Here is a 95,835-nt window from a genome sequence, read left to right as displayed (position 1 = left end):
CCAGGCGTCCGGGACCACGTCGAGGGCGGTGACGACGCCCGCCTGGAAGTGCACCGGGGCGTCCGCCGAGGTCGCCACCGCGTCAAGACCCGAGGGGCGGCCGTGGGCGACTGTCTCGGCCTCCTGGGTGAGGGAGAAGATCTCCTCCCGGGTGGCGGGGGTGTCGAAGGCGTCGAGGACGGCGCGGATGACCGCCCCGGCGGCCGCGGCGGAGGAACCGAGGCCCCTCTCGGGCGGGAACTCGGCGTCGGTGGAGATGTTGAGACCGGCGTCCGGGTGGCCGGCGAAGGACGCCGCGACCGAAGCCGCTCTGGCGATGCTGGCGAACCGGGCGGGTGCCTGCGCCAGCGGGCCTGACCATCCCAGCCCGGTCAGTGTGCTCGGCCCGTCCGTGGGCACGGCCCGGGCCGTCATCCGCAGTGTCGGCAGCGGCATGGCGATGGCGGGATGCCCGTACACCACGGAGTGCTCCCCGAACAGGATGATCTTGGCCACAGTCTGGCCGACTCCGACATGAGGTTCCACGGAAGCCTTTCTACAGCAGGTTCTGGACTATCCAGGGCGAAGCGTACAACGTCATGAACTGCACGCCGTAGCCGACGCCCAGCTTGTTCAGGGTGCCACAGGCGACACCCACAAGTAGAACTCCGAAGATATTCGCCACTCCGGCGTCCAGGTAGGCGAGCAGGAGAATAAACGCTATGAACAGGCCCAACACCGCTTCGTGCGCGATGTACCTCATCACAAGGTAGGTGATCCGGTACGAGTACCGCACGGCGATGAAGTACGTGAGCACCAGTGCCAGGACCGCTCCGACAACAACCGCGACCATGAACGAGGCCGCACTCAGAGTGTGGTGCAGGTTACTGTCCAGGTCATATGCCGGCGGAGCGTTGAAGAGTGCCTGTGCCGGTCCGATCGCCACCGGGGACAACGGGATGCCGACCGCCAGCAGCGGAATGATCGTACCCGAGAGATAGCTGGCGTGCGCGATACCGCTCATGGCCGCCATCGCCCGGTCCGCCCGTGTGGTGCGGTCCCCTTTCCTGCCCGCGGCGAGCTCGCCGAGCAGGAAGGTCAGGCCCACCGGACTGAGGAAGAACAGGGGGGTGGTGACAAGGGACCAGAATCCGGTACGGACAGTCTCGTCGGTGGTGAGGATCTTCGTCGGATTGAGCGCAGAGTGGTCGGTTCCACTGGTGGCGAGATCGACCTTCACCGCGCGCCTGCGGGGCATGGCGTCCCTGACGGTCCTGTTGAGCATCCCGAGAACCGAGACGAGCAAGGGTCCGATGGTGATGCCGAGGAAGAAGGAGACGGAGATGTTGCCGTCCTCCGGGATGACGCCACTGTCCCGGTACAGCGAGAGCAGACCCTGGAACAGCAGGGACATCGGGATGATCGCCAGGAGGTTGAGCAGCCGGTTCCGGCCCAGCAGTGCGAGCACGACCGCACCACCGACGAAGAGGAGACTGCCGTGCTGCCGCAGTGTGTCGGCGAAGGGTGCGATCGCCGAGGCGATGGCGAAACTCACGGGGACGGCGATGACGGTACCGACGGCACTGCCCGCCGCCATCTTGCGGATGGTCTCGGCTGAGCGTCCCTGTTGCCGGAGGTAGAGCGAATGCTCCATCATCGGGGCGGACAGGACGCCACCCGGCAGTCCCACCAGTGCCGTGGGTATCGCGTTGGCGAGGTTCAGTGTGACGATCGCGGCGATGAAGAAGGTGAGCAGCACCATGGGGTCCACCCCGGCGAGGGCGAGCGCCAGTGACACCGGTACGAGGACACTGGTCTCGTCGGTGCCGGGGATGAACCCGATGAAGGTGTAGAGCAGGACCGCCGCGACCGCGGCGAGGAGCATCTGCAGCATGAGGGCGGGATCCATCAGGCGGCCTGCCCTGTTCCGGCCTGCCCTGTGATCCGCACCTCACGCTTCGGGGTGAAGACCACGGCGCTGACGACGAACCCCAGTACCGCTCCCCCGAGCCCCCAGAAGAACTCCTGCACATGCAGCACCGTGGCGATGCCCAGTGCCAGCGCTGTGGTGGCGGCACAGATGACGATCGACCAGGTCAGGTCACGGGGTGACACAAGGTCGTTCCACACCTCGACGTACCGGGCCTCCGGGTCCGCCGTCGGGGTCCCCGACGCCGTCACCTCCGCCGGAATCTCTGTTTCGGACATCCCGCAGATTCTAGTACGCCCGGCCGTGACACCGAATCGGGCACCTGACCTGCCGGCCGGCCGCGGCATCCCCGGGTCCTCCGTGCCTGACCGTCCTGCACCGGGACTACGCTGTTGCGGTACCCAGGTCCGGTCACCGTCCGCCGCGGAGACCCCGCACAGGACGTGCCGCCGGCCGGACCACCGCCGCCCGTCCGGCCCCGGCCGGCCCCACCCTGAAAGTGTCCGCATGAGCACGTCCACCAGACCCCGGGGCACGACCCCGGTGCACCCTGTCGACCAGGTCCCGCCCGCCGGAAAACTGGCGGTCCTCAGTGTCCAGCATCTCCTCGCGTTCTACGCGGGGGCCGTGGTTGTCCCCCTCCTCATCGCCGGGCAGCTGAACCTGGACGCCGAAACCACCATCCACCTGATCAACGCCGATCTGTTCACCTGCGGTATCGCCACCCTGATCCAGTCGGTGGGCTTCTGGCGCGTCGGTGTCCGTCTGCCGGTCATCCAGGGTGTCACGACCACCGCGGTCGCCCCGATCGTCGCCATCGGACTGGCGGTGGACGACCGCGGCGGTACGGCCACACTGCCGGCGATCTACGGCTCGGTGATTGTCGCCGGTGTCTTCACCTTCCTCGCGGCCCCCTACTTCGCGAAGTTCATCAGGTTCTTCCCCCCGGTGGTCATCGGAACCGTCCTGACGACGATGGGTATCACACTGTTGTCCGTCGCCGCGAACGACTTCACCAACCACGCCGAGGGCGTGCCTGCGACGAAGGACCTCGCCTACGCCGGGCTCACGCTGGCGGTCATTATCGTCGTCCAACGGTTCTTCCGGGGGTTCCTCGGAACTCTCGCCGTGCTCGCCGGCCTGGTGGCGGGCACCGCGGTGGCGTTCATGGCCGGGGACGCCGGTTTCAATGACCTCGGATCCTCACCGTGGATCGGATTCACCACCCCGTTCTACTTCGGTACGCCGGAGTTCGTGTTCACCGGTGCGGTGTCGATGATCATCGTCATGCTCGTGACGATGGTGGAGTCCACCGGGGACGTCTTCGCCGCCGGGGAGATCGTCGGACGTCGCACCACGAAGGAGGACATCTCCCGGGCCCTGCGCGCGGATGGTCTGTCCACCACGCTCGGTGGTGTACTGAACTCCTTCCCCTACACCTGTTTCGCCCAGAACGTCGGCCTGGTGCGCATGACCCGGGTGCGGTCACGGTGGGTGGTGGCGGCTGCGGGCGTCCTCATGATCGTCATCGGCCTGGTACCCAAGGCCGGGGCCGTTGTCGCGGCGATCCCCTCCCCGGTACTCGGAGCGGCGAGCATGGTCCTGTTCGCCAATGTCGCACTGGTCGGCATCCAGACTCTCGCCAAGGTCGACCTGACCGACACCCGTAACGCGACAATTCTCACGGTCTCGGTGGGCCTGGGCATGCTGGTGACGTTCCGCCCGGGGATCGCGGAGGTCTTCCCCGACTGGGCGCGGGTGTTCTTCGCCTCGGGTGTGACCACGGGGTCTGTCTCCGCGATCATCCTCAACCTGCTCTTCTTCCATGTGGGACGCCGCACTTCCCCGGACGTCACCCGCGACCGGGCGGGCCGGATGCTCACCCTCGACGATGTCAACGCCATGGACACGGGCACGTTCGTGACCACGTTCTCCTCCCTGTTCAACGACGCCACCTGGCCGTTGGAACGCGCCCACGCCGCAGCGCCGTTCGGCTCCGTCCCCGAGCTGCGTGAGGCGATCCAGAACGCCGTCCTCACCGCACCCCGGGAGCAGCAGGACGCCCTGATCCGCGCCTATCCTTCGACGGCGGACCTGCTCCTCGACCCGGATTCCGGGGAGCGGGAGTCCGGTTTCGCAGGTTCCCTGGCGCTGGGCAGCTTCGACGATGTGGAGCAGCGTCAGCTCCGTGAGCTGTGCGACCGCTACTCCGCACGGTTCGGAATGCCCTTCGTCGCCTGCCTGGGCCGGATGGACTCCCGGGAGCAGATTGTCAGGGAGGGGCTGCGTCGGCTCGGAAATTCTCCGGCGCAGGAGCGTGTCCAGCTGCTAAGCGAGGTGGTGGAGATCTCCAACGACCGGTTCAACAACCTCATCGCCGACGCCAATCCTGTGGCCGCTGCGTGGGAGTCGAAGTTCGAGCATCTCGACTGACCTGACCGACCGGCACCGATGGCTCCCTGCCTGGCTCAGACCAGCCCGAGGCGTCTGACGGTGTCCCATTCCTCGGCGATCTCCGCGACCGAGGCGTCCAGACGGGACCGCTGGGCCGGCGAGAGTTCCAGCCCCTGCACGATCTGCCAGCGACCGTCGACACTCCGGCAGGGGAAACTGCAGACCAGGCCTTCCGGGACACCGTAGGAGCCGTCGGAGGGCAGGGCGACGGACACCCAGTCGTCGACCGGGGTACCGAACACCCAGTCCCTCATGTGGTCCACCGCCGCACTCGCCGCGGACGCCGCCGAGGACGATCCGCGCACACTGATGATCTCCGCACCCCGGTCAGCGACCTTCGGGATGAACTCCTCCGTGCTCCACTGCCCGTCGGCGCCACCGAGAGCCTCCGCCAGGCCTCTCCCGTCGGCGTCCACCAGCTCGGTGATGTCCGGGAACTGGGTGGAGGAGTGGTTGCCCCACACCGTCATCCTGCGCAGACCACCGACCGGAACGCCGGTCTTCGCGGCCACCTGCGCCAGGGCACGGTTGTGGTCGAGTCGGGTCATGGCGGTGATCTGGTGGGGCTGCAGGGCCCCGGCGGCCGCGGCGATGGCGGCGTTCGTGTTCGCGGGGTTACCGACGACGAGGACGCGCAACCCCTCTTTCGCTCCCGCCGCCAGGGCCCTGCCCTGTGGGCCGAAGATCGCCCCGTTTTCGGCCAGCAGGTCGGAGCGCTGCGCCCCCTTCCCCCGGGGTTTCGCCCCGATGAGGAACGCGGCGTCCACCCCGTCGAAGGCGGTCTCCGCGTCGGCGGTCACGGTCACCTCCCCCAGGAGGGGGAAGGCGGAGTCCTCCAGTTCCATGGCCACCCCCCTGGCGGCGTCCGTGGCCGCGGGAATCTCGAGCAGCCTGAGGTTGACCCGGGTGTGCGGGCCGTAGACTTCACCGGCGGCCAGCCGGAACAGCAGTGAGTAGGATATCTGGCCGGCAGCTCCGGTGACTGCGACGGTGACGGGTGCCGGTTCGACGGCGGGAATGTCGTTCGGGGTCATGACGGTGACTCCTTCGCTGAGCTTCAACGGGCGGCACAGGTGCGCGGCGCAGTCGGACTGTTTTTCCGACAGACGGTTCCCGACTGACGCCACATCCTGCACTCCCTGGACGGGTTCCGGTCCGGTGGCACGCACAGGTCGCCGACAGGCATGTCCGGTGACGTGTCCGGCCCGGCCGGAACTTTCCCGATCCAGTGTAGGTGAGCTCGCGTTTCACCCCCTGTCGGGTGGACACGGGTGCGGGTGTGAACGGGGACCGGAACAGACCTACTAGTCTGGGTTCCATCAGAAAGCACCGCGGGGTCAACTGTCGGGGGGTGAAACCCACTGCACCCGTCACCCCCGATCGCCGGCACCGCTCTCACCCCCGGAAGGACAGGCAGGCATGACGTCGCACCACGTGACTCCGGTCACCAGCCACGAGACCGACTGGAACCACGTCGCAGCCCGGCTCGAGGTCCTTCCCGAGACTTTCCGCCGCTACGGCTGCTCCATCGACGAATACCGGCTCATCCTCGACACCGCCCTGCCCGAACTGGTCCGCTCAGGTCTGGACGCCAACGTCAGCGACATCGCCGTCGGCGCCGGCGTACCGGTCGACCACCCCCTGCTCTCCGACGTGGAGGTCCTCTACGACGAGGCCCTGCGGTACTCCTTCCGCCTGCTGTGGCCACGGCCCTCGGACATGGACGTGGAGGACTTCACGCCGGCCGAGGCCGTACGGGTGCTGGTGCGCACCGCCTACCGGCGCCACCGTGCCCACCCGGACGCCGTGCGTCTGATCCTCACCGAGAACATCCAGGGCCACGCCCACGTCACAGGCCGTCCGGAGATCCTCGAAGCCTCCCCCGTGGTCCTCCAGATCGACCGGGTCCTCATGCGCGGCCAGGACTTCGGGGCATTCCGCCCCGGCATCTCCGCGGAAGACGTCTTCGTGCTCATCACCTCACTGTGCACGTTCCCGGCGGCACAGGGGGCGACATTCCACGCCCACTACGCCACCGACGTCGACTACGGTCCGACCGTCGAAGGGCTGGAACAGCTCGCCTGTGACGCGGTGCTCGCCTTCCTCACGACCTCCATGCCGACGTCGCAGGGCAGTTCCTACACGCACGCCTCCCCGACGACCTCAGCCCCCTCATCTGTCTCGGCGTCCCTCTACTCCGCCGGGGACGGTGACAGTTCCGCCGGCCGCCCCGGCCCCGGTGGTTCCGTTGGAGACCACACCGGAGAATTTGACGGTGACCTCGGCCCCGTCCGGAGCGGAGACACCGCCGGGGACGCCGACACCCCCGTCACCGGCAACCCCACCACCGTCGCCCCCTGGAGCGGGGTGGCCGTCGGCACTGAGCCGGGTTTCCTCGACTACCTCGACTACCGGGACGACGACGAGAACACCGCCGACGACGGCCTCGGGTCACTCTACGAGGACTGACACCACAGTCACCCGGCACACCCGCCCCGTCCGGATCAGGCCGACCGACGCTCCCGCTCGGCCACCTGCTCATGGGTGAGCAGCCGGGGCTCAGCCCCCTCCCGCACGCTCTCACCGGTGATGATCACCTCACCGGTGTCCTTGTCGTCCGGGATGGAGAACATCACCGGCAGGAGGACATCCTCCACGATCGAGCGGAGACCACGTGCCCCTGTCTCCCGTTCCAGGGCCTTAGCCGCCACGGCGCGCAGGGCGTCGTCCTCGAAGGTGAGACGGACCCCGTCCATCTCGAACAACCTCTGGTACTGGCGTACCAGGGAGTTCTTCGGTTCAGTGAGGATACGGACCAGGGCGTCCTCGTCCAGATGGCCGACATGGGTGACGACGGGGAGACGGCCGATGAGCTCGGGGATCAGACCGAACCTCACCAGATCCTCCGGTTCGACGAACCTGAACGGATCCTTCTCCTCCTCCGCCTTGCCCCGGATCTCCGACCCGAAACCGACACCCTTGCGACCACGACGGTCAGCGATGACCTTCTCCAGACCGGAGAAGGCACCGGACACGATGAACAGGACATTCTTCGTGTCGAACTGGATGAACTCCTGGTTGGGGTGCTTGCGACCACCCTGCGGCGGCACCGCGGCGACCGTGCCCTCCAGGATCTTCAGCAGAGCCTGCTGCACGCCCTCACCGGAGACGTCCCGCGTGATCGACGGATTCTCCGACTTCCGGGAAATCTTGTCCACCTCATCGATGTAGATGATGCCCTGCTGCGCCTTGGCGACATCGAAGTCCGCCGACTGAAGCAGCTTCAGGAGAATGTTCTCCACATCTTCACCGACGTAGCCGGCCTCGGTGAGGCTGGTGGCGTCCGCGATGGCGAAGGGAACGTCCAGCATCCTGGCCAGTGACTGGGCCAGGTAGGTCTTCCCGGACCCTGTCGGGCCGAGCATGAGAATGTTCGACTTCGACAGTTCGACCTCGTCGTCACTGCGCCGGGCACCGGCGTCCGCTGACTCCGCCCGGATGCGCTTGTAGTGGTTGTACACCGCGACGGCGAGCGTGCGTTTGGCCGCGTCCTGCCCGATGACGTACTCGTCGAGGAACCGGGTGATCTCCGCGGGGTGCGGGAGATCGGAGGTCTCGACATCCCCCGGACCGCCGGCGGCGAGCTCCTCGTCGATGATCTCGTTGCACAGTTCGATGCACTCGTCGCAGATGTACACACCGGGGCCCGCAATGAGCTTCCGGACCTGCTTCTGGCTCTTACCGCAGAAGGAGCACTTGAGCAGCTCTCCGCTTTCCTGCATCGTCGCCATGGGGTTGGGCCACTCCTGTGATCTCTTCTGTGATCTCTTCTTCGATCTCTTCGTACCCGTGAGATCTGACTCGTCGACGCCGCCGGGCCACCGGCCCGCCAGCTCCGGCCCATTGTACCCGCACCCCTGCCGTCATATCCGTAGGCTGGACACCATGACCATGCTGCATTCCCGCACCACCGGATCCGGCCACCGCGTCGCCGTGCTCCTCGGTGCCCTGGGGTCCTCCGCAGACATGTGGGCGCCACTACAGGACGCCCTCAGCGGAACCGGGGACGCCGACCTCCCCCGCCTCACCGCCCTGGAACTGCGGGGGCACGGCGCCTCACCGATGCCACCGGTGCCACCGAGATCCGCCGGCCACCGTGACAGCTCCCCCACCACCGTCAGTGACCTCGCCGGTGACGTGCTCACCACCCTCGACGGGCTCGGCATCGACCACGCCGACATCGTCGGACTGTCCATCGGAGGCGCCGTGGCACAGTACCTCGCCGCCCGCCACAGTGACCGGGTCACCACCCTGACACTGATGTGCACCGCACCGGTGTTCGGGGAGCCCTCCGACTGGACGACCCGGGCCACGGCCGTGCGCGCCCGGGGTACCGACACTCTCAGAGAACTCGCCGAAACCACGGTGCAGCGCTGGCTCACCGGGGAATTCCGCCGGACCCGGCCCGGCACCGCGCTGTCCGTCGAGGAGATGATCAGCAGGACCACCCCCTCGGGTTACGCGGCCTGCTGCGACGCCCTGTCCACCTTCGACGGGCGGGACCTGCTCGGCGACATCACGGCACCGACACTCACCCTCGCCGCCACGTGGGACAGAACCTGCCCGCCCTCGGTACTGGAGCAGATGAACGCCGCAGTGGGGAACCCGGTCCGCCACGTGGAGCTGCCCGCCGCGCACCTGCTGCCCGTGGAACTGCCCGGTCAGGTCGCCGACGTACTCCGTGACTTCTGGGCCGGCGCCTGAGAGACCCCTCACCTGACCCGGTCACGGTGGTGCGGCCACAGGACAGTACGCTGAATCTCCGATCCCAGACACGCCCTGCAAAGGAGACCCAGTGACCGCGTCCGGTCTGACCATCCCCGCCCTCGTCGACCAGGCATGCCTCATCGTGCACGGCCCGGACCAACCGGGCATCGTCTCCCACGTCTCCGCGGTGATCACCCGGAACCAGGGCAACATCACCGCACTCGACCAGTACTCCACCGACCCCCACGGCGGAGACTTCTTCCAGCGCATCGTCTTCCACCGCGACAACCTCGGCGGAGCGATGGAGGACATCCAGGCCGACCTCGCCGAAACCCTCGCCCCCTACGGCATGTCCTGGTCGATCAACGACCGCTCGCAGCCCAAGCGGATGGCGGTACTCGCGTCGAAGGAGGACCACTGCCTGCTCGACCTGCTGTGGAGGCACCGGCGCGGGGAACTGCCGGTGACCATCTCCATGGTCATCTCCAACCACACCACCACCGCAGACGACGTGCGCTCTTTCGGCGTCCCCTTCTTCCACGTTCCCTCCCAGAAGGGCCCGGACAAGAGCAGGTCCGAGGCGGAGATACTGCGGCTGCTGAAAGGCAACGTCGACTTCGTGGTCCTCGCCCGCTACATGCAGATCATCTCGGACGACTTCCTGGACAGGCTGGCCGTCCCGGTGATCAACATCCACCACTCGTTCCTGCCCGCGTTCATCGGCGCAGAGCCCTACCGCAGGGCGTGGGAGCGTGGTGTGAAGCTCATCGGCGCGACAGCGCACTACGTCACCGGTGAACTGGATGAGGGCCCGATCATCGAGCAGGACACGGTGCGGGTCACCCACGCCGATTCCGTGGCAGATCTCCGCCAGCGCGGAGCGGAGGTCGAACGCTCCGTACTCTCACGGGCGGTGACCTGGCACGCCCAGGACCGTGTGATCCGCAACGGAAACCACACGATCGTGTTCTGACCGGCCGCAGTACGGCCGGTCGAGCGGACCCCCTACTTCTGGGCGGACAGCTTCCGGTACTCGAAGACCTGGTCGATGATGCCGTAGGCCTTGGCGTCCTCGGCGGTGAGGAACTTGTCGCGGTCCGTGTCGATGCGGATCTGCTCCGCCGTCTGACCGGTGTGGCGGGCCAACGTCTCCTCCATGAGGCGCCGCATCCGCTCAATCTCCCTGGCCTGGATCTCCAGGTCGGAGACCTGGCCCTGGGTACCCTGCGTGGCCGGCTGGTGGATCAGCACACGGGAGTTCGGCAGTGCCGCGCGCTTGCCGGGGGTGCCGGCGGCGAGGAGAACAGCTGCAGCTGACGCCGCCTGCCCGAGGCACACGGTCACGATGTCCGGGCGGACGTACTGCATCGTGTCGTAGATCGCCATGAGGGAGGTGAAGGAACCGCCCGGGGAGTTGATGTACATGGTGATGTCGCGGTCGGGGTCGAGACCCTCAAGGACCAGCAGCTGCGCCATGATGTCGTTCGCGGAGGCGTCGTCGACCTGGGTCCCCAGGAAGATGATCCGCTCCTCGAACAGCTTGTTGTAGGGGTTCGACTCCTTCGCACCCCAGGAAGAGTGCTCGACGAAGGAGGGGAGGATGTAACGGGACTGCGGGAGCTGTGCCCCGGAGACCTCGCCACGGATCCCCTCACGGGCCACACCGTGGGCCCCCTCACGAAGCACGGACGCCGCCGACAGCTCGCTGGCGTGGGTGAAACCTGTCATGTTCTCGTTTCCCATCTGTTCCTACTTCTCCTTCGCCGACGTGATCACGTGGTCGACGAAGCCGTACTCGAGTGCCTGGCTGGCGGTGAACCAGCGGTCACGGTCGGAGTCCTTCTGGATCTGCTCGAGAGGCTGGCCGGTGTGCTCGGCGATCAGCTCAGCCATCTCCCGCTTCGTCTGGGCGAACTGCTCCGCCTGGATGGCGATGTCCGCCGCGGTACCTCCGACACCCGCCGAGGGCTGGTGCATCATGATCCGCGCGTGAGGGAGGGCGTAACGCTTACCCTTCGCCCCGGCGGAGAGCAGGAACTGCCCCATCGAGGCGGCGAGTCCCATACCGTAGGTGGCCACGTCGCACGGGGCGTACTGCATCGTGTCGAAGATGGCCATCCCTGCGGTGACAGAACCACCCGGAGAGTTGATGTACAGCGAGATGTCCCGGGTGGGGTCTTCGGCGCTGAGCAGCAGGATCTGCGCGCACAACTTGTTGGCGATGTCATCGTCGACCTGTGTGCCCAGGAAAATGATGCGCTCGCGCAGCAGTCGCTCGAAAACCGAGTCATTGAGGTTCATCCCCGCCGAGGCGGCCATCTGCGCGGTACGCAGCGCCTGTCCCGTCGACATTTCGTTCATGCTCACTTAGGCTCCTCGCTCAAGTTGTGGCCACGGTCCCCGGGAACGGGCCTCGCCCGCCCCCGGATCACCGGGGTGTGATTCTGTGGAGTAACTGCGCTCCAGAGTAGTCAACGCGTGCGACGGTTGCCCGGGCCCACCACCCTGTTCGCTGACAGCGCACGCGGGTCAGAAGCTGACACGGATCCCGTGCACGGCCTTCAGGGCCGACAGAACGCGGACGGCGTCAACCTTTGGGTAATACACCACCCCCGCCGCCACCGCGACCAGTCCCCCCTGAACCGTCGACCTCGCCCGTCATCCACCTGTGGTCTGTCACCGGACAGGCGATGTCCCCACCGTCCGGCGTGATCCCGTCACTGCTTGAACCACCGCGGCCACAGTTGCGTGACCTCCGGAAAGTCGGGGTTGCAGATCCGGCACCGTCCGGCCTCCGGCTCCGCGGCGAGGTCCGCCCGGTACGGCCCGCCGGACCTGCCGCAGGAGACTACTCAGCCGCAGTCGGGCTGGTCTCCGCCCCGGTCTCCTCTGCGGAGTCCTCACCGGTCTCGTCACCGAAGAACTCCTTCGGGTCCACCTGGCCACCGTTGGAGTCGGTGACGGTGACCTTGCAGATGTTCAGCGCCAGGGCCTTTCCACGACGGACGTCGGCGAAGAGGTTCGCGATCTGACCCGACTGCTGCAGCTGCATGACGAACTGGTTCGGGTCCATGCCGTAGCGCTGCGCGGTGAACAGGATGTGGTCGGTGAGCTCCTGCTGGGAGACCTCCGGCTTCTCGATGTCGGCCAGCGAGTCGAGGAAGAGCTGGGTCCGCACCGAGTCCTCGGCCGCCTCCCGGGCGTCCTCCTCGAACTTCTCACGGGTCAGGTCCTGGGCGGCGAGCATCTGGTCGAAGACCTTCTCGTCACCGCCGAACTGGGACAGCAGCTGCTGCATCTGGCCGTCCACCTGCTCCTGGACCACGGACTCCGGCAGCGGAACCTCGGTCTTCTCCAGTGCGGCGGCAAGCACCTTGTCACGGATGTCCGTGGCCTGGCGACCCTTGAGCTGCTCCTCGACCTGGCCCTTGACGGACTCCCGCAGCTCGTCGACGGTGTCGAACTCGGAGGCGAGCTGGGCGAAGTCGTCGTCGAGCTCAGGGAGCTCACGCTCCTTGACAGACTTGACGGTCACGGTGACCAGGGCGTCCTCGTCGGCGTGCTCGCCGGTGAGAAGCTTGGAGGTGAACTCCTTCGACTCACCCTCGGACAGGCCGGTGACAGCCTCGTCGAGGCCCTCGACCAGCGAACCGGAGCCGACCTCGTAGGACAGGCCCTCGGTAGCGGCGTCCTCCACCGGCTCACCGTCGATCGTCGCGGACATGTCGACGGAGATGAAGTCACCGTCGGCGACGGGACGGTCGACAGGCTTCAGCGTGCCGAAACGGGCGCGCAGATGGTCGAGCTCATGGTCGACAGCCTCCTCGTCGGCCTCGACGGCGTCAATCTCCACCGAGATGTCGGCGAAGTCGGGGACGTCGATCTCGGGGCGCACGTCCACCTCGGCGGTGAAGGTGACGTGGTCGCCGTCCTCCAGCTCAGCGATGTCGATGTCAGGCTGGCCCAGGACCTTCAGGTCGTGCTCCTGGACCGCCTCACCGTAGCGGCTGGGCAGCATGTCGTTGAGCACCTCATTGAGGATCGCCGGGCGGCCCAGGCGGGCCTCCAGGATCTTCGCCGGGACCTTGCCCTTACGGAAGCCGGGCAGGGAGACCTGCTGCGCAAGATTCTTGAACGCGTTGTCGAACTCAGGCTTCAGTTCGTCGAAGGGAACCTCGACGGTGAGCTTGACTCGGGTGGCGCTCAGCGATTCAACGGAGCTCTTCACGGGTGCACACTCCTGTGTGTTCTTGTCTGGTGTTGTTCGTCGGCCGGCGGGCCGTCGGAACGCGGTGGCGTCCCGGCGTCCCTCCTCCGGGCTGCACCAGGTGTACGGCGTCGGAGGTGGCCGGGATGTTGGCGGCCACCGGAATCGGTCGCGACCGATTTTATCGTGCGGCCGTGGACGACGGTCGCCGGGGTCGGTCACCGCCCGAGTTCCGGCCCCGCCCGGCGAAGGGTCAGGGACGGTCTCGCGCAGTGTGAGCCGTACACGCGGCGACCATCGTGACGGCGTCCGTCGGGATAGCGGGATTTGAACCCACGACCCCTCGCTCCCAAAGCGAGTGCGCTACCAAGCTGCGCCATATCCCGGGTCACTGTGGCACCGGACACCTCGGACACACCTCAGACCGGTACTCACCGCCGGTGATGTTACGGGGTCTCCTCGGAGGCGGGCAACGGCGGGGTGCCGTTACCGCCTGTTCACGGTCGCAGGTTCCTCGCCGCCTCACGGGAGGCACGGCTCCACTCCACGACCCACCCGGGAACCTCCACACCCTCAGGCGCCGGCCCGAAGATCTCGGCGAGTTCCCTGTCCTCCAGGACTCCACCGTCCTTCTTCAACGCCCGCAGCCGGACAACGGCGTGAGCGTAGATCTTCTCCCCGACCTTCTCCCCGGTACTGTTCCCGGCGTCTGACGCCGGGACACCGACGAAAGTCTGCTCCACATAGGTGCCGGACGCCGTGGCACCGAGGAAGCGGGTCCGAATGTCGTAGCGCTGCCACGGCATGAGGGAACGACGGAAACTCACCGTCAGGGCCGCGACAACGAAGTAGGCCCCCCGCTGCTTCATCTCGCGTCCGATCCGGGTCCGGTACATCTGCTCGATGCGTCCGAGGTCGAGCACGGTGGGATACCGGCCGTTGTTCATGTGGCCCAGCAGGTCGAGATCATTGGGCAGAACCCTCATGGGTCTGACGTGGGTGTCCCACGGACCGAGCCGGGGAAGGACGCGGCCACGGATCCAGGTGAGGATCAGGCGGAGGTAGAGGTTCACGGGGAGGGAATATACCGGCCGCCCCGGCCAGCCGTGGGGTTCCTGTTCACGGAGATGTCACGCAACGTCCGGCAGCAGGGCATCTTCCGTGCATCTCGGGTCGGTACACCTGTCTCGTCCTCCCGCCGACACCCCTGTTCCGGCGGTCCCTCCCGACCGGCGCACTGCACCGTGACCCGCGCTCTGACCTGCACCGTGACCCGCGCTCTGACCTGCCTGGTGACACGGACCGTGGTGCGCACCCGGAACCTCCGGGAGGACGCCGTAATCCTCCAACGACAGGAAACCCCGTGAAAGCCGCCCGGCCCACCACCCTCGCCCTCGCCTCGCTCGCAGCAGTGTCCGCCCTGACCGTCACCACCGCATCTGCCACCACACCGGAGCCGGTCCCCGGCGTCCCCGCAGCCACCGCCGGATCCTCACCGTCAGTCGCACTGTCGTCGGGCGTTCCTGCCACCGACTTCAACCCTGTGACCGCGCCTTCACGTCCCTCCGCGCAGGTGGACACACTCGTCGCCTACAGTTTCGGCACGCGAATCGAGGAAGGTGACGATCCTGACCGGGGCATTGTCTCCCCCGGCCCGGTCAACGAAGAGCTCGCGGCGTCGGTCGTCCGGGCGCTCGACGGTCGTGACATCCCCGTCTCCGCACAGTTCGAGATCGCCGAGGTTCTGACCACCCGGTACGGACTCGAGGGCGTCCACGTCATCAATCCGGTGAAGAACCCGGACGGTACGGTCACCTACCTGTCCACCGACGGGGTCGCCGCCCAGGTCGCCTCGGAGATGGGGGCGGCGGTGTCGACGGCGACGGTGGGGGTCATCGCGTTCCAGGACCATCTGTGGAGGTCCACCTACACCTCGAGGGTCAACGGGCTGCACGCTTTCGCGCTCTCCGACGTTGAGATGCCTTCGGAGTACGACCAGCTCTCGGGCCAGGAGTGGACCAGGTCGCCGGAGGCGTATCTTCCCCGTGACTATGCAGGACGCGCGGCCCTGCTCGCCCGGGTGAACCAGGAGAACATCCGTACGGTGTTGGGGATCTGGTAGACCTCCCGGGCGGGGTGTCCCGGGTACGGAAGAACCCTCCTCCGGCTCCCCTGCGGGGACGGAGGAGGGTCTGACGGGCAGGACCGCCACCGGTGCGCACCGGAGGGCGGACGCCGGCCGGTGACGGACTGTCCCGCTACCTCTTCCTGGTGACGAGCCCGACGATCCAGAGCAGGATCACCGCGCCCAGCAGGCAGGTGAGGAAGCTGAATATCCAGCCGCCGCCGGCGACGTCGACCCCGAACAGGGTCAGCAGCCAGCCGCCGAGGAAACCGCCGATGACACCGACGACGATGTTGAGGATCAGACCCATCTGCTCATCGGTCTTCATGATCTTCGAACCGATCCATCCGGCGAGGCCGCCGATGATGACCCATCCGATGAAGCCGAGTGCAGGGGCGGACCCCGCCGCCAGGATCAGTGTGTTGCTGTCCATTGGTTCTCCGTTCTTGAATGACTGTCCGGTCACCTACGCGACCTGCGCCGGACGACGATCAGGACCGAAATCCCGAATGCCAGGACCGCGCCGCCGACAGCGGCGACAAGTAGTCCGACGGACAGGGGGAAGGCGAACTCCCAGCCGAGAAATCCGATATCGACCTGGTCGGTGTTCTGGGCGACCAGAATGGCCAGTGCCGCAATCGCGAGAACGATCACGGCGGTGGCGATCACGATGCCCGCCGATCCGCGCTTTTCCGGTGGTGCAGCAGTTTGTCGCGCAGTCGTCATCGCGGATCCTTCCTTTCCGTGGTCGGAACTAGTTTCCGGTGATCTTGTTGATTCCCTCGGAGATCTTGTCTTTCGCGTTCTCGACGGCGTCTTTGACGCTGGCCTTGGCCTGGTCCGCCTTGCCTTCACCCTTGAGCTGGTCGTTGTCGGTGACGTCGCCGGCAGCTTCCTTCGCCTTGCCGGTCAGGTCTTCGGCAGAGTTCTTGAACTTGTCTTCAATTCCCATGAGAGGTCCTCTCGAGTGGTGAACATGTACAGCTTCGACTGTAGAGAGAAAACTCCCGCCCTTGTCGAGTTTTCGCAAATTGTTATGCAACTGTTATATCGAGTTTTTCGCACCTCAAACCTGAGCACATGTGACAATACACAGGTGAAAGTGAGTCAACTGCTACTCGGATGAAATACGGGTTAGCTTCTGACCTTCTTGTTGAACACCTCCGACGCACGGAAGACGCACGGAAGACGTGCGGAAGACGGACGGAGGACACACGACAGCCGGGACCCCACCGCCCGCACCCGCCCGAACCTCCGGGCCCGCCGACACAAGTGCTGCATGCAGAAGATGCCGCCCCTCCCTTATGGGAGGAACGGCATCTTTCACGTGGAGGGAATGACGGGAATCGAACCCGCGTCTTCAGCTTGGAAGGCTGAGGTATTAGCCACTATACGACATTCCCCTGCGGCGCCCCGCTGTGCGGGAATCCGCCAATGACAATACACCAACACCACCCCGTCACCGCAACTCCGCAGGACAGGGCGGGTGACGGTCACAGTCCCCGGAAACCGGAAGGGCGGGGAATGTTGCGCAGGTTCGACCTGGCGAGTTCCAGCATCTTGCCGACTCCACCTTCGAGCACCGTCTTCGTCGCCGCCCTGGTGAAACCGGCGACCTGCTCCAGGGAGATCTCCGGCGGGATGGACAGGGCATTCGGATCGGTGACCACGTCGACGAGTACCGGACCGTCGTAGGCGAGGGCCTCGGTGAGCACCCTCCTGATGTCCCTGGGATCCTCGACGCGGTAGGACTTGATGCCGCAGGCCTCGGCGATGGCGGCGTAGTCGACCTTCTCGTGGTCCGTACCGAAGTCCGGGAGCCCCTCGACGAGCATCTCCAGCTTCACCATGCCCAGGGTCGAGTTGTTGTACACGATCGCCTTGAGGGGCAGCTCGTGCAGTTTCACCGTCAGTAGTTCGCCCAGGAGCATCCCGAGGCCGCCATCGCCGCACATGGCGATGACCTGACGTTTCCCGTCGGTCCCGGCGGACGCCCCGATGGCCTGTGGCAGGGCGTTGGCCATCGTTCCGTGCCGGAAGGACGCCAACAGCCTCCGCCTGCCGTTCGGGCTGATGTAGCGGGCATTCCACACATTGCACATGCCCGTGTCCGCGGTGAACACGGCGTCCTCGTCAGCGAGCTCGTCGAGGATGTAGGTGAGGTACTCGGGGTGGATCGGAGTGTGGTGCTCGATGTTCTTCGTGTACGCGGCCACCACGTGCTCCAGGTTGGACGCCTGCTTCTTCAGCATTCTCTCGAGGAAGGAGGAGTCGGTCTTCTCCGTGATGAGCGGGAGCAGGTCGCGAATTGTCGCGGCGACATCGCCGGTGACCGGGTACTTCACTGCGGTACGTCGTCCGATGTTCCCGCCCTTGATGTCCACCTGGGCGGTCTCCGTGTGCCGTGGGAGGAACTCGGAGTACGGGAAGTCGGTGCCCAGCAGGATGAGCAGGTCGGCGTCCTCGAAGGCGTCCGAGCACGCGCCGTAGCCCAGCAGGCCCGACATGCCGACGTCGTAGGGGTTGTCGTAGTGCAGGAACTCCTTGCCACCGTAGGCGTGGCCCACCGGCGCCTTCACCTTCTCAGCGAGGGCGAACACCTCCTCACGCGCCCCCGCACAGCCCGCACCACCGAAGATGGTGACTTTCCCGGCGCGGTTCACGGCGTCCGCCAGAGCCCTGAGCTCGGAGGCCGCAGGGTGGATGACCGGTTTCTCCGCTGCGATCTCGGAGTCCAGCTGGGGAGAGTCCACGGCAGGGTCGGAGGCGATGTCCCCGGGGATGACGAGCACGGACACACCGTTGCCCGCCATCGTGGACTGGATGGCGTGGTGGAGGATCGTCGCACCCTGGGCTGCGGAGTTCACCATCTCGCAGTAGCCGGAGCACTCGCGGAACAGTGCCTCGGGGTGGGTCTCCTGGAAGTAGTGGGATCCGATGAACTGCGAGGGAATGTGACTCGCCAGTGCCAGAACCTTCGCCCCGTTGCGGTGGGAGTCGTAGAGCCCCTGGACGAGGTGGGTGTTTCCCGGGCCGCAGGAGCCGGCACACACCGACAGACGCCCGGTGACGAGAGACTCGGCGCCGGCGGCGAAGGCCGCCGCCTCCTCATTGCGGACGTGGAACCATTCGATACTGCTGCGTTTGACGGCGTCGACGATGGGGTTGAGGCTGTCACCGACGAGACCGAAGATGCGGCGGACACCCTGAGCCTCCAGTGCGTCGACGAGTTGTTCTGCGTAGGTACGTGCCATGGGCCCGACCCTAGCCGCGTTGAGGTCGGACCGCATCCGTACCCCGGGAACAGCAGGCAGAACGCAGTCAGAAGGACGCCACCGGCGCCTCAACGGCTGCCCGACGGCTCCTCAGCGGCACCGGAACAGGGGGTGGCCGTGCCGGCAGGCGGTACGATCAGGAATCATGCGACCGACGATCATCGACGCGGACACCGGACATGACCTGTGGACCGCCCAGCAGTGCGCCGAGTTCTCGGGGACGGCCCGGGGTACCTTCACCAGTTACGCGACACGCGGCCGTGCTCCGGAGCCGGTGGCGAAACTGCACGGACTGACACTGTGGGACTCCACCGAGGTCACCGAATGGGCTGCCGGGCGCAGGAAGCGCAACCGGGACAGCTGACCGTCAGCAGGGTGCAGGGCCCGACGGGGTACAGGGCCCCGGCGGGGCGCCAGATCCCACGCACAGACCCCGCACACCGCCGTACCGCGCCCTATTCGGCGGGAAGTGCCGGTGCCACCCCGGTGCGCTCGTACTCCGACAGAATGTCGATACGCCGCTGGTGGCGCTCCTCCCCCGACCACGGCTGGGAGATGAAGGCGTCGACGATCGCCAGAGCCTCCTCCTCGGAGTGCATCCTGCCCCCGATCCCGATGAGCTGGGCATTGTTGTGCTCCCGTGCCAGCTTGGCGGTCTCCACCGACCAGGCGAGCGCACACCGGGCACCGGGCACCTTGTTCGCCGCGATCTGTTCCCCGTTGCCCGACCCACCGAGGACGATCCCGAGCGAGCCCTCGTCAGCGACGGTGCGGCGGGCCGCCTCGATGCAGTACGCGGGGTAGTCGTCTGCGGCGTCGTAGGTGTGCGCACCGCAGTCCACGACCTCGATGCCCTCCTTCGCACGGAGATGGTCGGCGATGATGTTCTTCATGTCGAAACCGGCGTGATCGGCGCCGAGGTAGATACGCATGTCAGTGAGTGTATCGGACGCCGTTCACCGGCTGGTCCGGGGCCCTGGCAGCCACCCCCGGGCGGGTCGCTCACGGTTGTTCCGGCACCGGCAGCGGCGCCGTATCCGGGTTCGCCTCGGCGGACGCCGCCAGAATCCTCCTGACCGTCCGGTCACGCTCCTCCGGGGACAGGGAGGAGGTGTCGGGACCGGGAGTACCGGGAGTACCGGGAGTGCCGGGAGTGCCGGTGTCCGAGACAACCGACACCTCCCACCCTTCGGTGCAGTAATTCACCGTCACCGGCTCCCCGGTCTCCACGTCGGGCACGGAAAGCCAGGACGACAGGTGCAGGTAGGTGTTCTCCGGGTCGGTGGTCCAGGGGTGCACGGAGGGCGCGTACAGGGCGGGCGACCTGTGCCTCGCCACCGTGACGGTGGGACCGGACCAGGGCGCGTCCGGGTGCTCCGCGGTCAGGGACACGGCGCCCAGCGTCGCATCCACGTAGCTGAGGACGAGACGGCCGGCGATGTAGCGGACATTGAGTTCGCCGATGTGTCCGCCCGGGGTGACCGGACCGAACAGGGGCGTGGGCCGGACACGGCGCCCCCACCGCCACCGGCCCCTCGAGAACCCGCGGTACTCCCATGCGCCGGGATCCAGGCACCTCTGCCACGGAGCCCGCCTCAGACAGACCCCGTCCGCCTCTCTCCCTGTACCTGTCTTGCGCCCCTCACGGGACCCGAAGACATAGAGGTGGTCATCTCCCGGGACCATGACCAGCGAGGCGTTCTGGAAGTAGCGGCCCCTGCGGTCCTCCGGACCCCACTCAAGAGCGATGCCCCCTCTGCCCGCCGCCCTGCCTGTCACCTCGGCCGGCGACCAGGTCGAGGCGTCCCTGTCTGTGCTGCGGAACCACATGTTGCCCACCGTGCGACACATCGCCTGCGTCGCCCCGGTCGCCCAGTCACGGACCCTGAACCCGCACGCGAGGTAGGTTCCGTCCGGAAGCTCGACGGCGTCGTCGGGGATGATGGTGAAAGCGTCCGCAGAACCGGACCGCAGACGCCCCCGGTCACCGATATGCCGGTACGGGAAGACCTCGCGGGCCACTCCCCCGGATTCGTCGGTTCCCACGAAACTGTCCCAGACAATGCCGCGGGTGAGGAAGTCACGGTTGGTCGTCCTTCCCATGACCGGACTGCGCCACAGGTCACCGCCCGGTGGGACAGGACCCCGCGGATCAGGCTTGTTGAAGGTGTCCCCGAACAGTCCCCCGACCCAGGTTCCCCCGCCACCACTGAACAGGTAGCCCAGGTCAGTGCCCTTCACCGCGAACCGGTCGGTGGGGTGGTTGTTCCCCCGGCCCTGCAACCGGCCGGTGTCCTGTCCACCGTTGCCGGCCGAGACATGGATCCTCCGGTTCACCATTGCTGAACCCGCCGCCCCGACCGGGTCAGACCAGCAGCCCGACCACGGTGAACACCACAGCAAGCAGGGGGAACGCCCCCTGCTTCACCGCGGCGGACCGCTTGTCCGGGGATGTCACCAGCAGAACAGTCGCGGCCGCGAGCATTGACCCGGTACCCGCGAGGACCAGTGCTGCGCCGATGCCGGTGGAACCCGCGATGAGGAAAATCACACCCACCACGGTCTCCACCGCGAGGAAGAAGTTGTAGAAACCCTGGTTGAAGGCCATCTCGCGGGTGGACTCCGCCTGTTCAGGTGTATTGCCGAAAACCCTCGCAGCCAGGGGACCCGTCCACCCGGCCGATTCCAGGTAGAAGATGAACACGTGGAGAAGAGCCGCGAGCACGGCAAGAACTGACCCGACAACGAGCATGGAAGTTTCACCTTTCACTGCGCCGGCTCTGAGGGCACGGCATCCGGACCGCCATGCTATCCGACCGGTGACCGGCATGGTGAAAGGTGCGGGCTGTTACCTCGTGGCGTCCGGGTCCTCGGTCCTGGAGCGCTTCAGCTCGAAGAAATGGGTGGGTCTCGCCACCAGCGGGTTTTGCATCCATGCAGGTCAGAGCGTTCTGAAATGTCTTGCTCGTCTGGAGAATCTGGGGTGTCCAATGTCTGCGGAGGGCAAATAAGGGCAAACCCCTCCCCCGCGGCGGGGGCCGGAGAGACGAAAAAGGACCCCCGCCGGCAGGTGTCAGTGGGGGTCGTGTCTGAGTGACGCACATCACGAAAGATTCTTCGTACTGAGGCTTGCGTAGTACTTCACATGGTGTAGTATGAGTGTCAGACAGAGAGGGAAAGCCCCCCCAAGAAAGGACACCATGACCACCACCGCCCAGGCCAAGTTCATCGAAGACCTCCGCAACACGGACACCCTCACCATGCGCGACGACTACCAGTGGAGCGTCGAGCAGATCGCCTTCGAGATCGCCGGCGGGAGGATCAAGGAATACCGCGCCGCTCACCCCGGCGTCGGACGCGCAGACGCCCGCGAAGCACTCATGGCCGACCCGGAGATCATCGCAGCAGCCGAGCGGATCCGCGACGAGGACTGGGCAGCGAATGTCACTGACCAGACCTGCGACCTCAGCACCCTCACCACCTCCGAGGCGTCCGCACTCATCGACCGGCTCAAGATCTCCTACTACCCCACCATCCACGGATACGGCGCGGACTCGATGGCCCCGGGCGCAGCCGCTAAGATCCGCGCTCGCGCCTAGCACCCACCCCCCTGCACTGGCCGTGAGGCGCACTGCACCACTACCTGAAAGGATCATCACCATGGCACACTCCATCCCCACCCCCACCGAGACCGTCGTGCTCGCCGCCTACCGCCTGGTCAACACCAGCCGCGCCCTCGACGAGGCGACCACGGCCGCCGCAGCAGCGAAAGCTGACCCCGACCTGTCCACTGCCGAGAAAGTGGACGCCACCCACTGGCGCACCGTCGCCGAGTCCGACTGGGCCGACGCCCACGGCTGCTACTGGCAGGCCACCGCCCGCGAGCACATCGACGCGGACATTCTCGCCGACCTTGACGCGGCCGTCCGGCACCCGGAGCACCCCCGGCTGCTCACCGCCGCTGCCAAGGCCGCCCGTCAGGCGGTGGCATGATGACCGACCTCCCCCTCGACCTGGACCTCATGCCCGACACCATCGCCGACCGGTCAGATGTCGAGCCGAAGATCCGCTCAGCCCTGGCAGACGCCCCGGCGCACACCACGGTGGACCTCCCCGGCGTGACCCTCACCCTCGATTTCTGCGCTTATCCTGACGGCACACCGATCTGGGATGCCCCACTGAATGGGAAGACAGGAGGGGTGCGGGCCACCCGCGCAGACGGGGAGGTCCTGGACCTCACCATCGACGGGCAGACCTGGGACGAGCTTGCCGACGCCCTGGTGACTTTCATGGAGGAGTGGCCGGCCATCCTCGGATCACGGCTCACCGTCGCACGGGACGCAGCGCGACGCAGGAAGCGGCTCGCCAATGAGCTGAAACAGGCGAAGCACGCGGAGCGGGATGCGGTCATCGCCGCGCACAAAGCCGGTTCCACCGCGTACAGGCTGGCGAAGATCACCGGCATGTCACAGGCGACCATCGGCACGTGGACGCGAAAAAAGGCCCCCCAGTCCGAAGACTAGGGGGCCAAGCCCCACGCGAGTGGGGAGCAGATCCGTCCTGACAAGGACACCGGATCATCCCCATCGGAGTGGGGAGCTACGGGGGATACTATCGTGGTCGTCTCGCGGCGTCCACGTCGGGGCGGATGAGGTCGGGGATTTGTGGCAGCCATGCGGGGCGGACCGTGCCCAGGTGCTCGTCTGCCGCGTCCTCACGGCGGGCAATGTGGTCAATGGCCACGCCGTGGCGTTGGTCGAGGTCGGTGATCCGCTCCGCCTGGCGGGTGATCTGCCGCTCAGAGTCTGTGAGCCTGGCACCCTGGTCATCCACCCGGCGCTGTAGGGATGTGACGGTTTCGCCTTGGGTGTCCATGGCTGATTTGACGACGCTGACGGCGGATTCTGCGGCGTCGACTGCGGCTGACCTGGATTTTTGGACGGCTGCGACGACCCCGCCTAAGGCGGTTCCTGCTCCGCCGATGATTGCTCCGATTGTGACGGGGTCCATGGTCACCTCCCGTACACGTAGTCGGTGTTGGTGGCGTCGTGGTCTCCGCGCTCTTCGGCCCGGATGGCGGTGACGACAGCCTGCCCGATCTGCGCGGGGTCAATGCTCGCGACGGTGGTCAGTGCGTCACGCACGGCGTCCTGCACCCGATCCGCGACGGTGGCGGTAGCGGATTCCACATCAGCCTCCGTGGCCGTACTGTCACTCCCCTCATGGGTCTTCGACGCTGCGAGTGCAGGGGCGAGGACGCCCAGGAGGATTGGGAGCCACTGGTCCACGTGGGACATGATCTGGTCGGCTTTGATGTCGGAGAGGACTCCGGCCCAGCCGAGCACTCCGACAAGGATGGCGGCCAGCCCGTAGATGATCTTCCGGACCTGCCAGGCCTGCGGCTTCTTGATGGTCTTCTTCTCGGCCATGTCAGGCCTCCTTCGTGTCGGTGGTGCCGGTGATGCCGAGCTTCGCTGCGATTGCGGCGAGGATGTCGGTGCGGGTTCTGCCGCCGGTCTGCGGCCAGCCGCCGTAGGGCCCGGTCACCCCGGGGTCGCCCATGTCCTGGGCGCACAATGTCTGGAGCATTGCCCTGACGTCGAGCAGTGCCTCCCGGTCGTAATCGGTGAACATGTCATCCTCCTGTGCGACTACCGCCGCTGGTTTGGTGAGAGTGTCGTAGTGCGCCTGTGCCGCCCGCATCCACTTCTCGTGGTACTTGCCACCTGCGGCGAGGTGGTATGGGCACGCGGTCGCACCTGTCTCCTTGTGGTCCCTGATGTTCTTCCCGAACTCGGGCCGTCCGAGGTCGTGCTTGATGCACAGTTCGGCGGCGAGGTGTGCGCCGGCGGTGATCGTCGCGTCACTGATCGGCCAGTCCTGTGCGGCCCCGGCGCTGTTGGCGTGTTCGATGCCGATGGACTCTTGGTTGCGTGTCTGGTCGGCGGCGTGCCATGCGGTGTCTTCGTCCCTGACGAGCTGCCCGACACGGCCAGTGGTTTCCACCTGGTAGTGGGCGGAGGCTTCGCGTGTCTGCCACACATTCCAGCAGCCCTGGATTGATAGGATGCCGGCGTTGTGGTGGCGGACAATGTACTTGATCCGCCTCCCGCCCCTCCCGGGCGTGTAGTGCTTGTTGAGCCAGAGCGTCTGGTCCACTCGGGGGAGCTTGGTCAGGTCCACGGTAGGTGTGGGGATAGGCCGGTGCCCCCACTCCGACGCGTAGACGGTGTTGATGTCGACCTGCACGCCACTCGGGCCGGGCACATTGTGCGTCCCCTGGTAGAGAACCGCGTAGTCGGCCGCCTTGTCCCCCTGCGACCATGACGAGGTGACCCAGCCGAGGCACCGGCCTCCCCCGAGGTCAGCGACAACACCGTCCTCCTGTGCCCACGCGACCGCCCTACTGTGCCCGTAGATTCCGACTCGCTGCCGTCCGAGGACGTCGCACGCAGACCGGAAGTACTGCACCGCAGTGGCATTCCACTGTGCGAGAGTGATGTCGAAGTCCACGGCGAAGAACACGGGGTGACCGGCGAGGCCCACTGCTTTCAGCTGAGCGTCAGCCGCCAGTGCGTCAGCACGACCCCCGGCGGCACCCCTGAGCACGTCGGGATTGCCAGCCCCGCCGTACTGCCAGACCGCACCTATCTTCAGCCCCGCAGCACGGTAGGCGTCCGCCACGGCCTTGGTGAGCGGCTTCGCTTTCATCCACAGCTCACGAGGCGGCGAAACATACGCCACTACACCCTCGTGGCCTGCTGCTTTAATGTCAGCCGCTTTCGGAAAAGCGGCAGAGAAATCAATGACAGTAGCCATCATTCCCCCTTTCTATTCTGGAATGTCGCCAAACTCCGAATAATACAAGTCGGCGGAGAGAGTATGGGTTCCTGAATTGTACTGTGGAGAAAACTGCACAAATACTTCACCATTGCCGGACAATTTCTGCACGATAGCGAACTCGTAGAAATGCTTACCCTGAGTAACAGGGCCGGTACCCGTCATCGACCAGTTCTCGGTGGTCGTCGATCCAACATTCCTATTCTCTCCGATATACAGTTTCGAGTTTGTACCAGGAGTCCCGGAAATATAATTGTACCGAGCTGCAAGAATGTAGAGTTTTCCGACGGTTAGGTTAGTTTTCACCAGCACCCGGGCATCCAGCGAATCGCTGTAATTGATCGTCTTTTGAGCCCCGGAGACTTTATTCCATGCCAGTCCACCGCCAAGTTTTCCGACGAATTCTATTGACGTCGCCATGTCACACCCCCGTGATCTTCCACAATTCCATAGTGGTTGTATTCAACCACCAATCCCCAACCACAGCGCCGGTGAGCGTCGAGGGAGGGTATCCCGGCCCGGAGAATAGGGCAGGGCGACGCTCCACTGACGCTTTCGTCGCAGCATGATTATCTGCAGTCGGCTCGCCCGTCACAATCGCGCCACCCGTCGTGCGGAACGCTATTGTCCCCGACGCCGCATTAGTGCCGCCAAGAAGATACGTGGTCTGCAAACCTGTCGAACTCGTACCATAAACCCGGGAAGTTGTGCCCACCGTGGACACTTTCCCATCCAACGTGGACTGCAAATCAGTCACATCCGAAATCGCATGCGAATGCCCCACATCAGACTTGCCAGCCAGTCCCGGAACCGTCGGAGAATCAGCAGTGCCGCCCAAATCACCGGCAAGCTTCACCTTCCCCTTCATTGATGTGGACGCGTCCGGAACACCATCCGACACCACACTCGCCGCGTCCTGCGCGGACTGGGCCGCCGCAGCAGCAGAATCCGCAGCATCCGACGCGTGACCAGATGCCGTGGACACCAGCCCCGACAGTTCATCCCGCACATCATCCGCAGCGACCGACGCCGCAGACTGTGCCAGGGCAGCAGACGACGCGGCAGCCGCCGCAGAATCGGACGCGGCAGTGGCGGACGCCTTGGCACCGAGATAGCCGTCAATGGCACTATTTGCGGCCTGGGCCGCTTCATCACGGGATGATGCGGCTAGTGTGGCCTGCGTGGTCGCCAGCCCCGAGGAGTTCTGCGCGGAGCGGTTTGCCGAGTCAGCAGCATTGGCCGCAGCAGTCGCGGACTCCTCCGCCGCCTCCGCAGCTGCCGCAGACTCGGACGCAGAAGTGGCAGAGGAGTCAGCAGAGACCGCAGACTCGGACGCAGCAGTGGCAGACACCGCCGCCGCAGTCGCAGACGCAGCAGCAGCACCACGCGCATCCTCCGCACCAACACGCGACACCTCAGCCGCCTCAGCCGCCGACAACACCGCCTCAGCCGAACCCACCACAGCAGCAGACTCCGCCGCCGCAGTCGCAGACGCCGCAGCAGCACGAGCAGCAGCCTGCGCACGAGACACCACCTCAGGCGAATAATCCACCTGCTCATCCACCAAATCAGCGAACTCATGCTCACCATCCAGCGGAACCGTGATCTCCCACCGCTTCGACACACCAGCAGCATCCAACTCCACCAACATCGGACCCGGGTCCAACTCCGGTGACGTCCACAATCCGCCCTGCATCTTGATCTTGTGCCGGGCCGTCGTCACCATCACCCCAGGCGACACCTCAGACGGGCGCATGAACACACTCGACAGGATCACCCAACCCTGAGCATCCGCCCCTGCAATGTCCCGGAAATTCCCCTTCACCACCGTCATGACAACCTCCTACGTCGTCTCATCAGGCACCGTCGCCTGCCCCGGATTCACCGGACGGTTATCGTGCTTCACCACAGCCAGACGGGAATACCGCGTCCCCCCGTCCCACCACCGCCACCGCGACGTCCACGACTGCACAGTCACAGCCATCCCCGCCTCCGCAATCACCACCGGCAACGACCACACCACACCAGTCCTCGCCCCACCACAGAACTGATCCACAACAAACTGAGACACCACATTCCACGCACTGTCACGAATCTGCACCGTCACAGCCACACCATCCGACGACCCCCACTCCGCCGAGTACGCCGTCGGGCGGGCCGTCGCCAACCCAGAGACAGTCCACAGCCCAGCCTCCTCGAACACGATCCCACCGTTGTACAGGTGAGCGCCGAGAGTGGGACCGTACGGCGCATCAAACGCCATGTCACGGTAGTTGTTCAGCCCGAGACGGCTGTCCAGATTCCTGGACATGTACGCCTGCGCGTAGCCGCGCACACCAGTGAGCAGATCCACCCTGCCATTCAGCTCGAGCTGGTGGTCAGCGAACTCCTGGTGCACCTCGAACCCGGGCAGCACAATCCCCTGCACCAGCTTCGCGATCCCCCCGACCAGACCAGTCTGCATCTTCGACTGCAAGTCCGAGATCAGAGAATCAAACGGGGACCGCATCGACGACCTGACCGAATCCTCAGTCATCGACTGCAACCCCCGCAGCCCATCAACCCCGATCGCACCCTCCGGCAACTGACCCTGCGGCGCCGTCACGACAACCACCCCGGAGCACCATCAACCCAACTCACACCCGCAGACCGCAGGGACGCACGCGGATCAACCTCCTGGTGAATCACCTGCAACTCCGGATGATGCCGAAACCCCGCCCGCCACAGGTGCCCAGAAATGACCGGCAAGTACAGCACCGGCAGCACCAAGCTCGGAGTGCCCGGCGGCGACCCCTCCGCCGGAGGAATCGACGACAACGCCCACCCGAAATGCTGCGCCGGATCAGACATGTCCGCCTTCTGCTGATCAATCGGAATCCTCATGCCCACACTCCTGTCTCTTTCAGAGCCTCGAAGAACCCCTTCGACTGGCTCAGCAAACGAGTGATCGGTGACTGGTCGATCCTGGGGTCACCGAAACTGCACTTCAACGCCGGTGGCTGGTCCCGAGACCCGGCGAACGTGATCGACGTGCACTGCAACACCGGGTACGTCTTGTCCGGCATGTTGTCCAGCAGCACACCGGCACGATCCCCCAACCACAGGTGCCCACGCCCCAGATCACCCAAGGTGTAGGGCGTACCGTCCCGGACGTCGATCTCCGCGAAGTCGCGGGACCGGGTCTTCCAGAACGCTTCTCGCATCGCGATCATCCCACTGAACGACCACGCGGTGCCGGACCCCTCAGCCCAGCCCTCGTGGTAGTAACTCCACCCGGCCTCCATCGTCCGCAACGGCGACTTCACGCTGCCAAACGCGAGGAACACGTCCTCGTACAGGGGCTTGATCGCCGTGTCCAGAATGTTGCCCGCGCCCTGCATCAGGAACACCGCCCCGACCAGGTTCCCGACCAACTGCGTCACTATCGAAAACGCAGAGTTCACTCCCGGCGCGGACTGCCCGCCGGCGGTGATCTGCGCTACCGTCGCCGGCGTCCACGTCCACGACCCGGACACCAACTGGGAACCCGGGCCGTTGCGGAACACGACCCATGGGTACGTGGGGGCCGTGCCCATCAACTTGCTCAGGGCGTTCTCCACGGGCACGACCGGGTTCGCCACCACGGTGATCACATCGTCGATAACGTTGTCCGCCATCTTCGTCACCGTCCGGACCATGCCCCCAGCCAGCGTCCCGCCCAACGCGGACTGCTCGAACACTCCGGACTTGTCCACGATGTCCACCACGAGCTGTCCGTTGCGCATCGGGCCGATCCAGCCCTTCGGCTTCGGATCCCCGGTGAGCCACCGTCGACAGTCGATCATCAGTCCAGCGTCAGCGAGAGCCGGTGCCGCGGCCTCCATGAACGTCTTCATCCTGCTGTTGATCACGCCCCACTGGGAATCGTCCAGCAGGATCGACCCCGGGGCCACCACAATCGACCAATCCCACGGTTTCAGCCCCTCCGCCCACGTCGACGGATCCAGCGGATCATCAGGGAGCTGCCACATGTTCCCATGCAAGCGCATCAGATTACACAGCAGTGTCGTCTTCAGGACCGTCTTCAGCGGACCGCCGAGGAAGAAGCTCTTCGGGAACTGGACGCCTGCGGGGAGGAACGGGTTCGGCCAGCACAGGATCGCCTCGAGGTCCTTCAGATCATGCAGGAACCGCAGCTCCACCGAAGAGGTGCCGTCCTCATTCTCCGTCAGCTTCACCGACTCGCACCGGCCACCCCACCGTGCATCCTGCCCGTCACGGGACTTGTCGACCGTGACGTGGATGTTCTTCGTCTTACGGTCCCAGTGCGCCATCGCCCACTGTGCGAGGTGATGCTGTGGCGGCAGGGTGATGAACGCCGCCCCGATGTCGTTGTACTTCCATTCGCACTGGAAGTCGTACTCACCACTGACGACTCCGCGGAAGTTCCAGTCACCGTCCCACAGGCGGATCAGCGGCCGCTCCCGCCGGCGAGCCGCACGGGCATCAGCCTCAGCCTTCGCCTCAGCCCACACCTCATCCAGGTACGCGTCCAGGTTCGCGAGCTCCACCGCATCCTGCACAGGTGCAGACATTGTGTCCTCCTCAGTCCAACCCATAAGCCCGAGTCCACCGGCGCTCCATCCGCACCTGCAGACCACTGCCGGCCATGTTCGCCACCGACCCCCACGCCGTACCCCACGCATCCGCGATCAGCTCAGCGATCTTCGACTGCGACAGGGCATTCAGCAGGGTCTCCACCCACTCCCCCACCACGCCGAAATGGTCACCCCACCAATCCGCGGCGGACACGATCGCCTCACGGATCTTCACCGCAATGTCATCCGCGGTCCACGACAAGATCGTGTCCGTGCCCAGGGGGGACAGGACACTGGTCAGGGTCTCCGCCACCTTCACGAGGAAGTCGACTGGCATGTCCCAGGGGATGTTCAGTGTGTGCCACAGGTCCGGGAGTAGGGGCAGGGGGTTCACTGCGATGGGGATCTCGGTCGGCGGTGTGTACGCCGGCACCGGGTACAGCAGTGGTTTCTCCAGCAGCATCCACGCGTTCGGGCGGCCCAGGATGATCAGCTGCTCCGCCGTCGGATCCGAGTCCACCACCGCGGCCTCCTGGTACCGCACATGCGGCAGGATCACCCGCCGCCCACGGTCCTCGTACCCGGGCCAGCCCTCCCGCTCCTCGAACGAGAAATCGGGGAGAATGAAGCTCGCCGGCCCTGCTACAGCCCACTTGAGCCACATGTCCATATCAGTCGGATTCGTCACCGTGACGCTTCCCGTCCAGTGCACCCCATCGAAACGCCACGGCTCAGTAACCGTCGTCTCCGACCACAACGGATCCTGCGCACGACAGTGCATCAGAATCCGCGACGCACCACGCCTCTGCCCCGACGACTCGGAGAAATCCTGCTCCGGGGTGGCGGACAGGCGGACCTTGAGACGCCGGACCCCGCCGAACGGGTCCTCCACCTCGATCTCCCCGTCCTCCCGGTAGCTCCAGGCTTTCCTCCACCGGGAGTCGATACTGCCCCACCGCTCATCAGGGCGGTCCAGGATCATCACCGGGAACGACACATCCCTGGCGTCAAAGCTCACGCCGCGGAACGTGCCACCGATCTGATTCGCAGTCGAATCCCACACAGTCGACACCGGGGCATCCGTGAGCAGACCAGCCTGCGACTGATCCAGCCACACACCCTCCGCCCCGCCCTGGTTCCTCTGATCAGACAGGTGCCAGATCGACCCGTCCACACCCACATACCGGATGATCAGATCCTTACGCAGCGCCCGAACAGACATTCCAGCCTCCTATCATCTGATGAATCCCCAAGCCTCACGGGCCTCCTGATGCTTCTTCGCCTCGAAAGCCTGATCAAGGTTCTGCACCACGATCGTCACCGGAGCCGACTGACCCCCACGCCCACCAGACGTGGACTGATCCACAGTCACATCTGAGATGTCCACCCCAGGCAGGGACTGAATATCCCCCGCCACCGAGCGGACCATCTCCGCAATCTCCGAATCGCCGAAACTCTCCGGATCCTGCAGCACCCCGATGACATCCTTCACCGGCTCGAACGCAGTGCCGAACACCTGCTCGCCAGCAGTGAGCCACGCATCCATCCACCCCTGACCGACCTGCCCCGCGTACCAGCCGGCCGCATTGACCCCGGTCTCCACCAGGGGAGCAGCAGCAGACGCTGCGCCGGAGATGATCGCGCCCGACCCGGGGACGAAAGCGTTCGCTGCCGCACCGAGCGCACCACCGCCGGCCTGCAGGGCACCGGAGGCGATACCGCCGAGAGCGCCGACGCCGCCTTCGACCAGGTCCGAGATAGCGGACCCGGCGGTCGAGGACAGGGACGACCCGAGCTGGTCGATGGCCGTCCACTGGTCGTTCGTGAGAATCGCTTCGGGCTTGCCGGAGAGATTCAGCGCGAGCTTCTTGTGGTCGAGGACACCGCCCTGGTCGTACAGGCCAGTGCTGTCGACGAGCTCCTGAGCACGGGACATCTTCGTGTTGTACCGGTCAGGGAAAGCACTGACCTGCACGCCCTGGGCGACAGCTCCAGGGTCCATCGACTGCCAGTTCGGGAACTTCCGAAGCATCGCGTCGAAGAACATTCCAGCCGACCGGTAGGGGTCCATGCGGTCGGCGACCGTGCCCCACGCACCATTGTCACGCTGCTGGAACAGGCCAACCGAGTCGTAGTCACTGCCCACCGCATCATGGCGGAAGTTTAGGGACTCCGGAACCGCATTGTTCGCCCACATCTTCATCGGGTCACCCGACTCCACCAGGGCAGTCGCCACACCAATCTTTGCACCTGACGCCGGCAGACCATGATCCTGCGCATTCCGCGCAATCTCATGAGTGAAGAACGGCTCGCCCCACTCCGGTACCTTGTGACGGTCAGGATCAATCTCATCCAGGTCCTGGTACAAGGGGGCAGGCTCATACGCGGACGGGGCAGGCTGGACCTCCGTCGATGCTGTGGACACCACCGCGGGCTCCACGCCAGCGGCGGCCTGCACTGTCGCATCCTCCGCAGTGTCATTACCTGCCAAGTGGTCAGAGAACCTGCGGCCACCGGCCTGCATCTCCTTCGACCACTCGCCAGCGCCCACCATCCACGACGGGACCGTGTCAGGGACACCGAACACGCCGAGGAAATCCGCAACCTGACCTGACACGGCCTCAGACACCAGGCCACCGGCAGTGCCACCAGCCATGCCCGACAAGGTGTTGTCAGACGCACCCGCAGACCCCACCGACGACCCGGAGGCCGTGGCAGAATCCACACTCCCCGACGGGGAATCCGACCCCACCAGCTGGCGCAGAAGCTCCACACCACGACCCCCATCCTGACCGGACAGGAGGGCAGGGAGCAGACGCACCAGCTCGTCGAATGCTTCGGTCTGGGACGGGGACAGGACACGCTCGGGCTTACCCGAACGGTTCACCCCCACGCCACCATCCTCGAGAATCCCGCCGGTGTCGAAAAGCCGCCCGACCGTGCCGTTCCACACTGTGGACGCCACATCGCCGATCGCGGACCCGATGTCCTTCGCCTTGTCATAGGCGCCGCCCAACAGGTTCCCGAGATCATCAATCCGGTTGAAGATGAAGTCGATCGTCTTGTCCTTAGACGCATCCATCGCCTTGCGGGGAATCCCCAACCACTCAGGCGGGGGAGCTCCGATCACACCCTCAATCGAGGAGGCGATCGGGTCGAGAATGCTGCCGAACACCTCCTCGACCTTGTCCCGCAGGAAGCTCTGCTTCTGCGCAGGAGATGGCCCACCAGCGGACTCGAACGCTCCGTCAGCGCCAATGGCAAGGTGGAACTGGCCAGGGTGAACTCCCACGAACTGTGAACTATCAGCACCGGCAGCGGGACCACCATAGGCCACATTGCCGTGGGCACCACCAGACTCAACATTCACCGTCGAGTACTGTCCAACACCAGTCAGAGTGCCAGCAGTGTGACCACCGCCAGGGCCACCCGGATCATCGTGGACACCCACGGAGAATCCCTCACCAAGTCCGGGGACCCACGGCTGACCACCGGGGAACGAGCTGGTAGCCCAGCGGCGAACACCGTCACCACCGTTGATAATCGCGTCAGCGATCATCGACATGTATCCCGAACAGTCCTCAAAACCCCAGGTGTACGGGTGTCCGTCACGCATCTTCGCGGCACGGTGACCGTTCTCCAGCTGCTTCTCCCAGGCAGGGCGGATCTCGCCACCGTCCTTGAACGCGGGGAGGAACAGGCCCGGGGCAGCACCCGCCAGATCACCGGCACGATTGTCCGTGTGATTCGGCAGGGCTATCAGACCACCCTTACCATCGAAGGTGAAGGCCTTCCCGGCGCGGATCATCGCCCGCATCGCGTACGCGTGCGACTGCCCGCCGAGCTCCTGCACCTCCTTCGCGGTCATCATGTGCTCACCATTCGACCCCCACATGAGCACGTCATCCGACGTGCCGTTGCCGGGCCCACGGATCGCACCACCGGTCGCATGCTCCGGAATGCCGGACAAGGCACCAGCCTCATTCAGCCCGGGAATGAACTTCGCGATCGTGTTCCAGGCCTTCAAAATGCCGTCGTTGTAGACCGTGTTGATCATGAAGTTAATCGGCTTCGCCAGGGCGGACCGTAGCCCGTCCCACACGGACTTGATGCCGTTGACCACGTCTCCGAAGAAATCCCGGACCCGCTGCAGGGCGTTCTTCAGTGCCTCGAACGCGGGCTTCGCCACCGTCTCCACGACCGTGTTGACGGCATTGCCCATCTCGTCCCACTTGCCCTTGATCCAGTCCACGACCGGGGACACCACGTTGTCCCACAGGGCACGCAGTGCATTGCCCAGGGCGTCCCACGCGGGCTTGATCACGGACTCCCAGATGATCTGGAATCCGCGGGCCATGTCCTCCCACTTGCTCTTGATCCAGTCGATCACTGGGGAGACGACGTTGTCCCACAGCCAGCGCAGGGCATTGCCGACAGCGTCCCAGGCGGGCTTGATGATCGTGTCGACCACGGTTTGGATCCCCTGGGCGAGGAGTTCCCAGCCCTGCTTGATCCACCCGAACACAGGCATGAGAACCGAGTTCCACAGCCACTGTGCCACGGACGAGAGAGCATCCCACGCCGGCTTGATCACATTGTTCCACCCCGCGGAAATCGCCGCTGACAGGATGTTCCACGCGATCATCAGCGGGGCGAGGATAACCGTCCCGATCACACCAAGGGTCGTGGACACGACCTGCCACAGGACATCGAAGGTGGGCTTCAGCACCGAGTTCCACGCGGTCTGGATCCCCTGCCACAGGATGTCCCACCCGCGCTTGACCCCGTCCCACACTCCCGAGATGACATCACCAAGCCAGGAGAAGACGGGGCCGAAGACACCTTTGATCCACTCCCACGCCGCGGACAGGGCATCCATCAGCCCCTGCCACACCCGCTTGCCCACCTCCGTCTTCGTGAAGAACAGGGCCAGGGCGGTCACCACGCCGATCACCGCAGCGGCAACCCACACCATCGGGTTCAGTGCCAGGGCAGCGTTCCAGATCGTCGTCGCCACCGCCGCGAGCTTCATCGCACCCGCGATCAAACCCAGAGCGGTCACCATCGCTCCCACGCCACCGGCCACGGCGCCGAGCACCGGAGCGAACGGGCCGAGGATGTCGACGAACTTCTTCACCGCATCCCACGCGGCCATGAACCCGTTCGTCGCAACATCTGTCAGCGTTCCCTTGAGCGCATTCAGCCGGCCCTCGAGACTGTCGGAGATCTGGTCAGCCATGGCCTGCGACGACCCGGAGAAGCCCTCCATCCCGCCCACGCCCTGGGACAGGGACTCCATGAACTCGGGGATCTGGTCAACCGACAGGTCCTCCAGCGGCGTACCGAACAGGGCGATGGCCGTATTCGCCCGGGTGGCAGGGTCCTCGATCCCGAGGATCCCATCCGCCACCTGCTTCAGAGCATCCTTCGCACCCTCACCGCCGGACGCGATCTTGCTGGACATCTCCTCCGCAGACAGACCGATCGCCCCGTAGGCGTCCACCGAGGTCTTCGACATGTCAGACCCGCGGATCGTGAATTCCTTGAGGGAGTCGCCCGTCTTGTCGAGCGCCCACTTGCCCTTGTCCGCCTGGGCGACGAGCAGGCCGAACGCTTCCTCGCCGGAGAAGCCCAAGGCGCGGAAGTTCGTGCCGTACTCGTTGATGATCTCCGGTAGTTCATCCCTCATCGCGGCGGGCACACGCTGCATCGCCGCGGTCATCAGATCCGCCGCCTGCTCCACGTCGGTTGCGAGACCGTTCTGGATCAGCTGGCCCGCGGTCTGCGTGGCCTCCTCGATCGACGTCCCGAACGTCTGCGAGAACGCCAGGAAGTTGTCCGCCAGGTCCTGGGCAGTCTGCTCCCCCTCGAAACCGAGCCACCCGAACTGGGAGTTCAGTGACCCGATCGCGCCGGCCGCTTCCTCCGTCGACCCCGCAATGCCGGACCTGAGCACATCGCCGACCTGGTCGCCCATAGCGGTCGCCGCGTCACCGGTCAACCCCAACTGGTTGTTGACCTGGGAAATCGCGCCCGCGGAGTCCATGATCTCCTGGGCGCCCATCGCCAGACCGAGGGCGCCCATAGCGCCGGCAGCGAGATCCGCTGCACCCTCCACCCCGTCCAGGGCTCCAGACAGGCCTTCCGATTCCGACGATGCACGCTTCGACGACTGGGCGACCTTGTCATGAGCCGCATCCAGCTGCAGCTCCGCAACCTCAGCCTTCTCCGACGCCGTCGCAGCCTGGGCACGCTCCTTCCGGATATTGCCCTCAGCCTTCTCCACATTCACCGCAGCACGATCAGCAGCCTTCCTCGCAGACTCCAGCTCACGCTCAGCCCGCTCAGCCTCCTTCGACCCCTCACCCGCCTCAGACTTCACCTGGGCGAGCCGACGCTCCGCAGCCTCCACCTTCGACGCCGCGGCAGACGCGACCTCCCGGGCATCCTGGGCCTTCTGCTCAGCGACCGTGACCTTCTCCGCCGCGGTCTGCGCGGCCAGACGAGCATCCTCGAGACGGTTCTCCGCCGACACAATCCCCTGCACACGCGTCTCACCACCCTCGCGGGCAGCCTGCAGATCCTTCTCCGCAGCGCCGAGACGTGCTGACAGGGCCTCCTGCCGGCGGCGAGCGTCCTCAACCTTCGCCTCCGCGGCCATGAGCTCAGACGCCGACGCGTCCGACTTCGACCGCACCTGTGCCAACTGCTCCTCCGCGACCTGCAGGTCCGCAGCAGCGCCGGCCTCCTTCTTCCTCGCCGCGGCGACCTTCGACGACGCCTGACCGACAGCCTTCGCCAGCTCATCCGCCGCCGACTGGCCACCAGTCCGACCAGCATCAGACAGGCCCTTCTCCAAAGACTTTCCCGCAGACTTCGACGCCTGCCCGGCCCCCTTCTCCACCTCAGCGATGAAACCCTTCATGCTGGCGAGCACGGGCACCCACACACCGGACATGGCAGTCTCCTCTCACAGGTTGTCGAGGAAGTCGAGGACTTCCTCCTGGTCGAAATCGCCCAGGTCGCCGACCAACTGGCCCTTCTTCTCAGGGCGTGACCAGGGGTATTCCGGCATCTCATCGGCCGGCATTTTCGCTTTCTTCGCCCCCGCAGCCTGGGCGGTGACCACCGTGTTCGACTGCAGGGCCCACAGCACCGACCACAGCAGTGCGTCGGTCAGGCTGTACTCACGTCCTTCGGCAGTGTGGCGTGAATGCGGTCCCACGGGCGGGAGCCCCTGGGTAAGGACACGGAGTTTCCGCAGGGTGATCTCGCCCCGCCAATACCGAGCCATGTAGTCACAGCCCGGGTATGCGCGGTCGAGGGCAGCCTCTAGCGCCTCCGCGCCGCCGCACGACGCGAGGAGCGATTCGACCGTGTAGGGCGACCGTCAGCGTCAACCCCCGCGGTCAACTCCGCGTTGCGCTTGATGACGAGCATGAACATCATCCCCGTGCCACCGGCCTTGGCGAACTTCTCGTACTCCTTGTCGCCCATCCAGGCCCGGGCGATGATCTCACCGTCATTCGTCTCAGCGGCGTCATCGATGTCGTCCTGCTCCTCCTGGGACAGGGCGATCGGGTCCTTGAAGGTGAAGGTCTCGCCCTTGAACTCGAAGGGGACGCGCCCCTCGGTAGCGCCGGTGGCCTCCGCCCGCTGGGCGAGGATCTCGTCAAGATTGATTGCAGACATGTGGCAGGTCCTTTCAAATGAGGAAACCCCCGGCACCGGACGGTGCGGGGGTGTGAAAACGTGGGGCGGGTCAATGGTCGAGAGGGTGGGCCCGGGGCGACCCGCCAAGATTCCCCGGGCCCGCTGCTCACTCCCCGGAGGGGGGAGTTTCGAGAGCGGTCACACGGGCGACCAGTGCGTTGAAATCAGCGAGCGTGGGCACGTCGGCCGAGTCCGCTTTCGCGGACAAGGCCGTGTCCATCTGCGCTTTCGGGACCGCATGATCTTCGAGAGTCGCAGGCCCAACCCTCGTTGCACCATCCGTGCCACGCATAGCAAGGCTTCCGGCGGCTTTCGTCGAAGCTCCTACGGGGTACTGGTATGCTGCCCCATCGGCACCTATGCCGTACACGGTGTTCTTTGCGGTGCTTGAAGACACTTTTTTAGCAAGCTCAGCAGTGGTTGCTGCTCGCAGATCAGCGACACCCTGGGCAGCGGACGAGGCAGATTCAATGACGCCACCAAGAGCGCCTTCCAGCGCATTCAGATGGTCATGATCAACCTCAGCACCCGCCACCCAATCAGTCTTCGGCGTGTAGTCGGGCATGGGAATCACCTCAGCTTTCGGTGTGGTCCATCCCCGGGCAGCAAGCTCAGAGATGATGTACGGTGCGAGCACCTGCTCGCGGGTCGCGGTCGTGTAGTGCAATCCGTCACTGGTCAGCGACGGGGGCACCGTCTTCCCCGCCAGAGCGTCGAGATCAGCCTGCGTCGGCTCAACGCCGAGGATCGACAGCCCGTTGTCACGCACGTGACGCCAGATGTCGATCGTCTGATCCGGAAACGCGGCGAGCAGCGCGGCATGCTGATCCACCGCCGTCTGCCACGACGACGTTCCCTCCACGTTCGTCGTACCGGTCGTCCGACCAGCGACGAGGAACCGCGGCTCATCCACCGTCTCCCGCAGCCGGTCGACCATCGCAGTGACAGCAGACACCACACCGGTGACACGGGACTCCCCGGCGAACGCGGCGTCATTACCACCCACCCAGATGATGTGCAGGCACTCGGCCCACTCAGGGTGGTCTGCCACATCCTGGGAGATGAACGACGTCCCGGACGGAACCGCCACCTCGGAAGCCGGGGCGGTGGTCGGGGTGAAGCGCAAAGTACCGGCCCCCAGGGACCGATCCCACAGGGTGGTCGCGTTGCTGTCGGCAGTGGCAATCACCGTCAGCACACCCCGCACACCGGAGAGGACCACCGGCATGTCAGACGCGCCGAAGCGGATATTGCACGGGGCCACCGACGAGGACACCGGAACGTCCACCGCCTCCCCCGTCGTGGGGATCGTGCACGCCGCCGTGGTGGTCAGGACAATGCCGCCCTGACGCACCGCGACAGTGCCTGCCTCCTGGCCTGAGACACCACGGCCGATCGCCTCAGTGATCGTCTCCGACAGTGCCGGAAGACGATTGCCCCACGAGAACCCGGAGGTCTGGGAATCCCCGTAGCAAATGACCTTGTCAGTGCGAGAAACCGTCACACTGCCTCCTAACTAAGGACGAGTGGCAGAGGACCACCCACCCGCCCTGCTAGGGGTTTACGACAGTGACAGTGAGCGCCTTGGACGCGAACAGGGCGTTCTTGTCAGTGACACGCACGGTGACAGTCGCCTCACCCGCAGCAGTCGGAGTGCCCGACACAGTGCCATCAGCAGCCAGGGCCAGGCCCGCAGGCAGATCACCCGCAGTAACCGACCAGGCGTACGGGGCGGTACCGCCCGTAGCGGCCAGGGTCGCCGAGTACTCGGTGCCCACCGTGCCCTGCGGGAGAGTGGAAGTGGACACAGCCAGAGCCTCCACACCATCAGTCGACGAGGAAATCTCCCCCGCCTTCGTCCAGTCCTCGTTGAACTGCCAGCGAGCAGTGTTGCCCACAGCCTCCGGCTCAGTCCCCGAGTACTCGTGGCCCGCGGGGAACGTCGTGTAGGTCAGCTCCAGGCCGAAGATCTCATCCTTCTTCAGGACCAGGGCACCACGCTCAGAAATCTGCGCGTCAAGGAACGTCACCCGCTGCAGCTTCTTCTTGTCCACCATGTCCAGGGACAGCTGAACATGCTCGAACTCCGGCAGGGACTGCTGCCAGAACCCCTTACCGCCACCGGCGAGATCCTCGATCTCCGACTGGGGCACGCCCAGGAAGTTCGCCAGCTGACCGACACCCGACTCCCACAGGGTGATCTTCACACCCACAGTCGCCTGGGTGATGTCCACGCGAATCGCGGACGCCTCCTGCCACGGGATGTACTCCTGCTTCTCCTCATCGAAGCTGATCTCCACACCGTCCGGGGAGAGGTAGCCGAGGTTCGTATGAACCTCGGTGTCGTACTTGTCGTCGATCGCGACGATCGGAGTGCCGACCGCGGCAGTGCGCACCGCACCAGTCAGAGCGACCCGAGCCGCCCCCGCATTGAATCCCTGCAGTGTTTCCTGTGCAGACATAGTGTGTCCTCCTTGGGGTACACGAAACCCCCGGCCATTGCGGTCGGGGGTCAGAAGAATTGAAGAATGAAACGACCCCGCCAGGGGCCGGCAAAGCTCTAAGGACGCGTGTCCAAATCCACGACAGTGCCAACCACACGCACCTGCGGATTCAGATCCTCACGCGTCGAAAAATCGGGCACACTCACCGCCGTCACCGGGCACTCCTCCAAGTGCGGCAACTGGTGCAGCACACGCCGCACCCGCTCCCCCACCTCCATGCCCTGCAGCCGAGACGTGGCGAAAACCTCCACATCCAAACCGATCCCGTCGATGACCAAAGGGAACCCCTCACCACCGAACCCGGTGTGCTTCTCTTCCCCAGCGAGCAGATCGACCTGCACCACCGGCAAAGACTCCGTGAGGAGCTTCCCCTCCGGCAGGGAATCAGACACCGTGCAGTCCGGCAGGCACTCCTGCAGCACCCCGATGACCTGAAACACCACATGAAGATCAGCCACGAGACCTCCCCTCACGGCCAGCACGGAGAAGAATCTTCCCCACCCGCCGGTCCATGCCCTCCACACCATCATCGAAATCCGCGACCACATCCACAGACGTGCGGCCCGTCGGCAGAGGATGATCCCGGATCCGCACCGTCGCATCCAGACCAGCCCGCCCAAACTCCTTCCGAGCCCGGGCAGCGATCTGCGACGCACGCTTCTTCACCGCAGCCTTCACCGCAGGCTGATCCATCGCCAAGGCGAAAATCTCGTCAGCATCCAGCATCAGCCCACCCACCTTTCGACAGTGAACTCGTCATGCCCGATGCGGGAATGCACGATCCGACCAACCTCGCCCACCACCGACAACACCCCGGTGATCCCATCCACCAGAACCCCGTCAGTGTGCTCAAGATCGGGGATGTTCACCCCCCGCTCAGTGATGATCCGCCACCCCGTGCGCGCAAACTCACGAGTGCCACCCTCCGTCTCCTCCTGCAGAAGAATCGTCTGGAACTCCACACGCCACACTCCGGGCAGCACTGTCGCACCCTGGTCAGGGTCCAGGGTGATCTTCCCCAACTTCGGCGACCCCGGGTCCGGAACCCGGGCCGGTTTCACAACCCGCAGAGAGGTCGGCCACATCAGCGCGCCCGCCTCTCCGGCCACGACGGAGGCGGCGGGAAACACCCGCTCGACACCCCGAACAACGACAGGCCCAGACGCCGCTTCTGATCATCCGTGAGAACCAACTGCCCCCACGCGGTGCCCGAAGGATCCGCCCACGTCCCAGACTCCGACACCAGCCCCGCAGTCGTCGACGACGACACGCGACCAGCATCAGGCCCGGTGAGAATCACCGCGGACACCATCTCCAGGACGACCTGCTCAGCCTCATCGGACAACCACGGCGACGCGGCGACCTCGGCCAGAAAGTCACGCCCCTGCCGAGCGAACGCCGCGACGATCCGCGCCTCCGCCCTGCCGAGCAGTGCCTCCGCACGGTCCCGCTCGCTACCTGCCAACGGCCGGGGGAACAGGGCCTCGAAGTCCTCGATCGGGACGATCATGACAGCCTCCTCACGGCAGTGCTGCGATGAGCTCCTGCTTCGTCTTGAACTTCGACGGGTCCACGCCCACCGCACGGGCGTAGGCGTCCCACTTCTCACGGTTCATCGCCGGAGAAGGACGATCAGGACCATCGGCCACCGGAGTAGCCTCCGGTTCCGCAGTCGGAACCTGCGGAACAGGTTCCGGGGTAGCCGTGATAGTCGGAGCGTCAGCCTCATCGACAGCGATGTCCAGCGACACGAGACGCAGGGCCTCCTCATCGTCCAGGTCCAGGACGTCACCCCGGTGGTGCCCCACCAGTCGCCCTTGATCGTCCCGCCGCTGGAACAGCTTCGACGTCAGGACGATCCGCATCAGGCCTTCACGCCCTTGATCCACACGCCGGCAGACGGGTTGTGAACACCGACGATGCGCTTCTGCGTGACCTGCGTGCGGAAGAACTCGTTGGTCGGCACGTCGATCGGGCCGTTGACGGTCAGTGGGCGAGCATCCGAGTAGAACGCGAGATCCTTCGCCTGGCAGACGAGAGCGTCCTTGATCGGCCACCACTTCGGGATGACGACGTTGAGACCCATGAAGGTCGGGTAGACCTTGCCGGTGACCGCTGCATCATTCGGTGCGAGCGGCCCGTTGGCGTAGTGCTTCCACACGTTCTCCGAGGAGGCGAAAGCACCGAGCATCCCGAACGGGAGAATGAGAGTGTCCGGCTCGAAGATCAGCGCAGCCTCATTGTCCTCAACGGTGAGCTGCTCACCGAAGGAGTCGATGGCGGTGGCGACGTCACGGACAACATCCGCACCGGTCGCCGCCCACGCGGCGGTGGCAGCCTGGTCGCGGACAGAGGATTCCTGCAGGCTGCGAAGCAGGGACCGGGAGTTGTCCCGGACGACGGAGTTCTTCACCTGAGTGATCGCGTTCTGCACGTCGTACAGGCGGTTCTCGTCCCGCTGCTCGTAGGAGATCTCGAGAGCGCGGCCGGTCTTCTGCGCGAAGACGACCTTCTTCTCGCCCGTGACAACGCGGGTCGTCGGGATCTCGGCGAACTCGGACACGTCCGCGAGACCGTCCTCGGCAAACTGGGCGACGTTCTCAGTGAACGCGACCGAACCGGTGTTCGGGCCGGCGTCGGTGAACAGCTGCTCGACCACATCGTATTCCTTGATGTAGTCGTAGATGTCCTGGTTGAGGACCTTCGGAGCGCCGAGGATCTCTTCGACAGTGGCTTCCGGATTGTCGGAGAAACCTCCGACAGTGATCGGGGTGGTCATAGCCACCCTCCTTTCATTGTTGTGAGGGGTGGTTAGACCGCGAGGCGGACAAGGGCCCTGGTGCCCTTGATGGCGGTGACCTTGCCGACGACAGTGCCGAGCTCGTGTGCCTTGACCTTGCCGGCGGCAGCCACGCCAACGTTTCCGCCGACGGTCACGGTGCCGGCAGTTTCCAGCCACACTGCGGCAGGGGCGTACACGGCGCCGACGACAGCTGGGAGCGGCACGGACTGCAGGGAGGGGTACTCCTTCTGCCGGGGGGCAGCATCAGTGTGAGCCACACCGATGACAGTCTCCGCATCCTCCGCGGCGACGACAGCCCTACCCTCAGCGTTCAGCGCGAGGACCTGGCCACCGGTGACAGGCTCCGCAACCTCGAAGGTCTGCGGGCCGTGGTGAAAGACGATGTTGATAGCGCTCATCGTGCGCCTCCTATCGGTTCAGGGAGCGGCGGACCCGCTCCTCGCGTTCGGCGGTCGCCTGGTCGACGGCCGCCTTGTCGGTCCGGGCATGCCCGGCTTCGGCACGGTGCACGGTCCCCGCGGGGATCTGCGCCATGCGGGTCTCGGCGTCCTCCCGGTCGGCGAGCCATGCTGCCGCCCACCGCTTGCGGGCAGATGCACCGATCTTGTTGTCGCGGAATGCGGCATCGGCAAAAGCCTGGGCCTTTGCCTCGTGGTCGCGTTCCATCGCGGCGCGACCGTACGCGGCGGCCTCCTCCAGCTCAGCGAGTCGGGCACTGTCCACCAGGGTGGTGAGGGTGCCCGGGTCCGCCGGAGCGGCCGGCGCCGGGTCCTCAGGCTCGCCACCACCAGCGGCGGTCACAGTGACCGGGACAGTCAGGTCCACGGCCTCCGTGCCGGTCGCGGTGACGGTCAGCTCGACCTCATCGTCCGGCTCGGCACCCGCCGGGGCAGTGACAGTGAGGACACCCGTGGTCTCCTCAACCTCCGCAGTCCACCCCTCCGGGGCCTCCCCGACAGTGAAGGTCAGGCCCGGGGGAACCTCACCAGTCGGGGAGATCGTCACGGACCCGGTCGGAACCACAGTGGACTCCTCCGGGTAGGAAATGTCGACGGTGGACGTCACGGTGACTTCCTCCGCGAAGAACCGGGCCAGTGCGGCCCGCATCTTCTTCTCGTCCTGCCCGAACTCTCGGGCCAGGTCAGCAAGAGCGGACATGCCGCCCTCCTTTCGCTCATGTCCCGAAGGACGGTTGATTGTGGGTGCCGGGGCAGCCCGGCGACCCGCGTAACGGAACCGGGCCATCACCCCGGCCCGGCGGGATCTCGCCGCCACAGCGGCAGGGTCCTCAGGCTCCGCAGCCCTGGCATCCTCCACAGCGTCAGCGAGACCAGCGGCCACCGCCTCATCCGCCGTGAACCACGTCTCAGCTCGCATGATGTCCCGCCACTCATCGGCAGTCCCACCAGCCTTCGCCGCGTAGATGCCAGCCAAGGTCCCGGACAGTCGGTTCAGGTCCGCGGCGGACTTCTCCATCTCCGCCGCGTTCCCGTCCGCGTACGTCCACGCATCGTGGACCATGATCTCCGCACCAGGGCGGACAACCACCCGGTCGGCCCCGCCGACGATGATGAAAGACGCCGCAGACGCGGCCAGCCCCTCCACCACCGCAGTGACATTCCCCGCGTAGCCCCGCAGACTGTTCATGATCGCGAGACCACCGTGAACATCCCCGCCCGGACTGTTCACCCGGATTGTCAGATCCCCACCATCGAGCTCGCCCAGGCGAGTGGCAATGTCAGCAGCGTTGACGTCCCACCCGATTTCCCCGTAGATCAGCAGCTCATTCACGCTGCACCTCCTCCCCCGGCGGCTCCCCGTCCGGTGATTGCTCCGGAGGCTCACCCTCCGGCGTGATCGGATTCAGCCCCACAGCCCCGAGTGCCTGCTCCGGGGTGAAGCCCTGCCCCACAAGCACCTGCGCGGTGTCCACCAGAGTCTTCAACTCCGACGGAGCAGGCTTGCCAAGATTCGGATTGTCCTTCTTCGCAGCAGACAGGGGCTTCTTCGGCGGCAGCGCATACCGACGACGCCACTCCGCCTCCAGATCCGCATCAGGGATGAACAGGCCCGCATTGACCAGCAGGGCCATAGCCTCCGCCGTCAGCTCCTTCTTCGACCCGATCGGATCGAACGTGATCCGCGGGTAGGGGCCTTCCTCCCGGTCGAATGCGAGATTCACCAACCGCTCGACAAGGAACCGGTTCGCCGTCTCCGCGATGTTCTCCGCAATGGTCTGCAGCGAGTCCGTGAACGTCTGCGCCTGCACGTCGGCCAGCGCGTACGACCCACCACCACCATCAAGGTTCAGGAAGTGGGCCAGCACCGACCGTGCTATCTGACTGTCGTGGTACTCGATCGCGGTGCGAGGACTGATCGTCTGACCGGAAATACCCATCAGCTCAGCCTTCGCCCCGAACCGCAGGGACACCCCCGCGGTCTTGCCAGCACGGATGTTCGACGCGATCCGCTGATTCCGCTCCACCTCCTCATCCGACACGTCGGAGGATGCGTAGAGCACCGGGATTCCCATACCGTTACGGTCCAGGATGTCAGCCTCCAGGCGGAGGAAACTGTCCTTGTACACCCAGTGCTTGTACGCGGCCCGCAGAACACTCGACCCAGTCCACGACGTGTCCTCCGGGTCGTTGATGTACGCGATGAGGTTCGACACCGGCAGAACAATCTTCCGAACACCCTTCCGGCTCCCCGGTGGCGGCGCCTGCTCGATCGACTCCAGGCCCCCATCATCGGCAACGTTGATCGCCGTGATCGTCTCCGGCGGCCGGTACGCGATCTTGTGCAACCGATCCCGCCCCGACACCTCATCGAAGCGGAACACGATCTCGAAAAACGCATGCCCGAAGTCCAGCTCCTTCAACAACCAGTGCAGGTGCTCCGACCACGAAGCATGACCACCAGTACGGGCAGCAGGATCGAAATCGTCATCCCCGATGATCGGCAACCGCAGATCCTCCGCCACCGCCTGAACAACCTCAGGATCAGCACCATGAGGATCGACCCGCCACGTCGTCCGCTGTATCGGCAGCTTCACCGCCTTCAACACCGACCGGACCTGAGAATCCTCCCGGGCCATCCGCGAATACGGGCGAAGCGAATACGGCCACTTCAGCTCCCAGTTCGTCTCCGCCGTCCGAGCCGTAGCATCGAACACCGCATGACCAAGCTCAGCCACAGGCACCTCCTCAGAACTTCATCGACGCGAGCCGGGACCCTGTGGCCTCAACCTCCAGGGACATTCCCCCGCGCCTCACCTTCTTCGGCAGGGGCGCGAACTGCTGCACACCCCACATCGCCAAGGACACCGCCACCAGGTCACTGATCTCCCCCGAGAACCGCTCCCACGCGACACCGCCCTCCTTCGCCTCACGCAACGTCGCCACCACCACCGACTCGCGAAGCTTCGCATCATCCGACAGGGAGTACTGGCGATCATCGACACCCTGCAGGAAAGCCGCGCACGCCGCCGTCACCTCCGACCACTTCAGTCGCGTGACCTCCAACCCCGCCCGCTCCAGCGGGTCAATGAACACGCCCGCCGCGGACTTCGGGTCAATCAACACTGCCTGGGTCTTCTCCCCCACCGCTCCCAGAACCGCGGCAACAACCTCCGGGGCAGACATCCCACCACGCCAGCCCACAAGACCATGCACCCCGTCAGCAGTCCGACCCCCGGCAGCGATCGACACTGCTGACCGGTCCGGAGACGCGTCCACCGCAATCACATTGTGCGACATGGTCACCGGGCGATCAGACATCACCTCGTCCATCACCTCATCGGCGATGACCGGCTCGTGCTCATCCCCCGCGTTCTCATCGAACCAGGACCCCCACCCCAGAGCCTCGACCCCGAAGTTCATCCGACCAATCTCAGTGTTCATGCGGCGCATGATCTTCCGCATCTTCTTCGCATTCGAGATGACCCCGTAGCTCGGATTCCCGGTCCGCCACGTCAACTCATCCTCCGGGTCCATGTCCTCCGGTGCGGCGTACTCGGACAGATAGATCGGGTCCTCAGCATCGGGCTCCTGGGCGAGAGCCTGGGCGCGCATCGCGGACAGCTCCTGCCCCTTCTGGTGCTGCGGGAAATCCCGGTGCACCGCCGAGGACATGTAGAAGACCTGCGGATCCTCGGCAGCCTGAGACAGGAACGACAGTGCCGCGATCTCCGCGGCCGTCAGGTTGTACGCCTCGTCGTAGATCAGCAGGTCAACCTTCGTCAGACCACGACCCGCATCCTGCGACCGGGTGGTGAACACCACTCGGCCACCATTGGACAGGAAGATCGTCCCCCGACCCTGAGAACACGTGTGCGACAGGTGCAGCTTCATGAGGAACTTCCGCCCCTTCACGATCTTCCACGTCTGCTCCCACAGCTCCTTAGCCGTCTCCCACTGCTGCGCAGTGAACAGGACATTCTGCCCCAGGACGAAGATGCGGTAGATCACGACCAGCGCCACGATCAGCGACTTCCCGTTCTGTCGCGGACAGATCAGCACCGCATCCGAATGAACCCACCGGCCATCCGGGCCCGTCGCATTGATCGCATTCATCTCATGCTCCTGCCACGGCATCGGTTTCACCCCAGAACGCCGCGACAACTCAATGTTCTTCCGCCCGTGCTCATGATCCCCCGGGGCCTCACGAAGATTCAGCGGTGTCTGCTTCCCCGACAGTGTCGGGAAGTCCTCAGAGGTCTGCCAGTCCTCCCTCTTCGTCAGCGTCATCGTCGTCATAAGCCGACCTCCTCCGCCAGATCTCCGCGGTCAACTGCTTGAAGACCACCTCCGTCTGCCGCTGCTCCTGCAGCAGGGGGCCAAGCCTCAGCACGAACTCGCCCGGGTTGTCCGGGGTCGGCAGAATCCGCCCCCACGTGTCGTCATCGCGGGACGAGAGACGGTGCAGACGGTCCAACCGGTCCTGTACACGGCACGCCTCCACCACCAGGGCGTGCACATCAGCGGGATCCCGGGCGTCCTGCAGGCCGTCGAAGAGTGCCCGCCCGCCTGCCTCGAACGTTTCGGTGGCGAACCACTCCTCCAACGGGTCGCTCATAGGGGCCTCCTATCGCTGGTTGCCGTAGGTTTTCGGCCCCGCGTAAAAAAATCCTGACTGCACCAGAAGCGGCGGGGTCAGGATGGCATGCCTCCAGGATTTTCGGGGGGCGGGTGTCTCACGTTATGAGACGCTGACGTTTCCCCAGTCGAAGGTGGTGTCGGGCCCTGGTGTGGGTGGTGGGGGCCATCGGGGGTCGTCCTCTCCTGTGGTGAGTCGTATGGGGAGGGCGGGGAGGGTGTTGGGTGTGTGGAGGGCTGGTCTGCGGTTGTCTTGGTCTCCGGTGCCGCGTTGGCGGTTGCAGCGTGCGTGGAGGAGGCGGTCTGCGTGTTGTCCTCCGTGGGAGCGGCTGGTGGAATGGTCTGCGTCGAGTGCGTGGGTTCGGTCCATGGGGCGTCCGCACCACCAGCAGGTGTCTCCGGGTTTGAGGCGTCGGAGGAGGCGGTCTCTGGTTTGTTGGTGGGTCCATCCGAGTCCGGCTTGGGTGGTGGTGCGGTGTGCCATCGTTGGTCACCTCCCATGCGGTCGGGTGAGCTGGGCATGACGAAGCCCCTCGCACTCTGGTGAGAGTGGAGGGGCTTGCGGCGCCACTACTTACGCTTGTGCGCGTCTCGGGCGACTTGCCGGATCGCGTTCATATCCGGATTCACACCTGAGCTCTTCAGGTTGTCGGCGATCGCCTTCGCGGTTTCCTCGGGGGTCTTTCCCAGTGGGATGTCTCCGCCGATTCCTCCGAACGCATCCTCGATCGCTTTCTTGTTGATCTTCGCCATAGGCGCTCCTGTCTGTTGTGCGGGGCGGTGTTGCCCCGGCGGTGTGACAGTAGTCGGCGGTGCGGTCAGGGTGCCCTCGAGTGTTCGAGAGCGTGGTGGGTCGTCCTGGTGTTGGTCCAGGCTGCGCAGCGGGCGGCGTGTGGAGGGGTGTGCCTTGTGCCCGGGTGGGGCTGCTGCGGTGATCGCCGGATCACGACCCGTGTGTGGTGTGCCCGGGGCAGGGTGTGAATGGCCACTGCCCTGTCCCGGGGTGTTCCACCATGACTGGTGACGCGACGAGCCCCCGAGCGTGTCACCTCCCGGACAGACCAGCCGGGATGAGCGCATGCGAAAACCCCGGTGCGCCTCCCTTGTGGGGAAAGACGCCCGGGGTCGCGGATCGCTCAGGCGTAAGCCTACCACACATTTGGACATTCGGTCTAGTGGTCGATAACCGTGCTCGTCTTGAAGTGCTTCACCCCACCGATCGTGAAGTGCTCCACTCGGTTGCGCTGGCACCACTTGTACATCGCCTGCACTGACTTCCCGGTGGCGGTGGCGAGCTCTTCGATGGTGGCGAAGTCGGGCAGTTTCGGCCGGTCGGGTTCTGGTGGTTCGAACTGGTCTGCGAGTTCGCGGTGGACGCGGCGGAGTTCGTCCTCGGAGTCGGTCCACCAGTCCCGGGCGATGAGGTCGACACGGTGCCGGCGGAGCCATGCGACCCATGGGGCGAGGTCCGGTGCTCCGAACGGGCGGCCGTGGATGGTGAGGTCCATGGCGAGGTTCGCGCAGATCGGTTGGACGCGGGCGGTGAGATCCGCCTGCTGGTCGATGAGGTTGGTGGAGCAGGGCAGTTTCGATTTCGGTCCGACGGGTGCGCATCCGGCGTTGTCGCCTGAGGGGGCGGGCATGCCGGAGTCGAGGACTGCTTGGTCGAGGGCTTGGGCGAGGCGGTGCAGGTCGGTGAGGAAAGCGTGGGCTTCGGGCTCAGTGGTCATCGTCCCTCCACGTGGGTTGATCCGCCGGTGCTGTCCCCTGACCAGATGGATTCCTCCACCAGGACGATGTCCCTGATCGGTCTGCCGCCGCAGATGAGTGAGCATTCTCGCCTTCTGTCGTCTGGGGTCATGCCGTCGATAATGTCGGTGAGTGCGTCTCGGATCTCGGTGATGGTCATGTAGGTCTTCGGTCTCACTGTGCCCCTCCCAGAAGAGCTCGCTCAGCACGTCTGGAGATACGGTGGTGCGCTCGGCGAGCGGATTCCTGCACGTCTTCAGGCCAATCCGCAGGGCATGTCCTCGGGTTTAGGGCAGCTTGGACGATTTCGTCGGCCGCTCTCGCCACCATGTGTCGCGAAGCGGACTGCCTCACGCGGGCCAAGCTCATTGCAATGGGGGTGAGCCTCATGAGCGATTCGTCCTCGGTCATTTCTGGTCCTTGGTGAGCATGGTGTGGATGAACCGTCCGGTGAGGTCCAGGGCGTCATGCCGGTCCATGTTCTCCTCCCGGAGACCGTGGTAGAAGCCGGCGACCGCGGTGGAGAACACGGCGGTGAATACGCGCTGTTCTGATCTGGCTTCGTCTTCGGGGCTGATACCGAACTGTCCTGGGATCACTGGTCTGCCTCCTGGGTGATGGTGACCGGTCGGCTGATGTCAATGTGGGAGAGGTTGTCGGCGCTGATATCTACGGTGAGTTCCACGCTGGCGATGACTGGAACGGCGCTGTTGATTCGGACGCTTGAGCTTTCCATGATTCTGGTGATGTGTCCCTTGATCATTTTTCCTCCTGAATGAGTGAAGCCCCGCACGGTGGCGGGGCTGTGGTGGTTGGCGAGTGTGTCATTCCTCCGCCTCCTTGGTCCTCGTCATGTCTGTCATGAACTTTGCGTAGACCCCACTGTTCCGTTCCACCTGTGCTCCACGGACAGCTGCGGAGATGAAGAGGATGCCCCCGAAGATGATTCCGTGGGCGATGTCCTCACTTCCATTGATGATCTGGGCGAGTGACATCAACAGGGCGACGGTGGTCAGGTAGCTCATGATGGTGTCCGGGCTTGGCCGTTTCATTCTTCGGTCTCTTCCCGGGCCGTGCGGTGGCGGCCGATGATGTACGCGAGGGCGTCTTTCGGGACGGGGTGGAGGTCCCAGGCGTCGAGGCTGACGCACAGCTGGAGTGTCCCCGTCGACGACCAGGACACGGGGTCGGTCGCGTGTGTGTGCCCGTGGATGATCGGCTCCCCGAGGTCCCGGGGTCGCCACTGCACGTCCCGGTCCTCGGCTTTGTGATCGCCCTCGTACGGGTAGTGCGAGAGGATGCACCGGTGGCCGGCGATCTTCATCGTCCCGGTCGATGCGACACTGTCGACGACTCGGCTGTAGCTCCATAGGTGTCGGGCCGCTTTCGACCGGGACGGGTTGACGCAGTCATGATTCCCGGTGATGACGTGAAGTTCGATCCCGCACTCGTCGAGGCGTTCGGCGAAACTGCGGATTGTTTCGATCTCTCGCTCCGGGGTGTCCCACCCGGATACGAGGTCTCCGAGGACCCACAGTCGAGAATCGTGGGGAACGGTGTTCCGGATGTGGTCCCACACGGTCTGGTCGTGTTCTTCGGAGGTGGTGAAGCCGCGGAGTTTCGCGACGGCTTCGTGTCCCATGTGCAGGTCGGCGGTGAGGAAGTCTCTCATGACTCTGCCTCCCACAGGACAGTGACGGGGCCGTGGCTGAGGACTTCTTCGTCGCTGAGGCAGGCCCCGTTGATCATGGTCACACCCTGGTCGGTGATTCCTCCGGGCCAGCCGCGGCCATCGCGGATGATGCTGGTTGCGGCGAGCTGCTCGAGCTCCTCGGAGTCGGTGATGACACGCGGGGCCGGGACAAAGCGAGACACCAGGGTGATTTCGGGGTCTTTCTCAAAGACCACGGATCCGGCTTCTCTGAAAGTGCTCCAAGGCCTGTGGTACTGCGCGGCCCTCACGGCAGTCCGCCGTTCTCCGTCAACCTCCACGATCCACGGTTCCCCGGACGGTACGTCGGCAGGGTCGGGGTTCGCCTGCTGGTCAGGGGCAACATTTGCCTCGGATGCAATAGTTGCCGCGTTTCCTCCGGCGACGAGCCGTTCTACCACGCGCTGTCGTTCGAGCGCGTACTCCTTCCAGTAAGCCTGCTCAGCGGTGAGTCGTTCCACCTCGGCGTTTAGCCGTTCGCGGGCTGCTCTCAGCTGCTCCACCTCAGCTTCGGCGTCATCGCGTTCTTCGCTCGCTTCACGCTCTGCCTTCTTCCACCGTTCCACCTCGGCGCGGGTCTCGGCAAGAGTGACGAGGAGATCTGCGACATCTTCCGAGTACATTTCGCAGTCATTCTCGTCCTGCTCCTGCCAGGTCTTGGCAGCAGCACGGGCTTCGTCCCGTTCCTGCTCGACCTGCTCGGCGAGGACGGCAAGGTCCTGCATCGATCTCGCATCTACAGACCTGCCTTCATCGCGGAAGATTCTCTCCCACCCCCGCAGCTCTCCCACGAGTGTGGAGGCCGGGTCGTCCACGGTGGCGAGAACGGCCTTAGCGGATTCTACGAGGTCGTCGCTGTAACTCCCGGGGCGGGCTGCCACCCCTCTCGCGAACGCAGTCAGGAACTTAGCCTGCGGGTCGGTGATGTCAGTCATTGGTGGTCTCCTGTCGGGGAAGGATTTTGATGGTTCGACCTTCGTCTTGGATGTGGACTTCACAACCGTTGGGGTAGGCGTCCCGATGGTCGAGTACGCGGCGCTCTTTCTCTGTCACAACGCACACGCGTGTCACGTCAGGCAGATCAAGTGCGGGCATTAGGCCGGTTATTGGCCTTTTAAGTCCGAGCGCTTCGTCGTAAATCCTGCGATCAATTTCCATGCTTCTATAGACCGCGTTTAGCGCTTCTTCGAGACGACGGGCTTCGAAGCTGGCAGTATTGAGCGCGTCCTCTTTCGTCTCCATCTCGTCGAGTCTCCGCCCGGTTCCCACACACCACGCGACGGCGAGGAGTGCGAGCAACCCGACGGCGAGGACGATCACGATCTCTGCGTTGCTCATGCTTCCTCCATTGCGGCGGCGGTGAGAATCCCGGCGAGCTCCAAAGCCTCGGCACGGGTCAAGATAATAAAGCCAAGCCCTAAGTCGAACCGGATATACCGATCGTCGGTCACACAACGGCGTACGTATTCGTAGTTAATGTCGTGTTCCGGGAAGAATCGGCCCTTCTCGTCCGGGACGGGCAAGGCAAGGATCGGATAGGTGCGGAGCAGGTCGTAGACCCTGTCCCAGTCAGCGCCCGTAAGGTCCGGGTACTTGTCACACAGGATGTCGAAGGCTGGCAGGCGGAGAGTGGCCTCTCTAGCGACGATTTCCCGCAGTCGCTTCTCACTGGTCATCGGTGCGCTCCTCGGCGTAGGTGGCGGCTGCGATGGTCATGTCCGATGCCCTCCCGAGGAACCACCTGCCAGCCGCTAGCAGCTGCTCCGAAGTGACACCCCCGACCGAAACGGACTCCTTCTCCGCCCACGGCCACACTGAGATCGTGCTCACCCGGTCAACCACTCCTGCGCCAATGTGCAGGCAGGTGGAACCAGCCGCATCTGGGTCACGGACGCCGAGCGCGGGAGCCTGCGACACTCGACGCTCATGAGGCCACCGGTTCAGCAGCCACGCCAAGCTCCTCCCAGCCTCACTCTCGAGGTCCTGCGACAGGCGGATACAGTCCTCCAGGGTTGGCTCCGGGTAGAGCCGTGGAATGCTTGCGGAATCCTCGAGCGCTTCCTCGAGTGACCGCACAGTGTCTTCTCGGCTCTTCGACGATGACGTGCCGGCGCACTGTGGGATGTTCTCGTGGGTGATGACACGCGGGTCATGGTCTGCAATGAGTTCGGCCGCCGCGTGCGGGTCGATGTTAGCGAGCCGCGCCGCCTTGTCGATGATCTCCTGGGGGTCTTGCGCGAAGCAGCCGTGCCTGCGCCAAAGCGCGGCGATGTGCCCGACGGTGATGGTGTCTGGCTGGTCGAAGAGGCTGGGGTTCGTCATGTCAGTACCTCCAGGTCTGATACGTGCTGTGTCGTGGGTGTCCGGTGAGCCAGCGGGCGATCCGGGCACGCCACGAGCGGGGCCGGCGGACAGGCTGCGGGCGGAAGTGTGGGCGGGTCATTGTTCGATCACTTCCAGCAGGTGGTCGTCGTTGATGGTCTGGAGTGCGCAGGTGACGGCGTCGTCACGGTGCAGGCAGCACACGGGCACTTCGAAGCGGACCAGGAAGTCGCGGGGTTCGGGGACGATGTCGTGGACGGGATCGGTCATCGTGCACCCCGCGAGCGCTGTTCCTCGGCCCACCTGAACGCTTGCAGGTCACTCAGGACGCACAGGAGATCTTCAATGTCTTCGTCTGTGATCTGGAAGCACAGCGAGCTACCGGTTCGATCTAGCTGCATGGTCCCGCTCGGGAACACGTTCACACGCCACTTGCCGCAATCCGTCGGCGGCCGGTTCATCGTGCTCCCCCTGCTGCCAGCCACGAGTCGAGCTCATGCTTCGACCGGCGTGCCAACGGCACCCTGTCGGCAAGGTTCTTGCCCTTTGCCCGGCATGGCAGGCAGCGAGTGTCCGTGGGGTGGCGGGTGGTGGTCTCCTTGCCGCATTCGGTGCAGGTGATGCGCCGGCGGCCACGGGGGCGGGTCATTGAATCTCCTTGACGGTGATGAGGGCCCCGGGTGTTTCCCCGGGGGTCTGGTAGCGCTTGACGGCAGTGATCGCACGGACCCGGTTGTCGTCGACGTAAGCGACCCCCGACAGGGCATCGAGGGTGGAGCGGATCAACTTGTCCAGGTCCGGTTTGCGGACCATGTGCACGACCCGCTTCGGCAGGGACTTGGGCCTGGGGAGGATGAACTCGACTCCCACGTCGACGGGCCCGTCGATCGGTTCGGTGTGCAGGTGTGCTCGGGTGGCGGCTTGGGCGACGGCGACGCGCCAGGGTTTGACCTTTTTCGATGATTCGACGAGGACGACTCGGCCGCCGCGGATGTACCCGGTTTTGCTGCCCTGGGGTGCGGGCACCCCGGACACGCGGAAAGTACTCATGCTGTCTCCTGGAGGATGAGGTGCCGGAGGGCGGCGGCTGCTTGTTGGGGGCAGACGCCGTTGCCGATGGCTTTGAGCTGTTGTGCCCGGGTGATGCCGGGCACCCCGGTGACCCACCCCGGGGGGAGGCCCATCATCCATTCAGCCCATGCGGGGTCGAGTTCGGCCCGGGCTTCGGGGAATCGGGTGCCCCACAGGTCCGGGTCGTGGTGGGTGACCGTGTCGCGGGTGGGGAGGGGTGGTTCCCCGTGGATCAGTGCCCACCGGAGGACCGCGGGGGCAGCGTCCCCCCACCTACTGTGGGCGTCACGCATGATGTCGGTGGCTCCACCAGGCCAGGCCAATGCGTTGTCACTGTCGTAATCCCCGGGGATCGTCGGCGCCGGTCCCCCGGCGAGTCGTTCCGCTTCCCGTCGGATGCTGTCGGAGTCGGCAGGGTGAGCAATGAGGAAGACCCGCTCCCGGTGGTGCGGGGCTCCGATGTCGGAAGCTCGAAGAGTTGTCCATCTCGCGTCATACCCGAGGGTGGCAAGGTCTCCGAGTACGCGACCGAGAGCCCGAAGATGTCCTCCGACTCCACCCAGAAGTCCTGTTCCGGGTCCCATGTCGCCGTCGGCCGCCGATATTGCTTCGGCACTGAGTGCCCCTTTCACGTTCTCCCACACCACCAGGCGGGGACGGATGATAGCGATTGCTTCTCGCATGGACACCCACAGGTTGGAGCGGGTGCCGTCGGTCATGCCCCGGCGGGCACCGGCGAGGCTGAGGTCCTGGCAGGGCGAGCCGCCGGTGATGATGTCGACTGGTGGGAGGGCATCCCAGTCCACGGCAGTCACATCCCGGTGGTTCGGCACGTGCGGCCAGTGGTGCGCGAGGATCCGGGACGGAGCATCATCCCACTCGCAGAACCATGCGGGTCGGGCGCCGGTGACCGCTTCGACAGCCATGTCCAGGCCCCCATAGCCACTGAACATCGACCCGATCGTGGGGATCATGCTGCTGCCTCGGGGGTCATGCTGAGTTTGAGCATCAGCCGGTCCAGGTCATCTGCGGCGATCGTCTTCATCCGCCCGGCAGCAATAGATTCCACGGCCTCGATCATCATCTTCAAGCGAGAAGCCACCGTGGCAGCGCCCATCCGGTAGTTCGCTCGCTTGCCCGCCAGGACGACAGCACGGGGATTGTGCGCTGCGATCTCCGCGCCCATCCGGGCGACGACCTCAGCGGGAATGGGCACGCGTCGGCGGGCCATGTTGCGGGCATTGTCGGTGAAACCGCTGACAGCGTGCTCGTCCGGGTCGTCGATGTCATCCCATGCGGCGGGCGGGGCCCAGTTCCGGGCGAGAGCTTCCGGGGTGGGGCCGGTGTCACGGATACGACCGCCGGTGTGCTCATCAACCCAGTCGTACAGGTGCACGATTCGGCGGCTGATGGTGGGCGATTTGATCACACTGCGCGAGTCCGTGGACCAGGTAATGACGTCAGAGACACGGGCCTGGATCCTCGAGGCGATCCAGTCGGGGGCGTAGCCCTGCGCTTGGAGGGCTCGGAGTCGGCGGCGGAGCGCCTGCGGACTGCGGGGCCGGTGGAAGTCCCGGAGCATGCATGCGTGCCAGGCGGCTTCGTCCATGGCCCTGTCCCAGGTGGGCCAGTCGGTGGGCCATGAACCGGGTGGGGAGCACACCCACATGCGGGTCCGGTGGTCGTAGTGGACGGTGATTCGTGTGTCCATCAGTGGACTCCTGTGCTGCCGAGTCCAGCGTTCCCACGCGTGGTGGTGGTGTCGAGGTCGTCTACTTCGGTGAGGACGACGTGCGGGACCTCTTTGACGACGAGTTGGGCGATGCGGTCGCCCTCCTCCCACGACCAGGGCTCGTGCCCGTGGTTGATGAGGATGGCGCGGACCTCACCCCGGAAGCCGGCGTCGACGGTGCCCGGGGCGTTGAGGACAGTCACCGCGTGGTTGGCGGCGAGTCCGGAGCGGGGGCGGATCTGTGCTTCCCAGCCGCGTGGGAGTGCGAGGCGGATGCCGGTGGGGATGGGTGCCCATTCGCCGGGGTTGAGGATGCCGGTGGTGGCTGCGCGGAGGTCGATTCCGGCGTCGTCGGGGTGTGCTTTCGACGGCCGGTGCAGGCTCGCGTAGGCGGGTCGGCAGAGTTGGTAGTTGATTCTCATGGTGTGGTCCTTCTGGATGGCGTGAAAAACGGCCCCAGCGTTGCGCTGCGGGCCGGTCATGGTGAACGTGGGGAGTTGTGAGGGGTGTGGGGGTTGGGAGCCGCTAACGGTCACTTCCCATCAGAAAGGCGGTTCGGAGCCCTGCACGTCGAAACCGCCCTGCGGTGCCGAATCCCACGCCCCCTGCTGCGCCGGCTGCGATCCCCCACCAGACCAACCCCCGCCCTGCGACTGCTGCTGCGTCCTCGGCACCGGCAAAGACACCCTCGCAAACCCAATGTCCCACGTGTCCTTCGGCCCCTGCTGCGACTGCCACAGGAAATGCTCCAGATCCCCCTTCACATCCACCCGGTCCACACCACCCATCAACGCCGCGTACACGTCCTGTGCGGCGTAACCGTGGACCCGACACCTGATGAAAATCGTCGGCCCGTTCTCCCACTGGCCGGCCTGATCCTTCCTCGACGAGGACTCCATCACGGTGAACTCGGCGTACTGGTTGCCGGACGACTTCGCGGTCTTCATCACGACCGGCTGTCCGGCGTTCGGCCCCGACTTCGGGACGGCGACCTTCACGTTCTCAAGCTCGACACGCATGTCAGGCTCCTTCCTTCCCCGGCCTAATACCGGGGTGATTGATTGGTTCTACCGCTTACTGAAATTGCTGAACTGGCACACTGCCAAGCGAGACGCCAGCGTCACCGTCCCGGTGTTCCCACCACGGTGCTTCGCCACGATCAGATCTGCCTCGCCCGCCCGAGCATGACCCGGGTCTTTCGCATCCGGACGGTCGATGAACATCACAATGTCCGCGTCTTGCTCCAACGATCCCGACTCCCGAAGGTCCGACAGTCGCGGCTTCGCCTCATCACCACGGCCTTCCACACCACGGTTCAACTGCGCTGCGGCGACCACCGGCACACCGAGATCCTTCGCCATCAGCTTCAACTGTCTGGAGAACCCCGACACCTCCTGCTGCCGGCTCTCCGTCTTCCCGCCCGCGGTGAGCAACTGCAGGTAGTCCACGACGATCAGACCGAGGTCGTGCTGCTGGGACAGGCGGCGGGCCTTCGCCTGGATGCTCGTCATCGTCATCTGCGGGTCATCACTGATCAGCAGCGGTGCCCGTTCGATGCGCTGCACCGTTTCTGTCATCGCCCGCCAGTCATCCGCGGTGAGCTCATTGCGCTGCATCCGAACGAACGGAACCCCAGACTCTGCGGACAAGACCCGCTGCGATACCTCCGCAGTGGACATCTCCAGGCTGAACATCAGCGCTGTCTTGCCCTCCCGGATCGCAGCGTGGCGCATCATGTCGAGGCACACGGTTGTCTTACCGCAGCCCGGTCGGGCGCCGACGATGATCATCTGCCCTGGCCGGAGCCCACCGTTCATCAACCTGTCAAGATCCATGAAACCGGTGGAAACAGGATCCTTACCGGCCGACTCCCCGTTCTCAGCAGCATCAAGATCGTCCATCACCTCCGGCAGAACATCTCCAATTGCGCGGGTCGAAGATGACGAATCGTTCGGCACTTCTGCCAAGGCTTCCTGCGCCCGGTGCACAGCATCCCCAGATGACGCGGGTGTGGCAGTGTTCGCCAGTTGCACGATCTCCGTACCAGCGTGATACAGGCGGCGCAGGACTGCTGCGTCAGTGACTCGCTTGACATGCCACGAGATCGACCCGGCGGGGGCGGCCTGCTGAACGAGTTCAAACAGTGCCATGAGCCCGCCAACCTGTTCGAGCTGCCCGTGGTCATCGAGTTCCCCTCCGACTGCCACTGGGTCGCCGTCCACTCCTCCTGCCCACGCGTTCAGGACAGCGGTGAAGATCGTGGCATGGGCGGGGATGTAGAAGTCTGCGGCATTGATCCGATCAGCGGCGGCGGCGACCGCTGCTTTGGATGAGAGCATCGCTCCGAGGAGTGCGCGTTCGCTGTCGGCGGCGTGGGGCATTCCGTCATTCATTGACTGCCCGCATCCGGTCACGCCACCCGGAGATCTGCTTCACGGCTCCGGGCGGGGCGGAAATCGCGTCAGGTCGGGCTTCTCGCACGAGTTGGGGCTCATGTCCAACCTCCGTGCCCGGGGGCAGTTCTCCCCGCCTCACACGCTCACAGAGTCGGTCGTAGCGGTACTGCTCAAGTTCATGCCGACGATCAGTATCACGCTCCCACCGCTCCACCGTTTGCAGCACCGCGTGCCGCAGTGCGTACGGCGTGAACATCTCCGTCGTCGGCGCGTTCAACGACCACCACGTCACCGCCTCAGCCCACACCTCAATGATCTGCGGCGCGTTCATCATTTCGACTGCCTCAGCCCACGCCAGGATCACCTGACGATCTGAGGCGTTGTTTTGCACGGACGCGGGCCTGAGCTCCGCGGCTTTCGCCAGGGCAGTGCCCGCGATCCTCACAGCGAAGTCACTCACCATGCGAGCTCTCTCCCCTCCTGTCGGTCTTGGTCCAGGCCGACGACAGCCTGGATGATCTGATCAGCCTTCCGGCCTTGCTGCTGTCCCCCGCGCCCCCACTTCGCAGCATTGCGAACCCACTTCCGGTAGTTCAGGTTCCAATCGGTCGACGTACCCGCACTGGCAAGGAAGTGATCCCGCATCTGAGCGAGCTCATGCGCTTGGTCAACGCCGGGGCATTCTTCGGCCATCTGCTGGACAACGTCTGGGCGTGGCGTCCAGTCCTCGGTGATCGGGTGCCGGGGCTTCCGTCTCTTCGGCTTGTCCCCCTGGGGGACTACAGGGGGTTGGTCTTCTTCTCCCTTGGTCTTCTTAGAAGGAATAGTTTTCTTATGGGGGTCAGATTTACCGCTGGCGGTTAAACCGCCGGCGGTTTTCTGTCCCACGGTCCGCGGTACAGAATCTGTCCCACGGTCAACCGGCATCGAATGGACCGTGTACTCGCAGTTCCCGAACATCCCCCCGTCGCCGTGAACCTGAGTGCGGGTGACCCACCCGGACTGCTCAAGGTCTCGGATCGCAGCCTTGATGGTCGTGGGGCTCATCCCCAGAGCATCTGCTATCCGGTCGGTGCTCAGCGACCATCCGGTGCGGTGAGAGCGGATGTACAGGTACACCGTCTTCGCCCTGGAGGGGATGGTCGAGGACCGGGCGAACGCGTTGGGGATCATCGCGTAGTGGTCCTCAGGGGCGGGCCCCTGCTTGATCGTCGCCACTGGCTTACTCCTCTCGTTGTGTCATGCGGCCCCGGTAGAACACTGGCGGGAAGCGCGGCTCCTCCCACCCGTGCACGAGCAGTTCAGCCCGGTACGCCCACTTCGGGTGAGCGTGAACCCAGGCGTGGCAGGCGTGACACAGAAAAATCCCGTTCTCGATGGTGTGCTCACCGCCCTGTGAACGCATCTGGCGGTGGTGGATCTGTTGTGGCGGACCGACACAAACCGTCGGGATCATGGCTTCACACCAGTCCCCTGCCCGCGACGCGATCGCGTCAGCAACCGCCCGGGGCATACGCTTCGCACTACCCATGAGCACTACCCGCCGCCCCATACATCGCCCGGAACGATGCACTGATGGACTGCCACGCCCGAAGCTCCAACTCGAGCGCCTTCGCCAACCGATCCGCGTGCCGGTGAGCAGCCTCAGCCACATCCCGCGCCTCACGCTCCGACATCGTCTCCAACTTCGCCGTGGCCTCCTTGTCCTTGATCGACCCCTCAGCAGCCAGATAAGCCGACGCGAACGCCCGATCGAACTCCCGGTCCGCGGACTGAAACGCCGCGTACCGGTCCGAACACACCCGGATCCCGTTGGCGATCCTGGTCACCAACTCGCGGATATGGTTCTCGATCAGCACCGGGTTCACCGGCTCAGTCACCGGACTCACCTGCCTTCAGCTCCGCGACACGGGCCGTGATCTCAGCAGTCAGACCGACCTGCTGAGCACCCGCCCACAACTTCCGGCAGTCCTCCACCGACTGCGCGGCAGCGATCCGCGCCGACCACTCGGCACGGTCCCGCTCCTGCTGCTCCGGGCTGATCTCGTAAGAGTCAGCGTCCGGGTCACGCTCATCAGTCGGCAGACAGAACGCCTGCAGGTACGCCGTCCGCAACGCCACACTGTGCGCCTTCGCCGTGGCCTTATCCCCGGAGTCCATCGCCTCCCCCCACACGACCGTCCGGTCATCCGTCTCACCCTCCGCATTGACGAAAGTAAGGCGCATCTTCACCCGGACCAGCTGCATCACAGCACCCCGGTTCGAGGTCTTCTCAGTGACCGTGATGTCCTCCACCGTCGGCAACGCCATTAGGCCATGCGTTCGCATCGCCGGGCCGAACGCGTTCATCACCGCATCGATGCCACGGAACATGAACCGCTGCCCCTCATTGCGATCCCGCTTCGCCAGGCCGGTGACCTCACGGGCCACCTCGATCATCGTCTCGTGGACGCTCATGCCGCTGGCTCCTCCTGCTTCACCGGCAGTACCTTCACGGCACCCCTCACCGGAGTGATCTTCGGGTACAGGGCCACGATGTCCGGGTGCTCCTCGCGCAACGCTTTCAAGTCCACGCCCGTGGACTTCGTGTCCGCGGTGACGATCACGTTCGCCACCCCGCACGGGAACGTGCCCGGCTCGTCCCCCACTGCTTCCCGGATCCGGTCCTTCGCCTCCTTGATCTGCCTCTGCAGGTCTTTCACGTCTTCCTGCATGTCGAGGACGGACAAGGCCAGGGACTCAAGTTCGGCGGGTGTCGGCCCGGTCGGGTCTTCGCCGGCGAGGAACCGCTCAGCGATGTCCCGCAGGAATGCCTGCCGGTCGAGGTCCGGGAGGATGATCGTCGTCTTCGGCAGACCGTCCGGGAAGAACTCCCCGAACTCGTCCTCACCCCGGGCTTCGCAGGCGAAGACGCACGCGTCAGCGCCGGTGACCATCAGCTGCACCTGCACCTGATCGACGTACTTCTGCGGAATGTGGTCGGGGACCAGCTGCTTCCCGGCGGTCTTAATCTCCCCGATAACCTCACACTCTTCACTGAGGTCCTCCGGGAGCATGTCCGGGGTTGCGGCGATCCGCGTCCCGTCGAGGACACACAGGTCGGTGTTCCCTACCAGTCGGGAGTCCTCGAACATGTGGATGAACTTCCCGATCTCCGGTTCGCGCACATGCCCCCACCGTGTCACCCGGTTGCCGTGGAAGTCTGAGCCGTGCTTCTTCTCGTCGCGGATCTTCTTCCACTCCGCGGGGCTGGCTGCCAGCCGGGCGATCTCCGTCGCGGTGATGTATTCGCGGCGTTGCTCGAGCCATTCCTCTTCTGTCTCTGACGGGAGTCTGGTGAAACTCATCGTCCCTGCTCCTTTCGGTGGTCTGTGATCGTGGCGACAAGGTCAGCCACCTGCTTCTTCGTCGACACCGCGTTACCCCGCGACGCCGCATAATCCACGTGCGACCACAGGGCGGTCTGGTCCATGTCTTTCGCAGCGTCCCTGGCAGCACGGAGGAACCGCTCGCCCGCCCTGCGGCACCTGGCGGACACGTCCAGGTCGTAGCTGCGCTTCCCCGCAACAGACTTGAGGACTGCCCCGTGGTAGTAGCCGCGGCCGATGATCTGCGCGGCGATGATGTGAGGGTCGGTGGTCACTTGCTCACCCGGATCGGGGTGAGGTTCAGGCGTGCGCGTTCCGCCTCGAGCGCGTGGAGTTTGTTCCGCACGGAGGAATCAGACCGTCCGAGGATGTCACCGATCTGACGGCAGTTCAGGCCTGCCCGGGTCTTCGTCTTGAGGATGTACTCCTCGCCCGTGGTCCAGGACTTGATGCGGCGGGCCGGGCTCGTCATGTCGTCGATGTCTTCGACTGGGGCACTGGAATTCTCGATATGCGGGTTGGGCCACACAGTGACTGACTCCGGGAGTTTGCCCTCCGAGTCTGGTGTGAACTCAATGTTGTGAGTCACCGTCGCGGGAGCGAAGACACCGACGGAGCTTGGGGTGAGTTCACGGAGCACTGTGCGCGCCTCCTCCATGCTGTCGACGGTGATGTCAGCGCGGACGCCGTGGGGCTTGATCGTGATGGTCATGATGTCTCCTTGATGAGTTCGGTTCCGGTTTCGGTGGGTGCCCATCCGGGGCGGCGGGGTGCGCCGGTCCAGCGGATGAACCCGGCGGACTCGAGCGCTTCGGCGGTGGGGTCCAGGCGGGTGTGCGCGTCTGATTCGGGGTCGATGTGGTGGCGGACCAGGACCGCAAGATCCCGGCGCGACGAAGGCAGGTTCATCGTGTTTCCTGTCGGATGAATGCGGTGAGGCTGACAGTGGTGATGGCGGCGGCGATGATCGCGCCGGCCGGGCCGGCAAGGTGTCCTCCGATCACGCCGGCGACGGCGACCAGTGCGATTGCGGCGAAGATGGCGAGGATGAGGCCAACCGCGTCGAACGCGGTGCCCGGCGCGGGCTCACTGCGGGTGGGTCCGAGGCAGTCCACCGGTGTCGGCTGCCGACGATGACGACCAGTACCGGCAGGGTGGTCGACCATGGACTTCATCAACTGCTCTTCCGGGGTCACGCTGCTGCCCCCAGTGCTTCGTCGAGGATGTCCCGTGCCTCCTGCTCCGACAGGCCCGTCAGGTCGAGGACGGCCCGGGTCTGCACCCGGCGCGGATGATCCGAGCACGGCAGGTCGAAACGCCCGTGCTTTATCTGGTCGTGCATGGTGGACGGTGGGCGGCGGAGGAGGGCGGATGCTTCCGGGATGGTGAGCATCGGCGGTAGTGTGTGTGTCATGGCCTTTCCTTTCATGGTGGGTCAGTGACGCCGCCCGGTAGGTCCTGGCAGGGATCGGGCGGCGTTGGCTATGTGTGGGGGCGGCAGTGCCGGTCTCTCCGTGTTCGAAGCGGGTCGTGGACCGGACTTGTGACGGCACCATGAGCTGAGCTCTGTTCGTCCCGCCCCCGGGGGTCGCATCTGGCGACCCGGTGCCCCACTCCGCCGTGACGCGGGTGGCAGACTCATCTGCGGTGGGGCCTGATTTGTATCCGCGCCAGTCGCTACCTCCCCACACCTTGCGAGGGCTGTGGGGGTTCCGTCGTCTGTCCATGGGATCCAGGTCAAAGGCGATCTACTCGACGGGTCTGCCGTCTTTCCTGACACGCTCGCTGGGCCACGGACAGCATGTACCTGCCTGGCGCTATGCACTATTGAGTTCTCAAACATCGAGGTCAGCCGGCATTCCGGTGACCGTGTGCGCACTCCCCGCCATGACGCGGGGGCGGCCTAGCCGGTGCGCGGGCCTAGGCGGCCAGTACCCTGTCTCGGGCGAGGGTCACACCACGACGACGGAGGTCGCGGAGGCGCGCATCGACCGACATGTAGGTGCGTTTGAGTGCGAGGGCGTCGTCCACGACCCGGTCAGTGGAGGCGGTGAGGTACGCGTCCTCCGCCTCAGACCACCGGCCACGGCGGGTGGCGTGTTTGGCGGTGATCTCCTGCCACCGCTCTCGCCTCGGGTCCCCGAGCAGGGCGTACCGGTCCCGGGCATTGGCGCGGTAGTGGGCGAGGCGTTCTTCCCGGTGGGCCTCGTAGTAGGCGCGGTAGTGGGCGAGGCGTTCTTCCCGGTGGGCCTCGTAGTAGGCGCGGTCCTTGGCTCGGCGTTCTTCCCGGTGGGCCTCGTCGTAGGCCTTCTTGTAGGCGCGGAAACATTCCTTGCACCACACGCTCAGCCCGTCACGGCGCGACCGGTTCCGGTAGAAACCGTCCACCGGTTTCGTCTCCACGCACTTCGGGCAGCGCTTCTCTGTCACAGTGATGGTCATGCCGCCCACGTCCTCGACGACAGGGCCTGCACCACACACGCCCGCACATACTCGGACAGGGACGCGTCAGACTCGGAGGCAGCAGCGCGCAATGCCTCATACTCCGGGGCCTGCAAGGTCGTCGCAACGGTGCGCGGGGCACCGGCAGTGGGCCTTGTCTTCGGCTTCGACCGGGTGACGAACGCCGCGTCGTGGGCGTCCATGCCCTGCGACCATGCGGAGTGCAGTGCCCGGACCTCCACCACGCCGGTGCCCGCAACAGCGCGGGCCGCATCCGTGGGGGTCGCGTCATCCTCGAACATCGCGTAGACGACGACCGCGCGAAGCTCCTTCGACAGCTTCACGTCCGACAGGCGCTCCTGCCAGCACTCCGCGAACGACTCGTAACCGAGCGGTTCCCACGCGCGGGTGGCGATGATCTGCCGGATCCCATCCTCCACGGCCAGAAGATTCTCCCGCAGGCCATCCCACAGGGCCTCAGCCTGCGCTTTCGTCAGCGTGCTCATGCCAGCACCTCGTCGTCGGCGCGGACATCGGCGGTGATCCGCTCAGCCCGGGCGGTCAGCTCGTCACGGAGGGCGAACAGGGCGGCCCTCACGGCCGGGTCGGTGGCCTCCGAGGCCATGACCCCGGCACGGGTCGCAGCATCGTAATGGCCGGACGAACGGCCGAACTCGTAGTCGTCTGAGGTATGATCCTGGTGGTTGGCTCCGGGGTACATCCGGGGCCTCCTTTCATGTCTGTGGTGGGTTAAGCGGCGGCGGGGGTGGCCACCGGGAGAAACATCTGGTCGAGGGGTCGACCGGTGAGCTTCCGCAGAACCATCAGCACTCCGATCGGCGGGTTGGTCTTCCCGCTCCGGTAGTTGCGGACGGTGCTCCCGGTCTTCCCGAGGTGCTTCTGTCCCAGCTCTTCGTCTCCGTGGCATCCGGTGACGCTCTTCGCGAGGTCGAGGACCTGGGGGTCAAGCCGGTAATCCATGTGTCATGTCACCTCCAATGACAGGCAAAGGGTCCGCGCCGTCTTGGCGCATTGTGCGCCGGTCTGGCGTACTGGTGGCAAGTATGGCACCTGTCGGCAAGATTGGCAAGCGATGTGGCGAGTTTTTTTATCTAGCCTGTTCACAGCTATCGCCAAAGTTGCGCACCTGTCGGCTCTCCTGTATCGTCACTGGCATGGAACACAGTGAATGGCTGGCAGAAACCACCGGTGGCGACAGCGCCAGGACGATCGCGAAGAAGAGCGGCGTCCCCGACCGCACCGTCCTCAACCAGACGGAGAAGGGGAAGTTCTCGGCAGAGAACGTCATCAAGATCGCGACCGGGTACGGCAAGTCGCCCGTCCGAGCCCTGGTCGACACCGACTACCTCGACGAGCAGTGGGCGGAGACCGTGGACCCGATCACCGCCCTCCGCCAGGTCTCCGAAGAAGACCTCGCCGATGAAGTGCTCCGCCGCATGAAGCTCCCCGGCACACACGAAGAGTTCGACACCCCCGTCGATGAACTCGACGCCCGACGCGCTGCAAAATCGAACGGCCGGGGGATCTACCCCACCCCCGACGTCCTCCCCGAAGGCTATGTTGCAGACTCCACGGACACTGAGCCGGAGATGGGAGACGATGACTACAACGACGGGCCTTAGGCCAGACCCCGAGAAGTGGGCAGAAGAACACCAAATCACCATCGGCAAGCACACCGGCGGTGAGAAAGGCCGCCGACTCAAGGACGGAACCATCACCCTCCGCTCCGACCTCGGCCCCGTGAACCGCCGCTGCACTCTCGCCCACGAACTCGGACACCACGTACACGGCGACACCCCCACCCCCGACCGGCACACCTACGCCAGGCAAGAGAGACGAGCCTGGGAGTGGGCGGCTACATTCCTTATCGACGCTGAAACCTACAAACAGGCCGAACTCACCGTCGGGCCACACCCCGGCGCGCTCGCAGCGGAACTCGGCGTCACCGTTCACCTCATCCGAGTGTGGCGGAACATGACACTCAAGAAGGACCGACCATGACCGACCAGAACCCCTACCCGCAACAGCCAGCTCCCTCCGCAGAGAAGGCAGAGAAAAACAGGAAGACGGACAAGAAGCTGCTGAAGATACTCGGCGCCGTCATCGGCGTCTTCGTCGTCATCATCATCCTCGTGGCCGCATGCTCCCCCGACAATGACGACAGCACCACCGACACGGGCAGCGGCGTCGGGAAGTGGGACGCACAGACACAGTGCGAGGCCGCCGCGAAGGAGCGCAGCAGTGACCCGAACAACGTGAAGTTCTCCGGAGCGACCGACACCGCATTCGTCGAAATCAAGGACGGCTGGCAGGTTGTCGGCTGGGTCGACAACCCCAATGGCCTCGGCGGATACACCCACCACGAGTACACCTGCTCGGTGGAGTCCACCGACCAAGAGGGGAAAGTCAACGTCGGCCTGGACATCAGCGAAGCGAAGTAGCCCGTAGATACGCAAAAACGGCCCCCACCACCGGACGAGGGTGATGGGGGCCAAAACGTCCGAACGCGAACTCAGACAGGAGCATCATACCGTGGTCCAGCGCAGACCAGCCAAAGGCAAGCCGAAGACCGGGAAAGTCCGGTGGATCGCCCGCTACTACGACGACTCCGGCGAGCAACGCGGCAAATCCTTCGACACGGAGAAAGCCGCGATCGCCTTCGAGCAGGAGCAGGCCGTCGCCGTCCGCCACGGCACCTACATCGCCCCCGAGGATGCCGCCACACCCCTCGGCGTGATTGCCCGCGAGTGGCTGGCCGAAGCAACGAAAGAGAACACTGTCAGGAACCGTCAGGCCCTGGTCGACAACCTCGGGCCCCTCGACCGCACACCAGTCGGAAAGATCCGGGCGTCCACCATCACCGCGTGGCGGAACCAGCTCACCGGCGGCAGGCCGTGGAAGCAGGGGAAGCCTCTCTCGGAGTCCACCGCAGCGACAATGGTCGGACAGGTCTGCGGCCTCCTGAAACGCGCCCACGAGGACGGCATGATCGGCCGCGTCCCGGTCGTGAAGATCCCGAAGTCCGCGCCGAAGCGCGCCGTATCCCGGCAGGACCTCCTCACCGTCGCTGAGGTAGCCGCCCTGATCACCGCGACTCGTGACGGAAAACCCGCACCGCGGCAGAAGAATGGCCGTCGGCAACCACACACGAAGGACACCCCGAAGCGGCCAGAGGCGGCACGGATGATGCAGGTCGTCGTCGGCTCCGGTCTGCGCATTTCTGAGATCGCCGGGCTTCGGGTCCAGGACGTGGACACACTGCGCCGCACCATCACGGTGAACGGTCAGGTCGCACCGGGTGGTGCCAGGTGGGTGCCGGTGCCGAAGACGAAGAAGTCACACCGGACGATCCCCGTGGCAGAGGAGACGATCCTCGTCATCGCGGAGCAGCTGCGGGAGCACCCGCAGCCGGACCGGTCCGGCCCCATCTTCCCCTACCGAGGGACGAGCAGGTCGGTGGAGGATCGGGTGTGGCACGACCGGGCGTCACTGGGCTCGGTGATGCGGGCAGTCATCGCCGCGCACGGTCTGCGGGAAGTGGGGTGGCACGACCTACGCCACTTCTACGCGTCCGCATTGATCGCCGCGGGGTCGCCGGCGTCGGAGGTGCAGGCGGCGATGGGGCATGCGAAGGCGTCGACGACGCTGGACGTCTACACGCACCTGTGGCCGAAGGCGGACGCCCGGATCCGGGACGCTGCGGCTGGTGTTCTGGATCTGGTGAGGGCAGAACAAGGGCGGAGCGCTGATTCTGTCCTCTCTTCCGAGGGCACTGGCGACGCTTCCGGTGCTGGTCAGTGACTATTTCGTGGCGTCCGGGTCCTCGGTCCTGGAGCGCTTCAGCTCGAAGAAATGGTCGTAGCTTCCGAGGGTGACCGCGGCGTCGAAGATCGCCCCGGCGTCCTCCCCCTTCGGCACCCGGGTGATGACCGGGCCGAAGAAGGCCTGACCGCCGAGTTCGACGACCGGGGTGCCGACGTCGTTGCCGACCTTCTCCATGGCCCGCGCCTGGAAGGAGCGGAGTTCCTTCTCCACGGACCCCTCCACGTCACCGCGACGGTGGGCGTAGCCGAGATAGGAGGGGTCCGCACCGGCTTCCTCCAGTGCCTCGGCGATGACGTCGTCATAGGCGCCGTCGCCCTGGCGGTGCCCCGCACCTGAATCGTGGATCCGGGTTCCGGCGGCGGTGTAGTAGGCGTCCACCTTCCCGGGTTCCTGCAGCTGCAGGGCGGCGGCGACGAGTGCAGGCCCCCATGCGGCTTCCATTGCTCCGCGGTAGGACGCGGGAAGTTCCTCCCTGCCCTCGTTGAGGACGGCGAGGCTCATCGGTGAATAGCTCAGGTCGATGTCCCTGACCTTCTCGACCTCCTTGAGCCACCGGCTGGTGACCCAGGCGAAGGGGCAGGTTACATCGAAGTACATGGTGACAGGTGTGTTCATGGGCCCCGACTGTACCCGCGAACCCGGGCAGCTGTCCGGGCCTGCGGCTAAGCTCGGACACCATGAGTTCAACCAATCTCACCCGTTCCGAGGCCGCCGCACGTTCGGCCCTGATCAGTGACGTCCACTACGTCATCGACCTCGACCTCACAGACGGTGCGGACCCCGGCACCGGCACTTTCCCCTCGACGACCACGGTCAGCTTCACCGCCGCCGCCGACGGCACCACCTTCGTCGACCTGCGCGCCAGCTCCGTCCGGTCCGTCATCCTGGACGGCGTCGACGTCACTTCCTCGGCCGTCCCCGTCCGGGAGGGGTCGGACGGGACCTATGACGAGGACCGGGGTCTGCAGATCTCCCTGACCGCCGGCCCTCACGAACTCACGGTGTCCGCGGACGCCGTCTATTCCTCCACCGGCGAGGGCCTGCACCGTTTCACCGACCCGGCAGACGGCGAAGTGTACATGTACACGCAGTTTGAGGCCGCGGACGCCAAGAGGGTCTTCGCCTGTTTCGACCAGCCGGACATCAAGGCCACCTACGAGGTGTCCGTCAGGACCCCCGAGAACTGGACGGTCGTGACGAACAACACCGTCGGCGTCTCCGGCGAACTCGGCGCAGAGGTCGACGGTGTCGCCGTGCACACCGCGGTCGTCGACTACCCGCTGTCGACCTACCTCATCGCGTTCTGCGTCGGCCCGTGGGTCCACGTGGAGGATTCCTGGACAGGGCGACCCGTCCCCACACCGGAGACCGCGGGCGTCACTGACACCCGGCTGGTCCCGGAGGACGAGGTCACCGTCCCGCTGGGACTCTACGTCCGTCGTTCCCTGGCCGAGTACCTCGACGCAGACGCCCTGTTCGAGGTGACCAAGGCAGGGTTCGACTACTACGCCGCCAACTTCGGTGTGGCCTACCCCTTCCACAAGTACGACCAGATCTTCTGCCCCGAGTACAACATGGGCGCAATGGAGAACGCCGGCTGCGTCACCATCCGCGACGAGTACGTGTTCAGGTCCGCGGCCAGCCACTACGAGTACGAACGTCGGGCGGACACGATCCTCCACGAACTCGCCCACATGTGGTTCGGCGACCTGGTCACGATGCGCTGGTGGGATGACCTGTGGCTCAACGAGTCCTTCGCCACCTGGTCGTCCGCCATGGCCCAGACCCACGCCACCGAACACACCACCGCGTGGGTGACCTTCAACTCCAAGGAGAAGTCCTGGGCCTACGGCCAGGACCAGCTGCCGTCCACCCACCCGGTGTTCTCCGGGGCGGAGGACCTTGTGGAGGTGGACGCCAACTTCGACGGCATCACCTACGCCAAGGGTGCCTCGGTGCTCAAGCAGCTCGCCGCGTACGTGGGACTCGAACCCTTCTTCGCGGGCATCCGCACCCACTTCGTCGACCACGCCTTCGGCAACGCGACCTTCGACGATCTCCTGGGTGCGCTGGAGAAGTCCTCGGGCCGCGACCTGTCCGACTGGGCGGACCAGTGGCTGAAGACCACGGGGATCAACACCCTCGGAGCCGACTTCACCACCGGCGGGGGTCAGGACGGGGACACCGGCAGAAACGGGGAGGTCTACACGGCGTTCGCGGTGACCCAGACCGGGGCCGTCCCGGGTGCCGGAGAAACCCGGACCCACCGCCTCGCCGTGGGACTGTACGACCTGGTGGACGGGCAGGACGCCACCACCGGCCCTGCCGTCGAACTGCGCCGGCGGGTCGAACTGGACATCGCAGGCCCACGGACGGAAGTCCCGGACCTCGTGGGAGAAGAGACCGCGGACCTCGTGCTCGTCAACGACGACGACCTCACCTACGGTTTCGTCGACCTCGACAAGGACTCCCTCGATTTCGCCGTGGCCAACATCGGACGCATCGCCGATCCGATGGCCCGGGTGCTGATCTGGTCCTCCGCCTGGCAGTCCACCCGCAACGCCCAGATGCGGGCCCGGGACTTCGTCGCCCTCGTCGCCCGGGGCGCCGTCGGAGAGGACCAGCTCGGCGTCCTCGAACAGGTTCTGGCCCAGGCGGTCTCCGCCGTGGAGAACTACGTCGCCGACGACTGGAAGGAGGAGGGACGCCGCCTCCTCCTCGACACCTTCCGCACCGGCGCGGAGAAGACCACCGGGCAGGCCAGGCTCGCGTTCGTCCGCGCCTACGCCGGTGCAGCCCAGACCCCCGCCTCCACGGTGTGGCTGCGTGGGCTGCTCGGACTTGTCGAGGACAGGACACCCGACGACCTGCTGCCGGGCTTCACCGTCGACCAGGACCTGCGGTGGAGGCTGATCACCGCGCTGGTCGGCACCCGGGGCGTCCTCACCGCCGAGGAGGCCGAGGAGCTCATCGGGATCGAGGAGGCGGGCGACAGGTCCTCCTCCGGTGCGATGCACGCCCTGCAGGCACGCACCGCAGTACCTGAACCCACGGTGAAGCGTGAGGCATGGGACCTGCTGACCCTCCACGGTGCGGAACAGTCGAATCTGGCACTGCGCTACCGCATGGCAGGGTTCAACCACATCGGCCAGGACGAGCTCACCGCCCCCTTCGGCACCGAATACGTCGCCCGGGTGGTCGACATGTGGAATTCCCTGTCCTCGGAAATGGCACTGCGCAACTGTGAAGGGCTGTTCCCCTCCCGGTCGGACGAGACCGTCATCGCCGACATCAGGGCGCTCGCGGACGCCGAGTCCACCCCGGCCGGGCTGCGCCGCGTCCTCGCTGAAGGCGTGTCCCGTACCGAACGTGCCGCGGCGGCCCGGGCCTTCGACGCCCGGTGATTCCGGCCGCCCCCCTGCCCCGGTTAGGCTGGAACCATGACGATCCCCATCTCTCCCGTACCCGGTGAGCCGCGCCGCGGACCGGCGCAGCCGGAGCAGAAGCAGCAGAGTCTCTACGACATGGTCGGGGAAGAGACTTTCCGGAGGATCGTGCACGAGTTCTACCGCCGGGTCCCCGACGACCCGGTGCTCGGGCCCATGTACCCGGCCGACGACCTGGACGGTGCCGAGGACCGGCTGCGCTGGTTCCTCGTGCAGTACTGGGGAGGCCCCCAGACCTTCAACGAACGCCGTGGTCACCCGCGGCTGCGCATGCGGCACATGAACTTCCCGGTGACGCCGGAGGCACGGGACCACTGGTTGACGATCATGTCGCAGGCCCTGGCGACCGTCGACGACGAGGCCCTCCCCGCCCCCGCACGCGCGGCAGTGTGGGACCACATGGTCAGGGTGGCCGACATGCTCATCAACCGTGAATGAGCTGCTGACTTTCGTCGCACCTGACTCCGGGCTGACCCCCGGGGGACTGTTCGTACTGTTGTGCGGGGCTGCGGTCGCCGGTGGCGTCGACGCGGTGATCGGTGGCGGCGGCCTGGTCCTGATCCCTCTCATCCTCAGCTTCGCCCCCGGTCTTCCTGCCCAGGTGGCACTGGGGACCAACAAGTTCTCCGCGGTCTTCGGCACCGCCAGTGCAGGCATACGCATGCTGCGCACCGTGCGGGTGGATCTGCACCTGCTGCGGACCGCTGCACCGCTGGCGGGGATCTGTTCGGCCGGTGGTGCACTCCTCGCAGCCTCGGTGAGCAGTGACGTCCTCCGGCCGGTGGTGGTCGTGCTGATGCTCGCGGTGGGCACTTTCGTGGTTCTCCGGCCCGGGTTCGGCCGCGACGGGGCCGGTGACGGGGGACGCGGGGCGTCCGGGCCGGCCGGGCGGGGCCGGACCGTGGCAGCACTGGTTCTCATCGCGGTGATCGGATGCTACGACGGTTTCTTCGGGCCTGGTACCGGCATGTTCCTGGTGATCGTCTTCAGTGCGGTCCTGTCGCGGAACCTTGTGCAGTCCCTGGCGACGACGAAGATCGTCAACACGGCGACGAACGTGGGTGGCCTGGTGGTTTTCGCCGCGGGTGGTCATGTCCTGTGGGTGCTGGGGGTGGTGCTGGCCCTGTGCAATGTCGCCGGTGCCCAGGTGGGGGCGAAACTGGTGCTGGACCGGGGTACCGGACTGGTCCGTGTGGCACTGCTTGTCCTGGTCGTCGTGATGTCGGTGAAGCTCACCGTGGACATGCTCTGAGCGGACATGCTCTGACGCGGCGGGGCCGGCACGGGGCGGACGACCGGGCCCGGGCGCGGGCCGCCGCCGACGTCAACCGGGGAGCCGACCCGCGCAAGGCGGAGAAGATCGGGGGGAGGGTCTTCCAGCCCACCTACCGGGCGAGTTCGGAGGACCAGCGGGTCACCCTGGGGTACCGGGTGACGAACTCGGGCATGACCGTGGCGGTGAGCATGGACCATGTCCTCGACGTGACTCAGGCGCAGGGCACAGGCGGTTCCGGGGTTCCGGCGTCCTCGGACGCGGTCGGCGGGGTGGAGATCCACACCGAGATGCGTGACGATGTCGCACGGGTGGTGTACCACGTTGACGGCACACGGGGTCTGCGGATGCGGCTGGAGAAGTTCGTCTCCTACCATTCCTCGCGGCATGTGTCGGCCGAGGAACTGGCCTTCCGGTGTGCGCGGACCATCAACCGGGCACGTCAGGTGGGGTACCGGACGCTGATGGCGAATCAGGCGGAGTGGCTCGGCCGGTTCTGGCGGCGTTCGGACGTGCGGGTGTCCGGCCACCCGGAACTGCAGCAGGCTGTCCGGTGGAACCTCTTCCAGCTGATCCAGGCGTCCGCCCGGGCCGAGACACAGGGGATTCCCGCCAAGGGACTCACCGGTTCCGGCTACGGGGGCCACTACTTCTGGGACACGGAGGTCTATGCGCTTCCGTTCCTGACCTACACGAGCCCGCAGTTCTCGCGCAATGCACTGCGGTTCCGCTACCTCATGCTGCCCCAGGCCACCGAGCGGGCCCGGGAGCTCTCACACGACGGCGTCCTGTTCCCCTGGCGCACGATCAACGGGCACGAGTCGAGTGCCTACTACGCCGCAGGTACCGCGCAGTACCACATCGACGCGGACATCGCCTACGCCCTGATGAAGTACGTCTACGCGACCGGTGACTCTGAGTTCCTCCTGTCGGAGGGCGTGGACATCCTCGTCGGTACCGCCCGGTTCTTCATGTCCCTGGGCTTCTTCGACCCGACGGGGGAGAAGTTCCAGATCCACTCGGTGACCGGCCCCGACGAGTACACCACCGTGGTGAACAACAACTTCTACACGAACGTCATGGCGCGGTACAACCTGCGTGCCGCGGCGGACGTGGCCCTCCAGATGCGCCGGGAGAGGCCGGAGGCGTTCCAGGAACTCTCCGACCGTTCCGGCCTGTCCATCGACGAACTGGACCTGTGGGACAGGGCGGCGAAGGCGATGTACATCCCCTTCGACGAGGGGATGCAGATCCACCCGCAGGACGACCAGTTCCTCAACCGCCAGCTGTGGAACCTCGACGATCCGGCGGTGGGGCCCAAGCGTCCGCTCCTGCTGCACTACCATCCGCTGACGATCTACCGGTACCAGGTGCTCAAGCAGGCCGATGTGGTGCTCGGTCTGTTCCTCCAGGGTGACGACGTCCCCGCGGAGATCAAGAAGAGGGACTACACGTATTACGACCGGCTTACCACGGGTGACTCCTCACTGTCGGCAGTCGTGCAGTCGATCGTGGCCGCGGAGCTGGGGTTCCGGGAGACAGCGATGGACTTCTTCCTCCGGGGACTGTTCCTCGACCTCGAGAACCTGCACGGCAACAGTGCCGACGGAGTGCACATCGCTTCCTGCGGGGGTGTGTGGAGTGCCCTGGTTTTCGGGTTCGGCGGTTTCCGTGACGACTACGGTCACTTCAGCATCGACCCCCGTCTTCCCGAGGGCTGGGAGTCGCTGGAGTTCAATGTGACCTTGCAGGGCTACCAGGTCCGGGTGACTGTGGAGGAGGACGCCGTGGAGCTGCAGATCGTCGACGGTGGGGAAGGTCTGGTCGGTCCCGTCACGGTCATGGGAAAGGAGGTGGTCGTCGGCACCCGCCCTGTCCGGGTGGAGGGTGAGACCACCCTCGTCGCCGATGAGCAGGGACTCGTGGAGGCCGGTATCGCCACAGATGTCGTCCAGGACATCGTCACCGTCGATAAGTGATTTAGATATAACTATATTGCTGCGGCGTACGGCGTTCTGCGGGAGGATGCCACGGTCAGGGCAGGCGAACCTCACCTCGCAACGGTGCCGAATGCGCCCCTGACCTGCGCACTCATGGTCCGATGCGGCAGGGACCCCGGATGGATGTGATCTTCTTCACCCGGATGGGGTCCGGTTAGTGTTTGCCACTCTGGCAGTCGTACAGTGTCACTGACACTGGAGGTGCCATGACTGTTAAATACGATGATCCCGTCGCACTGGAGCACGGGAAGCTGAACATTAGACCGCTGCGGGAGAAGCCGGATTTCCCGTCCTGGGCGATGAAGTTGACGATGGCCGTGACTGGCATCGTCTTCGTCCTTTTCGTCCTGTTCCACATGGTGGGAAACCTCAAGGTTTACACCGGTGAGGAACACTTCGACGAGTACGCTGCTTTCCTGCGCCGGATGGGGGAGCCGGTCTTCCCCCACGAGACCATCCTGTGGATCCTGCGGGTGGTCCTCATCGTCTGCCTGGTACTGCACGTCTACTGCGCAGTGGTGCTGAAGATGCGGTCCAAGCAGTCCAGGGGTGAGAACCGCCGCTACGGCAAGGTGAAGAACCTCAACACCTTCACCGCCGGTTCGATGCTGGGCACCGGTACCGTCCTGCTGCTCTTCATCATCTTCCACATTCTCGACCTCACCATCGGCAAGGGTGTCGCCAGTGACTCCTTCGAGCACGGTGCGGCGTACAACAACCTGGTCGCCTCCTTCGAGCGTCCCCTCGTCGCCGTCTTCTACATCCTCTGCATGATCGTGCTCTTCCTGCACGCCACGCACGGGATCTGGCTGGCCTCGTCGGATCTGGGCATCACCGGTCACCGTACCCGGCAGGTCGTCCTGTGGATCTCGTACCTGCTCCCGGCGGTAGTCATGATCGGCAACATCTCGATACCTGTGGCCGTCCTGTGCGGCTTCGGCAGCTAGCGGATCCGGACTAGGAGAAGAGAACACTTATGGGTACAAGCAAGCCCCACCCGCACAACCAGACCGAGGACTTCGACTACGCCGAGGCCCTGAAAGCCTTCCAGGCCCCCGAGTCGAAGGTCCCCGGCGTCCAGGTCGGCAAGGTCATCGGTGACAATGCCCCGCACGAGGTGTCACAGCAGCAGCAGTGGCAGTACGACAAAGAGCACTTCAAGCTGGTCTCCCCCCTGAACCGTGCGAAGTTCAGGGTCCTCATCGTCGGCACCGGACTTGCCGGCGGAGCCGCCGCGGCGGCACTGGGTGAACTCGGCTACGACGTGAAGGTGTTCACGTACCACGACAGCCCCCGCCGCGCGCACTCCATCGCCGCGCAGGGTGGCGTGAACTCCTCGCGCGCCAAGCGGCTGGACAACGACTCGACCTACAACCACACCAAGGACACGGTGAAGGGAGGGGACTACCGCTGCCGGGAGAATGACTGCTGGCGTCTGGCCATGGAGTCCCCGAAGGTCATCGACCACATGAACGCCATCGGCGCCCCGTTCTCCCGTGAGTACGGCGGAACGCTGGCGAACAGGTCCTTCGGTGGTGTGCAGGTCTCCCGCACCTTCTACACCCGCGGCCAGACCGGACAGCAGCTGCAGCTGGCGACGACCTCGGCACTGTACCGTCAGATCGGCGCCGGACACGTGGAGATCTTCACCCACTCCGACGTCCAGGACGTCATCGTCGAGGACGGGGTCTGCAAGGGCATCGTCACCCGCAACATCATCACCGGCGAACTCAGCGTGCACACCGGTCACGTGACCGTTCTCGCCACCGGCGGGTACGGCAACGTCTACCACATGTCCACCCTGGCGAAGAACTCCAACGCCAGCGCGATCATGCGTGCCTACGAGCAGGGCGCCTACATGGCGTCCCCGTCGTTCGTGCAGTTCCACCCGACGGGACTGCCGGTGAACTCCGACTGGCAGTCGAAGACCATCCTCATGTCGGAGTCTCTGCGCAATGACGGTCGGATCTGGACCCCGAAGAAGAAGGGCGACGACCGGGATCCGATGACGATCCCCGAGGACGAGCGTGACTACTTCCTCGAGCGCCGGTACCCGGCCTTCGGCAACCTGGTGCCCCGCGACATCGCGTCCCGTGCCAATGCGCAGCAGATCAACGCCGGATACGGTGTCGGACCGAAGCACAACTCCGTGTACCTGGACCTCACCCACGCCATCAAGAACCTCGGCGAGGACGTCATCAGGGAGCGTTACTCCAACCTCATCCAGATGTACGAGGAGGCCATCGGCGACGACGCCTACAAGACGCCGATGCGCATCGCCCCGACCTGCCACTACACCATGGGTGGGCTGTGGACCGACTTCCACGAGATGACCTCCATCCCCGGACTCTTCTGCTCCGGTGAGTCCTCCTGGATGTACCACGGCGCCAACCGGCTCGGTGCCAACTCCCTGCTGTCCTCGTCGGTGGAAGGCTGGTTCACCCTGCCGTTCACCATCCCCAACTACCTCGCACCGTTGCTCGGTACCGATGTGCCGGATCCGGAGTCGGAGGCCGCCAAGGCCGCGCTGCGCAGGGCCGAGGAGCGGCTGGACCGCATCCTCAACATCCGTGGACCGAACCCGCACGGCGCGGAGTACTACCACCGTCAGCTCGGTGAGATCCTCTACCGCTGCTGTGGTGTCGCCCGCAATGTCAAGGACATGCAGGAGGGTATCGAGGAGATCCGGGCGGTACGCCGGGACTTCTGGGAGAACGTCTTCGTGCCTGGTGGCCGCTATGAGATGAACCAGCAGCTCGAGTACGCCGTCCGCGTCGCCGACTACCTCAACCTCGGTGAACTGATGTGCGTGGACGCCCTGGACCGTGACGAGTCCTGTGGTGCCCACTACCGGGAGGACCACCTCGACGAGGAAGGCGAGGCGAAGCGCGACGACGACAACTGGTGCTTCGTGTCCGCATGGGAACCGGCCGGTGAGGAGAAGTTCATCAGGCACTCCGAGCCCCTGTACTTCGACCGCATCCCGCTGATGACAAGGAACTACAAGTAATGAAACTGCATCTTGAAATCTGGCGGCAGGCGGACCGCAACTCCCAGGGACACTTCGAGTCCGTGGACGTCCCCGACGCCGTTGAATCCATGTCCATCCTGGAGCTTCTCGACCACGTGAACTCCGGGTACGTGGAGGCGGGCAAGGAACCCTTCGCCTTCGCCTCCGACTGCCGTGAAGGCATCTGCGGAACCTGCGGGCTCCTCGTCAACGGCCGTCCCCACGGCCCCGACAAGAACAAGCCGGCCTGTCAGCAGCGGCTGTTCAGCTTCAACGACGGTGACACCCTCAAGCTCGAACCCCTCCGCTCCGCGGCATACCCGGTGATCAAGGACATGGTCGTCGACCGCTCCGCGCTGGACCGGGTGATGGAGAAGGGCGGATTCGTCTCCATCATGGCCGGCACCGCCCCGGACGCCGACCATCTGCTGGTCAACCACCACGATGCCGAGCTGGCACTCGACCATGCAGCGTGCATCGGCTGCGGTGCCTGTGTCGCCGCGTGCCCCAACGGTGCGGCCCACCTGTTCACCGGCGCCAAGCTCGTGCACCTCACCCTGTCCCCGATGGGCCGGATGGAACGGGGACGCCGTGCCCGCAACATGGTGGACGAGATCGAGCAGACCTTCGGCCCCTGCTCCCTCTACGGCGAGTGTGCGGACGTCTGCCCCGCCGGCATCCCCCTGACCGCGGTGGCGGCGATCACCAAGGAACGTGCCCGCGCCGCGCTCCGGGGCAAGGACGACTAGGCCCACCGGGTCGTCGTCGACTGTCTGCCACACCCGGGCAGGGGGAGGAGATCCAGGTGTCTCCTCTCCGCTTCGGTGGCGGGACCGGGAGTGTTCTACACTCACCAGTAGTCAACACAGATGAAAGAGGAAACAATGTCTGCTCACGGCACCAGCGTCGATGTCACCGACAAGGATCTCGGTTACCTCCCCGGCTTCGTCCCGTCCAGCTGGGACTCCCCGTACTCGTCACTGCACCGGGCGGCAACCTGGATCGGGATGGGAATCCTCCTGTCCTCTGTCGCCGGTTTCGGCACTTTCGTCTACGGGTTCGCCGCAGGGGCGGACACGACCTCGCCGATGGCTGAGCACGGCAACGTGATCGGTACCGTCGGAATCATCGCGGCTGTCTTCCTCTTCGCCCTCGGCTCCTACCTGATCCACGTGGGACGGACACCGTACCACCGGTACCAGAAAGCCACCGGCCGTATCTGACAGCCACACGTCGGGCCGCCGGGTGGACACCCGGCAGGTCGGCACCTCCTCCAGTGGTTTCAGTGCAGTTCGCCCCGTTCTCCGCCGTTGACGCGGAGCACGGGGCGTCCTGCTGTCACGGCACCGTCAGCGGGGATGGGATACTGGAGCGGTGACCACGCCCACCGCACCGCTGCCCGTCCCCGGCCCGTCGCCTGAAGTCGAGGCCGAACGCCGTCGGGATCTCCGCCGCCACAAGGCCGTCGCCACCGGACTTCTTGTCTTCGCCACCCTGGTCTACCTGTTCTGCAGGTGGACGGAGGCGACGGGCAGGGACGGGGCCTGGACGGGCTACCTGCGCGCCGCATCGGAGGCAGGGATGGTCGGTGCGCTGGCGGACTGGTTCGCCGTGACCGCTCTGTTCCGCCATCCCCTCGGAATCCCCGTCCCGCACACGGCCATCATCAAGCAGAAGAAGGACCAGGTCGGAAGGTCTCTCAGCGAATTTGTCGGGGAGAACTTCCTCAACGCGACCCTCATCGCCAGGAAACTGGAGGACGCCCGGATCCCGGAACGTGCCGCCGGGTGGGTTCTCGACCGGGGAGGTGCGGAACGCACAGGAGCCGAGGCGGCACGCCTCGTCGACCTGGTCGTCAACGGCATTGACGCTGCGGAGGCGGAACAGCTCATCCGCACCCTGGTCATCGACCGTGCCGCCGAGCCGGAATGGGGTCCCCCTCTGGGCAGGGCCCTCCAGCAGCTCATCGAGGACGGGAAAGTGGAACCGGCCGTGGACGCGGTGGTGGTGTGGCTCGACGAGAAGGCCACGGGCAGTGGCGATCTCGTGGCGCGGCTGCTGGACGAGAGGACACCCACCTGGGCGCCGCAGTTCGTCCGGGATCTTGTCGGAGACAGGGTCCACCGGGAGCTCGTCGCCTTCACCCGGGACGTCCGGGAGGACCCTGACCACGAGGCCAGGCATGCCATCCGCAGATTCCTGCTGCAGCTGTCGCAGGACCTGCAGGATGATCCGGCGATGATCCGCAGGGTCGAGGACCTCAAGGGCGACATTCTCGGTTCGGCTCCTGTCCGTGCCCTGCCCGCGAACCTGTGGGAGAGCCTGCGGTCAACGTTGACGGACATGGCCCGGGACCCGGAGTCGCTGCTGAGACGCAGGATCGTCGCCTGGGTGACGGCGTTCGCCACCAGAGTGCGCACCGAACGGGAACTGCGGGAGGACCTGGACCGCCGGATCGTGGGCGCGGCGTCCTACCTTGCCGAGAACTATGCGGGGGAGGTCACCGGGATCATCGGCGAGACTGTGGAGCGCTGGGACGCGGACGAGGCCAGTGACCGCATCGAACTGATGGTGGGCAAGGATCTCCAGTTCATCCGGGTCAACGGTACGGTGGTCGGGGCTCTGGCCGGCCTGGCGATCTACACCTTGTCCGAGCTTGTCTTCGGGATGCTCTGAGGACGCGGCTGCGGGGTGTGGACGGTAGACTCGGCGACCATGGACAATCCCGTCATATACGGCTTCCAGGCTCTCGCGATCCTGGAGCTGGTCATACAGGCCCTTGTCGTCGTGCTGGCCGTGGTCGGTGCCGTCCAGGCGGCCATGACCAGGGAGGACGCCTTCTACGTCATCGACCGGAAGAAGACGAACTGGATCCTGGCCCTGGCAGGGTCGGCCGCAGGAATTGTGCTGCTGGTCCCCCTGAACGTCCAGTTCATCTGGATCATCGGAGCGGTGGTTGTCGGAGTCTACTGGCAGGACGTGCGCCCGTCGATCCGTGAGGTACTGGGGAACGCGCAGTGAGTGGCGTCCGGGCGTCCGGAGACCTGTCCCGGGCCCAGGTCGCGGCGATGACGGACGCCACGCTCCTGCGACCGGAGGCGTCCCGCAGGGACGTTGCCGTGCTGGTGGAGGACACCGTACGTCTGGGCTGCGGGGCGGTGTGCGTGTCTCCGTCGATGCTTCCCCTGCGCGAGTTCCTCAGCGCGGATGCAGCGCAGCTGCGGGTCGCGACGGTGGCGGGCTTCCCCTCAGGCAAGCACCATCCGCTGGTGAAGGCCAGCGAGGCACGTCTGGCGGTGTCGGCGGGCGCGGACGAGGTTGACATGGTCATCGACGTGGCCGCCGCCCTGGCGGGCGACGTGAACGCCCTCGTCTCCGAGATCGTCTGCGTCAGGGAGGCGGTCCCGGCTCCGGTGGTGCTGAAGGTGATCGTGGAGTCTGCACTTCTTGACGAGGAACAGCTCAGGACGGCATGTCGGGCGGCCGCGACGGCGGGGGCGGATTTCGTGAAGACTTCGACCGGGTTCCACCCGGCGGGGGGCGCGACGGTGGAGGCGGTCAGGATCATGGCCGACGAGGTCGGGGCACGTCCGGGGCGTCCGGGGCTCGGGGTGAAGGCGTCCGGGGGTATCCGCGACTGGGGGACCGCGGTGGCGATGATCGGCGCGGGTGCCACCCGCCTGGGGGTGTCCGCGCCGGAGGCGGTTCTCGCCGGAGCCCCCCTGAACTGACCCGGACGGCAGGGGTGCAGGACGGCGTTGACCGGATGAGGGGTCAGACCGGGGCTGAGGGATCAGACGGCCGCCGGAGTTCCGGCGGTCCCGGTCCCACCAGGGGTGGCGGCTCCGACGGTGATGCCGTCGACTTCTGAGGTGATGTCGTTGATCCGCAGGTCGTTGCCGCTCAGGCGGACGTTCAGGCCTCCGGCGTCGACCACCGCATCCGTGATCGAGAGGCGGTCGGTGGAGGTCACCGACTGGCGGAGTGAGTCCGCAAGTCCTGCGGTGAGTTCCTCCGGGAGACTGAGTCCGAAGATCTTGACGTCGGCGACGTCGAAACTGAGCGCGCCGTCGGTCACGGTCGGGCTCATCGACACCGTCGCCAGTCCGCCACTGATCTCGATGTCGAGCACACCGGAGTCCGCGTCGGGTGTCACCGCGGTGACCTGCAGCAGGCCTCCCATCAGGCCTGCCGCATCCCCCGCTCCGGTGGCTGTGCCGGACTCTGCCGCGGACTTCTGGATCACCGCGAGGAGGTACTCCGGGGGGAGCAGCGAACTGACGGTGAACTCCCCGACCAGGGGGTCGTCACCGGTGGCGTCGACGTCCCTGGCGGTGACGGTCGCCGCCGGCTGGCCGGTGATGACCGGCCGGGAGCGGTCACTGTCCTCGTAGTCCACGGAGAGACTGGAGGGGATGTCGACGGTGAGGCCGGGGACTTTCCCCCGTACCAGACCGAGCAGCAGGGGAGAACGGTCGATGCTCACCGACGGCGTTCCGGTGAGCTGGATGCCCTGGGCGGTGGCGGAGTTCTCCACCCTGTCGGCTATCTGGCTCTTCATGTACGCGCGCAGGCCGACTTCTGCTGCCACGAGCAGGAAGACGACCAGGAGGACCACCGTGACGGTGATTTTCAGTGCGCGTCCGGGCCGACGGGTGCTGGCGGGTTGATTCTGGTGATGGCTCACACCTACCAGTGTGACCCACAGGGACCCTGCATTTCCACAGCGGGGTTGCCAGCACCCCGGCAGTGCGCACTGTTCCGCCGGCTCCGGGGGAGTGACGGGCGAGTGGTGCGGGAGTGGTCAGGCCTGCTCCGCGATCCACTTCTCGATGAGGGCGGCCTCGTTGATGAGGATGGACTTCACCGCGTCAGCGACCTTGGGCTCGATGACGGCGCCGATCATGGGGATCTTGACGTCGACGTCGGATTCGGCCTCCAGGGTGGTCGCACCGTTCTCGCCGACGAGGGTGAGCTCGGCAGTGAACTTCACGGGGGCGCCCTTGATCTCGGCGCTCATGTCGCCGTTGGAGACGTCGTCGGTGAGTTCGCCGAAGTGGATGACCCGCTTGAGCTTGAGGTTCTGGGACACCATGGACCGGACCGCCTCGGGCAGGGCGTCTGTGGGGAGGACCTCGTAGAGGGTGACGTCGACCCCACCGTCCGCAGAGAACTCGGCGACCTGTCCGGGTTCATCGGAGAGATTGGCGGCGTCGTACTCCCAGTACGCACGGTCGCTGAGGGCTGCGAACACCTTCTCGACCGGTGCATTGACCGTGGCCGAGGTTTCGATGTGAGTAGTCATGCGAACAGACTACGGTAAGCGGGGTGAGTTCCGCTGACCCCAGTCCCCGTCCCGCCCCCTCACCGGAGGTGACCGGTCACGGTCACACGGTGCCGGATGTGCCAGACCCGACCGTCTCACCCGGGTCACCTGCCGGTGTACCGGCCCGGTCCCCGTCCGTGTCCCTTCCCGTGTCCCCGTCCCCGTCCGAGTCGCCGGCCCTGTCGCTGGCCCGTGACGTTGACGGAGTGTCCCTGCGAGACAGGGCATTCTCCGAGATGACGACCCTGCGGGTCGGCGGGAGTCCGGCGGCAACCCTGGAGTGTGCGACCTCCACCGCTCTGGCCCGGACGGTCCGCGGGCTGGACCGGGCAGGAGTGCCGCTGCTTGTCGTCGGTGGTGGTTCGAATCTTGTCGTCGGTGACGATGTCTCCGGTCTCGTCGCTGTGGTGCCGGTGGCCGGCACGCCACCGTCCGTCGTCGGAGTGGACGCCGGGGGTGAGGTTGTCGTCAGAGCCGCCGCCGGGACGGTATGGGACGATCTCGTGGCCTGGACCGTGGCCCAGGGTGACGCCGGTTACGGCGGCCTGGAGTGTCTCTCCGGCATCCCCGGCACCGTCGGCGCCGCCCCGGTGCAGAACATCGGTGCGTACGGTGCCGAGGTCTCCCGCTGTCTCCACCGTGTCCAGCTGCTGGACAGGTCCACCGGTGAACTGGCCTGGGTGGAACCGGGCTCCCTCGACCTGGCGTACCGGTACTCGAACCTGAAGTTCACCGCCCGTGGTGTCGTCACCGCTGTGGAGTTCCGCCTGACGACCGACGGTCTCTCCGCCCCCCTGCGCTTCGGCGAGCTGGCCCGCCGACTGGGCGTCAGCGAGAAGGAGCCTGCTCCGCGGCGTCCTGTCAGGAATGTCAGGGAGGCGGTCCTGGAGCTGCGGCGCGGCAAGGGCATGGTCCTCGACCCGGCCGACCATGACACCTGGTCGGCGGGGTCGTTCTTCACCAATCCTGTGGTGGAGGGGGAGGACGCCAGGGACGCCGTGGCAGCGAAGGTCACGGCCCGGTGCGGGGCCGCGGTGGCCGGGTCGATGCCCTGTTACCCGGTCACGGTTCCCTCCGGTCCCCGTGACGGCGGGGCCGGCGGGACTGACGGCGGTGAGGCCGCACCCGCGTTCAAGTTCTCCGCCGCCTGGCTGATAGAACACGCCGGTTTCCCGAAAGGGTGGCAGGTCCCGGCCGCGCAGGGCGGCACCGGGAGGGCGGGACTGTCGACGAAACACACTCTCGCGCTGACGAACCGGGGCGGGGCGTCCTGCAGCGACATCGTCGCTCTTGCGGTGGCGGTGCGTGACGGGGTCCGCGAGGCCTTCGGTGTGAGTCTCGTCCCCGAACCCGTGTGGGTCGGTGTGACACTGCCGGAGTAGCTCCCCGGACGTAACATGGGCGGTCATGCGCGTCGCGATGATCTCCATGCACACCTCACCCCTGGAACAGCCCGGGATCGGGGACGCCGGGGGCATGAACGTCTACATCCGTAACGTCGCCTCCCATCTTGCTTCCCACGGGGCGCAGGTCGACGTGTTCACCAGGGCGACCAGGGCGTCCCAGGGGGAGGTAGTAGAGGTTGAACCGGGGTTCCGGGTCATCAACTGTGTCTCGGGCCCTTTCGAGGGACTGCCGAAGGAGTCACTGCCCACCCAGCTGGCGGCGTTCACCGGATCGGTCATCGCGTTCGTCCGGTCCGAGGCGCAGGGCAGTGCCGGGGGCGGGGCGGGTCAACGCACGACCTGCGGGCGTACGGGTGCGGGAGCCTATGATCTCATCCACTCGCACTACTGGCTGTCCGGGCAGGTCGGTTGGCTGCTGCGCGACCTGTGGGGGGTGCCGCTGGTGCACACCGCACACACCTGGGCCGCGGTGAAGAACCTCGGGCTGGCGGCGGGGGACACCCCTGAACCGGAGTCCCGGCGCATCTGTGAGCAGCAGATCGTGGACAACGCCGACAGGATCATCGTGAACACGGAGGACGAGTCAGCGGCCATTGTGGAGGCCTACGACGCCGACCCCCGCCGTATCTCGGTCATCGCCCCGGGGGTGGATGTCGGCAGGTTCACTCCGGGATCTGACCGTGCCACCGAACGTGCCCGCCGCGAACTCGGCATTCCCCTGCGAGCCAAGGTCATCGCCTTCATCGGGCGACTGCAGGCGCTCAAGGGTCCCCATGTGCTCCTGCGCGCGGCGGCGGAGCTCATCCGTCGTCATCCGGAGCAGAACATCCGTGTCGTCATCTGCGGTGGACCGTCGGGAACGGGTCTGGAGAGGCCTGACGAACTCCACGATCTCGCGGCGTCACTGGGGGTGTCGGGGTACGTGCGCTTCCTGTCGCCGCGTCCTCCCGAGGAACTCGTGACCGTGTACCAGGCGGCGGACATCATCGCGGTCCCCAGCTACAACGAATCCTTCGGGCTGGTGGCCCTGGAGGCCCAGTCGTCGGGGACGCCGGTCGTCGCCGCCAGGGTCGGTGGGCTGCCCCTCACCGTGGCTGAGGGGACGAGCGGTCTGCTTGTCGACGGCCATGACCCGGAAGTGTGGGCGAAGGCACTGGAGGAGCTGGTCCTCGACGACAAGCTGCGTATCGCAATGGGTGCCGCGGCTCCCGCCCACGCGTTGACCTATTCCTGGGACTCGACGGTCGAGAAGCTGCTCGACGTGTACACGGAGGTTCTCGGGGACGGGGTCGTGGATTCACCGTTCCGTGCCGCCCACGGGGTACCGCAGGGTCCCCTGTGATCCGGGTCCGCTCCAGGGCCGGCAGGGGTCCGCTCAGGGGCAGGCAGGGGTCTGCGCGGGGTCCTGCGGGGAACGCCGGTGGCGGGCCCGGTCCCGGGGTAGATTCGGGGGTATGGAACTCGCACAGTTGACGGACCTGCTGGATGCCGCGCTCGGAGGTCCGGACGGTGACCCGGAGCGCGGGGGAACCGGGTACACGGTCTCCAACGGCATTGCGGTGGTCGCGTTGCCGGGGGAGCGGAGACTGAAGACGAACACCCTGTTCATCCCCCAGGACAACGGGGTGAGGGTGGAGGCTTTCGTCTGCCGCGCCGTCGAGGAGAACGAGGCGGAGGTCTACCGGCTGCTTCTGCAGCACAACCGGAAGACCTTCGGTGTCCACTACACCCTGGACAACAACTCCGACATCTACCTGGCGGGCCAGTTCACCGACGCGCTCACCCCAGACGACGTGCAGGTGATCCTCGGCACCGTGCTGGAGCTGGCGGACGGAGACTTCAACCGGATCCTCGAGACAGGGTTCGAGAGCTCTATCCGCAGGGAGTGGGAGTGGCGTCTCAAGCGTGGTGAGTCGACCCGGAACCTGCAGGCGTTCGGGAAGCTGCGTCCGTCTGACGGTGCCGGGAACGGGCAGGGGCAGCAGAGGCCGGGGGAGCAGGGGCCGGGGGAGCAGGGGGAGGACGCCACGGTGGAGGACGGGGCCTCCGTCCCGGTTCCCGGCCGGGGAGCGCCGGTTCCACCGTCGTCCTAACAGGCGTCCGGTCCCCTTTCCGTGACAGCGGTCGGGCTCCGGTTGTGTCCCTGGTGTCGGGGAGACGGCGGACTCGACCGCCCGGACGCGTGGGCACCCGCCTCTGCACCCGCGGTCTGGCGTGGCACAATAGGGCCCATGAGTGATTCGAGCAACGGCACCCTGATTCTGCTGCGCCACGGCCAGAGTCAGTGGAACGCCTCCAACCAGTTCACAGGATGGGTCGACGTCGATCTGACGGACCAGGGCCGGGAGGAGGCCCGCAACGCCGGACGTCTCATCGCAGATGCAGGTCTGGAACCGCAGGTCCTGTACACCTCTCTGCTGCGTCGCGCCATCACTACCGCGCACATCGCACTCGACACCGCCGACCGGCTGTGGATCCCGGTGGTCCGCGACTGGAGGCTCAACGAGCGTCACTACGGTGCACTCCAGGGACTCAACAAGGCGGAGACCAAGGAGAAGTACGGGGAGGACCAGTTCATGGCGTGGCGGCGCAGCTATGACACTCCGCCGCCGGAACTCGACGACAAGTCGGAGTACTCCCAGGCAGGTGACCCCCGCTACGCCGGTCTGGAGAACCCGCCGCGTACCGAGTGCCTGCTCGACGTGGTGAAGCGGTTCGTTCCCTACTTCACGGTGGAGATCCTCCCCCGCCTGGAGGCCGGGGAGACGGTACTGGTGGCCGCGCACGGAAACTCCCTGCGCGCTCTGGTCAAACACCTCGACAAGATTTCCGACGAGGACATTGCCGGGCTGAACATCCCCACCGGCATCCCGCTGGTGTACCGGTTCGCCCCGGACGGGACGGTGACCAACCCGGGTGGGGAGTACCTGGATCCTGACGCCGCGGCCGCAGGTGCCGCCGCTGTCGCCGCCCAGGGCGGAAAGTAGTCGGGGAGGGGGGACGTGGGGACGACATCGGCACTGCTCGTCGGTGCCCTGATCGGCATCGTCGTGACCGCCCTGGCGGCACTGGCCGTGGCCCTCGTCCGTCGGCGTGCCCGCCACCGGGCACGCGAACACGCCAGACAGGACAACGCCCGGCGCATCGCCGAGGGGATCGCACACAACCAGTTGTCCACGGTGGCCCAGGTCATGCACTTCGCCCTCGACACCGCCCCCACCGGTGTCGCCGTGGTCGACACCCGGCAGGACCTTGTCCTGGCGAACCGTGCTGCCGGGGAACTCGGTGTGGTGGAGGACCGTGCACTGTCACCGCAGGTGTGGCGCCTGGCGGAGCGGGTATTCGACGACAGTGAACCCCGGGAACTCGTCTACCGTCCCGAGTCGACGGGTCCCCGGGACCGTCCACTGTTCTCGGTCCTGTGCAGGGTTCGCCAGCTCACCTCCGCGGACGACCGCTTTGTGGTGGTCTATGCCTGGGACAACTCCGAGAACGTGAGGATGGAGTCCGCCCGGCGGGACTTCGTCGCCAATGTCTCCCACGAGCTGAAGACCCCGGTCGGGGCGATTTCACTGCTTGTGGAGGCACTGGTCGAGGCAGAGGATGATCCGGCGTCCGTCTCCTATTTCGCGGAGAAGCTGCAGAAGGAGACCGTCCGGATGTCCACGATGATCAGCGAACTGATAACCCTGTCGAAGCTCCAGGGTGCGGCGTCCCTGCCGGATCCCCGTCCCGTGGAGGTGGATGACGTCATCGACGCCGCGGTGGCACGGTCGCGGGCCATCGCGGAGATGCACGGCATCGAGCTGAAGACCGACGCCCCCTCGGGGGCGCGGTTGCTCGGTGACGAGTCACTGCTTGTGTCGGCGGTGTCGAACCTCATCACCAATGCGGTGAACTACTCCCCGGAGGAGACCCCGGTCTCGGTGACCAGGGCAGTCAAAGGTGAATCCGTGGTGATCAGGGTCACCGACCACGGCATCGGGATCGCACCGCGTGACCAGGAGCGGGTCTTCGAACGGTTCTACCGGGTGGACCAGGCACGGTCGCGGAGTACCGGGGGTACGGGGCTGGGACTGTCGTTGGTCAAGCACACGGTGATCAACCACGGCGGCAATGTGTCCCTGTGGTCGCGTCCCGGTACCGGTTCCACGTTCGCACTGGAGTTCCCCGTGTACCACGGTGAGGCGGCAGATGAACCCGACGAGGTCCCGACCCCGGAGAAACTGACCTCTGCCGATCTCGTCGATGACGGGACGGTGGACTCCACCCCGGGCCCGGAACCTTCCGGAGACGCCGTGAGCAACACCGGAGACCGGCCTGCCGACCGACCCGACGACCGACCCGACGACCCGGAGGTGACGGGCAGATGAACTCGTGGAGACGTTCGGGCAAAGTCACAGAGAATTTACCGGGAAGTTACGGAGAAGACAGGGTGAACCCCCAGCGACCTGCCGCGACGCCCCCTGAGCGACGCCTAGACTCGACGACCGTGAACAGCACGCCGCACGTACTCATCGTCGAAGACGAAGAGTCACTGTCCGAACCTCTGGCATTTCTTCTCGAGCGGGAAGGCTTCGTGGTGACGACCGCCGCTGACGGACCGACAGCTCTGGAGGTCTACACTGCGGCTGCGGGACCGGGGCACCCGTCCGGGCCGGTGGACATCGTCCTGCTTGACCTGATGCTCCCCGGCATGTCCGGCACAGAGGTGTGCAGGCAACTGCGCACAGTCTCCCCGGTGCCCGTGATCATGGTCACCGCACGGGACAGTGAAATAGACAAGGTCGTGGGACTGGAACTCGGAGCCGACGACTACGTCACCAAGCCGTACTCCGCCAGAGAACTCATCGCCAGAATCCGCGCCGTCCTGCGGCGGGGAGGGGAAGGTGCCTCCGACGACAGCGGTTCGACCGTCCTGCGGGCGGGACGGGTCACCATGGACGTCGACCGGCACACCGTGACAGTGGCGGGTGAGGAGATCTCACTGCCGCTGAAAGAGTTCGACCTGCTCGAATACCTGCTGAGCAACGCAGGTCGGGTGCTGACCCGGGCCCAGCTCATAGACAGGGTGTGGGGATCGGACTACGTCGGGGACACGAAGACCCTCGACGTCCACGTCAAGAGGCTGCGGGGCAAAATCGAGGAGGACCCCTCCCATCCGGTGCAGCTCCTCACCGTCCGGGGCCTGGGTTACAAGTTCGCCTGACCTGCGGCGTCGCCGGCGACATGGTTCCGTACAGGACGCGCCGGACAGTGGCGCCGCCGGCACATTCTCACCTTCCGGCGTGCGCGGCGACCGTCGCCGGATGGATGGTCAGCAGCGGCAGTCCCGACGGCGACAGCCCGGCCCCCTCTGCCGTGGAGCTGATCAGCGACTGCCGGACCCGGCAGTGTTCCGCCACAACCTCATAGGCCTCCGGGCCGATGAGTTCCCGCAGCTCCTCGGCGCAGGACTCCCACAGGCCGGTCGACCCGCTGTGGCATGCGGGGTCGGAGGTGCAGTACCAGTCGAAGTCCTCACCGCCGGGGCCCCAGCCCCTCCGGGTGTACTCGGTCACTGTCGTCCTGACCATCTCCACCCCGTCCGGCCTGGTCTCCCGCTCCTCCAGTCGGCGAAGCGGCAGCTGCCAGCACACCTCAGGCTTGGCCACGGTGAGCGGCACCCCGTGGCGTAGCGCCCACCCGTGGAGCGCACAGCCGGCACCCCCGGGGAATCCGGCCCGGTTGGCGAAGACACAGGCGCCGCGGATGACCCGGGTCTTGAGGGCGGGTTCGGGCTCCCCGGTCTCCTCGTCGTCGAGTTCATCCCACACCAGCCAGGGCTCGGGGCCGGGATCGCCCGTGGAGTCGCCGTCCCTTTCAGTGTCTCCAGTGTCTGTGTCGGCGCCTCTGTCGGCGTCTCTGTCGGCGAGTGCGAGGACCTCCCGTCGCAGCTGCCAGTCCTCGTCCGTGAGCTGGCGGGCGATCTCCGTGAGCGCACCGTGGTCGTCCTCGTCGGTGAGGAATGCGCCGTGCACGCAGCAGCCGACATCCGGGTTCGCCGTGTCGATCCCGCGGCAGGTGCCGGTGCCGAACCTGCAACGGTAGGTGGAGGTCAACCAGGTCAGGTCGACCTGGATGATGTGTTCCGGGTCGGCGGGGTCGATGAACTCGAGCCATTCCCGGGGATGGTCCGCCGGCATTTCGTGTCCGTCTCGGACGGAAAGGTCGGCGGGAGTGCCCTCAGGGTAGCCGGTGGCGAGCAGACGGGCCGGATCAGTCACGGATACCACTCTAGGCCGGGGTCGGTGTCACCCGGATGACAGCGGTGGTCCACCGGTCCCGCTATCCTGGAAGCTGTGCGATTAGGCGTCCTTGATGTGGGAAGTAACACGGTCCACCTCGTGGTGGTGGACATGGCCCCCGGCGGCCCTCCGACACCGATGAGCAACTGGAAGACCCCGATGCGCCTGGTCGAGTACCTCGACAAGGACGGTGCCATCACCGGAAAAGGGTCGAAGAAGCTCATCAAGGGAGTCGGTCTGGCCCGGGAGATGGCCGAACAGTTCCACTGCGATGAGCTGCTTCCGTTCGCGACGTCCGCGCTGCGGTCGGCGAGCAACTCCGAGAAGGTCCTGGACACCGTGGAGAACGAGACCGGGGTACGCCTCAACATCCTCTCCGGACCGTCCGAGGCCAGACTGACTTTCCTCGCCGTCCGTCGGTGGTACGGCTGGTCGGCCGGCCGCATCTGCGACCTCGACATCGGTGGCGGGTCCCTCGAGATGTCCGTGGGAGTCAATGAAATGCCGGATGTGGCCGAGTCCGTGAACCTCGGTGCCGGCAGGCTCACCCATGACTGGTTCGAGACAGACCCGCCGAGCCGACGGGAGATCCGGGAACTCGCGGAGTACATCGACGACACGCTGGACGCCCCGGCGAAGAAGCTGAGGGACGCCGGACCGGTGGATCTCGCGGTCGGAACCTCGAAGACTTTCCGCATGCTGGCGAGACTGACAGGTGCGGCGCCCAGTTCAGCAGGTCCCCGTGTGCGCCGCGTTCTGACCAGACCCGGCCTACGCCAGCTGACGGCGTTCATCTCACGGATGACCGCGGCGGACCGTGCCGAACTTGAAGGGGTCAGCGCCGACAGGTCGCACCAGATCGTCGCCGGCGCTCTCGTCGCCGAGGCTGCGATGCGGCACCTGGGAATCGAACAGCTTCAGATGTGTCCCTGGGCACTCCGGGAAGGAGTGATCCTGCGGCGGGCGGACGCCGGAGACGGTGTCTCCGGTTTCATGGTCGACGGGTGACCGTGTCTCCGCGGCCGCGGAGGTATCGGTCGTGAAGTACAGTGACCTGTGTGGACCTGTGTGGACCTCTGTGGCAACCGGGGCTGTGCCTGCTGCAGTGGCCGGTGTGATGTGAGTTGACTGACGACGTCTGTAGAGTGATGAACCTGTAACACGAGCCTGGACCGGGTACGCACACCGGTGCGCAGGTGACCTGAGACTGATGGGAATCAAGGATGAGTGAGAAGTTGACGGTCGCGGAGCTTCTGGCCCGCAATGCAAAGGCCGGTGGGAAGAACGCCTCCGACCGGCCCCGTCGACGTCGCAACCTCGATGAGGGGGGCATCTCCGTATCGGAGTTGACCGGGTCCATCCCCGTCGTCAGGGTCGACGGTGACGAGGCGCAGGGATCCGGGAGCTCCGGCGACGCGACCCGTATCCACGGGGGACACGAGGCGGACCCGGTGCTGCCGGTGCCGCGTTCAGGGACCGCCGCTCCCGAGGGGTCCGACGGCTCTGCCCCGGTGAAGCGCGTCGGCGAGTACGACCAGCAGCCCACCGTGGTCCAGGCTGTCGTCCCCGACTCCCTGCTGGAAAGCCCCGCACCTGCCGCACAGGTCCCGGCCGAGGCCCCGGAAGAGTCTCAGGAAGAGTCCCCGGAGGAGTCTCAGGAGCCGGTTTCTGAGGACGCTCCGGCTGACGGTACCCCGCAGGACGCCGATGCCGGGGAAGATGCCGGGGATGCGGCGGCCACGGCGGCGCAGTCGGACACGGCGGTCACCGGGGACATTCCGGACGCCCCGGTCACCACCGCGGCCGCTGAGGTGGCTGAAGTGGCAGACACCGCCGGGCCGGAGGAGGACACCGATCCGTCGGCAGGTCAGCCTGCGGCGGATTCCACGGCGGTTCCCGTGACGGTGGCCGAGGACGAGGTAGTCGAATACGAGGACGACACGATCTCCTGGCCGGCGATGATCGGTCAGGCACTGTTCGCCGTCGTCGTCGGCGTCCTGATCTTCTTCGGGTTCACCGTGCTTTGGGACCGTCTCGGTACCGCGCTGGTGCTCGCGATGGCACTGGTGGTCACCTTCGTCTGTGTCGGAGTGGTGCATGCCCTCCTCCGGCACCGTGACACCCTGCTGCTGGTGCTGACCTTCGTCGTCGGCCTGGCGCTGACAGTGGGACCGCGGCTCATTCTCGCGCTCTGACACTGTCCGGAACGGATGCAGAAGCCGCCCCGGGTGGCTGCACGACGGCCGGGCCTGGCACTCTGGGGGGTATGACCAGAATCGCAATCATCGGCGGCGGGAACATCGGCGAGGCCCTGGCATCGGGCCTTGTCGCGGACAGGACCGGAGCCGCGGCGGACATCAGCCCGCAGGACGTGACGGTCGTCGACCACCACGAGTCCCGCCTCAACCATCTCCACGACACCTACGGGGTGGCGACCACCGACGACGCCACCGAGGCTGTCACGGAAGCGGACATCGTGGTCATCGCGGTGAAACCCTATGCGGTGTCCACGGTCCTCGAGGAAATCTCCGCGACCCTGGACTCCAATGACTCGGAGACCGTGGTGGTGTCTGTGGCGGCAGGAGTGACACTGGCGTCCATGGAGAACGCCCTGGCGGCCGGGGTGCCGGTCGTCCGTGTCATGCCGAACACCCCGATGCTCGTCGGCAAAGGTATGAGCGCTGTCGCCGGCGGAAGGTTCGCCCGCCGGGAGCAGGTGGAGGCTGTCAGGGACCTGCTCGGGGCGGTGGGAACCGCGGTGATCGTGGCAGAGAAGGACATGGACGCCGTGACTGCGGTCTCGGGTTCCGGGCCCGCCTACATTTTCCTGGTGTCCGAGGCGCTGGTGGAGGCGGGCGTCCATCTCGGACTGACGAGGGATGTCGCCACCCGGCTCGCGAACGCCACCGTCGAAGGTGCCGCCGCGATGCTCGTAGAGGGCGGAAGCTCGGCGGCGGAGCTGAGGGGCAACGTCACCAGTCCCGGCGGCACCACCGCCGCAGCGGTCCGAGCGCTGGAGGAGAACGGACTGCGTGCCGCCTTCTACCGGGCGACGGAGGCCTGTGCACGTCGCTCCGCGGAGCTGGGCAGGCCGGCCGTCGAGGAGGACTGAGCAGGCGTTGCCGTGCCTGGCGGCGGAGCGCGCACCGGCAGGGGTGGAGGATGTCACCCCCGCGACATCGGGGTGTCACCGGCATATGCCCGGAACGGGTGTCCCACGGGTGTCATTCATCCCGTCGTATCGCACCAGTCACAGTGATAACGCTAGTATGGTCCCAACGCTCCGTGTGTTTCGCTCTGCAGGAGGGGAAGCCTGCAGCGCACGGAGCCGTCGTGAGGATGGAACAGTATGGCTAGTAACGGCAACGGCACATTCCTGACGGTCGCGGAGGTCGCAGACCTGATGCGGGTGTCGAAGATGACCGTCTACCGGCTCGTTCACGCCGGTGAACTGCCGGCGGTGCGGGTGGGTCGGTCTTTCCGCGTGCATGAACAGGCGGTCGAGGACTACCTCGGCTCGTCGATCTACAATGCGGACCAGGTCGGCTGAATTCTCGACGGTACCCTGCTGATCCTCGTGCGCTCCCGCGCCACCGGACCCCTTCCCCACAACGGCTGTGACGCCCGTGGAAGAAGGGGTCTTTTGTTTCGCGGCACGTGGGGACGATAGACTGGAAGCCATTCGTGTCGGTTCGGTCTCGGATTGGTCCTTGCCGCTACCGGCCGGCTGTGGCTGTCCCCCCTGTGGGAACGTCCGTGAACAGGTGGCCGGGTACCGACCACAAGTTGTCCGTTACCGAAGCATTGACGAGGAGGACCTATGGGTTCTGTCATCAAGAAGCGCCGCAAGCGCATGTCGAAGAAGAAGCACCGCAAGATGCTTCGCCGTACCCGCGTTCAGCGCCGGAAACTCGGCAAGTAGGGGAGAGCGCCGCTGCGGCGGTGCCTTCTCCGACCAGTACAGAGGCGTGGCCCCGGTGTGCACCCCGTCTCCTATACACATCTTGATGTGTGGGGCTTGTCTCCTTTTTTCCTTTCAATTTGTGTTCAAAGGAATAACCGGGGCCCGGGGGCGCGCCGTTGCTCCCCCCCCCTCCCCCCCCCCCCCCTCCGGCCCGCGGCCCGCCCCCCCCCTCACTCTCCATCCCTTCCGCGCGCCTTCCGCCCCACCCCCGCCTCG

112 protein-coding genes, 2 tRNA genes and 1 pseudogene are annotated in these 95,835 nt (G+C 65.7%); 35 read left to right on the top strand and 80 right to left on the bottom strand.

All coding sequences use genetic code 11. The features are described from left to right. The 3 genes from BN3906_RS04750 to BN3906_RS14400 form a co-directional block, all read right to left on the bottom strand. Positions 1-525, bottom strand: a 525-nt coding sequence (locus tag BN3906_RS04750) for a mevalonate kinase family protein (RefSeq protein ID WP_367294244.1), incomplete at its 3' end; no start/stop codon positions are given. Between the two features lie 10 nt (positions 526-535). Continuing rightward, positions 536-1,873 (bottom strand): tripartite tricarboxylate transporter permease, encoded by a 1,338-nt coding sequence (locus BN3906_RS04745; protein ID WP_222705261.1) that lies wholly within the window; start codon positions 1,871-1,873, stop codon positions 536-538. Positions 1,874-1,887: 14 nt separating this feature from the next. Continuing rightward, positions 1,888-2,187: a hypothetical protein gene (locus BN3906_RS14400; protein ID WP_130841745.1), complete on the bottom strand. Its 300-nt coding sequence runs from the start codon at positions 2,185-2,187 to the stop codon at positions 1,888-1,890. Between the two features lie 229 nt (positions 2,188-2,416). Here BN3906_RS14400 and BN3906_RS04735 point away from each other — a divergent pair, with 229 nt between their 5' ends. Continuing rightward, positions 2,417-4,342, top strand: coding sequence for a solute carrier family 23 protein (locus tag BN3906_RS04735; protein WP_066584794.1), 1,926 nt, complete (start codon positions 2,417-2,419; stop codon positions 4,340-4,342). Between the two features lie 35 nt (positions 4,343-4,377). Here BN3906_RS04735 and BN3906_RS04730 read toward each other — a convergent pair whose 3' ends face one another. Further along, positions 4,378-5,397 (bottom strand): malate dehydrogenase, encoded by a 1,020-nt coding sequence (locus tag BN3906_RS04730; protein ID WP_066586095.1) that lies wholly within the window; start codon positions 5,395-5,397, stop codon positions 4,378-4,380. A gap of 385 nt (positions 5,398-5,782) precedes the next feature. Between BN3906_RS04730 and BN3906_RS04725 the strand changes: the two genes are divergently transcribed. Then, a complete protein-coding gene (locus tag BN3906_RS04725) occupies positions 5,783-6,832 on the top strand; it encodes a TetR/AcrR family transcriptional regulator (protein ID WP_066584793.1) in 1,050 nt (349 codons plus the stop codon). 35 nt (positions 6,833-6,867) lie between these two features. On the opposite strand, the gene clpX is transcribed toward BN3906_RS04725, so the two are convergent. Next, positions 6,868-8,145, bottom strand: coding sequence for an ATP-dependent Clp protease ATP-binding subunit ClpX (clpX, locus tag BN3906_RS04720; RefSeq protein ID WP_066586092.1), 1,278 nt, complete (start codon positions 8,143-8,145; stop codon positions 6,868-6,870). Positions 8,146-8,308: 163 nt separating this feature from the next. On the opposite strand from clpX, the gene BN3906_RS04715 reads away from it, so the two are divergent. Together BN3906_RS04715 and purU are read left to right on the top strand one after the other, a co-directional pair. After that, complete coding sequence (locus BN3906_RS04715; RefSeq protein WP_066584790.1) at positions 8,309-9,127, top strand: alpha/beta fold hydrolase; 819 nt, start codon at positions 8,309-8,311, stop codon at positions 9,125-9,127. Positions 9,128-9,218: 91 nt separating this feature from the next. After that, positions 9,219-10,103 carry a formyltetrahydrofolate deformylase gene (gene purU, locus BN3906_RS04710; RefSeq protein WP_066584788.1) on the top strand — a complete coding sequence of 295 codons (885 nt, stop codon included), beginning with the start codon at positions 9,219-9,221 and terminating at the stop codon, positions 10,101-10,103. 32 nt (positions 10,104-10,135) lie between these two features. Here the strand turns inward: purU and BN3906_RS04705 are convergent, their stop codons facing one another. The 5 genes from BN3906_RS04705 to BN3906_RS04685 form a co-directional block, all read right to left on the bottom strand. Continuing rightward, positions 10,136-10,873 (bottom strand): ATP-dependent Clp protease proteolytic subunit, encoded by a 738-nt coding sequence (locus tag BN3906_RS04705; RefSeq protein ID WP_261796840.1) that lies wholly within the window; start codon positions 10,871-10,873, stop codon positions 10,136-10,138. 6 nt (positions 10,874-10,879) lie between these two features. Next, entirely contained in the window at positions 10,880-11,491 is a 612-nt protein-coding gene (locus tag BN3906_RS04700) for an ATP-dependent Clp protease proteolytic subunit (RefSeq protein WP_174217168.1), read from the bottom strand. Between the two features lie 487 nt (positions 11,492-11,978). Continuing rightward, positions 11,979-13,358, bottom strand: a complete 1,380-nt coding sequence (gene tig, locus BN3906_RS04695; RefSeq protein WP_066584776.1) for a trigger factor — start codon at positions 13,356-13,358, stop codon at positions 11,979-11,981. A gap of 291 nt (positions 13,359-13,649) precedes the next feature. Continuing rightward, positions 13,650-13,723 (bottom strand) — tRNA-Pro (locus BN3906_RS04690). Positions 13,724-13,834: 111 nt separating this feature from the next. Further along, positions 13,835-14,410, bottom strand: coding sequence for an acyl-CoA thioesterase (locus BN3906_RS04685; RefSeq protein ID WP_066584774.1), 576 nt, complete (start codon positions 14,408-14,410; stop codon positions 13,835-13,837). 290 nt (positions 14,411-14,700) lie between these two features. Here BN3906_RS04685 and BN3906_RS04675 point away from each other — a divergent pair, with 290 nt between their 5' ends. Next, on the top strand, positions 14,701-15,459 hold the full coding sequence (locus BN3906_RS04675) for a hypothetical protein (protein ID WP_066584769.1): 759 nt from the start codon (positions 14,701-14,703) through the stop codon (positions 15,457-15,459). Between the two features lie 136 nt (positions 15,460-15,595). Here BN3906_RS04675 and BN3906_RS04670 read toward each other — a convergent pair whose 3' ends face one another. The 5 genes from BN3906_RS04670 to BN3906_RS04650 all read right to left on the bottom strand — a co-directional run bounded on the left by BN3906_RS04670 (position 15,596) and on the right by BN3906_RS04650 (position 18,716). Further along, positions 15,596-15,895 carry a GlsB/YeaQ/YmgE family stress response membrane protein gene (locus BN3906_RS04670; RefSeq protein ID WP_066586086.1) on the bottom strand — a complete coding sequence of 100 codons (300 nt, stop codon included), beginning with the start codon at positions 15,893-15,895 and terminating at the stop codon, positions 15,596-15,598. A gap of 29 nt (positions 15,896-15,924) precedes the next feature. After that, on the bottom strand, positions 15,925-16,188 hold the full coding sequence (locus tag BN3906_RS04665) for a lipopolysaccharide assembly protein LapA domain-containing protein (protein WP_078057105.1): 264 nt from the start codon (positions 16,186-16,188) through the stop codon (positions 15,925-15,927). 28 nt (positions 16,189-16,216) lie between these two features. Continuing rightward, the gene (locus tag BN3906_RS04660; RefSeq protein WP_066584765.1) at positions 16,217-16,414 is read right to left on the bottom strand and encodes a CsbD family protein; all 198 of its coding nucleotides are present in this window, start codon (positions 16,412-16,414) and stop codon (positions 16,217-16,219) included. A gap of 376 nt (positions 16,415-16,790) precedes the next feature. Beyond that, positions 16,791-16,865, bottom strand: a tRNA-Gly gene (locus BN3906_RS04655). A 90-nt stretch (positions 16,866-16,955) separates the two neighbouring features. Beyond that, positions 16,956-18,716 carry a pyruvate dehydrogenase gene (locus tag BN3906_RS04650; protein ID WP_066584763.1) on the bottom strand — a complete coding sequence of 587 codons (1,761 nt, stop codon included), beginning with the start codon at positions 18,714-18,716 and terminating at the stop codon, positions 16,956-16,958. A gap of 166 nt (positions 18,717-18,882) precedes the next feature. Here BN3906_RS04650 and BN3906_RS04645 point away from each other — a divergent pair, with 166 nt between their 5' ends. Next, positions 18,883-19,101, top strand: a complete 219-nt coding sequence (locus tag BN3906_RS04645; RefSeq protein ID WP_066584761.1) for a helix-turn-helix transcriptional regulator — start codon at positions 18,883-18,885, stop codon at positions 19,099-19,101. Between the two features lie 91 nt (positions 19,102-19,192). Here BN3906_RS04645 and BN3906_RS04640 read toward each other — a convergent pair whose 3' ends face one another. The 3 genes from BN3906_RS04640 to BN3906_RS04630 all read right to left on the bottom strand — a co-directional run bounded on the left by BN3906_RS04640 (position 19,193) and on the right by BN3906_RS04630 (position 21,489). Continuing rightward, entirely contained in the window at positions 19,193-19,669 is a 477-nt protein-coding gene (locus tag BN3906_RS04640; protein ID WP_066584754.1) for a ribose-5-phosphate isomerase, read from the bottom strand. A 70-nt stretch (positions 19,670-19,739) separates the two neighbouring features. Continuing rightward, positions 19,740-21,077 carry a DUF4185 domain-containing protein gene (locus BN3906_RS04635; RefSeq protein ID WP_066584751.1) on the bottom strand — a complete coding sequence of 446 codons (1,338 nt, stop codon included), beginning with the start codon at positions 21,075-21,077 and terminating at the stop codon, positions 19,740-19,742. 25 nt (positions 21,078-21,102) lie between these two features. Beyond that, positions 21,103-21,489 carry a DUF1304 domain-containing protein gene (locus BN3906_RS04630; protein WP_066584749.1) on the bottom strand — a complete coding sequence of 129 codons (387 nt, stop codon included), beginning with the start codon at positions 21,487-21,489 and terminating at the stop codon, positions 21,103-21,105. A gap of 448 nt (positions 21,490-21,937) precedes the next feature. Between BN3906_RS04630 and BN3906_RS04625 the strand changes: the two genes are divergently transcribed. The 3 genes from BN3906_RS04625 (at position 21,938) to BN3906_RS04615 (ending at position 23,260) form a co-directional block, all read left to right on the top strand. Further along, complete coding sequence (locus BN3906_RS04625; protein WP_066584747.1) at positions 21,938-22,336, top strand: hypothetical protein; 399 nt, start codon at positions 21,938-21,940, stop codon at positions 22,334-22,336. Positions 22,337-22,397: 61 nt separating this feature from the next. After that, complete coding sequence (locus tag BN3906_RS04620; protein WP_066584745.1) at positions 22,398-22,730, top strand: hypothetical protein; 333 nt, start codon at positions 22,398-22,400, stop codon at positions 22,728-22,730. Beyond that, a complete protein-coding gene (locus BN3906_RS04615) occupies positions 22,727-23,260 on the top strand; it encodes a hypothetical protein (RefSeq protein ID WP_147592774.1) in 534 nt (177 codons plus the stop codon). Before BN3906_RS04620 ends, BN3906_RS04615 begins: the two co-directional genes overlap by 4 nt. A gap of 88 nt (positions 23,261-23,348) precedes the next feature. On the opposite strand, the gene BN3906_RS04610 is transcribed toward BN3906_RS04615, so the two are convergent. The 58 genes from BN3906_RS04610 to BN3906_RS04335 form a co-directional block, all read right to left on the bottom strand. Next, positions 23,349-23,747, bottom strand: a complete 399-nt coding sequence (locus BN3906_RS04610; protein WP_066584733.1) for a hypothetical protein — start codon at positions 23,745-23,747, stop codon at positions 23,349-23,351. Positions 23,748-23,749: 2 nt separating this feature from the next. Continuing rightward, positions 23,750-24,166: a hypothetical protein gene (locus tag BN3906_RS04605; protein ID WP_066584730.1), complete on the bottom strand. Its 417-nt coding sequence runs from the start codon at positions 24,164-24,166 to the stop codon at positions 23,750-23,752. A 1-nt stretch (position 24,167) separates the two neighbouring features. Then, the gene (locus BN3906_RS14030) at positions 24,168-25,556 is read right to left on the bottom strand and encodes a glycoside hydrolase domain-containing protein (protein ID WP_222705260.1); all 1,389 of its coding nucleotides are present in this window, start codon (positions 25,554-25,556) and stop codon (positions 24,168-24,170) included. A 12-nt stretch (positions 25,557-25,568) separates the two neighbouring features. Next, positions 25,569-25,997, bottom strand: a complete 429-nt coding sequence (locus tag BN3906_RS14395; protein ID WP_147592772.1) for a hypothetical protein — start codon at positions 25,995-25,997, stop codon at positions 25,569-25,571. 1 nt (position 25,998) lies between these two features. After that, positions 25,999-27,411, bottom strand: a complete 1,413-nt coding sequence (locus BN3906_RS14390) for a hypothetical protein (protein ID WP_147592770.1) — start codon at positions 27,409-27,411, stop codon at positions 25,999-26,001. Between the two features lie 9 nt (positions 27,412-27,420). Beyond that, entirely contained in the window at positions 27,421-28,113 is a 693-nt protein-coding gene (locus BN3906_RS04585) for a hypothetical protein (RefSeq protein WP_147592768.1), read from the bottom strand. 65 nt (positions 28,114-28,178) lie between these two features. After that, positions 28,179-28,427, bottom strand: coding sequence for a phage gene 29 protein family protein (locus tag BN3906_RS15340; protein WP_367294247.1), 249 nt, complete (start codon positions 28,425-28,427; stop codon positions 28,179-28,181). Positions 28,428-28,456: 29 nt separating this feature from the next. Then, a complete protein-coding gene (locus BN3906_RS04580; protein ID WP_066584718.1) occupies positions 28,457-30,151 on the bottom strand; it encodes a Gp37-like protein in 1,695 nt (564 codons plus the stop codon). 10 nt (positions 30,152-30,161) lie between these two features. Continuing rightward, positions 30,162-31,376, bottom strand: coding sequence for a hypothetical protein (locus tag BN3906_RS04575; RefSeq protein ID WP_066584716.1), 1,215 nt, complete (start codon positions 31,374-31,376; stop codon positions 30,162-30,164). A 12-nt stretch (positions 31,377-31,388) separates the two neighbouring features. Further along, complete coding sequence (locus BN3906_RS04570) at positions 31,389-37,112, bottom strand: phage tail tape measure protein (RefSeq protein ID WP_066584713.1); 5,724 nt, start codon at positions 37,110-37,112, stop codon at positions 31,389-31,391. A 12-nt stretch (positions 37,113-37,124) separates the two neighbouring features. Further along, positions 37,125-37,379 (bottom strand): hypothetical protein, encoded by a 255-nt coding sequence (locus BN3906_RS04565; RefSeq protein WP_261796837.1) that lies wholly within the window; start codon positions 37,377-37,379, stop codon positions 37,125-37,127. 107 nt (positions 37,380-37,486) lie between these two features. Then, positions 37,487-37,846: a hypothetical protein gene (locus BN3906_RS04560; RefSeq protein ID WP_066584709.1), complete on the bottom strand. Its 360-nt coding sequence runs from the start codon at positions 37,844-37,846 to the stop codon at positions 37,487-37,489. Positions 37,847-37,973: 127 nt separating this feature from the next. Further along, positions 37,974-39,371, bottom strand: a complete 1,398-nt coding sequence (locus BN3906_RS04555) for an SGNH/GDSL hydrolase family protein (protein ID WP_066584707.1) — start codon at positions 39,369-39,371, stop codon at positions 37,974-37,976. Positions 39,372-39,420: 49 nt separating this feature from the next. Next, positions 39,421-40,329, bottom strand: coding sequence for an Ig domain-containing protein (locus BN3906_RS15000; protein WP_066584705.1), 909 nt, complete (start codon positions 40,327-40,329; stop codon positions 39,421-39,423). A gap of 98 nt (positions 40,330-40,427) precedes the next feature. Next, positions 40,428-40,829: a hypothetical protein gene (locus BN3906_RS04545; protein WP_066584703.1), complete on the bottom strand. Its 402-nt coding sequence runs from the start codon at positions 40,827-40,829 to the stop codon at positions 40,428-40,430. Continuing rightward, positions 40,822-41,097, bottom strand: a complete 276-nt coding sequence (locus tag BN3906_RS04540; RefSeq protein ID WP_147592766.1) for a hypothetical protein — start codon at positions 41,095-41,097, stop codon at positions 40,822-40,824. The genes BN3906_RS04545 and BN3906_RS04540 overlap by 8 nt, the downstream gene beginning before the upstream one ends. Further along, positions 41,097-41,393 carry a hypothetical protein gene (locus BN3906_RS04535; protein WP_147592764.1) on the bottom strand — a complete coding sequence of 99 codons (297 nt, stop codon included), beginning with the start codon at positions 41,391-41,393 and terminating at the stop codon, positions 41,097-41,099. The genes BN3906_RS04540 and BN3906_RS04535 overlap by 1 nt, the downstream gene beginning before the upstream one ends. A 62-nt stretch (positions 41,394-41,455) precedes the next feature. Next, positions 41,456-41,881 carry a Gp19/Gp15/Gp42 family protein gene (locus BN3906_RS04530; protein WP_066584699.1) on the bottom strand — a complete coding sequence of 142 codons (426 nt, stop codon included), beginning with the start codon at positions 41,879-41,881 and terminating at the stop codon, positions 41,456-41,458. 10 nt (positions 41,882-41,891) lie between these two features. Further along, the gene (locus BN3906_RS04525; protein WP_066584696.1) at positions 41,892-42,236 is read right to left on the bottom strand and encodes a hypothetical protein; all 345 of its coding nucleotides are present in this window, start codon (positions 42,234-42,236) and stop codon (positions 41,892-41,894) included. After that, the gene (locus BN3906_RS04520; RefSeq protein WP_066584694.1) at positions 42,236-43,150 is read right to left on the bottom strand and encodes a phage major capsid protein; all 915 of its coding nucleotides are present in this window, start codon (positions 43,148-43,150) and stop codon (positions 42,236-42,238) included. Before BN3906_RS04520 ends, BN3906_RS04525 begins: the two co-directional genes overlap by 1 nt. Positions 43,151-43,182: 32 nt before the next feature. Next, a complete protein-coding gene (locus BN3906_RS04515; RefSeq protein ID WP_066584684.1) occupies positions 43,183-43,572 on the bottom strand; it encodes a hypothetical protein in 390 nt (129 codons plus the stop codon). 10 nt (positions 43,573-43,582) lie between these two features. Then, positions 43,583-44,965 (bottom strand): head maturation protease, ClpP-related, encoded by a 1,383-nt coding sequence (locus tag BN3906_RS04510; protein ID WP_066584677.1) that lies wholly within the window; start codon positions 44,963-44,965, stop codon positions 43,583-43,585. Beyond that, positions 44,958-46,370: a phage portal protein family protein gene (locus tag BN3906_RS04505; protein ID WP_187119884.1), complete on the bottom strand. Its 1,413-nt coding sequence runs from the start codon at positions 46,368-46,370 to the stop codon at positions 44,958-44,960. The genes BN3906_RS04510 and BN3906_RS04505 overlap by 8 nt, the downstream gene beginning before the upstream one ends. A gap of 10 nt (positions 46,371-46,380) precedes the next feature. Next, positions 46,381-47,931, bottom strand: coding sequence for a terminase large subunit domain-containing protein (locus BN3906_RS04500; protein WP_066584672.1), 1,551 nt, complete (start codon positions 47,929-47,931; stop codon positions 46,381-46,383). Then, the gene (locus BN3906_RS04495; protein ID WP_066584670.1) at positions 47,885-48,250 is read right to left on the bottom strand and encodes a hypothetical protein; all 366 of its coding nucleotides are present in this window, start codon (positions 48,248-48,250) and stop codon (positions 47,885-47,887) included. The genes BN3906_RS04500 and BN3906_RS04495 overlap by 47 nt, the downstream gene beginning before the upstream one ends. A gap of 590 nt (positions 48,251-48,840) precedes the next feature. Next, positions 48,841-49,023, bottom strand: coding sequence for a hypothetical protein (locus tag BN3906_RS04490; protein ID WP_066584668.1), 183 nt, complete (start codon positions 49,021-49,023; stop codon positions 48,841-48,843). Positions 49,024-49,442: 419 nt separating this feature from the next. Continuing rightward, positions 49,443-50,000, bottom strand: a complete 558-nt coding sequence (locus BN3906_RS04485) for a hypothetical protein (RefSeq protein ID WP_066584665.1) — start codon at positions 49,998-50,000, stop codon at positions 49,443-49,445. Next, positions 49,997-50,197 (bottom strand): hypothetical protein, encoded by a 201-nt coding sequence (locus BN3906_RS04480; protein ID WP_066584662.1) that lies wholly within the window; start codon positions 50,195-50,197, stop codon positions 49,997-49,999. The genes BN3906_RS04485 and BN3906_RS04480 overlap by 4 nt, the downstream gene beginning before the upstream one ends. Before the next feature lie 229 nt (positions 50,198-50,426). Beyond that, complete coding sequence (locus tag BN3906_RS04475) at positions 50,427-50,618, bottom strand: hypothetical protein (RefSeq protein ID WP_066584661.1); 192 nt, start codon at positions 50,616-50,618, stop codon at positions 50,427-50,429. Continuing rightward, entirely contained in the window at positions 50,615-50,782 is a 168-nt protein-coding gene (locus BN3906_RS14665) for a hypothetical protein (protein WP_154669489.1), read from the bottom strand. Before BN3906_RS14665 ends, BN3906_RS04475 begins: the two co-directional genes overlap by 4 nt. Before the next feature lie 61 nt (positions 50,783-50,843). Then, positions 50,844-51,071 (bottom strand): hypothetical protein, encoded by a 228-nt coding sequence (locus BN3906_RS04470; RefSeq protein ID WP_147592760.1) that lies wholly within the window; start codon positions 51,069-51,071, stop codon positions 50,844-50,846. Next, on the bottom strand, positions 51,068-51,691 hold the full coding sequence (locus BN3906_RS04465) for a metallophosphoesterase (protein WP_078057099.1): 624 nt from the start codon (positions 51,689-51,691) through the stop codon (positions 51,068-51,070). The genes BN3906_RS04470 and BN3906_RS04465 overlap by 4 nt, the downstream gene beginning before the upstream one ends. Beyond that, positions 51,688-52,665 (bottom strand): hypothetical protein, encoded by a 978-nt coding sequence (locus tag BN3906_RS04460; protein WP_066584653.1) that lies wholly within the window; start codon positions 52,663-52,665, stop codon positions 51,688-51,690. The genes BN3906_RS04465 and BN3906_RS04460 overlap by 4 nt, the downstream gene beginning before the upstream one ends. After that, entirely contained in the window at positions 52,658-53,068 is a 411-nt protein-coding gene (locus tag BN3906_RS04455) for a hypothetical protein (protein ID WP_066584651.1), read from the bottom strand. Before BN3906_RS04455 ends, BN3906_RS04460 begins: the two co-directional genes overlap by 8 nt. Beyond that, positions 53,065-53,406, bottom strand: coding sequence for a hypothetical protein (locus BN3906_RS04450; RefSeq protein WP_066584649.1), 342 nt, complete (start codon positions 53,404-53,406; stop codon positions 53,065-53,067). Before BN3906_RS04450 ends, BN3906_RS04455 begins: the two co-directional genes overlap by 4 nt. Beyond that, positions 53,396-54,052 carry a hypothetical protein gene (locus tag BN3906_RS04445; protein WP_066584646.1) on the bottom strand — a complete coding sequence of 219 codons (657 nt, stop codon included), beginning with the start codon at positions 54,050-54,052 and terminating at the stop codon, positions 53,396-53,398. The genes BN3906_RS04450 and BN3906_RS04445 overlap by 11 nt, the downstream gene beginning before the upstream one ends. 117 nt (positions 54,053-54,169) lie before the next feature. Next, entirely contained in the window at positions 54,170-54,322 is a 153-nt protein-coding gene (locus BN3906_RS14660; protein WP_154669488.1) for a hypothetical protein, read from the bottom strand. 187 nt (positions 54,323-54,509) lie between these two features. Then, positions 54,510-54,701, bottom strand: coding sequence for a hypothetical protein (locus BN3906_RS14385; protein WP_147592758.1), 192 nt, complete (start codon positions 54,699-54,701; stop codon positions 54,510-54,512). Continuing rightward, on the bottom strand, positions 54,698-55,102 hold the full coding sequence (locus tag BN3906_RS04435; RefSeq protein ID WP_066584640.1) for a RusA family crossover junction endodeoxyribonuclease: 405 nt from the start codon (positions 55,100-55,102) through the stop codon (positions 54,698-54,700). Before BN3906_RS04435 ends, BN3906_RS14385 begins: the two co-directional genes overlap by 4 nt. Continuing rightward, entirely contained in the window at positions 55,099-56,097 is a 999-nt protein-coding gene (locus tag BN3906_RS04430) for a DNA cytosine methyltransferase (RefSeq protein WP_066584637.1), read from the bottom strand. The genes BN3906_RS04435 and BN3906_RS04430 overlap by 4 nt, the downstream gene beginning before the upstream one ends. Next, positions 56,094-56,834 (bottom strand): hypothetical protein, encoded by a 741-nt coding sequence (locus BN3906_RS04425; RefSeq protein ID WP_066584634.1) that lies wholly within the window; start codon positions 56,832-56,834, stop codon positions 56,094-56,096. The genes BN3906_RS04430 and BN3906_RS04425 overlap by 4 nt, the downstream gene beginning before the upstream one ends. Then, positions 56,834-57,277: a dUTP diphosphatase gene (gene dut / locus BN3906_RS04420; protein ID WP_066584631.1), complete on the bottom strand. Its 444-nt coding sequence runs from the start codon at positions 57,275-57,277 to the stop codon at positions 56,834-56,836. The genes BN3906_RS04425 and dut overlap by 1 nt, the downstream gene beginning before the upstream one ends. A 120-nt stretch (positions 57,278-57,397) precedes the next feature. Then, positions 57,398-57,874: a single-stranded DNA-binding protein gene (locus BN3906_RS04415; protein ID WP_066584629.1), complete on the bottom strand. Its 477-nt coding sequence runs from the start codon at positions 57,872-57,874 to the stop codon at positions 57,398-57,400. 48 nt (positions 57,875-57,922) lie between these two features. Continuing rightward, on the bottom strand, positions 57,923-59,236 hold the full coding sequence (dnaB, locus tag BN3906_RS04410) for a replicative DNA helicase (protein WP_066584628.1): 1,314 nt from the start codon (positions 59,234-59,236) through the stop codon (positions 57,923-57,925). Between the two features lie 471 nt (positions 59,237-59,707). Further along, complete coding sequence (locus BN3906_RS04400; RefSeq protein ID WP_066584614.1) at positions 59,708-60,469, bottom strand: helix-turn-helix domain-containing protein; 762 nt, start codon at positions 60,467-60,469, stop codon at positions 59,708-59,710. A gap of 4 nt (positions 60,470-60,473) precedes the next feature. After that, on the bottom strand, positions 60,474-60,707 hold the full coding sequence (locus tag BN3906_RS04395; RefSeq protein WP_261796836.1) for an HNH endonuclease: 234 nt from the start codon (positions 60,705-60,707) through the stop codon (positions 60,474-60,476). A gap of 67 nt (positions 60,708-60,774) precedes the next feature. Then, positions 60,775-61,131 (bottom strand): hypothetical protein, encoded by a 357-nt coding sequence (locus BN3906_RS04390; RefSeq protein ID WP_066584612.1) that lies wholly within the window; start codon positions 61,129-61,131, stop codon positions 60,775-60,777. Next, positions 61,124-61,708: an ERF family protein gene (locus tag BN3906_RS04385; protein WP_066584609.1), complete on the bottom strand. Its 585-nt coding sequence runs from the start codon at positions 61,706-61,708 to the stop codon at positions 61,124-61,126. The genes BN3906_RS04390 and BN3906_RS04385 overlap by 8 nt, the downstream gene beginning before the upstream one ends. Next, positions 61,705-62,598: a YqaJ viral recombinase family protein gene (locus BN3906_RS04380; RefSeq protein WP_066584605.1), complete on the bottom strand. Its 894-nt coding sequence runs from the start codon at positions 62,596-62,598 to the stop codon at positions 61,705-61,707. Before BN3906_RS04380 ends, BN3906_RS04385 begins: the two co-directional genes overlap by 4 nt. Then, positions 62,595-62,894, bottom strand: coding sequence for a hypothetical protein (locus tag BN3906_RS04375; RefSeq protein ID WP_066584600.1), 300 nt, complete (start codon positions 62,892-62,894; stop codon positions 62,595-62,597). Before BN3906_RS04375 ends, BN3906_RS04380 begins: the two co-directional genes overlap by 4 nt. Then, complete coding sequence (locus BN3906_RS04370) at positions 62,891-63,331, bottom strand: hypothetical protein (RefSeq protein WP_066584598.1); 441 nt, start codon at positions 63,329-63,331, stop codon at positions 62,891-62,893. Before BN3906_RS04370 ends, BN3906_RS04375 begins: the two co-directional genes overlap by 4 nt. Next, a complete protein-coding gene (locus BN3906_RS04365; RefSeq protein ID WP_066584596.1) occupies positions 63,328-63,528 on the bottom strand; it encodes a hypothetical protein in 201 nt (66 codons plus the stop codon). Before BN3906_RS04365 ends, BN3906_RS04370 begins: the two co-directional genes overlap by 4 nt. Then, complete coding sequence (locus tag BN3906_RS04360) at positions 63,525-63,815, bottom strand: hypothetical protein (RefSeq protein ID WP_147592754.1); 291 nt, start codon at positions 63,813-63,815, stop codon at positions 63,525-63,527. The genes BN3906_RS04365 and BN3906_RS04360 overlap by 4 nt, the downstream gene beginning before the upstream one ends. After that, a complete protein-coding gene (locus BN3906_RS04355) occupies positions 63,812-64,033 on the bottom strand; it encodes a MerR family transcriptional regulator (RefSeq protein ID WP_147592752.1) in 222 nt (73 codons plus the stop codon). Before BN3906_RS04355 ends, BN3906_RS04360 begins: the two co-directional genes overlap by 4 nt. A 506-nt stretch (positions 64,034-64,539) precedes the next feature. Continuing rightward, complete coding sequence (locus tag BN3906_RS14755) at positions 64,540-65,061, bottom strand: hypothetical protein (protein ID WP_066584586.1); 522 nt, start codon at positions 65,059-65,061, stop codon at positions 64,540-64,542. Beyond that, complete coding sequence (locus BN3906_RS04345) at positions 65,058-65,567, bottom strand: hypothetical protein (RefSeq protein WP_066584583.1); 510 nt, start codon at positions 65,565-65,567, stop codon at positions 65,058-65,060. Before BN3906_RS04345 ends, BN3906_RS14755 begins: the two co-directional genes overlap by 4 nt. After that, positions 65,564-65,782 carry a hypothetical protein gene (locus BN3906_RS04340; RefSeq protein WP_066584580.1) on the bottom strand — a complete coding sequence of 73 codons (219 nt, stop codon included), beginning with the start codon at positions 65,780-65,782 and terminating at the stop codon, positions 65,564-65,566. Before BN3906_RS04340 ends, BN3906_RS04345 begins: the two co-directional genes overlap by 4 nt. Before the next feature lie 29 nt (positions 65,783-65,811). Then, a complete protein-coding gene (locus BN3906_RS04335; RefSeq protein WP_066584577.1) occupies positions 65,812-66,042 on the bottom strand; it encodes a transcriptional regulator in 231 nt (76 codons plus the stop codon). Positions 66,043-66,236: 194 nt separating this feature from the next. On the opposite strand from BN3906_RS04335, the gene BN3906_RS04330 reads away from it, so the two are divergent. Genes BN3906_RS04330 through BN3906_RS04315 form a run of 4 tightly spaced genes read left to right on the top strand, consistent with a single transcriptional unit; the run spans position 66,237 to position 68,883 of the window. Then, complete coding sequence (locus BN3906_RS04330; RefSeq protein ID WP_066584574.1) at positions 66,237-66,704, top strand: hypothetical protein; 468 nt, start codon at positions 66,237-66,239, stop codon at positions 66,702-66,704. Then, complete coding sequence (locus BN3906_RS04325; protein ID WP_066584571.1) at positions 66,682-67,083, top strand: ImmA/IrrE family metallo-endopeptidase; 402 nt, start codon at positions 66,682-66,684, stop codon at positions 67,081-67,083. The genes BN3906_RS04330 and BN3906_RS04325 overlap by 23 nt, the downstream gene beginning before the upstream one ends. Next, positions 67,080-67,523, top strand: a complete 444-nt coding sequence (locus BN3906_RS04320; protein WP_066584569.1) for a hypothetical protein — start codon at positions 67,080-67,082, stop codon at positions 67,521-67,523. The genes BN3906_RS04325 and BN3906_RS04320 overlap by 4 nt, the downstream gene beginning before the upstream one ends. A 43-nt stretch (positions 67,524-67,566) precedes the next feature. Continuing rightward, positions 67,567-68,883 (top strand): tyrosine-type recombinase/integrase, encoded by a 1,317-nt coding sequence (locus BN3906_RS04315; RefSeq protein WP_066584567.1) that lies wholly within the window; start codon positions 67,567-67,569, stop codon positions 68,881-68,883. Here BN3906_RS04315 and BN3906_RS04310 read toward each other — a convergent pair whose 3' ends face one another. Continuing rightward, entirely contained in the window at positions 68,884-69,522 is a 639-nt protein-coding gene (locus BN3906_RS04310; protein WP_066584564.1) for a mycothiol-dependent nitroreductase Rv2466c family protein, read from the bottom strand. A 62-nt stretch (positions 69,523-69,584) separates the two neighbouring features. On the opposite strand from BN3906_RS04310, the gene pepN reads away from it, so the two are divergent. The 11 genes and pseudogenes from pepN to deoC all read left to right on the top strand — a co-directional run bounded on the left by pepN (position 69,585) and on the right by deoC (position 82,367). Further along, a complete protein-coding gene (gene pepN, locus BN3906_RS04305; RefSeq protein ID WP_066584562.1) occupies positions 69,585-72,311 on the top strand; it encodes an aminopeptidase N in 2,727 nt (908 codons plus the stop codon). A 120-nt stretch (positions 72,312-72,431) separates the two neighbouring features. Then, positions 72,432-72,791 (top strand): globin, encoded by a 360-nt coding sequence (locus BN3906_RS04300; protein ID WP_066586075.1) that lies wholly within the window; start codon positions 72,432-72,434, stop codon positions 72,789-72,791. After that, positions 72,784-73,605, top strand: a complete 822-nt coding sequence (locus tag BN3906_RS04295) for a TSUP family transporter (protein ID WP_066584560.1) — start codon at positions 72,784-72,786, stop codon at positions 73,603-73,605. The genes BN3906_RS04300 and BN3906_RS04295 overlap by 8 nt, the downstream gene beginning before the upstream one ends. 44 nt (positions 73,606-73,649) lie before the next feature. Continuing rightward, a pseudogene (locus BN3906_RS04290) lies at positions 73,650-75,605 on the top strand (glycoside hydrolase family 65 protein); the annotation flags it as partial. A 227-nt stretch (positions 75,606-75,832) separates the two neighbouring features. Next, on the top strand, positions 75,833-76,573 hold the full coding sequence (locus BN3906_RS04285) for a succinate dehydrogenase cytochrome b subunit (RefSeq protein WP_066584557.1): 741 nt from the start codon (positions 75,833-75,835) through the stop codon (positions 76,571-76,573). Between the two features lie 29 nt (positions 76,574-76,602). After that, complete coding sequence (locus BN3906_RS04280) at positions 76,603-78,636, top strand: fumarate reductase/succinate dehydrogenase flavoprotein subunit (RefSeq protein WP_066584555.1); 2,034 nt, start codon at positions 76,603-76,605, stop codon at positions 78,634-78,636. Beyond that, positions 78,636-79,385: a succinate dehydrogenase/fumarate reductase iron-sulfur subunit gene (locus BN3906_RS04275; RefSeq protein WP_066584552.1), complete on the top strand. Its 750-nt coding sequence runs from the start codon at positions 78,636-78,638 to the stop codon at positions 79,383-79,385. The genes BN3906_RS04280 and BN3906_RS04275 overlap by 1 nt, the downstream gene beginning before the upstream one ends. 135 nt (positions 79,386-79,520) lie before the next feature. Next, entirely contained in the window at positions 79,521-79,859 is a 339-nt protein-coding gene (locus BN3906_RS04270) for a hypothetical protein (protein ID WP_066584548.1), read from the top strand. Positions 79,860-80,010: 151 nt separating this feature from the next. Further along, complete coding sequence (locus tag BN3906_RS04265; protein WP_066584545.1) at positions 80,011-81,312, top strand: DUF445 domain-containing protein; 1,302 nt, start codon at positions 80,011-80,013, stop codon at positions 81,310-81,312. 39 nt (positions 81,313-81,351) lie between these two features. Next, a complete protein-coding gene (locus BN3906_RS04260) occupies positions 81,352-81,657 on the top strand; it encodes a DUF2516 family protein (protein ID WP_066584543.1) in 306 nt (101 codons plus the stop codon). A gap of 47 nt (positions 81,658-81,704) precedes the next feature. After that, complete coding sequence (gene deoC, locus BN3906_RS04255) at positions 81,705-82,367, top strand: deoxyribose-phosphate aldolase (RefSeq protein WP_066586071.1); 663 nt, start codon at positions 81,705-81,707, stop codon at positions 82,365-82,367. 62 nt (positions 82,368-82,429) lie between these two features. Here the strand turns inward: deoC and BN3906_RS04250 are convergent, their stop codons facing one another. Both BN3906_RS04250 and BN3906_RS04245 read right to left on the bottom strand, forming a co-directional pair. Further along, the gene (locus BN3906_RS04250) at positions 82,430-83,323 is read right to left on the bottom strand and encodes an LmeA family phospholipid-binding protein (RefSeq protein WP_147592750.1); all 894 of its coding nucleotides are present in this window, start codon (positions 83,321-83,323) and stop codon (positions 82,430-82,432) included. Positions 83,324-83,440: 117 nt separating this feature from the next. After that, positions 83,441-83,941: a DUF2505 domain-containing protein gene (locus BN3906_RS04245; protein ID WP_066584541.1), complete on the bottom strand. Its 501-nt coding sequence runs from the start codon at positions 83,939-83,941 to the stop codon at positions 83,441-83,443. 158 nt (positions 83,942-84,099) lie between these two features. On the opposite strand from BN3906_RS04245, the gene BN3906_RS04240 reads away from it, so the two are divergent. From BN3906_RS04240 to BN3906_RS04215, 6 genes are all read left to right on the top strand, one after another. Then, entirely contained in the window at positions 84,100-85,344 is a 1,245-nt protein-coding gene (locus BN3906_RS04240; protein WP_390620317.1) for a UDP-N-acetylmuramate dehydrogenase, read from the top strand. Between the two features lie 25 nt (positions 85,345-85,369). After that, on the top strand, positions 85,370-86,710 hold the full coding sequence (gene mshA, locus BN3906_RS04235) for a D-inositol-3-phosphate glycosyltransferase (protein ID WP_066584538.1): 1,341 nt from the start codon (positions 85,370-85,372) through the stop codon (positions 86,708-86,710). 112 nt (positions 86,711-86,822) lie between these two features. Next, a complete protein-coding gene (locus tag BN3906_RS04230; protein WP_066584535.1) occupies positions 86,823-87,461 on the top strand; it encodes a type III secretion system chaperone family protein in 639 nt (212 codons plus the stop codon). A gap of 138 nt (positions 87,462-87,599) precedes the next feature. Then, on the top strand, positions 87,600-88,355 hold the full coding sequence (locus BN3906_RS04225; RefSeq protein ID WP_066584532.1) for a phosphoglyceromutase: 756 nt from the start codon (positions 87,600-87,602) through the stop codon (positions 88,353-88,355). Between the two features lie 15 nt (positions 88,356-88,370). Then, on the top strand, positions 88,371-89,741 hold the full coding sequence (locus BN3906_RS04220; RefSeq protein WP_066584529.1) for a sensor histidine kinase: 1,371 nt from the start codon (positions 88,371-88,373) through the stop codon (positions 89,739-89,741). Positions 89,742-89,860: 119 nt separating this feature from the next. Further along, positions 89,861-90,577, top strand: coding sequence for a winged helix-turn-helix domain-containing protein (locus tag BN3906_RS04215; protein ID WP_066584521.1), 717 nt, complete (start codon positions 89,861-89,863; stop codon positions 90,575-90,577). A 67-nt stretch (positions 90,578-90,644) separates the two neighbouring features. Here the strand turns inward: BN3906_RS04215 and BN3906_RS04210 are convergent, their stop codons facing one another. Next, positions 90,645-91,553: a DUF3109 family protein gene (locus tag BN3906_RS04210; RefSeq protein WP_390620328.1), complete on the bottom strand. Its 909-nt coding sequence runs from the start codon at positions 91,551-91,553 to the stop codon at positions 90,645-90,647. A gap of 156 nt (positions 91,554-91,709) precedes the next feature. Here BN3906_RS04210 and BN3906_RS04205 point away from each other — a divergent pair, with 156 nt between their 5' ends. From BN3906_RS04205 to BN3906_RS14015, 5 genes are all read left to right on the top strand, one after another. Continuing rightward, complete coding sequence (locus BN3906_RS04205) at positions 91,710-92,663, top strand: Ppx/GppA family phosphatase (protein WP_066584515.1); 954 nt, start codon at positions 91,710-91,712, stop codon at positions 92,661-92,663. 215 nt (positions 92,664-92,878) lie between these two features. Then, complete coding sequence (locus tag BN3906_RS04200) at positions 92,879-93,850, top strand: hypothetical protein (protein WP_066584512.1); 972 nt, start codon at positions 92,879-92,881, stop codon at positions 93,848-93,850. A gap of 71 nt (positions 93,851-93,921) precedes the next feature. After that, positions 93,922-94,767, top strand: coding sequence for a pyrroline-5-carboxylate reductase (proC, locus tag BN3906_RS04195; protein WP_066584511.1), 846 nt, complete (start codon positions 93,922-93,924; stop codon positions 94,765-94,767). Between the two features lie 237 nt (positions 94,768-95,004). Continuing rightward, positions 95,005-95,205 (top strand): helix-turn-helix domain-containing protein, encoded by a 201-nt coding sequence (locus tag BN3906_RS04190; protein ID WP_066584510.1) that lies wholly within the window; start codon positions 95,005-95,007, stop codon positions 95,203-95,205. Between the two features lie 270 nt (positions 95,206-95,475). Further along, a complete protein-coding gene (locus BN3906_RS14015; RefSeq protein WP_003855542.1) occupies positions 95,476-95,577 on the top strand; it encodes a 30S ribosomal protein bS22 in 102 nt (33 codons plus the stop codon). The last annotated feature ends 258 nt before the right edge of the window (positions 95,578-95,835 follow it).

This window comes from Corynebacterium provencense (genome assembly GCA_900049755.1).
GTDB lineage: Bacteria > Actinomycetota > Actinomycetes > Mycobacteriales > Mycobacteriaceae > Corynebacterium > Corynebacterium neomassiliense.
The sequence above is the reverse complement of the archived record's forward strand: the minus strand, read 5'-3'. Positions and strand labels throughout refer to the sequence as shown.

Bases quoted from the DNA above. Each gene is read 5' to 3' on its own strand.
- BN3906_RS04745 (WP_222705261.1), bottom strand. From the start codon at position 1,873: ATGCTGCAGATGCTCCTCGCCGCGGTCGCGGCGGTCCTGCTCTACACC.
- BN3906_RS14400 (WP_130841745.1), bottom strand. From the start codon at position 2,187: ATGTCCGAAACAGAGATTCCGGCGGAGGTGACGGCGTCGGGGACCCCG.
- BN3906_RS04735 (WP_066584794.1), top strand. From the start codon at position 2,417: ATGAGCACGTCCACCAGACCCCGGGGCACGACCCCGGTGCACCCTGTC.
- BN3906_RS04730 (WP_066586095.1), bottom strand. From the start codon at position 5,397: ATGACCCCGAACGACATTCCCGCCGTCGAACCGGCACCCGTCACCGTC.
- BN3906_RS04725 (WP_066584793.1), top strand. From the start codon at position 5,783: ATGACGTCGCACCACGTGACTCCGGTCACCAGCCACGAGACCGACTGG.
- clpX (WP_066586092.1), bottom strand. From the start codon at position 8,145: ATGCAGGAAAGCGGAGAGCTGCTCAAGTGCTCCTTCTGCGGTAAGAGC.
- BN3906_RS04715 (WP_066584790.1), top strand. From the start codon at position 8,309: ATGACCATGCTGCATTCCCGCACCACCGGATCCGGCCACCGCGTCGCC.
- BN3906_RS04705 (WP_261796840.1), bottom strand. From the start codon at position 10,873: ATGGGAAACGAGAACATGACAGGTTTCACCCACGCCAGCGAGCTGTCG.
- BN3906_RS04700 (WP_174217168.1), bottom strand. From the start codon at position 11,491: ATGAACGAAATGTCGACGGGACAGGCGCTGCGTACCGCGCAGATGGCC.
- BN3906_RS04670 (WP_066586086.1), bottom strand. From the start codon at position 15,895: ATGGACAGCAACACACTGATCCTGGCGGCGGGGTCCGCCCCTGCACTC.
- BN3906_RS04665 (WP_078057105.1), bottom strand. From the start codon at position 16,188: ATGACGACTGCGCGACAAACTGCTGCACCACCGGAAAAGCGCGGATCG.
- BN3906_RS04660 (WP_066584765.1), bottom strand. From the start codon at position 16,414: ATGGGAATTGAAGACAAGTTCAAGAACTCTGCCGAAGACCTGACCGGC.
- BN3906_RS04650 (WP_066584763.1), bottom strand. From the start codon at position 18,716: ATGGCACGTACCTACGCAGAACAACTCGTCGACGCACTGGAGGCTCAG.
- BN3906_RS04645 (WP_066584761.1), top strand. From the start codon at position 18,883: ATGCGACCGACGATCATCGACGCGGACACCGGACATGACCTGTGGACC.
- BN3906_RS04640 (WP_066584754.1), bottom strand. From the start codon at position 19,669: ATGCGTATCTACCTCGGCGCCGATCACGCCGGTTTCGACATGAAGAAC.
- BN3906_RS04635 (WP_066584751.1), bottom strand. From the start codon at position 21,077: ATGGTGAACCGGAGGATCCATGTCTCGGCCGGCAACGGTGGACAGGAC.
- BN3906_RS04630 (WP_066584749.1), bottom strand. From the start codon at position 21,489: ATGCTCGTTGTCGGGTCAGTTCTTGCCGTGCTCGCGGCTCTTCTCCAC.
- BN3906_RS04625 (WP_066584747.1), top strand. From the start codon at position 21,938: ATGACCACCACCGCCCAGGCCAAGTTCATCGAAGACCTCCGCAACACG.
- BN3906_RS04620 (WP_066584745.1), top strand. From the start codon at position 22,398: ATGGCACACTCCATCCCCACCCCCACCGAGACCGTCGTGCTCGCCGCC.
- BN3906_RS04615 (WP_147592774.1), top strand. From the start codon at position 22,727: ATGATGACCGACCTCCCCCTCGACCTGGACCTCATGCCCGACACCATC.
- BN3906_RS04610 (WP_066584733.1), bottom strand. From the start codon at position 23,747: ATGGACCCCGTCACAATCGGAGCAATCATCGGCGGAGCAGGAACCGCC.
- BN3906_RS04605 (WP_066584730.1), bottom strand. From the start codon at position 24,166: ATGGCCGAGAAGAAGACCATCAAGAAGCCGCAGGCCTGGCAGGTCCGG.
- BN3906_RS14030 (WP_222705260.1), bottom strand. From the start codon at position 25,556: ATGGCTACTGTCATTGATTTCTCTGCCGCTTTTCCGAAAGCGGCTGAC.
- BN3906_RS14395 (WP_147592772.1), bottom strand. From the start codon at position 25,997: ATGGCGACGTCAATAGAATTCGTCGGAAAACTTGGCGGTGGACTGGCA.
- BN3906_RS14390 (WP_147592770.1), bottom strand. From the start codon at position 27,411: ATGACGGTGGTGAAGGGGAATTTCCGGGACATTGCAGGGGCGGATGCT.
- BN3906_RS04585 (WP_147592768.1), bottom strand. From the start codon at position 28,113: ATGACTGAGGATTCGGTCAGGTCGTCGATGCGGTCCCCGTTTGATTCT.
- BN3906_RS15340 (WP_367294247.1), bottom strand. From the start codon at position 28,427: ATGTCTGATCCGGCGCAGCATTTCGGGTGGGCGTTGTCGTCGATTCCT.
- BN3906_RS04580 (WP_066584718.1), bottom strand. From the start codon at position 30,151: ATGTCTGCACCTGTGCAGGATGCGGTGGAGCTCGCGAACCTGGACGCG.
- BN3906_RS04575 (WP_066584716.1), bottom strand. From the start codon at position 31,376: ATGTCTGTTCGGGCGCTGCGTAAGGATCTGATCATCCGGTATGTGGGT.
- BN3906_RS04570 (WP_066584713.1), bottom strand. From the start codon at position 37,112: ATGTCCGGTGTGTGGGTGCCCGTGCTCGCCAGCATGAAGGGTTTCATC.
- BN3906_RS04560 (WP_066584709.1), bottom strand. From the start codon at position 37,846: ATGTCTGCAATCAATCTTGACGAGATCCTCGCCCAGCGGGCGGAGGCC.
- BN3906_RS15000 (WP_066584705.1), bottom strand. From the start codon at position 40,329: ATGTCTGCACAGGAAACACTGCAGGGATTCAATGCGGGGGCGGCTCGG.
- BN3906_RS04540 (WP_147592766.1), bottom strand. From the start codon at position 41,097: ATGCTGGATGCTGACGAGATTTTCGCCTTGGCGATGGATCAGCCTGCG.
- BN3906_RS04530 (WP_066584699.1), bottom strand. From the start codon at position 41,881: ATGATCGTCCCGATCGAGGACTTCGAGGCCCTGTTCCCCCGGCCGTTG.
- BN3906_RS04525 (WP_066584696.1), bottom strand. From the start codon at position 42,236: ATGCGGATCGTCCTGACGTCGAAGCTGTTCCAGCGGCGGGACGATCAA.
- BN3906_RS04520 (WP_066584694.1), bottom strand. From the start codon at position 43,150: ATGACCACCCCGATCACTGTCGGAGGTTTCTCCGACAATCCGGAAGCC.
- BN3906_RS04515 (WP_066584684.1), bottom strand. From the start codon at position 43,572: ATGAGCGCTATCAACATCGTCTTTCACCACGGCCCGCAGACCTTCGAG.
- BN3906_RS04500 (WP_066584672.1), bottom strand. From the start codon at position 47,931: ATGACGACGATGACGCTGACGAAGAGGGAGGACTGGCAGACCTCTGAG.
- BN3906_RS04495 (WP_066584670.1), bottom strand. From the start codon at position 48,250: ATGAGCGACCCGTTGGAGGAGTGGTTCGCCACCGAAACGTTCGAGGCA.
- BN3906_RS04490 (WP_066584668.1), bottom strand. From the start codon at position 49,023: ATGGCGAAGATCAACAAGAAAGCGATCGAGGATGCGTTCGGAGGAATC.
- BN3906_RS04485 (WP_066584665.1), bottom strand. From the start codon at position 50,000: ATGACCACTGAGCCCGAAGCCCACGCTTTCCTCACCGACCTGCACCGC.
- BN3906_RS14665 (WP_154669489.1), bottom strand. From the start codon at position 50,782: ATGATCAAGGGACACATCACCAGAATCATGGAAAGCTCAAGCGTCCGA.
- BN3906_RS04470 (WP_147592760.1), bottom strand. From the start codon at position 51,071: ATGAAACGGCCAAGCCCGGACACCATCATGAGCTACCTGACCACCGTC.
- BN3906_RS04465 (WP_078057099.1), bottom strand. From the start codon at position 51,691: ATGAGAGACTTCCTCACCGCCGACCTGCACATGGGACACGAAGCCGTC.
- BN3906_RS04460 (WP_066584653.1), bottom strand. From the start codon at position 52,665: ATGACTGACATCACCGACCCGCAGGCTAAGTTCCTGACTGCGTTCGCG.
- BN3906_RS04455 (WP_066584651.1), bottom strand. From the start codon at position 53,068: ATGAGCAACGCAGAGATCGTGATCGTCCTCGCCGTCGGGTTGCTCGCA.
- BN3906_RS04450 (WP_066584649.1), bottom strand. From the start codon at position 53,406: ATGACCAGTGAGAAGCGACTGCGGGAAATCGTCGCTAGAGAGGCCACT.
- BN3906_RS04445 (WP_066584646.1), bottom strand. From the start codon at position 54,052: ATGACGAACCCCAGCCTCTTCGACCAGCCAGACACCATCACCGTCGGG.
- BN3906_RS14660 (WP_154669488.1), bottom strand. From the start codon at position 54,322: ATGACCGATCCCGTCCACGACATCGTCCCCGAACCCCGCGACTTCCTG.
- BN3906_RS14385 (WP_147592758.1), bottom strand. From the start codon at position 54,701: ATGACCCGCCCCCGTGGCCGCCGGCGCATCACCTGCACCGAATGCGGC.
- BN3906_RS04435 (WP_066584640.1), bottom strand. From the start codon at position 55,102: ATGAGTACTTTCCGCGTGTCCGGGGTGCCCGCACCCCAGGGCAGCAAA.
- BN3906_RS04430 (WP_066584637.1), bottom strand. From the start codon at position 56,097: ATGATCCCCACGATCGGGTCGATGTTCAGTGGCTATGGGGGCCTGGAC.
- BN3906_RS04425 (WP_066584634.1), bottom strand. From the start codon at position 56,834: ATGGACACACGAATCACCGTCCACTACGACCACCGGACCCGCATGTGG.
- dut (WP_066584631.1), bottom strand. From the start codon at position 57,277: ATGAGAATCAACTACCAACTCTGCCGACCCGCCTACGCGAGCCTGCAC.
- BN3906_RS04415 (WP_066584629.1), bottom strand. From the start codon at position 57,874: ATGCGTGTCGAGCTTGAGAACGTGAAGGTCGCCGTCCCGAAGTCGGGG.
- dnaB (WP_066584628.1), bottom strand. From the start codon at position 59,236: ATGCCCCACGCCGCCGACAGCGAACGCGCACTCCTCGGAGCGATGCTC.
- BN3906_RS04395 (WP_261796836.1), bottom strand. From the start codon at position 60,707: ATGATCCCGACGGTTTGTGTCGGTCCGCCACAACAGATCCACCACCGC.
- BN3906_RS04385 (WP_066584609.1), bottom strand. From the start codon at position 61,708: ATGAGCGTCCACGAGACGATGATCGAGGTGGCCCGTGAGGTCACCGGC.
- BN3906_RS04380 (WP_066584605.1), bottom strand. From the start codon at position 62,598: ATGAGTTTCACCAGACTCCCGTCAGAGACAGAAGAGGAATGGCTCGAG.
- BN3906_RS04370 (WP_066584598.1), bottom strand. From the start codon at position 63,331: ATGACCATCACGATCAAGCCCCACGGCGTCCGCGCTGACATCACCGTC.
- BN3906_RS04365 (WP_066584596.1), bottom strand. From the start codon at position 63,528: ATGAACCTGCCTTCGTCGCGCCGGGATCTTGCGGTCCTGGTCCGCCAC.
- BN3906_RS04355 (WP_147592752.1), bottom strand. From the start codon at position 64,033: ATGACACACACACTACCGCCGATGCTCACCATCCCGGAAGCATCCGCC.
- BN3906_RS14755 (WP_066584586.1), bottom strand. From the start codon at position 65,061: ATGACCATCACTGTGACAGAGAAGCGCTGCCCGAAGTGCGTGGAGACG.
- BN3906_RS04345 (WP_066584583.1), bottom strand. From the start codon at position 65,567: ATGAGCACGCTGACGAAAGCGCAGGCTGAGGCCCTGTGGGATGGCCTG.
- BN3906_RS04340 (WP_066584580.1), bottom strand. From the start codon at position 65,782: ATGTACCCCGGAGCCAACCACCAGGATCATACCTCAGACGACTACGAG.
- BN3906_RS04335 (WP_066584577.1), bottom strand. From the start codon at position 66,042: ATGGATTACCGGCTTGACCCCCAGGTCCTCGACCTCGCGAAGAGCGTC.
- BN3906_RS04330 (WP_066584574.1), top strand. From the start codon at position 66,237: ATGGAACACAGTGAATGGCTGGCAGAAACCACCGGTGGCGACAGCGCC.
- BN3906_RS04325 (WP_066584571.1), top strand. From the start codon at position 66,682: ATGACTACAACGACGGGCCTTAGGCCAGACCCCGAGAAGTGGGCAGAA.
- BN3906_RS04320 (WP_066584569.1), top strand. From the start codon at position 67,080: ATGACCGACCAGAACCCCTACCCGCAACAGCCAGCTCCCTCCGCAGAG.
- BN3906_RS04315 (WP_066584567.1), top strand. From the start codon at position 67,567: ATGGGGGCCAAAACGTCCGAACGCGAACTCAGACAGGAGCATCATACC.
- BN3906_RS04310 (WP_066584564.1), bottom strand. From the start codon at position 69,522: ATGAACACACCTGTCACCATGTACTTCGATGTAACCTGCCCCTTCGCC.
- pepN (WP_066584562.1), top strand. From the start codon at position 69,585: ATGAGTTCAACCAATCTCACCCGTTCCGAGGCCGCCGCACGTTCGGCC.
- BN3906_RS04300 (WP_066586075.1), top strand. From the start codon at position 72,432: ATGGTCGGGGAAGAGACTTTCCGGAGGATCGTGCACGAGTTCTACCGC.
- BN3906_RS04285 (WP_066584557.1), top strand. From the start codon at position 75,833: ATGACTGTTAAATACGATGATCCCGTCGCACTGGAGCACGGGAAGCTG.
- BN3906_RS04280 (WP_066584555.1), top strand. From the start codon at position 76,603: ATGGGTACAAGCAAGCCCCACCCGCACAACCAGACCGAGGACTTCGAC.
- BN3906_RS04275 (WP_066584552.1), top strand. From the start codon at position 78,636: ATGAAACTGCATCTTGAAATCTGGCGGCAGGCGGACCGCAACTCCCAG.
- BN3906_RS04270 (WP_066584548.1), top strand. From the start codon at position 79,521: ATGTCTGCTCACGGCACCAGCGTCGATGTCACCGACAAGGATCTCGGT.
- BN3906_RS04260 (WP_066584543.1), top strand. From the start codon at position 81,352: ATGGACAATCCCGTCATATACGGCTTCCAGGCTCTCGCGATCCTGGAG.
- deoC (WP_066586071.1), top strand. From the start codon at position 81,705: ATGACGGACGCCACGCTCCTGCGACCGGAGGCGTCCCGCAGGGACGTT.
- BN3906_RS04245 (WP_066584541.1), bottom strand. From the start codon at position 83,941: ATGACTACTCACATCGAAACCTCGGCCACGGTCAATGCACCGGTCGAG.
- mshA (WP_066584538.1), top strand. From the start codon at position 85,370: ATGCGCGTCGCGATGATCTCCATGCACACCTCACCCCTGGAACAGCCC.
- BN3906_RS04230 (WP_066584535.1), top strand. From the start codon at position 86,823: ATGGAACTCGCACAGTTGACGGACCTGCTGGATGCCGCGCTCGGAGGT.
- BN3906_RS04225 (WP_066584532.1), top strand. From the start codon at position 87,600: ATGAGTGATTCGAGCAACGGCACCCTGATTCTGCTGCGCCACGGCCAG.
- BN3906_RS04210 (WP_390620328.1), bottom strand. From the start codon at position 91,553: ATGCCGGCGGACCATCCCCGGGAATGGCTCGAGTTCATCGACCCCGCC.
- BN3906_RS04200 (WP_066584512.1), top strand. From the start codon at position 92,879: ATGAGTGAGAAGTTGACGGTCGCGGAGCTTCTGGCCCGCAATGCAAAG.
- proC (WP_066584511.1), top strand. From the start codon at position 93,922: ATGACCAGAATCGCAATCATCGGCGGCGGGAACATCGGCGAGGCCCTG.
- BN3906_RS04190 (WP_066584510.1), top strand. From the start codon at position 95,005: ATGGCTAGTAACGGCAACGGCACATTCCTGACGGTCGCGGAGGTCGCA.
- BN3906_RS14015 (WP_003855542.1), top strand. From the start codon at position 95,476: ATGGGTTCTGTCATCAAGAAGCGCCGCAAGCGCATGTCGAAGAAGAAG.